The sequence below is a fragment of the Streptomyces gardneri genome, assembly GCF_006539185.1.
Lineage (GTDB): Bacteria > Actinomycetota > Actinomycetes > Streptomycetales > Streptomycetaceae > Streptomyces > Streptomyces gardneri.
The window spans coordinates 1-113097 of record NZ_BJMN01000022.1; the positions used below are offsets into that span (position 1 = coordinate 1).

Below are 113097 nucleotides of genomic sequence, written 5' to 3' on the forward strand. Positions count from 1 at the left end.
GCGGGCGCAACCCACAACGGAGCGGGGGTGCGGGCGCAACCCACAACGGAGCGGGGGCGGAGCCCGCAACGGAGCGGGGCGGCTGGCGCAGCACCGGTGGCGCGTCTGCCCACGGCGGGGCGGGATGCGGCAGGCGCGGTTGCGGACCCGTGAGGGTTGGGTCGTGGGGCTACGTCAGGAAGTCCGTGGCGATGTTCGCCGCGACGTCCTCCAGGAGCGGGCCCGCGTTGGCGATGCACTTGGTCGTGTCCGGCTCCAGGGCCGTGAGGGGGTACGCGCGGCGGATGCCGGCCGTGCCGAGGGCCTCGGGGGCGAGGGCCAGGCGGCCGCAGACCGCGACGACCTCCTTGCCGGCCGCGCGGGCCGCCGCGGCGACGCCCGCCGGGGCCTTGCCGTGGAGAGTCTGCTCGTCCAGGGAGCCCTCGCCGGTGATGACGAGGGTGGCCCGCTCCAGGGCGGGGGCGAAACCGAGGACCTCCAGCATCAGCTCGATGCCGGGGCGGAAGCTCGCGCCGAGGATGAGGGCGCCGTAGCCGATGCCGCCCGCGCCGCCGGCGCCGGGGGCCAGGGCCGCTTCGGCCGCCTTGGGGCCGATGGCCTTCTCCAGGACGGTGGCGAAGTGGGCGAGGGCCGCGTCGAGGGTGCGGACGTCGTCCGGGGTGGCGCCCTTCTGGGGGCCGTAGACGGCGGGGGCGCCCTTGGGGCCGGTGAGCGGGTTGTCGACGTCGCTCGCGAGGATCAGGTCGACGTCCGCGAAGCGGGGGTCGAGCCCGCTGAGGTCGGCCGTGGCGAGGTCGGCGAGCGGTGCGCCGCCGGGGCCGACGGGCTCGCCGGCCGCGTCGAGGAAGCGGGCGCCGAGCGCGGCGAGCATGCCGGCGCCGCCGTCGGTGGTGGCGCTGCCGCCGACGCCGAAGACGACGGTGGTCGCGCCGGCGTCGAGGGCCGCGCGGAGGAGCTCACCGGAGCCGTACGTGGTCGAGGTGAGCGGGGCGAAGACTCCTGCGGGCAGGAGCTGGAGGCCGGAGGCCTCCGCCATCTCGACGACCGCCGTGGTGCCGCGCAGCGCGTACGCCGCGGTGACCTGCTCGCCGAGCGGTCCCGTCACGCGCACCTCGCGGCGCTCGAACCCGGCCGCGACCGCGGCCGCGACCGTGCCGTCGCCGCCGTCGGCGACGGGCAGGGTCTCCACCGTCAGCTCGGGGACGACCCGTCGCAGTCCTGCTGTGACCCGCTCCGCGACCTGTACGGCCGTGAGCGAGCCCTTGAACTTGTCAGCCGCCACGAGCACGTGAGCGACGTGAGTTGCTGCTCCGTCCGTCACCTTGCATCCCTTGCTTTCGAACGTGCAGTCGCGCCAGGGCAGACCCTATCCGTACCGCCAGACGGCGTGCCACCCCCTGATAAGGGGATATTCCGCACCATAGTGGGTTCGCATGAGTACGGAACCGGCTGATCCGATCGAACGTACCCCGCGTGATCCGCACACGCCCGACGGCAAGGTCATCGGGATCGGGGTCGCCGCCGTCGTGGCGGCCGTCGCCTGGGCGGCCCTGGGCGAGGACTCCTTCGACAGCGCGTCGTCCACGGCCCTTCGGTGGGTGCTGTCCAACTTCGCCTGGCTCTTCGTGATCGCCGCGGACACCTTCCTCGTGCTGTGCGTCGTGATCGCGCTGAGCCGCTTCGGCCGGATCAGGCTGGGCCCGGACGACTCGGAGCCCGAGTTCACGAACCTCGCGTGGATCGCGATGATGTTCAGCGCCGGCATGGGCATCGGTCTGATGTTCTACGGGGTCGGGGAGCCGCTCCAGCACTTCCTGAGCCCGCCCCCGGCGAGCGGGGTCCCGGCCGGGAGCGGCGCGGCGGCCCGTACGGCGATGGAGTACTCGTTCTTCCACTGGACGCTCACCCCGTGGGCGATCTACGGCATCGCCGGTCTCGCCCTGGCGTACGCGGGCTTCCGCAAGGGCCGCGGCAACCGGCTCAGCTCGGCCTTCGTGCCGCTGATGGGCGAGCGCCGGGCAAGCTCCTGGCCGGGCAAGGCGATCGACCTGCTCGCGGTCTTCGCGACCGTCTTCGGTACGGCGACGAGCCTGGGGCTCGGCGCCCTCCAGGTGGCCGAGGGACTGAATCTGACGATGGACGTGGAGAACTCCACCTCCACCCAGCTGATCATCATCGTGTCGCTGTCGGCGGCCTTCGTCCTGTCGGCGTTCTCGGGGCTCCACAAGGGCGTGAAGTGGCTCTCCACGCTGAACATCGTCCTCGCCGCCTCCCTGATGCTCTTCGTCTTCCTGCTCGGCCCGACCGTCTACATCCTGGACACCATCCCGGCCTCGGTCGGCGGCTATCTGCACCAGCTGCTGCCGATGGCGAGCCGGACCGGCGCCTTCACCGACGCCGGCTGGCTGGGGGTGTGGACGATCTTCTACTGGGCGTGGTGGCTGTCCTGGGCGCCCTTCGTCGGCACCTTCATCGCCCGCATCTCGCGCGGCCGGACGATCCGCGAGTTCCTGATGGGCGTCCTGCTCGTGCCCTCAGGCGCGACCGTGGTGTGGTTCTGCGTCATGGGCGGCACGGCGATCCGGCTGGAGTCGACGGGCGAGGCGGATCTGGCGGCGACGGTGAAGGACGGGCCGGAGGCCTCGCTGTTCGCGATGCTGGAGGCGCTGCCGATCGGCACGGTCACCTCGGTCCTCGCGATGATCCTGGTGATGACGTACTTCGTCACGAGCGCGGACTCGGCCTCGCTGGTCATGGGCTCGTTGACGAGCCGGGGCTCGCTCCATCCGCCGACCTGGCTCGTGGTGACCTGGGGTGTGCTGATGGCGGCCGTGGCGGCGGTGCTGCTCGTCGTGGGCGGGCTGAAATCGCTCCAGACGGCGACGATCCTGGTGGCGCTGCCGTTCGTGGTGGTCATGCTCGCGCTGTGCTTCGCGCTCCTGAAGGAGCTGCGGGAGGACCCGGGCGCGGGCCCGGTCCGGCACCACGCGCTGCACGGGCTGGGGGACGCGGTGCGGACGCTGGTCGGCGAGGCGATGACGGAGCAGGCCGGGGACCGTCACCACCGCCTCCGCCGGGCCGCGAAGACCCGTACCGACGCGGAGCCTCCCGAGGGCGAGGGCTGACATGGCGCTTCCGTACGAGGAACTGGCCGACCGGATCCTGGGCGGCTGGACCGGCCGCATCGCCGGGAACATGCTCGGCAAGCCGGTGGAGCGCGGCGATCACTGGACGCGCGAGCACATCGACGCGTATCTGCGCCTCACCGACGCGCTCCCGCTGACCGACTACCTGCCGCCCCCGCCGCCCGGGGCGACCGGTTTCGAGCTGCGCCCCGAGTGGCCCCGCTGTGTGCGCGGCGGGATCGACGGGAGCTGCCGGGACGACGACGTCGACTGGTCGGTCCTCGGGCTGCACCTCCTGGAGACCCACGGCTTCGCGTTCACGACCGAGCAGGTCGGCGAGGAGTGGCTGCTGCGGCTGCCGTACCTCCAGACCTTCACGGCCGAGCGGGTCGCCTACCGCAACCTCGCGAACGGGCTGAGGCCGCCGCTGACGGCCACGTACGACAATCCGTACCAGGAGTGGATCGGCGCGCTGATCAGGGCCGACGTCTACGGCTGGACGTGCCCCGGCGATCCGCGCCGGGCCGCGTCGTTGGCCCGCCGGGACGCGGTCCTCTCGCACACCGGGAACGGTGTGTACGGGGCGATGTGGGCGGCGGCGCTGATCGCCGCCGCCTTCACCGCGCCCGATGTCCGGTCCGTCCTGGAGGCGGGTCTGGAGCGGATCCCGGCGAGCAGCCGGCTCGCCCGGACCGTGCGGGGCGCGATCGCCCTGTACGAGTCCGGGCTCGGCTGGTCCGAGGCGCTCGACGAGCTGGCGGAGCGGACGGCGGGGCTCGGCTGGATCCACACCGTCCCGAACGCGGCCGTCCTGACCGCCGGACTCCTGTACGGCGAGGGGGACTTCACCCGCACGATCGCGCTGACCGTGCGCGGCGGCCTCGACACGGACTCCAACGGCGCGACGGCGGGTTCGGTCGCGGGCGTGATGTGCGGGGCGGCGGCGATCCCTCCGCAGTGGTCGGAGCCGCTGCGGGACCGGGTGAGCAGCGCGGTGTTCGGCTACGACGGGGTACGGATCGGTGAACTGGCGGAGCGGACGCTGCGGCTGGCTACGCTGACGCAATGACCACCACCGACTACGCCACGTACATCGCCGGCCTCCCCCGCGTGCTGGCCGGCGCCGCCGCGCTCTTCCGGGACCCGGCGGGCCGGGTCCTCGTCGTGGAGCCCAACTACCGCGACGGCTGGACCCTGCCCGGCGGCACGATCGAGTCCGACGGCGGCGAGACGCCCCGGCAGGCCGCCCGCCGGGAGACGGCGGAGGAGATCGGCCTCGACGTGGAGCTCGGCCCGCTGCTCGCGGTCGACTGGTCGCACGGCACGGCGCGGCCGCCGGTCGTGGCGTACGTGTACGACGGCGGGGTGCTGACCGAGGAGCGGTTCGCGGAGATCCGGCTCCAGGAGGAGGAGCTGCTCTCCTGGAAGCTGATCGGCCGCGAGGAGGTCACCGGCCATCTGCCGGGCAGCCTGGGCCGGCGTGTCCTCGCCTCGCTGGACGTCCTGGCGGGCGGCCGGGGGCCGGTGGAGCTGGAGAACGGCCACCCCGCGCGGGGTTGACGCGCGCCGGGGGCCGTCAGCCCTGCGGGGGTTCGGGCGGGAGGAGTTCGCCGGTGCGGTGCGGTTCGTCGCGGCCGGCGACCCGGGCCTCGGTGCGGTGTCCCCGCGCGAGGGCCTGCCCCCTAGCACCGGGAAACCCGTTCGCGGGGCGGTTCGGCAGTGCCTAGTTTGGGCGTATGACGATGGTCGCGATTCTCAGTGGAGCCGGTATCTCGACGGACTCGGGCATCCCCGACTACCGGGGGCCGAACGGCGTGTGGCGGCAGGACCCCGAGGCCGAGCGGCTCGTCACCTACGGGCCGTACATGGCCGACCCGGAGATCCGGCGCCGCTCGTGGCGGATGCGGCTCGACGGTCCGGTCCTGAAGGCCGAGCCGAACGTGGCGCACCGCGCTATCGCGGAGTACGAGCGGACGAGCGGCAACGCGCTGCGGGTGATCACGCAGAACGTGGACGGACTGCACCAGGCCGCCGGGGTGTCGGAGCGGAAGGTCCTCGAACTCCACGGCTCGGCGCGGTCGGTGGTGTGCACGGCCTGCCACGCGCGTTCGTCGATGGCGGAGGCGCTGGACCGGGTGCGGGCCGGTGAGAACGACCCGGACTGCCGGGTGTGCGGCGGGATCCTGAAGTCGGCGACGGTCATGTTCGGGCAGCGGCTCGATCCGGTGCTGCTCGGCCAGGCGATGTCGATCGCCAAGGCCACCGAGGTGTTCGTCGCGGTCGGCAGCAGCCTCCAGGTCCAGCCGGCGGCCTCCCTCGCGGGGATCGCGGCCGAGCACGGCGCACGGCTGATCATCGTGAACGCCGAGGCCACCCCGTACGACCCCGTCGCCGACGAGCTCGTACGGGAGCCGATCGGCACGGCGCTGCCCGCGCTGCTCGACCGGCTCCGGTAGACGCGGCTCCTAGGTAGACGCGGCTCCTAGAAGAGGGCGGCGGGTGCCTGCGCCCCCGCTTCCAGGGCGAGCAGGCGCTGCTTGCGGTCGAGGCCGCCGCCGTAGCCCGTGAGGCTGCCGCCCGCGCCGACCACGCGGTGGCAGGGGACGACGATGCTCACCGGGTTCTTGCCGTTGGCGAGGCCGACGGCCCGGGAGGCGGTGGGGTTGCCGAGGGCCTCGGCCAGTTCGCCGTACGTCCGGGTCTCCCCGTACGGGATGCGGCACAGCTCCTCCCAGACCCGTAGCTGGAAGGGGGTGCCGACCAGGTGGAGCGGGAGGTCGAACTCGGTGAGCTCCCCCGCGAAGTAGGCGTCGAGCTGGTGGATCGCCTCGCCGAAGGGGCGGGGGTCGGGTTCGCCGAAGGTCTCCTCGGGCGGGCGGTGGCGCTGGCCCGTCATGTGGATGCGGCTGAGGACGCCGTCGACGGCGACGAGGGTCAGCGGCTCGTAGGGGCTGTCGACGACGGTGTGCTGGACGGTGGGCACGAAGGGCCTCCTCAGGCGGGCAGGTGGTTGATCGGGTGGTCGTCGGTGGCCCAGAGGTACTGGACGGCGTAGGCGCGCCAGGGTCGCCAGTCGGCGGCCCTGGCGGTGAGCGCGGCCGGGGTGCCGGGGAGGCCGAGGCCTTCGGCGGCGCGGCGGACGCCGAGGTCGCCGGGGAGGAAGGCGTCGGGGTCGCCGAGTGCGCGCATCGCGATGATCTCGGTGGTCCAGGGGCCGAAACCGGGCAGGGCGAGGAGCCGGGCGCGGGCCTCCTCGCGGTCGTCGGCGGGGCCGAGGGTGAGCGAGCCGTCGGCGAGCGCCCCTACGAGGGTGAGGAGGGTGGTGCGGCGGCTGCGCGGCAGGGCGAGGCTCTCCGGGTCGAGCGCGGCGAGCGCCTCCGAGCTGGGGAAGAGGTGGGTGAGGCCGCCCTCGGGGTCGTCGACGGGGGTGCCGTACGCGGTGACCAGCCGGGCCGCGTGGGTGCGGGCGGCGGCGGTGGAGACCTGCTGGCCGAGGACGGCCCGGACGGCGAACTCGGCGGGGTCGACGGTCCCGGGCACGCGGCGGCCGGGGGCCGCGTCGACGAGCGGGGCGAGCAACGGGTCCGTGCGCAGCCGGTCGTCGACGGCGACGGGGTCGGCGTCGAGGTCGAGGAGCCTGCGGCAGCGGCTGATCGCCTGGGTGAGGTCACGCGGGTCGGTGAGGAAGAGCCGGCAGGCGATGTGGTCGGCGCGGGGCGCGAGGGCGACGATGCCGTGTCCGTACGGGAGGCTCAGCGTCCGCCGGTAGGCGCCGTCGCGCCATTCCTCCACGCCGGGGACGGCGGTCGCTGCGAGGTGGCCGAAGAGGTTGGAGGGTTCGAGGGGTGCGCGGAACGGCAGCCGGAGGCTGATCGCCCCGGGGGTGGCGGCGGCCTTCTCGGGGCGGGCGCGGGCCGCGCGGGTGCGGAGCTCCCCGGGTGTGAGGCCGAAGACCTCGCGGACGGTGTCGTTGAAGGTCCGGATGGAGGAGAAGCCGGCCGCGAAGGCGATCTCGCCCATCGGCAGGGGGGTGGTCTCGATGAGGACCCGGGCGGTCTGGGCGCGCTGGGCGCGGGCCAGGGCGAGGGGTCCGGCGCCGAGCTCGGCGAGGAGCTGGCGCTCGATCTGGCGGGTGGACCAACCGAGCCGCCGGGCGAGCCCGGGGACGCCCTCGCGGTCGACGACGCCGTCCTGGATGAGGCGCATGGCGCGGGCTACGGCGTCGGCCCGGACGTGCCACTCGGGCGAGCCGGGGCTGGTGTCGGGCCGGCACCGCTTGCAGGCCCGGAATCCGGCGCGCTGGCAGGACGCGGAGCTGGGGTGGAACTCCATGTTCTCGGGCTTGGGCGGGACGACCGGGCAGCTGGGCCGGCAGTAGATCCGCGTGGTGCGGACGGCGGTGAAGAACACGCCGTCGAAGCGGGCGTCCTTCGACTGGACGGCCCGCACGCAGCGCTCGGTGTCGGTGTGCATGGTTCCAGGATCGGGGACGGGCGGCTCGTGGGCTGGCGAGAAAACGACATGGACGTCTGGACGTCCCGCCCCTCCGTCTGCGTGCCCCGGCCCGGGTCGGACGGTGACGGTCCCGGTCGGACGGTGACGGTCCGGGTCAGACGGTGACGGTTCGGGTCAGACGGTGACGGTCCGGTAGTGGGTGGTGAGTCCGCCGTCCTCGTCGAGGATGTGGAAGGCGAGCGCGGGCGGCAGGTCGAGGTGGACGTGCGGGGAGTCCGGGCCCGGGTTCTCCCAGGGGAGGCGGAGGGCGGAGACGACCCCGGGGGCCACGAGCAGCGGACGCCCCGCGAAGGTGGTGGCGGCCGCCGTGTGGGCGTGGCCCGCGAGGAAGGCCGTGAGGTGGGGGTGGCGGTCGGCGAGGGCGGCGAGCCGCTCCGCGCCGAACTGCCGGATCCCGTCGACGTACGGGGTGTGCAGCGGGACCGGCGGGTGGTGGAAGGCGACGAGGACGGGCGTCTCGTGCGGGGTGGCGGCGAGGACGCCGTCCAGCCACTCCAGTGTCTCGTCCTCCAGGAAGCCCTCGTCCTTGCCCGGCACCGAGGAGTCGCACAGGGCCACCACGAAGCCCTCGCCCCGGAGCGCCTGGTTGACGGGCGCGTCGGGGCGGGTCTCGGTGTCCTCGGGAAGGAGGCCCTTGCGGAAGGCGGCGCGGTCGTCGTGGTTGCCGGGGCAGACGAGCAGCGGGTGACGGGACTTCAGCAGCTCCCGGACGACCGCGTACTCGTCCGCCGTCCCGTGATCGGCGATGTCCCCGGTGACGAGGACGGCCGCCAGGTCGTACGGCAGCTCTTCCAGGTACCGCATGACCGCACGCGTGCGGTCGACGCTGCGCTGTTCCCCGTCGACGTGGATGTCGCTGACCTGGGCGATGACGATCACGGGAATCGGTCCTCCGTCGGTGCGGCTGAGCGGGTACTCGCACGACCGTAGGCGCTCACGGTCCTGACCGTAAGGGCCGGTTCGTGAGCGGTGGACCGCTTCCCGTGCGCCCTACTCGAACCGCGTGGTGTCCCCCGCCCCGCGCCGGACGATCTCGGGCTCGCCGCTGGAGAAGTCGACGACGGTGGTCGGCTCGGTGCCGCAGTCACCGGAGTCGACGACCACGTCCACCTGGTGGTCGAGGCGCTCCTTGATCTCCCAGCCCTGGGTGAGGGGTTCGGCCTCGTCGGGCAGGAGCAGGGTGCTGGAGAGCAGGGGTTCGCCGAGTTCCGCGAGGAGGGCCAGGGTGACGACGTGGTCGGGGATGCGGACGCCGACCGTCTTCTTCTTGGGGTGCTGCAGCTGACGCGGCACTTCCCTGGTGGCGGGCAGGATGAAGGTGTACGGCCCGGGGGTCGCGGCCTTGATCGCGCGGAAGACGTCGTTGTCGATCTGGACGAGCTGGCCCAGCTGGGCGAAGTTCTCGCACATGAGCGTGAAGTGGTGCCGGTCGTCCAGGTCGCGGATCGTCCGGATGCGGCTGATGCCGTCGCGGCTGCCCAGTCGGCTGCCGAGGGCGTAGCAGGAATCGGTCGGGTACGCGACGAGCGCCCCGTTCCGGATGCTGTCGGCCACCGAGCCGATGGTGCGCGGCTGGGGGTTGTCGGGGTGCACGTCGAAGTACTTGGCCATGGGGGCAGTCTAATTTTTTCGGGCGGAGGCGCGCAGCCGTCGCCACACAGCCTTCGCCGCGTTGTGGCCGGACATGCCGTGGACTCCGGGGCCGGGCGGGGTGGCGGAGGAGCAGAGGAAGACGGCCGGGTGGGGGGTCGCGTAGGGGCGGAGCGAGAGGGTGGGGCGCAGCACGAGCTGGAGGCCTCGGGCGGCGCCGCAGGCGATGTCGCCGCCGATGTAGTTGGCGTTGCGCTCGGCGAGTTCGGCGGGGCCGGCGGTGGCGCGGGCCAGGACGCGGTCGCGGAAGCCGGGCGCGAAGCGCTCGATCTGCCGCTCGATGGCGTCGGTGAGGTCGCCGCGCCAGCCGTTCGGCACGTGTCCGTACGCCCAGAAGACGTGCTTCCCCTCGGGGGCGCGGGAGGGGTCGACGAGGCTCGGCTGGGCGGTGATGAGGAAGGGGGTGTCGGGGGCGGTGCCGGAGGAGGCCTGGTGCAGGGCGGTGTCGATCTCGCCGGCGGTGGGGCCGATCTGGACGGTGCCCGCGCGCCGGGGTTCCTCGGCGGTCCAGGGCACGGGGCCGTCGAGCGCGTAGTCGATCTTGAAGGCGCTGGCGCCGTACCGGTAGTGGTCGTAGTACCCGCCGAAGCCGGCGATCCGGGCGAGGGCGGTGGGCGAGGTGTCGAAGACGTAGGCGCGGGCGGGCGGCAGGTCGTCGAGCCGCTTGACCTCGTAGTCGGTGTGGACGGCGCCGCCGAGGTCCTTGAGGTACGCGGCGAGGGCGTCGGAGATCGACTGCGAGCCGCCTCGGGGCATCGGCCAGCCGCCCGCGTGCGCGGCGAGCGCGAAGACGAGACCGACGGCTCCGGTGGCGAAGCCGCCGAGCGGGGCGATGACATGGCCGACCATGCCGGCGAAGAGCGCGCGGGCCTTCTCGTCCCGGAAGCGGCGCATCAGCCAGGTGGCGGGCGGCAGCCCGTCGATTCCGAAGCGGGCGAGGGTGAGCGGGTCGCGGGGCAGTGCGGTGAGCGGCAGCTGCATGAAGTCCGCCGCGAGCGTGTCCCACTTGCCGAGGTAGGGGGCGACGAGCCGGCGGTACGCCCCGGCGTCGCGCGGTCCGAAGGAGGCGGCGGTCTCGGCGACGGAGCGGGCGAGGACGGCGGCGGTGCCGTCGTCCCAGGGGTGGGCCATGGGCAGTTCGGGGTGGAGCCACTCCAGGCCGTACCGCTCCAGCGGCATCGTCTTGAAGACGGGCGAGCCGGCACCGAGGGGGTGCACGGCGGAGCACGGGTCGTGGCGGAAACCGGGGAGGGTGAGCTCCTCGGTCCTGGCTCCGCCGCCCACGGTGGGCTTCGCCTCGAAGACGGCGACGGAGAAACCGCGCCGGGCCAACTCCACCGCCGCGGTGAGTCCGTTGGGCCCCGCCCCCACGACGACGGCATCGAGCATCGACGTCTCGTTCGTCACCTTCGGACTCCTTCGTCAGCCGATGGCCAGGGCTCTCAGGATAGGCCGGTGGTCGTCGCCGCCTCACGCGCCCCCGAGGAGGCGCCGGATGCGCTCGGCGGTCGCCGCGTCCCTGGCCGCGGTGAACGGCAGCGCGTTCCCTCCGGTGATACGGAACGGCTCCCCGGCGATGGTCGTCTGCGCGCCGCCCGCCTCGGCGACGAGGAGGAGTCCGGCCGCGTGGTCCCAGGCGTACTCCCAGGAGAAGACGGTGCCCGAGAGTGCCCCGCGCGCCACGGCGAGGTATTCGAGACCGGCCGAACCGCAGGGGCGGGGGGCGACCCCGTCCACCTGCAGGCCGAGCAGGGCGCGCTTCTGGTCCGGGGTGGTGTAGTCGGGGTGGGAGGTGGCGAGCTCCAGGACCTCGCCGGGCGCCGGTGAACCGGACCGTATCGGCCGTCCGTTGAGCGTGGCACCGTGGCCGCGGACGGCGATCGCCATCTCCTCCAGGGCCGGGGCGAAGGTCCAGGAGGCGAGGAGCTCGCCGCGGACGGCGAGGGCGACGAGGGTGCAGAAGGCGGGGTCGCCGTTCACGAACTGGCGGGTGCCGTCGACCGGGTCGACGATCCAGACGGGGGCGTCGCCGCGCAGCGCCTCGTACACCGCGGGGTCCTCGGCGACGGCCTCCTCGCCGACGACGACCGAGCCGGGCAGCAGCGCGGTCAGCGAGGCGGTGAGGTGTGCCTCGGCGGCCCGGTCGGCGACGGTGACCAGGTCGTGCGGCCCGCTCTTCTCCAGGACCTCGTGGGCGGCGAGCTGCCGGAAGTGCGGCATGATCTCGGCGGCGGCCGCCTTGCGGACCGCCTCCTCCACCTCGGTCGTGCGGCCGCCGAGGACGTGCTCAAGGAAGTCTTCGATCATGCCTCCAGCTAAGCACGGGGCGCTGACATCCGGAATGCCGCGCTTGTCACCCGCTGTTCTCCCGAGGAGTACCCTTTGGCCGAGTTCACCCCTTACACGCGGGGAGCCTGCGGGCGACGGAGAGCTTCGCCCGGGTGGGCGGGGAGCCGGGCGATCCGGCGCAGGCGCCAGACCAGGACGTCGTTCACGTCCTCGGCGGTGTCGAGTTCGCGCATGTCGATGGCCTGCGGCAGGAGGGCCTCGGGGTCGTGGCCTGCCTGCTCGGCCTGGGCGAGGGTGGCGACCAGGGCGTCGGTCTTCGTCGGCCTGCCATCTGCTTGTACGCCCTGCTCCGGCAGGGCCGCGCGGAGGGTGGCCTCGTGCGTCCGGCGTCCGGCGTCCGGCGTCGGGCTTCGGGGAGGGCACGGCCTTGGTCGTGCAGCACTCGCATCGGGGTGGCGGCGGCCTGTCGGTAGGCGGTTCGCAGGTGCTCGGCGGCTTGTCGGGAGGCGTGGGCCTGCTGGGCGTGGCCCCGGGCGGAGTGCCAACGGGCGGCAGCGAGGGCGACCAGCACCAGGGTGGAGACGAGCATGGCGGTGGTGCCGCCGTCCTCGCCCCGGCCGAGCGCGTCGCCGGCCTGGACGATGCCCCGGGCGGCCGAGCGGAGCGCCCGGGTGTCGGCGCGCTCTGCTCGGACGTGGCTGCGGGTCGCCCGCTCGAAGGCTCGGGCGGCGGCGGCCAGCTCGGCGCGGTTGGCGGCCGGGGATGTCTGGGCGATGGCGTCCAGGAGTTCTCCGACGCCGACGAGCTGGGCGGCGGCTTCATCGTCATCACTGTCGAGGAGGACGGCGGCACGCTCGGCGATCCCGGTGGCGCTCCGTCGTTCTCGGGCGGGTGGGGACCAGCCCGCCCGGCCGCCGGCGGACGAAGGAGCTGCCAGCTCGGCGGTACCGTCGGCGAGCCGGAGGCGGATCTTCGGAAGGGACAGGTCGGGAGCGAGCTTGGAGCCGGGGTACCAGACCCGTTCGCCGTGGCGGTTGCGGTCGCCGGGCAGGGCGACGTTGTAGCCGAGCGCGTCGCCGGACGGGGCGTGGCGCACCTTCACGCGCAGGCCCGCCTCGCGGAGCCGGGTGAAGAACTCCTTCTCGTCGTCCGCTCCCGCGACGGCCTGGCGGACTGCTTCGCGGAGCGTCTCGCGGGAGGTCTCGGGTCGGCCGGTGCGTTCGGCCTTGAACTTCTCGGCGCTGGTGGGGTTCTTCGCTGCGGTGCCGTCGCCGGCGTTGAGGCGGCGCAGGCCCATCTCCTTCTCGATACGACGGCATCGGCCTGGGCCTTGTTGAAGTCGTAGTTGAGGCGAGGGTTGCGCAGGTCGCCGCGGACCAGGGTGGCGACGATGTGGATGTGGTCTTCTGCGTGGCGGACGGCGATCCACCGGCAGCCGTCGGGATCACCGTCCGGGGCGATGCCGGTGGCGTGGACGATGCGCTGGGCGACGGCGTTCCACTCCTCGCCGGAGAGCCGCCGGTCGCCGGCGGCGGTCCGGACCGAACAGTGCCACACGTGCTTGGCGGGCGCGCGGTCGCCGGCCTGCTTGACCCGGAGGTCGAGGGCGGCGGTGAGGCGGGGGGTCGGTGTCGCGGCCGGGGTCGGGGGCGAAGCCGTCCCAGGAGCCGACGAGATGCGCGTCGGTGTGCTCCTCGCGCCTACCGGGGCCGTAGAGGTAGACGAGGAGTCCGTGAGTGCGGGAGCCGCGCCCGATGTCGGGAACCATCACAGCCGCCTGGTCAGGTCCTCGCCGACTTCACCGAGGTGGAGCGACTGCTGGAACAGCGGCAGCCCATCCGCTACCGCCAACGCCTCTGCCGCGTCGCCGCCCAACTCGCGGCCTTGGCCGGCATCTTCACCTCCGCCCTCGGTGCACACCGCGAGGCTCGCGGCTGGTTCCACACCGGACGCCTCGCCGCCTCGGAGGCCGGGGACAACCAGCTCGAAGGAGCGCTGACCGTACGCTCGGCCATCGTCTCCCTCTACTACGGCACCCCCGCCTCTGCCCACGAACAGGCTGCCCGGGCGCGGCACATCCTGGGCAACACCATCGGCCCCGCCACCACTCGCGGCCTCCTCGTCGAGGCCCGGGCACTCGCCCGCATGGGACGTGGGGACGAGGCGCTGCCGCTGCTGCGCCAGGCAGAGGACGCGTTCGGCCGGCTGACCGCCGAGGACCGCGACGACCCCGCCTTCGGCCACACCGAGCGGCAGTTCCTCTCGCACCTCGGCAACGCGTGGACGCACCTGGGACGCAACGAGGACGCCTGGCAGGTCCAGCGCCGCGCCCTCGACCTCTACCCGCCCACCGAGCACCTCGACCCGCCCCTGATCCACCTGGACCGTGCCACATGCCTCGCTCGCGGCGGCGAGCCCGAGGAGGCGTACCGCACCGCCACGCAGGCCCTGACAGCTCTACCGGACGAACACCGCACCGGCATGGTCACGAAGTACGCGACCGACTTCAGCCGCACCGCCGGACACGCCCAGCTCCCCGCCGGCAAGGAGTTCGCCGAGCTGCTGCGAGCCTGAGCCGAGCTACCGGCCGACGACAGGATTGGCGAGCGATCCGATCCCGGAAACGTGCACCGCAACCTCGTCGCCGGGGACGACCGGACCCACCCCGGCCGGCGTGCCGGTCAGGAGCACATCACCCGGTTCCAGCGTGACCGCCGCCGTGATGTACGCCAGCAGGGAAGCGACCGGATGCAGCATGGTGTCCGTACCGGCCGACTGCCGCTCCTCGCCGTTCACCTCGCAGCGCACGACGATGCCGGGGGGGTGGCTGGCGTGTCCAGACTCAACTCGGCAATGTGATCGGCGTAGTTCCGGCCGACCGCCACGATCTTCCCGGGGCTGACCGGGGCGAGCAGACGTACCTCGTGGAGCGGGACGCGGCGGCCGGTGGACTCCGCCGATCCCCTCACCGGATCAGCGCTCAGCACCGAGGCGCCCGTGAAGGACGTCGCCCTTCCACGCGAACCTGGCCAGCCGCTGCGATTCACCCGTCAGCCTCATGCCTGACCCGTACCTTCGCGCCAGGGTAGGGCAGCCTTTCTCGGACAGGCCCGGGAGAGCCATCGGCCGGTCTCGGTCAGAAAGCGCGGAGGTACACCCGGGCCTGCTCGGAGTCCAGGTTCTCGATGTAGATCTCCAGCCACGCGACGTCGCGACGTCGGTAGTCCTTGACACACGGCGGGCAGACACCCGCCCAGAGGGCGTCTTTGAGTGTTTTCGGCTCTGAGAGCCCAAGGTGCTCGAAGAGTTCGGACTCTTGTGTCGACTTGATGCCCCATGGCGCCAGCGGCTCTTCGGAGTGCAGGTCCTTGGCGACCTGGGCTGCGGTGGCCTTGCCGGTACGGAAGGAGAGGATGTACTCGTCTTCGCGCGGGTTGACCTGCACGGCACCCTTCACGTCCGTGGCGCCCTCGGGGATCTCAATCTTCATGAACGCGGCCGCTTCGGTGGCGCCGGCACCCTTCTCCCAGTACGGATAGGTGCTCTCGCGCGTAGCGCTGCCGGGGGCCCCGGTCGAGCAGGACGTGAGAACCAGCGCGGAGATCAGTGCGACGAAGAGACTTCCGCGCGTCTTGTGTCGCCTGTTCACCGGTTCTCCTCGTCGCCCCGCGAGACGTCCCCCCGGCCGCCCGATCGGCCAGGGTCGGCAGGGTTCACTGCAGGGCTCGCGTCGCCGTTCAAGTCGTGGGTGAACGTCGAGCTGCTACCGCGCATGTCGAACTCCTGGGCGATACCGACGGTGTGCAGATGGCCCATATCGGCATCCTTGATGGAGATCCCTCCGTAGAACGGAGTTTGCCTATCCTTGTCCCAGTTGCACCGGTCCCATACGTTGACCTGGTAATCCAGTGACACCTCAGGCTCGCCGCCCTCGCCCGGCCTTACTGTGACCATGCCCGAGATGGTCTGTTGGTGTGACCCCAGGGCGTGGTACCAGTCGGTGTCCTTGGTGAACGTACCGCCGTACTGATGGCTCTCCACTGGAATGGTGACGGGTTTGTCGCCCCCGGCCTTCTCGAATTCGGCCAGCGCCGTCCTGCGCCACTCTTCCCGGTTTCGCGCGATATGGATCTCTTCGATGTCGGACCGGAACTTGGAGTCCTCGTGCAACATGCGGTTCACGTCGACGTCCAGGGTTTCACCGGTGCCGCGCAGGTAGTGCAGCATGTTCCGGGATGCTCCGGTTTCGCCGGTGATGTCGCCAACCGTAGCGAGGCCGAGGGCCAAGGCGTGGAAATTCACGTCGCGTGGCGTGGGGTCTTCCACGTTGAAGGGGCCGGAGCCCGGGTCGGCGGCATGCCACTGGTACTGCGGGTCCATGATTCCGGCCGCTCGCAGTTCGTCGCCCTTCTCCTTCAGCAGGATGCCGCGGGTGACAGGGTCGAGGCTGCGCCACCAGGCGGGGATGTCCTTGCGGTCCTTGGGCATGTTGGCGGCCTTGCCGGCCTCCTCCAGGGACGGGTACGGGCTGACCTGGGGGCTCCGGTTGAAGCCGTTGAAGGTGCCGTCCATGGGGTCGGAGTCGAGGACGGCGGCGTCGAGGGCGAGACGGATGCCGTCGTCGGCGTCGGTGACCGCCTTGACCGCCTGGACGAGCTTTTCGGCCCACTCGTTCGCCTGGGTACGGGCGGTCTGCTGGAAGTCGGGGTCGTGGACGTAGGCCGTGCGCTCGTCCTGGGTGAGCCGCTCTGTGTCGAAAGCGACCGTGCCCTGGTCGGAGACGCGCATGCCAGCCTTGACGGCGTCGTCACGGATCACCTTGAGTCGGTTGCGCAGGTCGGTGAGCACAGATGCTGCGGACGAGGCAACCGGTCACACTGCGCACCCTGGTCGCCGGAACCGGCGTATCAACGATGGCCGTCTACACATACTTCGGCGGTATGGACGGCCTCTGGAAGGCACTACGACAAGAAGGCTTCACCCGCCTGGCCACCCAACTTGCAGCCGTCAAGATGTCCGCGGACCCGGTACGAGACCTCGCCGCCCTGGGTAGCGCCTACCTGGCCAACGCCCTGGAAAACCCTGACCTCTACCGCGTCATGTTCGACACAGGCTTCGACCTCGAAGACGCCGGCGCCGCGGACGAAACCCTGCACTGTCTCGTCGAGGCCATCGAGCGGGCCAAGGCGAGCGGCCGCTTCCGCGACGAGGTCGACCCGCTGGAACTGGCAACACAGAGCTGGACTATCGGCCACGGACTCGCATCCCTCGTCGCCACAGGCCCCCTGCCGCACCAGACCCTTGCTCACGGCGCACCCATGCTGACCGCACTGTTCACCAGTGCAGGAGACGAACCCGCCCGATGCCGCCAGTCGGTTGAGCACGGCTGGGGCCAGCCAGCCCCGGCCCGGCCCAGATCTCGTGATCGGAGAGACAGGGCCTAGAGCACGATGCACAATATGCGCATCTCTGTCCGAATTATGAGGCCGCGAGGACTAGAGTCCCCGCCACACGCTGGAAGGGAACGAAACGGTGCACGGTGAGTACAAGGCACCCGGCGGCAAGCTCGTCGTCGTCGATCTGGACGTCGAGGACGGGGTACTCCGCAACGTGCGGGTAGCCGGGGACTTCTTCCTGGAGCCCGACGAGGCGATCCTCGCGATCAACGGCGCCCTGGAAGGTGCCCCTTCCTCCGCGGACGCCACGAAGCTGGCGGCCCGGATCACCGAGGCCCTGCCCGAGTCGACCGTGATGTTCGGGCTGACCGCCGATGGAATCGGCATCGCTGTCCGGCGGGCCCTCGCCCACGCAACCGAGTGGAGCGACTACGACTGGCAGCTGGTGCACACGGGGCCTCAGGCCCCGGCCCTGCACATGGCGCTGGACGAGGTGCTCACCGCCGAGGTGGCCGCCGGGCGGCGGGCTCCCACCTTGCGGGTCTGGGAGTGGGCCTCGCCCGCCGTCGTGATCGGCAGCTTCCAGTCGCTGCGGAACGAGGTTGACCTCGGTGGGGCGGCGAAGCACGGGATGACCGTGGTGCGTCGCATTTCCGGTGGTGGGGCCATGTTCGTGGAACCCATGAGTACGATCACCTACTCCCTGTCCGTGCCGGAGTCCCTGGTGTCGGGCCTCTCCTTCGCCGACAGCTACGCCTACCTCGACGACTGGGTGCTCGGCGCCCTCGGCGACATGGGGATCAAGGCCTGGTACCAACCGCTCAACGACATCGCCACCGAGGCCGGGAAGATCGCGGGCGCCGCGCAGAAGCGGGTGGTCGGCCTGGACGGCGGGCCAGGGGCCGTCCTTCACCATGTGACCATGTCGTACGACATCGACGCCGACAAGATGTTGGAGGTCCTGCGCATCGGCAGGGAGAAGATGTCCGACAAGGGCACCAAGAGCGCGAAGAAGCGCGTCGACCCGCTGCGCCGGCAGACCGGCCTCGCCCGGGAGCAGGTGATCGAGAACATGATCACCTCCTTCCGTGACCGCTACGGGCTGACCACCGGGGAGGTCACCGAGGAGGAGCTGGTCCGGGCGGAGGAGCTGGTGCGGACGAAGTTCGCCGCCGAGGAGTGGACCGCGCGGGTGCCGTAGGCAGCTGGACGGGGCCGTACAGGTCGGGGGCGGTGGCGCGGTGCTGCACCACGTGACGATGGCGTACGACATCGACGCGGACCGGATGACGGAGGTGCTGCGGATCGGCCGCGAGAAGCTCTCCGACAAGGGCACGAAGAGCGCGAAGAAGCGGGTGGACCCGCTGCGGAGGCAGACGGGGCTGCCGCGCGAGGCGGTGATCGAGCGGATGATCGCCTCCTTCCGCGGCCGGTACGGCCTGTCGGAGGGTGTCCTCGCGGAGGACGAGCTGACGCGGGCGAAGGAGCTGGCGGAGACGAAGTTCGGCACGGCGGAGTGGACGGCCCGGGTGCCGTAGGGACCCGGGCCGGGGGCGGGCTGCCTAGGCTGTCGGCATGCTGATGCGTGTCGAGGGTCCGGTGAAGCCCGGTCTGCGGATGGAGAGCGCCGACGGGCGGCGGCTGGTGCTGATGCAGGGCGGGGTTCCCGTGCTGTTCGCCCGGCAGCGGGTCACCTGGTACGGGCTGCACTACGCGCGGACGGGCCGGTACGTCTCGCCGCTGGCGCCCTTGCGGGCGGAACTGGCCCGTACTGTCGCCGAGTTCGCGGAGCCCGGCTCGGAGGAGTGGACGGAGCGCTGGGCCGCGCACGGCGGTGCGGGGCTGCGCGCGGCGGGCGACGGGCCGCTCCACGAGGGCGAGTGGCATCTCGCCCCGGACGCGGACCGCTGGTTCGTGGACGGCAACTGGCCGAAACTGCTCGCCCATGACCCGGACAGGGGCCACCTCACGTGGTTCGGGTACGGCGACCCCGACGAGGACGCGCGGGACCTGCTGCCGCTGCGGGCCCTGTCGCAGCCGGAGGCGCCCCGGGTGAAGGCGTACCGCCGCCAGTACCGGGAGGGGGTCCTGCCGCCGGTGTTCGCGTGGTGGATCAGCGGGCTCAACTCCCCCGTCGTCCTCGACGGCCACGACCGGCTGACGGCGGCGCTCGCGGAGGGCGGCCGCCCTCGGGTCCTGCTCCTCTCCCGGGCCATGGACGCCGCCCGGATCGCGCTCTGGGCGGAACGGCCCGTGGCCGAGTACGAGGGCCGGGTCGCCGCGCTGGACGGACCGCTCGGCCCGAACCGCGTCGCGCACGTGAGCCGACAGTTCGCGAACACGCTCCGGGCGATCATCCAGGCCCCGGCCGTGACCCGCGCCTGGCCCTTCCCGGGCGGGCCCGCGGCCTGGGACGCGGCGGTGGCCGCGCACGTCCCGGGCTGGGCCCCCGACGCGGACCGGTGACCGCTTCCCACCTTGATCGTTGAAGTCCGGACGGGCCGGAACAGGCCGTGGTGACGGGCAGAGGAAACGTCTCCGCATGCCGCCGCCGGCCCCGGGAAACCGCCGCCGGACAGTTCGGAGATCTCGTGGGACGGATGAGAAGGCTCATGGCCACGGTCGCGGGGGCGGTGCTGGCCGTGAGCCCGCTCGGCCCCGCCCCGGCGCACGCGGTCGTCGGAGGGCAGGAGGCGAGGCCGCACCAGTACCCGTTCATGGCGGGGCTCGTGGACCTCGCCGAGCAGCGGGTGATGTGCGGCGGGGCGCTCGTGAGCGACCGGTACGTGCTCACCGCCGCCCACTGCCTGACCGGCTCCTACAGCAGTACGGAGCGGGTGGGCGTCCTCCTCGGCGACCACGACCTGACGACCGGGGAGGACAGCCCGTACGCCGTCCTGGCGACGCCGGAACGGTTCGTCGTGCACCCCGACTACGACCCGACGACCCAGGCGAACGACATCGCGCTCGTCCGGCTGGCCGAACCGGTCGCGTACAACCGCGGCGTCAGCCCGGTCGGGCTGCCCGCCCCGTACTCCCACGGCACCTTCGACCACACGCGGGTCGAGGTCCCCGGCTGGGGCGCCACCTCGTTCGGCGGCCGGACCTCCGACGTCCTGCGCGTCGTGGCGCTCGACACGATGAGCAACTCGACGTGTGTGGCGCGGGGCATGACCGCCGTCGCCTCGCCGCAGATCTGCACGTACTCCCCCGGCCGTGACACCTGCCTGTACGACTCCGGCGGCCCCCTGGTGCACCGGGTCGGGCGGAAGCCGTACCTGGTCGGTCTGGTGTCCTACGGCAAGGGATGCGCCACCGACACCCCCGCCGTGAACACCCGTGTCTGGTCCTACCTCAGCTGGATCGGGAAGACGACGGGGAAGCGCCCGGACCGGCTCTGAGCCTCAGCGTACGCCCTCCCAGAGAAGCCGTTCCCGCGCACGCGGGTCGTCGACCGGGGTGGCCTCGGACGCGTCGGTGAACACCATCGTCGTCCGGGTCACCCCGCCGTACGCCTTCCAGCCGGGGTCGCCCGTCCTCGCGAACGAGACCCACGCCGCGTGCATGGCGTCCGCGAGGCCCTGGGGCGGGTGGTCGCCGACCATCGGGGCGTACGACGGGTCGTCGAGGCGGTCGAAGACGAACGGCAGCTCCAGGGCGTGGCAGGCGCCGAGTTCTCCGCCGAACCGCGGGGAGCGCCAGGCGAACTCGTACAGATACGAGCCCGGCACGGACTCCGCGAGGCGCACGGCGGGGAGGCGGTAGAACCAGTCGGTCGCCACGGCTTCCAGGAGTTCGCCCGGTGTGGCGCCGGGACGGCCGGCGCGGTAGACGGGGAGGGCCTCGGCCGGGTCGAGGCCGTAGGCCGCCGTCACGGCGTGGAGCGCGGCCTCCGGTACGACGTGCAGGCGTTCCGTCGGGACCAGGAAGAGGCGGTACTCCTCGCGGTTGCTGCCGATCAGGAGGTCGACGCCGAGGTCCGGGCCGGGCAGGTCGAGGCCGGGTCGGACCGGTTCGAAGGGCATCATGTTGAGCGCCGCCTCGCCCCAACGGGCCGGATCCGGATCGGCGTTCACCTCGCCCCTCAGTTCCGCCTGGGCGGGCAGGAGATCGGGCAGGGGGACGGCGGCGAATGCCGCCGCGGTCGGTTCGATGCCCAGCTTCTCCGCCAGGCGGGCCGTGATCCGTGCCGCCGAGGACGGGCGCAGGAAGTGGTGACAGGCGCCGCTCTGGAGGATCGCCCGGCGGAACAGACCCCGGGCCGCCTCGGTGGTGAGGAGCGTGCCGATGCTCATCGCGCCCGCCGACTCGCCGAAGACCGTCACCTGGTCCGGGTCGCCGCCGAAGGAGTCGATGTTGTCCCGGATCCAGCGGAGGGCGGCGAGCTGGTCGAGCAGGCCCCGGTTGTCGGGGCGGCCGGACACTCGCAGGAAACCGTCCGCGCCCAGGCGGTAGTTGAGCGTGACGCAGACGACGCCGTCACGGGCGAAGGTGCCGCCGTCGTACGCGGACGCCGAGCCGGAGCCGTTGGTGAACGCCCCGCCGTGCAGCCACACCATCACGGGCAGGCCGGCGCCCGGCTCCGGGGCCGGGGTCCAGATGTTCAGGTTCAGGCAGTCCTCACCCGGGATGTCGTTCTCCGGGATGAGGGCGTCGAACGGCGGGGCGTAGGGCGCGTGCGGCGCCGTCGGGCCGTGCGCCGTCGCGTCGCGTACGCCCGTCCAGGGCTCCGGTGGGGCCGGCTCGCGAAACCGCAGGGCGCCGAAGGGCGGTGCGGCGTAGGGGATGCCGAGGAAGGACGTCACACCGCCGGGCAGGGCGCGGCCACGGACCGCGCCCTGCCTCGTACCGCACACCGTCATGCGGACAGGACCTCCAGGAGTGCCTTGCCGAACTCCTCGGGGCGCTCCAGGTGGACCGCGTGCCCGGCGTCGGCCACCGCGACCTCCCGGACCCGGCCTCCGGCCGCCGCGTACTGGTCGAGGACATGGCGGGTCTGCGCGATCATCGGCTGCGCCGGCGTGCCGTCCCAGCCCGGCACGACGTCGATCGAGCCGAGGTGCGCCAGGTCGAACATCGAGGTGTCGGAGACGATGACGTCGTCCTCGCCGCGCACCCACAGCACCGGCGGCTTGGGCTCGATCAGGTGCAGGTCGTCGATGCGGAAGTGGGTCGGGGCCAGGCAGTTGAGCACGCCCCGGGTGCCGGGCGCGACCCCGGGCCAGGTGGTCGAGACCGTGCTGTCGCCCGGGTAGTGGTCGTCCCCGGTGCGGGTGGTGAGCATGGCCTCGACGTACGCGTCCTCCTGCTCGAAGCGCAGCGGCGGCTTGACGTAGCAGGCCGTCAGGACGGTGCGGGGCGAGACCGGGGAGTCCTCGCCCCGGTCGCCCTCGGCGAGGTGCCGTACGAACGCGTCGTTGGCGGTGCCGCCGCCCGATCCTGCGCCGTCCGGGGAGTTGAGGGTGCCGTCCGCCTCGCGCGTGCCGCCGAAGCCGTACGGGGAGACCGGGTTGACCAGGGTCAGGGAGCCGACCCTGGTCGGGTTGTCGCGCAGGTACTGGAGGACGACGCCGCCGCCCATGGACCAGCCGACCAGGTGCGCCCGCTCGATGTCCAGGGCGTCGAGCAGCGCGCCGAGGTCGTCGGCGTAGTCGCGCACGCCGCGTGTGGCGTCGACGGGCAGCGGGTCGGTGCCGCCGAAGCCGCGCAGGTCGACGGCGAGGGGGCGGTAGCGGTCCGGGAGCGTGGTGAGAGTGGAGTGCCAGAAGACGGAGGAGGAGACGTTGCCGTGGACGAAGACGACGGCCTCGCCGTCGGACGGGGCCCCGGTGAGCTCGGTGATCTGCTGCGTGAGCCGGTCGGTGGGCACGCGGCGGGTGTGGAGTGAGGTCATGTCGGGTCCTTCAGGAGAGCCAGGTGGCGATCTGGGCGGTGACCGAGCCGTGCCATCCCAGTTCGAGGTGGTTGGCGCCGGTGACGGTGGCCTTGCCGCCGACCGTCGGGATGCCGGTGGTGTCGAGGGCGCTGGAGATGAAGACGACGCCGTCGCTGGGGCCGCGGTTCTCGTTGAAGATGCCGAGGATGTCGGCGGAGCCGCCGGCCAGCAGGTAGGTGGTGACGGAGGCGGGCACTCCGGCGCTGTGCAGCGGCGCGATGAGCGAACCGGCGTCGATGGCGGCCTGGATGCCGCTGCCTGCGGTGTAGAAGCCCTGGCCGCCGTAGTAGGTCGTGTACCAGTCCTGGGCGGCGCCGTCGACGCCGTAGACGCCGTCCCAGCGGGCCAGCATCTGGCGCTGGCCGGGGTAGTTGTCGTAGCCGCCGGAGGGCGTCATCGAGAACTCGGGGCGTGCGGTGTACGTGCCGTAGCAGGTCATGTGGGAGTGCGGGGAGGGGGCGTTGACCTGGCCGCCGCACGCGGGCCAGATCGAGAAGTCGTGGGCCCAGCCGTGGGCGTAGGGGTAGTCGTAGCCGCCGTTCGGGCCGCCGAGGGTGATCAGCCGGCGTACGTCACCGGCGTACGCCCGTCCCCAGTTCGGCTTCACGGACGACACGTACGCGCGGGTCGACATCTGGCCCTTGCTCCAGCCGACCAGGTCGACCTTGGCGACGCCGAGCTTGGCCTTGATGACGGCGATGGCGTCGCCGACGATCTGCGCCTGCATCAGGTTGTCGCCCTGCTTGTGGGCGAAGCCGACGGCGAAGACGCGGTGACCGCGAGCGGAGAGGTCCTGCATCAGCCCGGTGGACGGGCAGGAGGCGGCGCCGCAGCCGTAGCCGCCCGACTCGCCGGGGTTGGCCCAGGCGCGGTCGGCGGTGTCGTTGGCGCCGTGCACGAGGAGGACGGGGGTGGTGCGGGTGCCGGTGTTCCAGCCGGGCGCCGAGTAGAGCAGGAACGTGCCGGAGGAGGGCCGGGAGACTCCGCCGAAGTACGTGACGCGCTTGCCGTCCTGGTCGCCGCGGCCGTCCGGCGGGAATCCCTCGGCACGGAATCCGGTGGTCGTGTCGGCGTAGCGCTCGACGCTCTGCCAGCCGTTGGTGACGGTCCCGGCTCCGTAGCTCGCCTCAAGGGTGAGGTACGGGGGTGGCGCGGCGGCCACCGCTCCGCTGGCCGTGGCGGGCGGTGCCACGACGGCTGCCGCGACGACCCCCACCACCGCCAGGGCGCGGGCGGCTCGCTGCCGCCACCGACCTCCCGGACTCCGTCTGTCGACCATGTCCCGGCCTCTTCCCTTCGTGCGCCCCTGGCGCGTCCGCCCGATACCCGTCCTGGCATCGGGTCCGCCCACGCTAGGCGGACCGGCGGGCGACGGGGCATGTGGGTGCGCCACACAAAGGGAAGGGGAAAAATGGGCGGGGACTTCACCTGCCGGGGAGAGTAAACAGGGGACTGCGCTACGCGCTCAGTGCCGGGATGACCGTGGATCCGTACGCGTCGATGGTGCCCTCGCGGTTGTCGTGCATGTTGTAGACGGCGAACTGGTCGACGCCCAGATCCTTGAGGTGACGCAGCTTCTCGATGTGGGCCTCGGCCGGGCCCAGGAGGCAGAAACGGTCGACGATCTCGTCGGGGACGAAGTCGGTGGACGGGTTGTCGGCGCGGCCGTGGTGGCTGTAGTCGTAGCCGTGCCGGTCCTTGATGTAGGCGGTCAGGGCCTCGGGGACCATGTCGGAGTGCTCGCCGTAGCGGGAGACGAGGTCGGCGACGTGGTTGCCGACCATGCCGCCGAACCAGCGGCACTGGTCGCGGGCGTGCGCCAGGTCGTCGCCGACGTAGGCGGGCGCGGCGACACAGATCGTGATCGCGGCGGGGTCGCGGCCGGCCTCCGCGGCGGCGGCCCGTACCGCCTTCACCATCCACTCCGTCAGATACGGGTCGGCGAGCTGGAGGATGAAGCCGTCGGCCTTCTGGCCCGCGAGGGCGAGGGCCTTGGGGCCGTAGGCGGCCATCCAGACGGGGAGCTTGCCGTCCTTGATCCAGGGGATCCTGATCGCGTTGCCGTCGACGTTCGCCTCCCGGCCCTCGGCGAGGTCGCGGATGACGTCGATGGCCTCGCCGAGCCGGGCCAGCGTGTTCGGCTTGCGTCCGGCGACGCGCATCGCGGAGTCGCCGCGGCCGATGCCGCACACCGTGCGGTTGCCGAACATGTCGTTGAGGGTGGCGAAGGTGGAGGCCGTCACCTCCCAGGTACGGGTGCCCGGGTTGGTGACCATCGGGCCGACGTGGAGCTTGGTGGTGTGTTCGAGGATCTGGCTGTAGATGGTGAAGGGTTCCTGCCACAGCACGGCGGAGTCGAAGGTCCAGCCGTAGCGGAAGCCGTTCCGCTCCGCCCGGCGCATCAGGCCGACGACCTGCGAGGCGGGCGGGTCGGTCTGCAGGACAAGTCCGAAGTCCACGCGGGACCTCCTGGTTCGGGGTTCAGTTCAGGTACTGACAGGTGGAGCGGGGGGTGAAGGAGCCGTGTCCGGCGTGACCGACGTACTTCCGCTGGTCGATGACGAGTTCGCCGCGCGAGAGGACGGTCTCGACCTGTCCGGTGATCGCCTTCCCCTCGTACGCGGAGTAGTCGACGTTCATGTGGTGGGTGCTCGCGGAGAGGGTCTGGCGGGCGTTCGGGTCGTAGATGACGACGTCGGCGTCGGCGCCGGGCGCGATCGTGCCCTTCTGCGGGTAGAGGCCGAACATCCGGGCGGGCGTGGCGCAGGCGATCTCGATCCAGCGACGCCGGGAGATGTGTCCCTCGACGACCGCCTGGTGGAGGAGGTCCATGCGGTTCTCCACGCCCGGGAGGCCGTTGGGGATCTTGGAGAAGTCCCCGCGACCGAGGTCCTTCTGCCCCGTGAAGCAGAAGGGGCAGTGGTCGGTGGAGACCACTTGGAGGTCGTTGGTCCGCAGTCCGCGCCAGAGCGCCGCCTGGTGCTCCTTGGGGCGGAGCGGGGTGGAGCAGACGTACTTGGCTCCCTCGAAGCCGGGTTCCGCGAGGTTGTCGGTGGAGAGGAAGAGGTACTGGGGGCAGGTCTCGCCGAAGACGGGCAGCCCCTTGTCGCGGGCGGCGGCGATCTCCGCGACCGCCTCCTCGGCGGAGACGTGGACGACGTAGAGCGGGGCGCCGGCGACCCGGGCGAGCTGGATCGCGCGGTGGGTGGCCTCCGCCTCCAGCAGGACCTTGCGGACCTCCCCGTGATAGCGGGGGTCGGTCTCGCCGCGGGCGAGCGCCTGCTCGACGAGGACGTCGATCGCGATGCCGTTCTCGGCGTGCATCATGATCAGCCCGCCGTTGTCGGCGGAGCGCTGCATGGCGCGCAGGATCCGGCCGTCGTCCGAGTAGAAGACCCCCGGGTAGGCCATGAAGAGCTTGAACGAGCTCACGCCCTCCTGGACGAGCCGGTCCATCTCCTTGAGCGTGTGCTCGTTCACGTCGGAGAGGATCATGTGGAAGCCGTAGTCGATCGCGCAGTTGCCGTCGGCCTTGGCGTACCAGGTGTCGAGTCCCTCGCGCAGGCTCCGGCCGACGGTCTGGACCGCGAAGTCGACGATGGTGGTGGTGCCGCCCCAGGCGGCGGCGCGGGTGCCGGTCTCGAAGGTGTCGGAGGCGGCGGTGCCGCCGAAGGGCAGCTCCATGTGGGTGTGGGCGTCGACGCCGCCGGGCAGCACGTAGCGGTCGGTGGCGTCGATGGTCCGGTCGGCGGTCCAGCCGGCCGCCACGTCCGAGCCGTGGGCGGCGAGGGCGACGATCCGGCCGTCCTCGATCAGCACGTCGGCGTGGAGTTCGTCGGAGGCGGTGACGACGAGACCGCCCCGGACGAGGATACGGGTGCTCACGGGACTCTCCTGCCTGAGAAGGGGTGAACTACAGGGCTCCGAGTGCCTCTTCGAGGATCGCGGCGCCTTCCTCGGCCTCGGCGACGGTGAGCGAGAGCGGTGGGGCGATCCGCAGGACGCTGGTGTTGTGCCCGCCGCCCTTGCCGATGAGCAGGCCGCGCTCCCGGGCCGCCTCCAGGACGGCGGAGGCCGCCTCCGGGTCGGCCTTGTCGGTGCCCGGCTCGGTGAGTTCGACGCCGATCATGAGGCCGCGGCCCCGCACCTCCCGTACGGCGTCCACGCCCGCGGCCGCGGCCCGCACGCGCTCGACGAGGAGACCGCCGACGCGGCGGGCGTTGCCCTGGAGGTCGTGCTCCAGGAGGTAGGAGAGGTTGGCCAGGCCTGCGGCCATGGTGATCGGCGAACCGCCGAAGGTGGAGATGGAGTTGGCGTCGATGCAGTTCATGATCTCGGCGCGGGCGACGACCCCGCCGACGGACATGCCGTTCCCGATGCCCTTCGCGAAGGTGAGGATGTCGGGCGGTCCGGCCTGGCCGTGGGCCTGCCAGCCCCAGAAGTGGTCGCCGGTGCGGCCCCAGCCGGTCTGCACCTCGTCGGCGATCCAGAGGATGCCGTGCCGGTCGAGGACGCGCCGGAAGGCGGCGTACAGGCCGTCGGGCGGGGAGGTGAAGCCGCCGACGCCCTGGACGGGTTCGGCGATGAGGGCGGCGACGTCCCGGGTGTGGCCGAGGAGGTCTTCGAGGTCGGCGACGCAGGCGTCGACGAACCGCTCGTCGGTGTACTGGGCGTAGGGGCCGCGGTTGCGGACGCCACCGTGCACGTACAGCGTCTGGAGCGGGGAGAGGCCGGTCGGCGACCAGGAGCGGTTGCCGGTGATGCCGACGGTGGAGAAGGAGCGGCCGTGGTAGCTGTTGCGCATCGCGAGGATCTGGTTCGAGCGGCGGTACGCGGTGGCCAGGAGCAGGGCCGTGTCGTTGGCCTCGGTGCCCGAGGTGGTGAAGAAGACGCGGGCGTCGGGGATGCCGGAGAGGCCGGCGATCCGCTCGGCGAGCTCCACCATGGGCCGGTTGAGGTAGAGCGTGGAGGAGTGGATGATCCGCCCGGCCTGCTCGGCGACGGCCTTGGTGACCTCGGGCAGGGCGTGGGCGGTCATGGTGGTGAGAATGCCGCCGAAGAAGTCGAGGTACCTGCGTCCGTCGGCGTCCCAGACGTGGCGGCCCTCGCCGTGGGTGATCTCGATCGGGTCCTTGTAGTAGAGGGCGACCCAGTCGGGGATGACGGCCTTGTGCCGGTCGAAGAGGCTGCTCACGGACGCACCAGCCCGTCGTACGCGTCGGGGCGGCGGTCCCGGTAGAAGGCCCATTGCTGCCGCACCTGCTCGATGAGTCCGAAGTCGAGGTCGCGGACGACGAGTTCCTCGGTCTTGTCGGAGGCGACCTCGCCGACGAACTGGCCGCGAGGGTCGACGAAGTAGCTGGTGCCGTAGAAGTCGTTGTCGCCGTACTCCTCCTGGCCGACGCGGTTGATCGCGGCGACGAAGTACTCGTTGGCGACGGCGGCGGCGGGCTGCTCCAGCTGCCAGAGGTGGGAGGAGAGGCCGCGCGAGGTGGCCGAGGGGTTGTAGACCAACTGGGCGCCATTGAGTCCGAGTTGGCGCCATCCCTCGGGGAAGTGGCGGTCGTAGCAGATGTAGACGCCGACCTTGCCGACGGCGGTGTCGAAGACCGGCCAGCCGGCGTTGCCCGGGCGGAAGTAGTACTTCTCCCAGAAGCCCTTGACCTGCGGGATGTGGTGCTTGCGGTACTTGCCGAGGTAGGTGCCGTCGGCGTCGATGACGGCCGCGGTGTTGTAGTAGAAGCCCTCGCCCTCGATCTCGAAGACGGGGACGACGATCACCATCCCGGTCTCCCGGGCGAGGGCCTTCATCCGGCTGACGGTCGGGCCGTCGGGGACGGGCTCGGCCCAGCGGTAGTGCTCGGGCTCCTGGACCTGGCAGAAGTAGGGGGCGTTGAACACCTCCTGGAAGCCGATCACCTTGGCGCCCTGCCGGGCGGCCTCCCGGGCGTGTTCCTCGTGTTTGGCGATCATGGATTCGGTGTCGCCGGTCCAGGTCGCCTGGACGAGTGCGGCGCGTACGACGTCGGTCATGAGCTGCTCCTTCGGCACGGCGTCAGAGAGCCTCTACGCCCGTAGACGCGGGGCGTAGGAGGAGAACGTAAGCCCCGTCACACCCCGGAGCAAGACCACCGTCGCGAAGCGGCGGCGTCGATCATGTTTCATACCCGAGTGGTCCACGTCGGACACGTACCGACACGTACCGGCAAGTAGGGACACGCCCCCGTGAGGAGTGCCGCCGCCGCTCCGGATCAGGCGCCCGTCGCGCCCGACAGGCCCGCCACGCGCAGGGCGTGCAGCAGGTCGCGCTCCCGGGTCACGGACACCGCGCGCGCCGCGCCGAGGAGCTGGGGGACGAGTCCGCGCGGGTCCTCGCCCGCGAGGCGGGCGGCGTCCTCCGGGGTCCGGACCCGGACGAAGGCGGTGAGCAGCGCGTGCGCCTCACGGTGGTGGCCGTCGCCGCGCAGGGCGGCGCACGCCCCGGCGAGCTCCTCCACGGGGCGGGCCACGCCCTGCCGGAGGAGCTGGTCGCAGTCGGCGGCCCTGCCCGCGTCGGCGAGGACCCCGGCGACGGCGGCGAGCCGGCCGGGCGGCAGCGAGGCCGCCTCCCAGAGCAGGGTGGACCAGTCGGCGGCGAGGCCGGCCCGGTGCAGCTCGACGGCGAGGGCGGGCAGCCGGTCCGGCGGGCCGGTGAGCGCCTCGCAGAGCAGGGCGTGCGCCTCGCCGCTGCGGCCCCGGGCACGGAGCCGCTGGAGGGCGTAGACGGCATTGGCGGCGGCGCGGCCGGCCTCTGCGGGGGCGGAGGCCCCGCCCGCCGCGTCGGAGGCGGGGGCGGGAGCCCGGGTGGCCACGCCGGGTTCGCCACCGCCGAACCTCGCGCCCCGCGGGGCCGCTCCCCCGGTGGGCAGCACGGGAACGGCGACCGCGGCCGTCTGCTCCTCGGCGCTCTCCTCCAGCCAGGCGTACCGGGCGCCCCGGGGGCGGCGCTTGGCGGGCGGGGGCGGCGGCGGGGCCGGTGCGGTCCCCGCGGCCGCCCCGAGGCGGTCCAGTCGCGCGGTCAGTTCGGTGACGCGGGCGGTGGCCCGGGTGTGGTCGTCGCGGACCCAGGCGAGGTCGTTCTCCAGGCCGGCCGCCTCGGCCGCCCCTGCGGCGGCGCGGAGCCGCTCCCCCAGCTCGCGGGCGCGGGACTCGGCGTAGCGGCGCTCTTGCTCCATCAGGTCCCGGCGCTCGGCGAGGGCGGCGGCCCCGCCGGGGCGCCGGTCGTGGGCGGTGGCCGCCGCCGCGTACAGCGCCCCGGCCCGGGTGGCGAGCGGCCCGCCGGCGGGCTCACCGGCGTCCTGGAGCAGCGCCTCGACGACGTCCCAGGGGAGGATCTCCGCGCCGTCGAAGCAGGCCCGCAGCCCGTCCGGGTCGCGCTCGGCGAAGACGCCGTACCACCCGGCGTCCGGCCGGAGCCGGCCCGCGAGCTCCGTCAACCACTGCGCGAAGGCCGCTACTTCCACCGGGAGTTGATGTACCGTCATGCGATCCGCACCTGCCCCGCCGTCGACTGGAACCTTCCGGTCCGCGGGTATTGGACCGCAGTCGTGTTACGGGACGACTACGGTCCGTTTTCGGGCGGGTGCCTCACTCGGCGGATTCGGCGGAGCCCAGCCGCACGACGATTCCGGTGTGCGGGCGCTTGCCGAGCCGGACGATCATGGCCGGGACGTCGGTCAGCCAGTACTGCCAGGTGTACTTGCGCGAGAGCAGGCCCCGGATCCGGCCCAGCTCCTCCCCCTCGACCAGCCGGCCCTCGCCGGGGAAGCGCGTGGCGCCCTCGGCGATGTTGCCCCGCACGTCGCAGACGGCGAGCTCGACCCGCGGGTCGTTCCGCAGCCGCTTGACCTTCCAGGAGTCGGTGCGGGTCCACGCGTACAGCTCGGAGCCCTCCACCGCGTACCAGACGGGCGTCGCGACCCCCGTGCCGTTCTTGCGGAAGGTCGTCAGGCTCACGTAGCGGCCGCGCCGCAGTTCCTCGGGAATCATGCGCAGGAGCCTAGGGGGTGGCCATCCCGCATCCCGCACTACGCCACCGGGCTGCCCTGCTCGTACGAGGCGCGGGCCTCCGTGATGGCGGGGGCGTGGGCGCGGGCCCAGTCGCAGGCCGTGTCGAGCGGTCCGATGAGCGAGCGCCCGAGGGGCGTGAGGGTGTACTCGACGCGGGGCGGGTTCTCGTCGTGGACGGTCCGGGTGACGAAGCCGTTCCGCTCCATGGAGCGGAGGGTCTCGGTGAGGACCTTGGGGGTGATCCAGTGCAGGGGCACGCGCAGTTCGGTGAAGCGGCGGGGCGTGCCGTCCTCCAGGCAGCGCAGGACCATTCCGGTCCACTTGTCGCCGACGCGGAAGGGCTGGGCCGGGCTCGCGGCGCAGTCGGGGTCGTCGAAGCGGGCGGGGTCCAACGGCACGGTGGGGACGGGCTGATCAGGCATGGGGCCGACGCTAGCCCAGTACCGTTGAAGTAACCAGGGACCTCCGTTCTACGGTCCGGGCATGGACATCGAGAACGGCAACAAGGCCGACAGCAGCAACGACATCATGAGCATCGCGGTCTTCGGCGCGGGCGGGCGGGTCGGCCGGGCGGCCGTCGCGGAGGCGGTGGCCCGGGGCCACCGGGTGACGGCCGTGGTCCGCGACCCGGCGGCGTACCGCGATCTGGAGGGCGAAGGAGTCACGCTCGTACGGGGAGACGCGACGGACGCCGTCTCGGTGGCGGCGCTCGTGGCCGGCCACGACGCGGTGGTGCACGCGGCGGCCCGCCTGGACCTGCCCTCGGAGGAGTACTTCACGGCCGCGGCGAAGGCCCTGGTCGGCGGCCTGGCCGAGGCGGGGGTGCGGCGGCTGCTCACCCTCGGGATCGCGACGACCCTGGAGACCGCGCCCGGGGTGCGGCTCATGGACGCGCCCGAGTTCCCTGCGGCGTGGCGCGCCTTCGCCCAGGGGCACGTGGCCGAGTTCGAGCTGCTGTCGGCCGAGGCGGGGCCGGAGCTCGACTGGCTGATGGTGGTGCCGCCGCTGGACCTGAACGCGGAGGCGGAGCGGACGGGCGCGTACCGCACGGCCGTGGGCACCGTCGTCGAGGGGCCGGGCCGCATCGGGCACGCCGACCTGGCGCTCGCGCTCCTGGACGAGATCGAGCGCCCGCGCCACAGCCGGGTGCAGCTGGCCGTCTCCCTCTGAGGCCCCTGCCGGCCGTCCAGGCGGAGCCTGCGCCGTCGGACCGGCCCCGTCAGACCGGGGCCGGGGCCGGGGCGGGAGCCGGGGTGCAGAGCACCACCAGTTCGTCCATGGAGAGGTCGAGGACCCGGGCGAGGGCCGCGACGGTGAAGAAGGCCGGCGTCGGGGCCCGTCCGGTCTCGATCTTGCGGAGGGTCTCGGCGGACAGGCCGGCCGCGGCCGCGATCTCGACCATGGACCGCTCGCCGCGCGCCGAGCGCAGGAGGAGGCCCAGGCGCTCGCCGCGCTCGCGCTCTTCGGGGGTCAGGGGTGTGCGCACCATGACGCCATTCTAATACCGGTATAGTAATTGGCATGGTGGAGATCAAGACGAACGAGTCCCTGGCGGCGATGCGCGAGTCGGGGCGGGTGGTGGCACGGGCCCTCGCGGCCGTGCGCGAGAAGGCGGCGCCCGGTGTCGCGCTGACCGAACTGGACCGTGCCGCGCGGGAGGTCCTGGCGGAGGCGGGCGCCGGTTCGCCGTTCCTCGACTACCACCCGGACTGGGCTCCGGTGCCGTTCCCAGCGGTCGTGTGCCTCTCCGTGAACGACGCGATCGTGCACGGCATCCCGGACGACACCCGGCTCGCCCCGGGCGATCTGGTCTCGGTGGACTGCGGGGCCCTGCTCGGCGGCTGGGCGGGCGACTCGGCGATCAGCTTCACCGTCGGCCCGGCCCGGCCGGAGGACACGCGGCTGATCGCCGCGGCGGAGGAGGCCCTGGAGGCGGGCATCGCGGCGGCCGTCGTCGGCAACCGCATCGGCGACATCGCGCACGCGATCGGCCGGGTGTGCCGCGGCGCGGGCTACGGCATCCCGGACGGCTTCGGCGGCCACGGCATCGGCCGGACCATGCACGAGGACCCGGGCGTCCCGAACGAGGGGCGCCCGGGTCGCGGCATGAAGCTGCGGCACGGGATGGTGCTCGCGATCGAGCCGATGCTCATCGGCGGCGGCACGGACGACCACTACACGGCGCGGGACGGCTGGACGATCCGTACGCTCGACGGCTCGCGCGCGTCCCACGCCGAGCACACGGTCGCGATCACGGACGACGGTCCGCGCGTGCTCACGGCCCTGTAGGACGCGCGCCGACCGGACCCGCGTGCGGGAACGCGCGCCCGGTGGCAGCGCGCCCCCGTCGGACGCCGGGAGACTCCCTACCGGCCACCCGCGGGCCGGACCACCATCGCCGAGCCGCCGCCCCTGCGGACCGTCTCCGCTGCGGCCACCCAGCGGCCGTCGGGCAGCCGCTGCACACCTGTGGCCGCGCCGATCTCCGGGTTCTGCCGGAAGCCGTGCCCGATGCCCTCAAGCTCGGCCTTCAGCGGGCTGTTCCACAGGCCGGGTTCGAGTTCGGTGGTGGCCTGGTTGCGCTGGCTCGCGCGGGGCGCGGCGATCGCGTCGACGAGCGGCAGGCCCCGGTCGACGACCCCGGTGAGGGTCTGGAGGACCGTCGTGATGATGGTCGCGCCGCCCGGCGAGCCGAGGGCGAGGACGGGCCGGTCATGCCGGTCGAGGACGATCGTCGGCGAGATCGAGGAGCGCGGGCGCTTGCCGGGCCCGGGCAGGTTCGGGTCGTGCACGGCCGGGTTCGCCGGGGCGAAGGAGAAGTCGGTCAGCTCGTTGTTGAGCAGGAAGCCCCGGCCGGGCACGGTGATCCCGCTGCCGCCGGTGGACTCGATGGTCAGGGTGTAGGCGACGACGTTGCCCCACTTGTCGGCGGCCGTCAGATGAGTGGTGTTCTCGCCCTCGTACGTGGTCGGGGCCGCGGTCCCGCCGCTCGCGCAGGGCGCGGGGTCGCGGGGGTCGCCGGGCGCGAGCGGGCTGGTCAGGACGGCGTCGTCGCGGATCAGGCAGGCGCGGGAGTCGGCGTAGCGCTGGGAGAGCAGTTCGCGGGTCGGCACGGACTCGAAGGCCGGGTCGCCGACCCAGCGGCCCCGGTCGGCGAAGGCGATCCGGCTGGCCTCGATGAACCGGTGGAGATAGCCGGCCGGAGTGGCGGTGGCGAGGTCGGTGCCCTCCAGGATGTTGAGCGCCTCGCCGACGCTCGTACCGCCGGAGGAGGACGGCGCCATGCCGTAGACGTCGAGCCCGCGGTACGCGATCTTCGTCGGCTTGCGGAACTCGGTGCGGTACGCGCCGAGATCACGCACCGTCAGGTCGCCGGGGCGGACGGTCCGGGTGGCGCCCTCGCGGACGGGGGGCTTGCGGACGGTGTCGACGATGTCCCGGGCGAGGGGCCCCCGGTAGAGGGCCCCGATGCCTTCGCGGCCGAGCGTCTCGTACGTACGGGCCAGGTCGGGGTTCTTGAACACCGAACCGACCACGGGCAGTTGGCCGCCGGGCAGGAAGAGCTCGGAGGTGGCCGGGAAGTCGCGGAACCGGGCCTCGTTGGCGGCGGTCTGGGACCGGAAGGTGGGATCGACGGTGAATCCCTCGCGGGCGAGCCGCTCGGCGGGCGCGAGGAGGGTGGACAGGCGTTTGCTGCCCCAGGCGTCGAGGGCGGTCTTCCAGGTCGCCGGGGTGCCGGGGGTGCCGACGCCGAGGCCGCTGGTCATGCCCTCCTCGAAGGGGATCGGCTTGCCGTTCTCCGTGAAGAGCTTCGCGTCGGCGGAGCGGGGTGCCGTCTCCCGGCCGTCGACGGTGTGGACCGTACGGCTCTTGGCGTCGTAGTACACGAAGTAGCCGCCGCCCCCGATCCCCGCGGAGTAGGGCTCGGTGACACCGAGCGCCGCGGCGACGGCGACGGCCGCGTCCACGGCGTTGCCGCCCTTGCGGAGGACCTCGATGCCGGCGGCCGAGGCGTCGGCGTCGACGCTGGCGACCGCTCCGCCGTAGCCGACCGCGACGGGCTCCTTGACGGGTGGCGGCGGGGCAGCCGGCGGCGACTGGGCCGGGGCGGCGGCGCCCATCGAGAGCACCGTCGCCGCGATGGCGACAGCGGAGACCATTCCAGCGGCGGAGCGACGCATTCCTACCTCCAGTCAACGACCGTCCGCGCAGCGTAACTTCCTCCCGCCCCTTCCGTCAGGACCGCCTCGAACAAGGGACCGGTCCGCCGATAGCATGCGCGCCCATGAACGAAGACGTGCGGAACATCGTGCTCGGGGTCCTGGCGACCGGGGTCAGCGCCTCCTTGGGATGGCTGGCCCGCACCTACCTCTGGCGGCGGGGGCTCCGCCGCAAGCAGGCCTTCTTCGGCCTGCCCTCCGGCTCGGAGTGCCTGCTCGTGGTGAACCGGCTGGCCGGCAGCGAGCGCAGCGTGCACGCCACCGATGTCTCGGCGCTGCTCGAACTGTCGGCGCTGGTCAAGGACTGCGGGGCACGCACCCGCATCGTGCAGCACGACACGGCCCGTCAGGGCCTGGGCGAGATAGCGGAGTTCTGCATCGGAGGCCCCTACTCCAACCGGCGCATGGCAGCCCATCTGCCGAACCTGCTGCCGGGACTCACGATGAACGTCGAGCAGGAACCGAGCGAGGACCGGGGGATGCTCACCGTGGCGGGCGAGACCTACCGCGCCGAGTGGGGAGTGACCGAGTACGTCGTCCTCGCCCGCCTCACCCGCGGCGAGGGCGTCCGTCCCGTGTTCCTCCTCTGCGGCCAGGCCGCGGTCACCAATCAGGCCGCGGCGAGACATCTGGCCCGCCACCACAAGGAGCTGGCCGGCAAGTACGGGGCGGACGGCTCCTTCGCGCTGCTCCTGAAGGTGGTCAACTCGCAGGCCTACGGCCCCGACGTCGTGGAGCTCGTCGCCGACGTCACACGGGCCGCGCTGTCGGCTCCTTCAGCCACACCGGCAGCGACTTGATCCCGTTGATGAAGTTGGACACCAGTCTGCGGGGCGGCCCGGCGAGCTCCACGCCTCCGCAGGCCGCGCGCGCCTCCTCGTACAGCACCCGGAGCTGAAGCCGGGCGAAGTGGGCGCCGAGGCAGACGTGCGGGCCGTCGCCGAAGGAGACGTGCGGGTTCGGGCTCCGTCCGAGGTCGAGGCGGTGGGGTGCGGCGAAGGCGCGCTCGTCGTGGTTGGCGGAGGCGTGGAAGACGACGACCTTGTCGCCCGCCGCGATCGCCTGCCCGGCGAGCACGGTGTCCCGGGCGGCCGTGCGGCGGAAGGACAGCACGGGCGGGTGCACGCGCAGGAGTTCGTCCACGGCCGTCTCCATGGAGACCTTCCCGCCCCACAGGCGGGCCTGCTCTCCGGGGTGTTCGGCGAGGGCGAGAAGTCCGCCGGGGGCGGCGCTGCGGACGGTGTCGTTGCCGGCGACGGTGAGCAGGAAGAAGAACATCTCCAGTTCGGCGTCGGCGAGTTCGGAGGTGGCGAGCGAGGTCATCACGTCATCGGCGGGGTGCGTGCGCTTGTACGCGGCGAGTTCCTGCGCGTAGCCGAACATCTCGGCGAGCATCGCGGGCGACCGGGGGTTGACCGGCCGCCCCTCGGCGTCGAGGACGGGGGGCTCGTCGGGGTCCTGGTAGGCGATGACCCGTTCGGTCCAGGCGTGGAGCAGTCCCCGGTCGCTCGCGGGGATGCCGAGCAGGTCGGTGAGGTTGAGCAGGGCGTAGTCGTCGGTGACGGTCCGGACGAGGTCGACCTCGCCACCGGTCGCGACCGCCTCCCCGATCAGGCCTCGGGCCCGCTCCCGTGCGGTGGCGGCGAACCGCTCGATCCGTCCCGGCGTGAAGGCCCGGCTGACGAGCCGCCTCAACCTGCCGTGTTCCGGCGGGTCCTGGTTGAGCATCATGCGGCGGATGAACGGCAGGTCGGCGGGGTCGGGGTCGCGGATCTGAGTGGCACCGAGGGACGAGGAGTACGTGCGGGAGTCCTTGAGCACCCGGACGACGTCGGAGTGGCGTGTGACCGCCCAGAATCCGGGTCCGGCGGGCCACCCCAGGATCTCCGGCTCCGCCTGCCGGGCGACGGGCGCGTGGTCGCGCAGCGCCCGGAAGCGGTCGTGCGGGATCCCGGCGGCGTAGATCCGCGGGTCGAAGACGTCCGGCACCTCGCTCGCGTCCCCCACCGCGCCTCCCGTCAGGAGTGGTCCAAGGGTGATGACGTATCCATCATGACAGCTCAGGGGCGGTTTTCGTAGGACTGATCGCACAGTCGCCGAGCCTTGTCCGGCCCCTTGCCCGGCTTCCAGAATCGCCGTCATGAATCACTCCGAGAACGTCGATCACGATGCGGTACTGCGGGCGCGGACGATGCTCCTCGGGTCGGGCCGGCTGTCCCGGTCCCAAGAGGTCGAGGCCTACCGGGTGCTGGCGAAGGTGAGCCCGGCCGCCTATCTCCCGAAGCTGGTACAGGCGTTGACCTCGTACTGCTACGAGCCGGGGTTCCGGAACCGTCCGGACCTGCGGATCGTGGTGCACGCCGAGCAGGTGGAGGCCGCACGGGCCCTCGACACCTCCGAGCCGCAGGGGGCGAGGCTCCTCTGCTTGGCCCTGCACTCGTACCAGCACGCGCTGTTCGCTCTCGGACGGCGCGCCGAAGGGCTGGCGGTGTGCGAGGAGTTGGCCGCGGTGGCGCGGCACAGTCTGGATCTTCGGGGCGCGGCGAGGAACGGGTTCGGGGGCCGGCTGGCGGCGGTCCTGGCCGAGGAGGGGCGGCACAGCGAGGCGGCGGACGTCTGCGCGCTGGACGCACGGGCCGCGCGGTCCGGGCCTTCCTTCGGCGACCTGGTGGCCTGGTCTGCCGCGCTGGATGCCGCAGGGCGGCACCAGGAGGCTCTGGAGGTGCGCGCCCGGCTCGTGGACGACACCCGACGCGAGGCCGAGGAGGGCTCGGCGCCGCGGGCCCTCGTCGTGTGGGCGCTGGTCCACCGCTCCAGGATGCTCGACGCCGCCGGGCGCGGCGGCGAGGCGCGCGCGGACCGGCAGGAGGTCCTCGCCCTCCTGGCCCGGCTCGCGCGGTCCGGCGACTCGAGCGATCCTGGCGACCTCCTCGCGCGTTGGGCGACCCTGCTCGCCCTGTCGGGCCGGGCCGTCGAGCCGGCCGGGTCTCGGGAGGCACCGGGGCCGCCGCTCGGCCATGAGCTCCGCGACTGGTCGAACGACACCTTCAGGGCGTACGTCGACGGCATCCCCGCACGCGCGGCGGAGGGCGACGACCCGCCGCTGGACACCCCGGCACTCGATCACCACCGGCTGACGCTCCGGTCGGCGCTCTTCGAGGTTCGGCACCCCCGGACCTACGAGGAGACGCTCCGCCCGCTCTTCGACGAAGGTGTCGCGCTCGCCCGCCGACGGCCGGCGGATCCGAGCGCGTGCGCCCGCGCGCTGACCGACCGCTCGACGTTCCTGGTGGCCGTCGAGCGGTACGAGGAGGCGCACGCCGACTTCCGGGAAGCCGTTGCCCTCCTGGACTCGGAGGCCGCCACCCCGACCCCAATCGTTACCCGCACGTAACTTACTCACTGGTTACCCCGGGTACGACCTCGCGGTTACCGTCGGGTCACTTTCACTGCCCCCCATCAGTGCCCGTACTGCCTCCCCAGCAGTACCCCAGTGAGGAGTGACCCGTGCGACGCACACCCCTGGCCCTCGCCGTCTCGGCCGCTCTCGTGGCCGGGACGGCCCTCGCCCTGGCCCCCGCCGCCCAGGCCGCGGAGACCGGTATCCGTTTCGTCGACATCGCCGGGGAGGGCGGCACCGTCCTCAAGGCGAACGTCGTCACCCCCGCCGGCGCCGCCGCTTCGGCCCGCCTTCCCCTGATCGTGCTGCCCACGAGCTGGGCCATGCCCCAGATCGAGTACCTCGCCCAGGCCCAGAAGCTCGCCGACTCCGGTTACGTCGTGGTGAGTTACAACTCCCGCGGCTTCTGGCAGTCCGGAGGCGAGATCGAGACCGCCGGGCCGAAGGACGTCGCCGACGCCTCGAAGGTCATCGACTGGGCCCTCGCGAACACCCCGGCCGACGCCGACCGCGTCGGCATGGCGGGAGTCTCGTACGGCGCCGGGATCAGCCTGCTCGCCGCCGCGCACGACCCCAGGGTCAAGGCCGTCGCCGCGCTCAGCGGCTGGGCCGACCTCATCGAGTCCATCTACAGCGGCCGCACCCAGCACCTCCAGGCCGCCGCCCTGCTCGGCGGCGCCGGGTATCTCACAGGGCGGCCCGGCCCCGAACTCAAGGAGATCCTGGGCGACTTCCTCTCGTCGAACCTCGACAAGGAGGACGAGATGATCGCCTGGGGCCGCAAGCGGTCCCCCGCCACGTACCTGGACCGGATCAACACCAACGGCGCCGCGATCATGCTCGGCAACGCCTGGGGCGACACCATCTTCCCGCCCAACCAGTACGCGAGCTTCTACGAGAAGCTCACCGGCCCCAAGCGGCTGGAGTTCCGCCCCGGCGACCACGCCACCGCCGAGGCCACCGGCATCCTCGGGCTCCCCAACGACACCTGGACCAACGCCCACCGCTGGTTCGACCACCACCTCAAGGGCGTCGACAACGGCATCGACCGCGAGCAGCCCGTCCAGCTCAAGTCCCGCTCCACCAGCGGCTACGAGGGCTACCCGGACTGGAAGTCGGTCCACGCCAACCAGCGGAAGTTCGACCTCGACGGCACGCAGCGGATCTGGGCGAACGTCGACTCCGGCGCCAACGGCGGCATCACCCTGCTGACCAACCTCCTGGACCAGTTCCTCCGCACCCCGCCCACCGTCTCCGTCCCCCTGCTCCCCCGCGCCTTCGCCGGCGTGTGGCAGTCCGAGCGGTACGCCACCCCGCAGCGGGTGCGCGGCACGGCGAAGGTGCACACCACGGTCACCTCCACGAAGGAGAGCGGCACCCTCGTCGCGTACCTCTACGACGTGGGCCCCCTCGGCGTGGGCAAGCTGGTCAGCAACGCCCCGTACACCTTCCACGGCAAGACGCCGGGGCAGCCGTTCGCCGTCGATCTGGAGCTGTTCTCCACGGCGTACGACGTACCGGCCGGCCACCGGCTCGCCCTGGTCGTCGACACCGTCGACGCGCTCTACATCGAGCACAACCCGACCGGCGCGCAGCTGACCTTCTCCTCCCCGTCGGCCGACCCGTCGTACGTGTCGGTACCGCTGCGGGAGAAGTGATCACCGGCTGCTGCCGGGCGGGCAGGGCTTCACAGCAGCTACTGCGCTCCCGGCAGCAGCGTTCCCGGTTCGGCCGGCGCGACGTCCACGGCCTTTGTCTTCGGGTTGCGGCGCTCTCGGCGGGCCACCCAGGTGGCGAACCAGGAGAGCAGCATGCACATCCCGATGTAGATCGGTGAGATGACCAGCACGACGGGGATGAACGGCAGGTCGTAGTCGAGGTTCGACGCGATCAGCTTGCCGGCGTGCAGGAACTCCTCGTAGGTGATGAGAAAGCCGAGCGAGGTGTCCTTGAGGGCCACCACGAGCTGGCTGATGATGGCCGGCAGCATGGCGCGCACGGCCTGCGGCACGAGGACGTAGGTCATGACCTGCGTCTTGCGCATGCCGAGCGCGTACGCGGCCTCGCCCTGGCCGCGCGCGACGGCGTGGATGCCGGTGCGGAAGACCTCGGCGAGCACCGAGCCGTTGTAGAGGGTCAGTCCGGCGACGAGCGCGGGCAGCGGCTGCACCTTCAGCGCCACGAAAATGAAGAAGATCATCACGAGGACGGGCATCGCGCGGAAGAACTCGACGAGGAGGGTCGAGGTCCACCGCAGCACGCGGTGCTCGGAGAGCCGTCCGGCTGCGAGGACGGCACCCAGCGCGAGCGAGAGCACCGAGGCGTACGCGAAGGCCTTGAGGGTGTTGCCGAGGCCTTCGAGCAGGAGCTCCTGGATGCCCTCGTAGAGGAAGGGCGACCACTTGGTGGAGGTGAACTGCTCGGTGTCGAAGAGGAGATGGAGGAACCAGCCGGCCAGGGCCAGGATCACGACGGTGGACGCGAGGCCGTAGAGAAGGTGCCGCCGCCGGGCGTGCGGCCCGGGGATGTCGTAGAGGGCGGTGGACTCGGTCATCGGGCGACTCCCCAGCGCTTCTCCAGGACGTGGAAGATCGCGCTGATGGTGAGGGTGATGATCAGGTATCCGACGGCGATCCAGACGAACGTCCAGACGATGTTGTAGCCGAGCTCGCTCAACGTCTTGTAGGTGCCGAGGAGTTCGGTGACGCTGAAGGCGCCGGCGATCGCCGAGTTCTTGGCGAGGGCGATCAGGGTGGAGCCGATGGGCGGGATGACCGTGCGGAAGGCCTGCGGCAGGACCACCGCCCCGAGGGTCTGGGTGAAGGTCATGCCCAGGCTGCGGGCCGCCTCTCCCTGGCCGCGCGGCACGGTGTTGATGCCGGAGCGCAGGACCTCGCAGATGAAGGCGGAGGTGTAGCAGCCGAGCGCGAGGACCGCGAACACCTCGAAGGGCAGGACGAGTCCGAAGCGTGGCAGGCCCAGCATCACCGCGAAGAAGAGCAGCGTCAGCGGGGTGTTGCGCAGGACGGTGACCCAGACCGTCCCGAAGACCCGGAAGGAGCCCACGGGCGCGACCCGGAACGAAGCCATGACGAAGCCCAGCACGAGGGCCAACGCCGAGGCGTAGACGGTCAGTTCGACGGTGCCGAGGAATCCCTCGCCGTAGAGCGAGAAGTTGTCGGTCAGGACGTCCATGTCAGTGACTCCATGTGGGGGTCCCTCCGGATCAGCTCGCCGGGTAGCGGTCGATGGCGGGCGGCGTCGGGGCGGGGACCCCGGAGAGGCCGAGGGTGGCGTCGTAGGCCTTCTTCCAGTCGCCGTTCTTCTCGTGGGCGGCGATGGCGTCGTCGAGGGCGAAGCGCAGGGCGTCATCGCCGTGCGGGACGCCGATGCCGTACGGCTCCTCGGAGAACGGCTTGCCGACGACCTTGAGTTCGTCGGGGACCTTGGCGGCGTACCCCATGAGGATCGTGTCGTCGGTGGTGACCGCGTCGACCTGGTAGGTCAGCAGGTTGTCCACGCAGACGGAGTAGGTGTCGTAGGCGACGAGTTCGGCCTTCGGGTAGTCCTTCTCGATGCGCTGGTACGGGGTGGATCCGGCGGCCGAGCAGACCCGCTTGCCGGCGAGGTCCTGGGGTCCGGTGATGTCGGTCTCGTCGGTGCGGACGAGGAGGGACTGGCCCGCCTGGTAGTAGGGGCCGGCGAAGCCGACGAGCTTCTTGCGGTTGTCGTTGATGGTGTAGGTGCCGACGTAGTAGTCGATCTGGCCGTTCTGCAGGGCGGTCTCGCGGTTGGCCGAGGCGATCGTGCGGAAGTCGATGCCGGCCGGTTCAAAGCCGAGGGAGGCCGCCATCATCTTGGCGATCTCGATGTCGAAGCCGGAGTAGCGGCCGGTGGCGGGGTCCTTCTCCCCCATGTACGGCTGGTCCTCCTTGGCGCCGACGACGAGCCGGCCGCGCTTCTTCGCTCGGTTCCAGGTACGTGAATCGGGCAGGGTGAAGCCCGACTGGACCTGGTAGAAGGGGAGTTGGTCGGGCTGCGGGCCCTTGACGGGCGGGCTGCCCGGACGGCCGCAGCCGCCGAGCGTCGCCGCGGCGGCGAGCAACAGGGCGAGCGCGGGCAGGGTCCGGTGCGTACGCTGCATGGTTGCCGCCCCGCTCAGTGCTTGAGGATCTTGGAGAGGAAGTCCTTGGCGCGCTCGCTGCGCGGACTGGTGAAGAACTCCTCGGGCGTGCGGTCCTCGACGATGCGTCCGTCGGCCATGAAGACGACCCGGTTGGCCGCGGAGCGGGCGAAGCCCATCTCGTGGGTGACGACCACCATCGTCATGCCGTCCCGGGCGAGCTGCTGCATGACCTCCAGGACCTCGTTGATCATCTCGGGGTCGAGCGCGGAGGTCGGCTCGTCGAAGAGGAGGGCCTTGGGGTCCATGGCGAGGGCGCGGGCGATGGCCACGCGCTGCTGCTGGCCGCCGGAGAGCTGCGCCGGGTACTTCTCTGCGTGCGCGGCGAGGCCGACCCGGTCGAGGAGTTCGCGCGAACGCCCGTCGGCCTCCTCCCTCTTGCGCTTGCGGACCTTGATCTGCGCGAGGGAGACATTGGCGAGGACGGTCTTGTGCGCGAAGAGGTTGAAGGACTGGAAGACCATGCCGACCTCGGCCCTCAGCCGGGCGAGCGCCTTGCCCTCGTCGGGGAGGGGCTGCCCGTCGATGACGATCTCGCCCGACTCGACGCGCTCCAGCCGGTTCATCGCCCGGCACAGGGTGGACTTCCCGGAGCCGGAGGGACCGATGACGACGACGACCTCACCGCGGCCGACCGTGAGGTCCACGTCCTGGAGGACGTGCAGCGCACCGTAGTGCTTGTTGACACCACGCAGTTCGATCAGCGGATCGACGACGGCCATACGCTGCCCTGCCCCATTTCTCAGCGGTGTCGCGGTCAGCGCAAACTATCCACCAGAAAAAGGGACTTCACGGCCGACACGCATGAAACCGGAATAAGCCGTATTTACTGCAACAGGGTGGCGGGGGCAGGGGTGCGGAGGGGCTCGTAAGGGTGCGCCGCGTCAGTACTCGGCGGTCTCCGCGTACACCTGGTACAGCTCCGGCGCACCCGTCATCGCCCAGTCGAGACCGGCCTCGACGACCTGGATCTCCCGGCCGGAGGCCAGGCGTACGACGGGGCCGCCGCCGGGCCACACCTGCCAGCGGGCCCCGGGGACGTTCCGGACGATCACGGTGCCGAGGTAGAGACCGGCGTCGTTGCCGATCCAGGGAAGCTCCTCCGGGTCGTCCCGCCAGCGGGGCGGCAGCTGGTCCAGCTCCTGGAGGGAGCGGGGGCTGTCGTCGAGCGCCACTCCGGCCTCCTCGACGCGGGCGCGGAGCAGCTCGCACTCGGAGAGCAGCTCCCCCAGTCCCTCGGGGTCACGGTCGAAGGCCGCGGCCAGGGGCCCCTCGGAGTCCTCGGTCTCATGACGCTTGCGCCAGTGGTCCAGAAACGGAATGTTCATCCGAACAGCGTCGCACCGTCACCTGCGGGTCGACCACCCGGCGCGCGGAGATCATCTCGGCGCGCGCCGGGCCCCCACCTGCGGCGAAGCGTGGCCGCGGGGGTGGAGGGAGCGTGCGGGGAGGGTCTAGACGTCGAGGTCGACCACGACGGGCGCGTGGTCCGAGGCGCCCTTGCCCTTGCGCTCCTCGCGGTCCACATAGCTGTCGGAGACCGCCTCGGCGAAGGGCTTGTTGCCGTAGACCAGGTCGATGCGCATGCCCTTGTTCTTCGGGAAGCGGAGCTGGCGGTAGTCCCAGTACGTGTACGGGTGGTCGTACTTGAGGGGGCGCGGGACCACGTCGGCCAGACCGGTCTCGCGCAGGCCCGCGAGGGCGGCCCGCTCCGGCTCCGTGACGTGCGTGAGGCCCTCGAACTCGGCGATGTCCCAGACGTCCTCGTCGGCCGGGGCGATGTTGTAGTCGCCGAGGACGGCGAAGGGGCGCTCCCCCGCCGCGTCGTCCGCGACGGCCGCCTTGAGCGCGTCGAGCCAGCGCAGCTTGTACGCGTAGTGGTCGTGGGTGACCTCGCGGCCGTTCGGCACGTAGACCGACCAGACGCGGACCGGGCCGCAGGTCGCGGAGATGGCCCGCGGCTCCTGCACGCCCTCGTACTCGGGGCCGCCGGGCAGGCCGGTGACCACGTCCGCGAGGCCGACGCGGGAGACCAGGGCCACGCCGTTCCACCGTCCGGTGGCGTTGACCACCGACTCGTACCCCAGCGCGCGCAGCTCCTCGGTGGGGAACTGCTCGGCGGTGCACTTGGTCTCCTGGATGCACAGCACGTCGGTGCCGGTGCTCTCCAGCCAGGCCAGGAGGCGGGGCAGCCGGGCGGTGATCGAGTTGACGTTCCAGGTGGCGATGCGCATGGAGGCAAGCCTACTGGCGGGGTGTGACAGTGCGCGGATTCAGAGCTCGGCGGAGGCGCCGGGGGCGAGGCGGGAGTGGTCGGTGCCGCCGAGTGCGCCGATCTGCCGGTCGTAGATCGGCCGGGCGAGGTCGGTGAGCAGGGCGTCGTGGATGTCGTACGCCCGGCGCGGCCGGACCTCGCGGACGTAGTCGATGACCTCGGAGATCTTGTTCCAGGGGGCCATGACGGGCAGCAGCAGGGTTTCGACCGGCCGGTCCGGGACGGTCAGCGCGTCGCCGGGGTGGAAGACGGTGCCGTCGTCGACGAGGAAGCCCACGTTGGTGATGCGCGGGATGTCGGGGTGGATCACCGCGTGCAGCTCGCCGTGGACCTGGACGTCGAAGCCGGCGGCCGTGAACGTGTCGCCGTGGCCGACGGTGTGCACCCGGCCGGGGAAGGCCGCCGAGAGCTGTTCGGCGACGCTCCGCAGCGTCCAGATCTCGGCGGCCGGGTTGGCCTCCAGGGCGGCGCGCAGCCGGCCCTCGTCGAAGTGGTCCGGGTGCTCGTGGGTGACGAGCAGCGCGTCGGCCCCGAGGACCGCGTCCTCCTCGGTGAACATCCCCGGGTCGAGGACGAGCGTCCGCCCGTCCTTCTCCAGCCGGACGCAGGCATGGGACTTCTTCGTCAGCTTCACGCGGCCAGGTTACGCGGGCGGCGTCGTCTCCTCCCGGATGACGCGGGTGACCACGCGCAGCGCGGACTCGGCGGCCGGGAAGCCGCAGTACACGGAGGTGTGGAGCACGATCTCGCGGAGCTCGTCGGGCGAGAGACCGTTGCGGAGGGCGGCCCGGGTGTGGTCGGCGAGCGCCTCGTGGTGGCCGCCGGCGATGAGCGCCGTGAGGGTGACGGCACTGCGGGTGCGCCGGTCGAGGCCCTCGCGGCTCCAGACCTCGCCCCAGGCGTACCGGGTGACGAGTTCTTGGAAGTCGCTGTCGGGATCGTCGGCGAGGGCCTGGTCCACATGGGCGTCGCCGAGGACCTCGCGGCGCAGGCCGAGGCCTGTCACGTACGGATCGGGGCGGCCGGCGGGCTCGGCCTCGGCGGGCGGGGCCGCCGGGGCGGGCTCGGCGGCGGGGACCGGGACGGCGGGCATCGGCGGCACGGTCAGGGTGCCGCTGGACTCCTGGGCGGTGCCCGCGAAGTGCTCGATGAGCAGGTCCGTGACGGCGGCGGGCTGCTCGACGGGGGCGAGGTGCGAGGCGCCCGGGACGACGGCGAGCCGGGCGTCGGCGATCCCGGCGACCAGGGTGCGGGCCTCGGCGGGGCCGGTCACCTGGTCCTCGGAGCCGACGAGGACGAGGGCGGGGATGCCGATGCTGCCGAGCGCCTCGCGGACGTCGAAGACCGCGAGCGCCTCGCAGGCGGCGACGTAGCAGGCGGGGTCGGTCGTCCGGACCATCTGGACGGCCCAGTCGACGATGGCCGGCTGCGCGCCCGCGAAGAGCGGGGTGAACCACTGCTCGGGGGCGGTGCGGGCCATCGGCTCCAGGCCGTTGGTCCGGACGATGACCCCACGCTGGCGGAACTCGTCGGCGCTGCCGAACCGCGGCGAGGTGGCGACCAGCGCGAGCGAGGCGACCCGCTGGGGTGCGCGCAGCGCGAGGTCGAGGCCGACGGCGCCGCCGAGGGAGCAGCCCGCGTAGCCGAAGCGCTGGACGCCGATCGCGTCGAGGGTGGCGAGGAGCCGGTCGCCGAGCTCGGCGACGGAGGTGAAGGGCTCGGCCGGGGCGCCGCCGTGACCGGGAAGGTCGAAACGCACGACCCGCCACTCACGCGTGAGCTCGGGTATCTGCCGGTCCCACATGTGCCAGGTGGTCCCCAGCGAGGGCCCCAGGACCAGGACCGGAGCGTCTTCTCGCCCGTCAGAGCGGTACTGCAGGGTGTTCGGTGGTGTCTCGCTCATTCGCCAGACCCTCTCATATGGCACCGGCCTCCATGGGGGCGGGGGCGGTGCCGGCGCCGCGAGCGGGTACGCGCGAGCGACCGTGACAGGCGGCGAAGCAGGAAGAATCGGGCGTCGCCGGAAGTAATCCCGCCCTGGTGAACACCTCCGGTTCATGAGCTGGTGAACGAGAATTTCCCGACCGCTCTTCCGGGATCGGAACCCGGATTGTTCGTGGCGCTCGGCCCGTTCGTCACGGATCGATACGGGACGGATCCCGGACTGCGGCCGGGAGGCGATGCGGTCGAATGCGTCATCGATTTCTGCGAGTTCGGTCGGCTGGGTGTAGGTGTGCGCAATGCGACTGCTGAAGTCGCCGGCACGGAGAGCTGATACGCGGAGGGAATGCATCAGAAGTACGTCAAGAATTCGTCAGGAATGCGTCGGGAATGCGTACGGTACGCAGTGGGCATGCGCACCGTACGCGTACGGCGAAACAACTCGCCGCCCGAAGGATTCCGGTCATTTCGACGGGGTGCCGGGTGCTTGCGGTTCGGTCCGGTCCTCTCGTGCCGTCGTCCATCGAGCCGAAGAGGAGCGTCTCCTGAAGAGCTCCCTTTCGGTCACCGCATGACCGAGGCCGAATATCCCGCCGGAGTTCCCGAGTTCCCGAGAGGCGTTCCCGGGTATCAGGGGCGTCTTACCGCGGCGATGACCGCCGCTCCGAGTACGCAGGCAATGGCTGCCGTGAGGTACGCCAGGTGGTAACCCGTGAGCTGGTCGCCACCGGTCGCCGCGACGAGGACCATGACCGCCACTCCGACGCTGGCGCCGATCTGCTGCGCCACCACGTTCACCGCGCCGGCGACCGCGTGTCGCTCCGGCGCGACGCCGGTGAGCCCGGCGGAGGTCATCGAGGGGAAGTTCAGTCCCTGGCCGATGCCGCTGACGACCAGGCCGGGGAGCACGTGCAGCAGGTAGTCGCCGTCTTCCGGCGTGCTCAGCCACAGCGCCGTTCCCACGCCGATCAGGACGAGTCCGACGGCCATCAGCGTGCGCGGAGTGTGCCGGGCGAGCAGGCGTCCGGTGGCGAAGTTGGCCGTCAGGAACACGGCCGCCGACATCGGCACCAGCGCGAGACCGGACTCGAGAGGCGTGTAGTCCAGCATCCCCTGCAGGTACAGCGGCGCGAAGAACAGCATGCCGACCGAGCCCATGTACTGCAGGAACGCCGCCAGGCTCGCGGCCCGGACGGACGCCAGCCGGAAGAGGCCGAGGGGCAGCACCGGGTCGGGCGTGCGGTGCTCGCGCACCACGAAGAACACCAGGAAGGCCGCCGCGGCGAGGAGCGCGGTCCAGGCCGCCGCGCCGTGGGTGCTCACGCCGACGACCAGCAGGGTGAGGCCGAGCGTGCCCGAGATCGCGCCGGGCAGGTCCAGGCTGCCGCCGCGCCCGGCGCCACCGGGCAGTCCGGCGCGCGTCGCGGCCAGCACGACCAGGCCGAGGGCCACCGAGAACCACAGCACCGACCGCCAGCCGAGGAACTGGGTCAGTACGCCGCCGAGGAGCACCCCGCCGCTGAAGCTCGCGGCGCCGACCGCGGCGTACACGCTGAGCGCCCGGTTGCGCGCCGGTCCGGCGGGAAACACCTCGGTGAGCAGGGCCAATGCGGCCGGGCCCGACAGGGCCGCGCCGATGCCCTGGACCGCCCGCGCGCCGAGCAGCACCGCGGTGTCCGGTGCCACGGCGCCGACCAGGGCGGCCGCCGTGAACAGGGCGACTCCGCACTCGAACACGCGCCGGCGGCCGAAGACGTCGGCCAGGCGGCCGCCCACCAGGAGGAAGCCGGCGAAGGTCACGGCGTAGGCGATCATGACCCACTGGAGCGTGGTGTCGTCGAGGCCGAAGCGCGCTCCGACGGACGGGAGAGCGGCGTTGAGGACCCCGAGTCCGCTCACGTCGAGCGCGAGCGCTCCGGCCAGCACGCCGAGTGCCAGGCCCGGCCTCTGCCGTGGCATCACGTCGATACCGGTCATGCGTCACCCGCCACCGTGACGGGCGTGTGCGGGGGACGCCCGGATAAAGCGATGTCGATGTCGGCCGACACCGGTGTGTGGTTCATGTATTTCATGGCGAGCAGCTTGCAAGGTCATTCGCCCGCTGTCCAGTCCGCCTCGATTCCCGTCATGTCCGCACCGATTCACGGCCATTGAGCGAGTCGATCCGGTCAGTCCGGGTCGAGATCACGCCAGCGCACCATCCGACCCGTCAGGCGCCCTTGTCTCACCATTCCCAGAGTGGCATCGTGATGTTGGTCGGTCGGGGCAACTACTTCGTCATACGGGCCATGTCAGCCCGCTGGTCCTAGGCCTGGAATCGCAGTCGCGGAGCGACGCGGCCAGGAGACGCGCGATGCATGCCCCGGCGGCCGGACCGCCGGGAAGCAGTCCTGAATCAGATCCCGATCCGTATCGGCCAGGATGACTCCACGGGAGTCATTTCGAGACCGCAGGCCCCCGACCGTGCCCATCGGCACGGCCGCAGGTGCGCCACGGTCACCCCCACCCGCCCTGCTGAGGAGCCGTCATGCCCCAAGAGCGCGCAGAACCAGATCCGCGTGCCATAACGGATTTTCTTCTTTCTCACGTCGTCGAGCTGATGGATCTGCCCAAGGACGCGGTGGACCGCTGGACACCGATGCACCGGTACGGTCTCGACTCGCTCAAATTCACCCGTCTCGCCACCTCGTTATCCGAATTCGTCGGCTGGAAAGTTCCCGTCACCTGGATGTGGCAGTACCCCTCCGTCGACGAGCTGTGCCGTGCGCTCGTCGAGGGGCCGCGCGGCGCGGGGACCGCCCCCGGCCCCGCCCCGGGCAACGAGCGCCGTACCGGCGTGCACGAGCCCGTGGCGATCGTGGGCATCGGCTGCCGGTTCCCCGGCGGACCGGACCCCTCCGCGTTCTGGAAGCTGCTGTCCGAGGGTCGCGACGCCGTCGGACCGGTGCCAGCCGCACGCCGCGAGCTGTTGCGCGGCTCGGCCCGCTGGGGCGGGTTCATCGACGGCATCGACCAGTTCGATCCCCTCTTCTTCGGCATCTCACCCCGCGAAGCGGTCCAGATGGACCCGCAGCAGCGGCTGATACTCGAACTGGCCTGGGAGGCGCTGGAGGACGCGGGGGTCGCGCCCGACAGCCTCGTCGGCACCGAGACCGGCGTGTTCATGGCCTCCTGCTGGGGCGACTACGCCGCGCTGGCGCACTACCGGGGGCCGGACGCCCAGATCACCCCGCACACCGCGACCGGCATGCACGACGGCATCATCGCCAACCGCGTCTCCTACGTACTCGGTCTGCAGGGCCCGAGCATGGCCATCGACGCCGCCTGCGCCGGGTCGCTGGTCTCGGTGCACGCGGGCTGCCAGTCGATCTGGATGGGCGAGAGCGAGCTGGTGCTCGCCGGCGGCGTGAACCTGAGCTTCGTCTCCGACTACTACACCGCCATGGACGCGATGGGCGCGCTCGCCCCGGACGGCCGCTGCAAGTCGTTCGACGCCCGGGCGAACGGTTACGTCCGCGGTGAGGGCGCCGGAGTCGTCGTCCTCGCCCCGCTGAGCGTGGCCCTCGAACGCGATCTGCCCGTGTACTGCGTCATCAAGGGCAGCTCCTCCCAGAACGACGGTCTGAGCAACGGCATGACCGCGCCGAACCCGCAGGCGCAGGAGCTGATGCTCCGCAACGCCTACCGGCGGGCCGGCATCGCGCCCTCCCTCGTCGACTACATCGAGTGCCACGGCTCCGCGACGCCCCTCGGCGACCCGATCGAGGCCAACGCCATCGGCGCGGTCCTGGGCGGCGACCGCGCGGAGCCGCTGCGGCTCGGCTCCGTCAAGTCCAACGTCGGGCATCTGGAGGCGGCGGCCGGCATCGTCGGCCTGGTCAAGCTCGCCATGTCGATCCGCAACGGCGTGCTGCCGCCGAGCCTGCACTACTCCTCCCCGAACCCGCAGATCCTGTTCGACGAGTACAACCTCACCGTCCAGGACCGGCTCACGGCCTGGCCCAGGCGCTCCGACGCGCGGCGGGGAGGCGTCAGCTCCTTCGGCTTCGGCGGCGCGATCTGTCATGTCGTCGTCGAGGAGCTGCCGCGGTCCGAGGGCAGCCTCCTCCTGCTGGCCGGGGACTCCCGGGAGGCGCTGGCCGAGCGGGCCTCGGCGCTGCGTGACGAGAGCGACCTGCGGGCGGTCTGCGGACGCGCCCCCGGCGACGGGAAGTTCCGGCTGGCCGCCGCGGCCCGTGACCTGACCGAGCTCAGGACACAGCTCGACGCCTTCACCGCCGGCACCCCGGCCGCCGGGCTGAGCGCCGGGGAGCAGACCGCGCGCAAGCCGCGGGTGGCCTTCCTGTTCTCGGGCAACGGTTCGCAGTGGGTGGGCATGGGCCGGCAACTGCTTGCCGGCAACCCGGTGTTCCGCCGGTCCATGACGCGCTCCGACCAGCGGATGCGGGAGCTGCTCGGCTTCTCGCTCGTCGAGCAGATGACGTCGGCCGACGGCCGTATCGACGACATGGACGTCTTCCAGCCGCTGCTGTTCTCCCTCCAGGTCGCCCTGGCCGACACCTGGCGGTCCCTCGGGGTGGAGCCGGACGTCGTCGTGGGGCAGAGCGTCGGCGAGTTCGCCGCCTCCCACATCGCCGGCGCCCTCGACTTCGAGGACGCGTCCCGGCTGGCCGCCCATCACGGCCGGCTCCTCCAGCAGCTGGCCGTGGGGCGCGGCGACGGCATCGTCGTCACGACCGGCGCCGACGCCGTACGGCCGTACCTCACCGGTCAGCTCACGATCGCCGGCCACAACGGCCTGAACTCGACGCTGGTCACCGGCACACCGCAGGAGATCGACGAGCTCGTCCAGCGGCTGACCGACGAGGGTGTCACGAGCCATCGGGTACGGATGGGCCACGCCCCGCACTCGCCGCTGGTCGACCACGTCCTCGCCCCGCTGAAGGTGGAACTCGACGGCATCAGGCCCCGGGCCACCCGCGTCCCGATGGTCTCGACGGTCACCGGCGAGCTCGTCGACGGCACGGAGCTCGGGCCGGAGTACTGGGCGGAGAACCTGCGCCAGGAGATCCGGGTGGTCGACGCCCTGACGACCCTGCGCGACCACGACGTCGACGCGGTCGTCGAGATCAGTCCGCACCCCGTCCTGCTCAAGTCCGTGGCCGAGATCCTGCCGACGGCGGCCACGCTGCCCTCGCTGCGGCGCGGCACCGACGAGGCCTGGACCCTGCTCGGCTCGCTCGGTGCGCTGTACACCGCGGGGCATCCCGTCACGGCCACCCCGTTCCTCGCGGGTGACCGGGGACGGCACGTCACGCCGAGCCGGGGCGAGGCCGCGCCCGACGAGCGGGTGCATCTCGTACCCGTCACGGCGCGCACCGAGGAAGCGCTGGCCGACACCTGCCGCGAGCTGTCCAACCACGTCGAGCGCGACCCGGGCCTGCGGGTCTCCGACCTCGCGTACACGCTCGCCACCAGGCGTACGCACCACGGCCGGCGGATCGCGCTGTTCGCCCGCAACCGGCAGGACGTCCTCGACGGACTCGCCCGGGTCGCCGCGGGTCGGCCGCACCCCGACGTCGTCACGGGCACGGTCTCCGGCAGTGGCGACCGGCGGGTGGCGCTGGTGTTCTCCGGCGGGGGCACGCAGTGGGTCGGCATGGGCCGGGAGCTGCTGCGCTCGCACACCGGGTTCCGTACGTGGATGACCGCCTGCGACGCCGCCGTACGGGCGGCCGGCGGCTGCTCGGTGCTGGATCAGCTCGCCGCCCCGGCCGACGAGGCCCGGTACGAGGAGATGGACTTCCAGCAGCCCGTGCTGTTCGCCCTCCAGGTCTCGCTCGCGAAGGTCTGGCTCGGCCTCGGCATCGAGCCGACGGCGGTCGTCGGACACAGCCTGGGCGAGGTCGCCGCCGCCTGCGTCGCCGGTTCGCTGTCCCTGGAGGACGCCGCCCGTGTCGTGGTCGCCCGCTCGCACCTGCTCGAACGGAAGGCGGCGGCCGGGGCGATGATCTCGGTCGACCTGCCGGAGCAGGAGCTGCTGCCGAGGCTCGCCCCGTACGCGGAGCACGCGGCCGTCGCCGTGGTGAACAGCCCCACCAGCGCCGCGGTGTCCGGCTCTCCCGAAGCGATCAGCGCCCTGGAGGCCGATCTCCGGGAGGCCGGGATCTCGACCAGGAGGATCCGGGTCGAGCGGCCGGTGCACAGCCCCGGCATGGACCCGCTGATCGAGCCGCTGCGCGAACTCATCGACGGCATCAGCCCGTCGAGGAACACGATCGAGTTCCGGTCCACCGCGCTCGCCGACACGGTGAACCCGGTCGCGGACGTCGACTACTGGGTGCACAACCTGCGCAACCAGGTGCGGTTCGCCGAGACGATCGGCACTCTGGTCGACGAGGGCGTCGGCACGTTCATCGAGATCGGCCCGCACGAGACGCTGCGCGGCGCGGTCGAGGAGATCGCGCTGACCCGTGGAGCCCAGGTGCACGCGATCAACTCCCTGCGCCGCGAGGAGAGTGACGTCCGCTGCCTGCTGGGGGCCGCCGCGTCGCTGTACGTCAGGGGCCTGCCGCTGACCTTCGACTCGCTGTTCGCCGACGACGCCGAGGTCGTGGAGACCCCGCTCGTGCAGTGGCAGAAGGAGCGCTACTGGCTGGACGCCACGCCGCTCCCCCAGGTCGGGTCCACGGCGGTCGTCGGGACCGCGGCCGTGACGGAGTCCGTGGCCACGACCGCCACCGCGTCCGTGACCTCGCCCGCCGTCGAGGCCGTCGCCGCCGTGTCCGTGCCGGACAGGCCGCTCGCGGAGGTCGTCCTCGGCGAGATCGCCGACGCGCTGGGCGTACCGGCGAGCAGGCTCGACCAGGGCGCCGGACTGCGGGACTTCGGTCTCGACTCGATGCTCGCGATCCGCCTCGTCAACAGGCTCCAGTCGCTCTTCGGACACCGGGTGTCCCCGGTGGTGTTCCTGGACGGCCGCTCCGTCTCCGAGGTCGTCGCCCACATCGTCGAGACCGTCGGCCCGCCGGGCGCCACCGCGAAGGCCGTTCCGGCGCCTGCCGCCGAGGTGAGGCCGGAGCCGACGGCACCCGAGCCCGAGCCGGCCCGGTCGTTCCTGGACGACCTGTCCGAGCTGGACGCCGAGGAGCTGGTCGAGGAACTGGCCGCGCGCGGGCTCCTGGAGCCCACCGACGCACCGGCGTCGGAGCAGCTGCGCGCCGACGGCCTCGGTCTCGAAGTGGCGGCGGCCTCGCACGGCCAGGCCTCGCTGTGGTTCATGCAGCAGGTCTCGCCGGACGCCGTGCCGTACAACTTCATGGTCGCGGCCCGGATCCGTGCCGAGGTCGACGAGAAGGCGCTCGACGGCGCCGTGCGGGCCGTGATGGAGCGGCATCCCGCGCTGCGCACGCTCTTCGTCGAGGCCGGCGGCCGACCGCACCAGGTCGTCCTGGACGAACCGGTGTACGAGTTCCTCGTCGTGGACAGCTCCGAACTGGACGACGAGGAGGCCCGCGAGGAGCTGGCCGAGTACGGGCACGAGCCGCTGGACCTGGACAACGGTCCCCTCGTGCGGGTGGTGCTGATGACGCGCGGCCCGGCGGACCACTTCCTGCTTGTCCTCGTCCACCACATCGCCTCGGACGCGGCCTCGGCCGACGTGATGATCCGCGAACTCCAGGAGTTCTACGAGGGCGCCGACCCCGCCGGCCGCGAACCGGTCGCCCCCTACACGGAGTTCGTGGAGTGGGAGCGACAGTGGCTCGACGGACCGGCGGCCGACGCGGCGCTGGACTGGTGGTCGCGGAAGCTCGCCGACCCGCCTGCCCACCTCGATCTGTCCACCAGGGAGCGGCCCCCGGGCGTCACCTACGAGGGACGCGACCTCACGCTCCGCTGGAGCGTGGAAGAGACGCGCCTGCTCCGGGAGTTCGCGGTCCGCGAGGGCGTGTCGATCAGCACCGTCGTCCTGGCCGGCTTCTTCGCCACCCTCAACCGCGCGGCCGGGGTCGAGGACTCCGTCCTGGCCACCGCCATCGCCCAACGCGCCGAACCCGGCTGGGAATCCGCCATCGGCTACTACCTCAACACGGTGCTGGTACGGGCGGAGCCCTCCGGTGACCGCACCTTCCGCGATCTGCTGGGCGAGGTCCATGCCTTCTCGCTCGGTCTGGTCGAGCACATGAACTACCCGCTCGACCTGCTGGCCTCCCAGCTGAAGCCGCCGCGGGCCGAGGGCCGCTCCCCGTGGTTCGACGTGGTCGTGAACTGGCTCTCGTCCGAGGCCTTCCCCCGGTCCGTGAAGCTCTTCCACGGCATCGGCGACACCATCGCGCCCGACGGCGCCCTCCCGCTCGAACCGCTCCAGGTGCGCAGGCACCTCGCCAAGTTCGACCTGGAGATCTCGATGGCCGACATCGACGGCGAGGTCGTCGGCCACATCCAGTACAAACCCAGCTATCTGGAGAAGGAAACCGTGACGGCACTGCTCGCGCTCTACCGCACCGTGCTCTTCGACTCGATCGCCCGACCCGACCTGGCGCTGCGGGACATCGCGCCGAGCGGTCTCCCCGAGGCCCAGGCCGAGGAGTCGGACCGGTGACCGAGACCCTGCACTCCGAGTTCGTCGAGCAGGCGGTAAAGAACCCGGGCGCGCCCGCGGTCTACTCCGACGCCGGCGTCCTGACCTACGGCGAGCTGAACGAGCGCTCCCGCGTGCTGGCCGAGCGGCTCGTCGCCGACGGCGCCGGACCCGGCGTCCCGGTCGGCGTCTGCGTCGAGCGCACGCCCGACCTGCTCGTCGCCGTCCTGGCCGTGCTGCGCGCCGGCTCCTGCTACGTGCCGCTGGACCCGAACTACCCCGCCGAGCGGCTGGCCTTCATGGTCAAGGACAGCGGGACCCGTCTCCTGCTGACCACGCCCGCGTCCCGGGCCAACTGCCCGGCCGGACCGACCGTGGTCGTCCTCGGTGACACCGTGACGACCGAGCCCGGCGACCGCCCCGTGCCGGTCGTGCCCGAGGACACCGCGTACATCATCTACACCTCGGGCTCCACCGGCCTCCCGAAGGGCGTGGCCATCCACCACGGCGGCTGCGTCGCCATGCTGTCCGAGATGGACCGCATCTTCGAGGGCCGCGACATGAGCGGCATCTCGGCGGCCAGCTCGATCTGCTTCGACATGTCGGTGATGGAGATCTTCCCCGCCCTGTGCCGCGGCGGCGCCGTCGTGCTCGTGGAGAGCGCCGTGCACCTGCCGGACAGCGCGTACGCCGACAGGATCACCCACCTCAACGTCGTCCCGTCGGTGATGAACGGCCTGCTCGACGCCGGCGGCCTCCCGCCGAACGTGCGCACGGTCGTCTTCGGCGGCGAGCCCCTGCGGCGCAAGCTGGTGGACCGGGCGTACCGGGAGACCGGCGCCGACCGGGTCTACAACGCCTACGGGCCGACCGAGGCGACCGTCTTCAGCTCGCACAAGTGGGTGCCGGAGGACGAGACCGACGAGCCCTCGATCGGCGCACCCTCGTCCACCGCCCGTGCCTACGTCCTCGACGAGAACCTGAAGCCGCTGCCGGCCGGCGTGCCCGGCGAGCTGTATGTCGGCGGGGTCGGGCTCGCCCACGGATACGTCAACCGGCCGCGCACCACGGCCGAGCGGTTCGTGCCGGACCCGTTCCTGGACGGCGAGCGCATGTACCGCACCGGTGACGTCGTCACCTGCACCGAGGACGGCGAGCTCCGGTTCGGCGGCCGCTCGGACCACCAGGTCAAGCTGCGCGGCTTCCGCATCGAGCTGGAGGAGGTCGAGGCGCGGCTGACCGGCCGGCCCGGGGTCCGCGAGGCCGCCGCCGTCGTCCGGGGCAACCGGCTCATCGGCTACGTCGTGCCGGCGGACGACTCCCAGGAGGCGTCCCGGGAGGGTGACGGCGTCTGGCTGGACGCCGAACGCCAGGCCGCGCTCACCGGCGGGCTCGCCGCCGAGCTGCCCGACTACATGGTGCCGGGGACGGTCGTGTTCCTGACCGCGCTCCCGCTGGCGCCGGGCGGGAAGCTCGACCGCGCCGCACTGCCCGATCCGCCGGCCGCCGATCCCGGGACGCCGCTGAGGGCCGCGAGCACGCCGACCGAGGTGGCGCTGGCGGAGATCTGGGGCCAGCTGCTCGACCTCGAACCGACGGGCATCGACGTCCAGGCCGCGTTCTACGACCTCGGCGGCGACTCGCTGCTGCTCGTCCGGCTGGCCAGGCTGATGACCCGGCGGTTCGACCGCCGGGTCCGCGTGCCCGACCTCTTCAGCTTCCGTGACATCGCCTCGCTGGCCCGCTGGCTCGACGCCGAGAGCGGCGCCACCCCCGAGATCGTCGAGTCGGCCCGCCGCCGCGCGGGCGCCCGCCGCGCCGCGCTGCGCGGCCGTGCCGCCCCCACCGACAACTGACCCTCGGTCATTTGTCCTCCATCGACCACCACTTGCCGCTCGGCATCCGCCTCGAAGCAGGAGCTTCCCCATGACCGACAGCCCCGAGCAGGACTACGACCCGGGTGACGTGGCCGTCATCGGCATGTCCCTCCGGTCGCCCGGAGCCCGTACCAAGGAACAGTTCTGGGACAACCTCGTGCACGGCAGGGAGTCCGTGTCCTTCCTGGAGAAGGACGACATCCACGTCGACGAGACCCTGATCCACAGCCCGTTCTACGTCCGCGCCTGCGGCGTGCTCGACACGTACGACAAGTTCGACCCCTCGGTCTTCGGCATCAGCGACCGGATGGCGGCCGCGATGACCCCGGAGAACCGCCTGTTCCTGGAGAGCGCGTGGGAGACGCTCGAGGACGGCGGCTACGACCCGGACCGGGTGCGGGCCGAGATCGGGATGTACGGCGCCAACAACCCGCAGACCGCCGCGCTCTACAGCTCCCCGCCGGACCGGGTGTCGGTCGGCCCCGAGGCGATCGAGGCGAGTCTGGCGTGGTCGCCGGACACCATGACGTCCAACGCCCTCTACTACATGGGGCTGACCGGCGAGGCCGTGACCGTCGCCGCCGTCTGCGCCGGCTTCCACTACGCGGTGCACCTCGCCTGCCAGTCGCTGCTGCTCGGCCAGACCGACATGGCGATCGCGGGCGGCGCGATGGTCCGTCTGCCGCACCCCCGCGGCCATCTGTGGGAGGAGAACCGCATCCTCTCCAAGGACGGCCACTGCCGCCCGTTCGACGCCAACGGCACCGGCACGGCCCTGTCGAGCGGTGTCGTCACCGTCCTGCTCAAGCCGCTGGGGCAGGCCGTCGCCGACCGCGACCACATCTACGCGGTGGTCAAGGGCTCGGCCGTCAACAACAACGGTGTCAGCGCGATGGCCTACGGCCTGGCCCAGCCCGAACGGCTGAGCGCGTGCATAGCCGCCGCCATGGAGGTCGGGGGCGTCAACCCGGACACCGTGTCCATGTACGAGGCCAACGGTCTGGGCCTGCCGATGACCGACGAGCTCGAAGTGCACGCGGCGAGCATGGCGTTCGGCAAGCAGACCGCCACCACCTCGATCGGCGGGGTCAAGGGCAATGTGGGCCACGGCGGTGTGGTGTCGGGCGGCTTCGGCGCGATGAAGGCCGCGCTGGCCCTCTTCCACAAGAAGCTGCCGGCGACGATCAACCTGACCGAGGCCAACCAGGACCTCGACTTCCCCAGCACCCCCTTCGTGCCGCAACTGGAGACCGCCGACTGGGAGTCGGAGTCCGGCATCCGCCGTGCGGGCATCACCTCGATCGGCGGCGGTGGCTACAACGCGCACCTCGTCCTGGAGGAGCCGCCGACGGTCGCGGAGCGCACCCCCGAGGCCGACGGCAGGCCGCGACTGGCGACGCTGTCGGCCCTGGACGACGATGCCCTTGACCGTCAGCGCGTACGGCTGAGGGAGTGGCTGATCGCCCACCCCGAGCTGCGGCTTGACGACATCTGCTTCAGCCTCAACCTGGGCCGCAAGGTGATGGAGCGCCGGTGGGCGGCCGTCGTCCGCAGCCGTGCGGAGCTGATCGACGCCCTGGCCGCCGACTCCTCAGGGGCTCCGGCCGTCACGACCGCCTCGGCGCCGCGGGTGGACGCGGAGTCCTTCCACAGCAACGACGACGGAATCGTGCTGTCCGGGCGGGACGCGCAGGCGCTGCCCGAGCTGACCGCGCTCGCCGCGGCGTGGGTGACGGGCCGGCGGGTGGACTTCGACTCCCTGCACCTCGGGGAGACCAGCCACCGAGTGCCCCTGCCCACGTACCCCTTCCGGCCGCGCCGCTTCTGGCGTACGGACTGGTGACCGTGAGGACGACCGCACGGCACATCGACACCGTGGACCTGGGCGACCCGGCCACCTTCGCGGAGCACGACCTCGGCGCGTTCTGGCGCACCCTGCGGGACACCGCGCCGGTGCACTGGAACCCGCCGGCCGGCGGCCGCAAGGGTTTCTGGGTGCTCTCCCGCCACGAGGACATCATGGCCGCCTACCGGGACGACGTGAACTTCACGTCCGAGCGCGGGAACGTCCTGGTCACGCTCCTGGGTGGCGGGGACGCCGGCGCCGGCCGCATGCTGGCCGTCACCGACGGGCCCCGGCACCACGAGCTGCGCAAGATCCTTCAACGGGTGCTCTCGCCGAGGGTGCTCGACGAGGTGGCGCGGACGGTGCGGGTCAACACCCGGCGGTGGATCCGCGAGGCGGTCGAGAGCGGCGGCTGCGACTTCGCCGAGGAGATCGCCGGCCGGATCCCGATGACGACGATCTCCAGCCTGCTCGGCGTGCCAGAGGAGGACCGGGAGTTCCTGCTCTCCCTCACCAAGGCCGCGCTGTCGACCGAGGACGAGGGCGTCGGCGAGGTCGACTCCGAGATGGCTCGCAACGAGATCCTCATGTACTTCATGGACATCGTCGAGGAGCGGCGCGAGTCGCCGGGCGACGACGTGATCAGCATGCTCGTCGGCAGTTCCCTCGACGGTGTGCCGCTGTCCGACGAGGACGTCGTGCTCAACTGCTACAGCCTGATCATCGGCGGCGACGAGACCAGTCGGCTCACGATGATCGACTGCGTCCGCACGCTCGCGGCCCGGCCCGAGGAGTGGCGGCGGCTCAAGCACGGTGAGGTCGCGGTCGACACCGCCGTGGACGAGGTGCTGCGCTGGGCGTCGCCCACGATGCACTTCGGGCGCAGTGTCGTCCGCGAGACCGAGCTGCACGGTGTGCGGCTGCAGCCCGGCGAGATCGTCACGCTGTGGCACGCCTCCGGCAACCGCGACGAGCGGGTCTTCGACCGGCCCGGGACGTTCGACCTCGGCCGTACGCCCAACAAGCACCTGGCCTTCGGCTACGGCCCGCACTTCTGCGTCGGCTCGTACCTGGCCAAGGTCGAGATCGCCGAACTCCTCATGGCGTTACGGGACTTCACCACCGGATTCGAGCAGACGGCGGAGTCGCTGCCGATCCGGTCCAACTTCCTGACCGGGTTCTCCACACTTCCGGTGCGGTTCCTTCCCGATCACTCCGGAATGAAAGAGGTCGACTGATGAACGGCAGCAGCCCCTTCGACGCCGGCGAGGGCGACTGGCTGGTCGTGGTGAACACCGCCGGGCAGTACGCGCTGTGGCGACCGCATCTGGACGTGCCGAAGGGCTGGCGGGTCGTCCACTCGGGCCCGGACCGCGAGAGTGCCCTCGACCACGTCGAGCGGCACTTCACCACGGCGGTGGGCCGGTGAACATCTACCTGTCAGGACGAGGCGGGTTCGCGGTGGAGGTCGCGGACGCCCTGCTCGACGAGGGGCACAAGATCGCCGGCGTGTCCGCCCCCCGGCTGCGCAAGGGCCAGTCCGACGAGGGCAACGCGATGGCCTGGGACCGCCTGCGCGGCTGGGCGTTCCCCCGGGGCATCCCGTGGACGGACTCGGCCGAGCTGCGGGCGATGCATGTCCCGGACGGGGTGGACGTCATCGTCGCCGCGCACTCGCACGCCTTCCTCGGCCGCAAGACCCGGGCCCGGGCCACGATCGCCACCATCGGCTACCACCCCAGTCTGCTGCCGCTGCACCGCGGCCGGGACGCGATCCGGTGGACGGTCCGCGACGGTGACAAGGTGACGGGCGGGAGCGTCTACCACCTCACCGAGCGCACCGACGGCGGCCCGCTCGCCGCCCAGGAGCACGTGTTCGTGCCCCCGGGCTCGACCGCGCAGAGTCTGTGGCGCGAGCATCTCGCGCCGCTCGGTGTGCGCCTGCTCCTGAAGGTGGTCGCCGATCTCGCCGAGGGCCGCCGGATCGAGGTCCCGCAGGACGAGAAGCTGGCGACCTGGGAGCCCGCGATGGACTCGGCACCGCTCTTCAAGCCCGAGCTCATCGCCCTGCCGGGTTCGACGCCCGTCGACAGCAGCAAGTGGGCGCTTCATTCGCCGTGACGGTCTCGGACCGGGCTGGTGTCACGCCGGTACGGCCGGCGTGACACCAGCCGCGGCCTGGCTCGGCCCGGGGGTCAGGGGCTGGTGGTGGAGACCGCGTAGACGCGGGGGAAGGCCGGGTCCGTGAGGTCGACGGTGATGTCGGTGGTCGGGCGCGGTTCCTCGCGCTTGACCGTCGTGCCCGACCAGGTCGTGCCCTCGTGGAAGGTCCAGCCGACGATCTCGGAGTCCCGGTCGCCGATGGTGATCCGCCCAGGGGTGAGCTGGGAGCGGGAGGTGCCGGCGTTGAAGAGGAAGAAGTCGAGGCCGTAGGCGTCCGTCGTGAACTGGACGTAGAGGCGGCTGGTCTTCCAGTTGCTCGTCTCGTAGTACGCGACGTCCCAGGCGCCCCAGGGGACCGGGACCTCGAAGACCCGGCGCTTCATCCAGGAGGGCGGGTTGGTCTGGAGGCCGGCCGCCGAGGACTCGCGTTCCTTGTCGCGGCCGCTGTCGCGGCTCTGGCCCGCGGAGACGACGAGGTAGCCGGCGGGGATGCCGACGAGCAGCACGATGATGACGGCCGTGATCCAGCGGCGCCGGATCATGTGCCGGTGGTCCTCCGGAAGCTTCCCGTCGGACCGGTGAGGCGGCTGGGCCTGATGGGACTCGTGGGACTGCGGGGACTGCTGGGACTGGTGGGACTGGTGGGACTGGTGGGACTGGTGGGGCAAAGTCATGAAGCGGGGTCCTCGGGAGTACGGGCGGTCCGGCCCGAGGTCCCGCTGCGCAGGGCCTGGGCGTAACGCTCGTAGCGTTCGTACCGCTCGACACGGCGCCGGTTGGCGCGGCGGAAGCGGCGGGCGACGAGCCGTGCGAGGTCGGCGGCGCCGACCATCCCGGCCTCGGGGCCGAGCTGGGCGCGGACGATGCGGGCCTCGGGGCGGTAGCCGCGGCCGGTGAGGTGGCGGCGGAAGGCGTCGCGGGCGGGGCCGATGAGGAGGTCGTCGGCGGCGGAGACGCCCCCGCCGATGACGAAACAGGAGGGGTCGAGGGCGGCGGCGAGGTTGGCGATGCCGACGCCGAGCCACTGGCCGATGTCCTGGAGCAGCTCGATGCTCATGGCGTCGCCCTCGCGGGCGAGCTCGGTGATGAGCGGTCCGGTGATGTCGGGGATGCTGCCCTTGACCCGCTCGATGATCTCGTACGCCACCGGGGAGTCGGCGGCGGCCAGCTCCCGGGCCTCGCGGACGAGGGCGTTGCCCGAGCTGTACTGCTCCCAGCAGCCGCGGTTGCCGCAGGGGCAGCGGTGGCCGCCGGGGACGACCTGCATGTGCCCGAACTCGCCGGCGACGCCGTACTTGCCCCGCTTGACCTGGCCGTCCTCCAGGATCGCGCCGCCGATGCCCGTACCGAGGGTGATCATGACGAGGTGGTCCTCGCCGCGTCCGGCGCCGAAGCGCCACTCGGCCCAGGCGGCGGTGTTGGCGTCGTTGTCGACCATGACGGGGACGGCGAGCCGGCCCTGGAGGGCGTCGCGGAGGGGTTCGTTGCGCCAGGCGAGGTGCGGGGCGAAGAGGACCCGGGCCCGGTCGGCGTCGACCCAGCCGGCCGCGCCGATGCCGACGGCGTGCACGTCGTGCCGGTCGGCGAGGTCGAGGACGAGCTCCACGATGGTGTCCTCGACGACCTTGGGGCTCTTCGACTTGTCCGGGGTCTCGGTGCGGAGCTTCTCCAGGATGTTGCCGTCCGCGTCGACGACCCCGGCCATCACCTTCGTACCGCCGATGTCGATGCCGACGGTCGGCACGCGGGGCGCCGTCAGGTGGGAGCGCCGCTCCCGGGTCCCGACGGTCCGCAGCACGGTGCCCCGGGCCGATCCCCGGTGGGTGAGGTCGCGGTAGGTACTCATCGGTTCCGATTCTGCCAGGTGGGGTGTGAAGCGGCCGTTACGTCGCGGACGGGCGTTCCAGCTCGTGGCGGAGGTCCTCCAGCTCGGTGCCGCCGGCCATCTGGCGGGTCAACTCGTCGAGCGTGACGGAGTCCTTGGTGTGGCTGCCGGCCATCACGCCCCGCTTGAGCAGGACGAACCGGTCGCCGACGAGGTAGGCGTGGTGGGGGTTGTGGGTGATGAGGACCACGCCGAGGCCCTCGTCACGCGCGGCGGCCACGTACTTCAGGACGACCCCGGACTGCTTGACGCCGAGCGCGGCGGTCGGCTCGTCGAGGACGAGGACCTTGGCTCCGAAGTGGACGGCGCGGGCGATGGCCACGCACTGGCGCTCGCCGCCGGAGAGGGTGCCGATGGGCTGGTCGACGTCGCGCAGGTCGATGCCCATGCGGAGCAGCGCCTCGCGGGTGGTGGTCCGCATGAGGTCGACGTCGAGCCGCTTGAAGGGGCCTGAGCCCTTGGTGGGCTCGGAGCCGAGGAAGAAGTTCCGCCAGACGGGCATGAGGGGGACGACGGCGAGGTCCTGGTAGACGGTGGCGATGCCCCGGTCGAGGGCGTCGCGCGGGTTGGCGAGGGTGACCTCCTCGCCCTCGATGCGGAAGGTGCCGGCGTCGTGCCGGTGGAGCCCCGCGACGATCTTGATGAGGGTGGACTTGCCGGCTCCGTTGTCGCCGAGGACGCAGGTGATCTCGCCGGAGCGGACCTCCAGGGAGACCCCTTCGAGGGCGCGGATGTTGCCGTAGTACTTGCTGACGTCGTCGAGCTCGACGAGCGGAACGGACTCGGTCTTCGTCGACGTCGTCACTTGGTGGCCTCCACGCGCTTGCGGATCCAGGCGTTCAGCAGGGTCGCCAGGAGGAGCATCGCTCCCAGGAAGAACTTGAACCAGTCGGGGTTCCACTCGGCGTACACGATGCCCTTGCTGGTCATGCCGAAGATGAGGGCGCCGACCGCCGAGCCGATGGCGGAGCCGTATCCGCCGGTGATCAGGCAGCCGCCGATGACGGCCGCGATGATGTAGATCAGCTCGTTGCCGACGCCTTCGCCCGACTGGACGACGTCGAAGGAGAAGAGCAGGTGCTGGCCGGAGATCCAGGCGCAGAAGGCCACGCCCATGTAGAGCCCGATCTTCGTCCGGTAGACCGGGACGCCGACGGCGCGGGCGGCGTCGGCTCCGCCGCCGACGGCGAAGATCCAGTTGCCGAAGCGGGTGCGGAGCAGGATCCAGGTGGCGAGGGCGACGAGGCCGAGCCACCACAGGATGGTGACCTTGAGCTCGACGCCGCCGACGGTCACCTGGGAGGCGAAGAGCTTGCGGGCGGAGGGGAAGCCCTCCATGTCGGCGATGGTCTTGGTGGAGACGGTGCCGCTGATGAGCTTGGTGAGGCCGAGGTTCAGGCCGGTCAGCATGAGGAAGGTGCCCAGCGTGATGATGAAGCTGGGCAGCTTGGTGCGGGTCAGCATGAAGCCGTTGAAGACGCCGATCGCGAGGGTGACGAGCAGCGAGACGCCGACGCCGACCCAGACGTTCGCCGTCATCTGGTAGCTGAACATCGAGGAGACGAGCGCCGAGCTGGTGACCAGCACACCGGCGGAGAGGTCGAACTCGCCGCCGATCATCAGCAGGGCGACCGGGACGGCCATGATGCCGATGGTGGAGGCCGCGTAGAGCACGGTGCCGAGGCTCGCGGGGCGCAGGAAGCTGTCGGCCGCGATCGAGAAGAAGGCGAAGACGGCGATCGCGCCGACGACCGAGCCCAGCTCGGGGCGGGCGAGGAGCTTCTTCAGCGGGGTGGTGCGCAGGAGCCGTTCGTCGACGTGGTCGAGACCGTCGGACGGTGGGGCGGTGGAGCTCATCGGGTACCCCGCTCCGCGTACTGCTTGAGCGCGCCCGCCTGGTCCTTGGTGATGATCTGGGGGCCGGTGAGGACCGGCTTCCCGCCGCCGAGGACGTCGGCGTTGTAGCGGTACAGCCAGAGCAGGTCGACGGCCTCGTACCCCTGGAGGTAGGGCTGCTGGTCGACGGCGAAGCCGAGCGTGCCGGCCTGGAGGGCGCTCGCGACCTTGGCGTTGAGGTCGAAGGTGTCGACCTCGGCCTTGCTCCCGGCGCTCTTCGCGGCCTGGACGGCGGCGTCGGCGAAGGGGGCGCCGAGGGTGACGACGGCGTCGACGTCCTTGTCGGACTGGAGCTTGGCCTCGATGGAGGCCTTGACGTCGGGCATGTTGGTGCCGTCGACGTAGAGGTTCACGAGCTCGCCGCCGAAGGTCTTCTTCGCTCCGGCGCAGCGCTGCTCGTGGCCGATGTTGCCCTGCTCGTGCAGGACGCAGAGGGCCTTCTTCCTGCCGCGGGCGTCGAGCTCGTCGCCGACGGCCTCGCCGGCGACGGCCTCGTCCTGGCCGATGTGGGTGAGGGCGCCGAAGGCCTTGGACTGCTCGGCGCCGGAGTTCACGGTGATCACCGGGATGCCGGCCTTGACGGCCTTCTCGACGGCGGCCTTCATCGCGTCGGGCTTGGCGAGGGTGACGATCAGGCCGTCGACGCCCTTGGCGACGTACGAGTCGATGAGCTGGGCCTGCTGCTGGGCCTCGTCGCTGTGCGCGTAGAGGAAGTTGATGTTGTCCTTGACGGCGGCCTGCTTGGCGCCGTTCTGGACGATGTCCCAGAAGGTGTCGCCGTCACCGGAGTGGGTCACCATGGCGAAGGTCCAGCGGGGGGTGTCGACGGCCGCCCTGCCCTGTGCCGCCGCGGCCTTGCGGGCGTCCTCCGCCCGCTTCCCGCCGGTGCTGCTGCACCCCGCGAGCGCTCCTGTGAGCGCGAGCGCGAGCACGGCGCCGATGACGGCCCGTACCCCTCCTGTCCGAAGCCTGGTCACGAGGCCGTGCCCTCCTTTGTGTCCTTCTGCGTGCATTGCAGTATCGGTCATGCGGGTCGTGGCACTTGTCAGGGGGGCCGTCGGGGGCTACGGACGGACCATCAGCTGGAGCTCGAAGGAGTAGCGGGCGGCCCGGTAGAGATGGGATCCGTGCTCGACGGCCCGGCCCGTGTCGTCGTAGGTGGTGCGCTCCATCGTGAGCAGCGGGGCGCCCTCCTGCTCGTCGAGGAGCGCGGCCTCCTCCGGGGTCGCGGCGCGGGCGCCGATGGACTGGCGGGCGCTGTGCAGGGTGAGCGCGGCGGAGCGGAGCATCCGGTAGAGGCCGGTGGTCTCCAGGCGCCCGGTGTCCGGTTCGTCCGGGCCGAGGAGCCCGGCGGGCAGGTGGTTGCGCAGATACGCCATGGGCTCGCCGTAGGCGGTGCGCAGCCGCTCCAGGTAGTGGACGTCGGTGCCCTCGGGTACGCCGAGGGCGGCCGCGACCGGTGCGGTGGCGGGTTCGAGGCGGTTGGCGAGGACCCGGGTGGCGGGGCGGCGGCCCGCGGCCTCCAGGTCGTCGTAGAGGCTGCTGAGCTCCAGCGGGCGCCGGACCCTGCTGTGCACGACCTGGGTGCCGACGCCCCGGCGGCGGACGAGGAGGCCCTTGTCGACGAGGGACTGGATGGCCTGGCGGACGGTGGGGCGGGAGAGGCCGAGGCGGGTGGCGAGCTCGATCTCGTTGCCGAGGAGGGTGCCCGGGGGCAGCGTCCCGTTCTCCACCGCGGCCTCCAGCTGCTGGGCCAGCTGGAAGTAGAGCGGGACCGGACTGGTGCGGTCCACGGAGAGCGGGGGCAGGGGGGAACCGGACTGCTTGGCCACCTGGGGAGCGTATCCGGGCACGCCGACGACCGGAAGCCGACGGCAGACAGGGGGGACATGACGTCGTGACGTCCGGTTGTCCTGACAATCCTTGACACCGGGGTCGTGCGGCTCCACGGTGGGGCCATGCGCATCGGACTCATCGGTACGGGACGGATCGGGAGCTTCCACGCGGGGGTACTGGCCCGCCACCCGGAGGTCGAGTCGCTGGTCGTGGCGGACGCGGACGCGACGCGGGCGGCCGGGGTCGCGGGGGCGCTCGGCGCGGAGGCCGCGCCCGACGTGACCGCGCTGCTCGGGCACGCCCTGGACGCGGTGGTGATCGCCTCGGCGACGGCCGCACACGCGGAGCTGATCGCCCGCGCCGCCGGGGCGGGGCTGCCGGTCTTCTGCGAGAAGCCGATCGCCCTGGACGTGCCCGCCACCCGGGCGGCGCTGCGGGCCGTGGCGGAGGCGGGCACCGAGCTCCAGCTCGGGTTCATGCGCCGCTTCGACACGGGGTACCGGGCGGCGCGCGAGGCGGTGCGGTCGGGACGGCTCGGCCGGCTGCACACCGTGCGGGCGGCGACGTCCGACCCGGAGCCGCCGCCCGCCGCATACCTGCCGCTCTCCGGCGGGCTCTTCCGGGACTGTCTGGTGCACGACTTCGACATCGTGCGATGGGTGACCGGGCGGGAGGTCGTGGAGGTGTACGCGACGGGCTCGGACGCGGGTCCCGCGATGTTCCGGGAGGCGGGGGACGTGGACACGGCCGCCGCACTCCTCACCCTGGACGACGGCACGCTGGTCACGGTGACCGGGACCCGGTGCAACGGCGCGGGGTACGACGTGCGGCTGGAGCTGGCGGGCGAGCGCGACCAGATCGCGGTGGGCCTGGACGACCGGACCCCGCTCACCTCGGTGGAGCCGCAGGGGCCGCCGGCTCCGGGGAAGCCCTGGCAGGGGTTCCTGGAGCGGTTCGCCCCCGCGTACGAGGCGGAGCTCGCCGCCTTCGTCCGGCTGGTGCGCGGCGAGGCGCCCAATCCGTGCGACGGCCGCGAGGCCCTGGCGGCGCTCCGCGTCGCCGAGGCCTGCGAGCTGTCCCGCCGGGAGCGGCGTCCGGTCCGGGTGGACGCGGCCGCTCCGTAACGCGCTCTCGCGGCCGTTCCGTAAGGCGGTCTCTCCGCTCACCAGCGCACCGGGAGGTGGCGGACCCCGCGGATGAGGAGGCCGGGCACCCACTCCCAGGGGTCGCCCTCGGGGTCGAGTTCGAGCCGGGGGAAGCGGTCCAGGAGGGTGCGGAGCGCGATCCTGCCCTCCAGGCGGGCGAGCGGGGCGCCCAGGCAGTAGTGCATGCCGTGGCCGAAGGCGAGGTGGCCTCGGGTGTCGCGGCGGATGTCGAAGCGGTCGGGGTCGGGGAAGCGGGCCGGGTCGCGGTCGAGCGCGCCGATCGCCACCAGGACGCTCGCGCCCGCCGGGATCTCGGTGCCGCCGAGGGTGACGGGCTCGCGGGTGAAGCGGAAGGTGCTGGTCTCCACCGGGCCGTCGTACCGCAGGGACTCCTCGATCGCGCCGTCGAGGAGGTCGGGGTCGGCGCGCAGGGCGGCGAGCTGCTCCGGGTGGGTGAGCAGGTTGCGGACGGTGTTGGAGATGAGGTTGACCGTGGTCTCGTGGCCGGCGATGAGCAGCAGGTAGGCCATGGCGCGGAGTTCGGGCCCGGAGAGCCGGTCGCCGTCCTCGGCGCGGGCGGCGATGAGGCCGGAGAGCAGGTCGTCGGCGGGGCCCGCGGCGCGCTTGTCCTCGATGAGCCCGTCGAGGTAGCCGCCGAAGCCTTGCAGGGCGCCGAGGTAGCCGTCCTCGCCCGCGGGGGTGACGAGCTCGTTCGACCAGTCGCGGAAGGTGTCGCGGTCCTCGGCGGGGACCCCGAGGAGTTCGCAGATGACGGTGATCGGCAGGGGGAAGGCGTAGGCGTCGACGAGGTCGGCGCGCCCGGCCGGTTCCATGGCGTCGGCGAGTTCCCCGGTGAGCCGCTCGATACGGGGGCGCAGGGCCTCGACCCGGCGACCGGTGAAGACACCCGTGACCAGTCGGCGGAGCCGGGTGTGGTCGGGGGCGTCCGCCGCGAGGAGGTGGACGCCGATGACGTCCTCCTCCGGCGGCCGTACGCCGATGACGGAGGGGGACTTGGCGAGCCGGGGGTCGGCGAGTGCGGCGCGCCCCTCCTCGTGGCCGACGACCAGCCAGAACTGGTAGCCGTCGGGCATGCGTACCTCGTGGACCGGGCCGGACGTACGGAGCTTGGCGTAGTAGGGGTACGGGTTCGCGGTGAAGTCCGCGCCGTACTCCCCCAGTTCGATGACGGACATCTCAGCAGACTATCCGACCGACCGATTACGCCTCCTCGTCCAGGAGACCTGCTTCATGGACGAGGAGCGCGATCTGGACACGGTTGTTGAGGTCGAGCTTGGCGAGGACACGCGAGACATGGGTCTTGACCGTGGGGACGCTCATGTACAGCTCGGCGGCGATCTCCGCGTTGGAGCGGCCCTTGCCGACGGCCACGGCCACTTCCCTTTCCCGTACGGCCAGTTCGGCGAGGCGCGCGGTGATCGCGGCGCGCCGGGACTCCTCGCGCCGGCCCGGCCGGTCCTGCTCCCCCGCGACATGGGTCATCAGCTGGCGGGTGACGGCCGGGGAGAGCACCGGGTCCCCGGCGGCGACCCGGCGGACGGCGGCCACGATCTCGGCGGGCGGGGTGTCCTTGAGGACGAAGCCGGCGGCGCCGGCCCGCAGGGCGCGCAGCACCTGCTCGTCGGCGTGGAAGGTGGTGAGGACGACGACCTCGGGGGCGCCGGGGAGCGCGCGGAGGCGTTCGGTGGCGGTGAGCCCGTCGACGTGGGGCATGCGGATGTCCATGAGGACGACGTCCGGGGCGAGCCGTTCGACGAGCTCGGGGACCTCGCGGCCGTCGGCGGCCTCGCCGACGATCTCCAGGTCCTCGGCGCCGCCGAGCATGAAGGTGAGGCCCGCTCGGACCAGGGGGTCGTCGTCGACGATGATCAGCCGGATGGTCATGAGGGCCACGGTAGCCAGGCGTGCAGGGCGAACCCGCCGTCGGGGGCCGGTCCGTGCTCCAGCCGGCCCCCGGCGAGGGCGGCGCGCTCGGTGAGCCCGATGAGGCCCTGGCCGGAGCCGGGGACGTGCGGGACGGGTCCGGCGGGCGCGGGGTTGTGGACGGTGACGTCGAGGCCCTCGCCGGGCCGGCCGCTCACGGTGACGGTGACCTTGGTGCCGGGAGCGTGCTTGCGGCAGTTGGTCAGGCCTTCCTGGGCGATGCGGTAGGCGGTGCGGCCGGTGGAGGCGGGGACGGCGGGCTCCCCCTCGGCGGTGTCGACGTCGAGCTCCAGGACGATGTCCGCGCCGGCCTCGCGGGACTCGGCGACGAGCGCGTCGAGGGTGGCGAGGGTCGGCTGGGGCCGGTCGCCGTCGCCGTTCTCGCCGGGCGCCCGCAGGACCCCGATGATCTCGCGCAGGTCCTGGAGCGCCTCGTGGGCGCTGTCGCGGATGACGCCGGCCGCCCGGGCGATCTGCTCGGGCGGGGCGTCCGGCCGGAACTCCAGGGCTCCCGCGTGCACGCTGAGCAGGGTCAGCCGGTGGGCGAGGACGTCGTGCATCTCGCGGGCGATGGCCTCGCGGGCGAGCCGCTGGGCCTGGGCGGCGCGCAGTTCGGCCTCGGCCTCGGCGCGGCGGGCGCGCTCGCGGAGGGCCTCGACGAGCTGGCGCCGGGAGCGGACGAGCATGCCCCAGGCGGTGACGAGGAGGATGAGGACGAAGCCGAGGAGGATCGCGATCCCGGCGTTGAGCGTGGGGTCGGGGCGGATGAAGACCTGGACGGTGGAGGCGGCGACGGCGAGCGCCCCGATCCAGGCGACCTCGCGGAAGGGTCGGCGGACGGCGACGCTGAAGAGGCTCGCGAGGACGGCGCCGCCGGCGACCGGTGCGACGACGCTGAGCAGCGAGAGGCCGACGGCCAGTCCGACGGGCCACCGGCGGCGCAGCCAGAGGGCGCAGCAGGCGGCGGCGCCGGCGAGCTGGTCGAAGAGGATGACGGGCTCGCTGCTGTACTCCGCGCCGGCGTCCGCGGCGATGAGGCCGACGAGGGCCGCGAGGAGGAAGAGCGAGGTGTCGACGATCCAGTCGCGAACGGTTCGGCGGGGCCTGGCCGCGCCGCTCTCGCCCGGTTCGACCAGGTGGGAGGGGAGCAGCCAGCGCTGTCGTTCCGTACGGGTCATATCGGCAATGTACGCAGCCGGGGACCCCGCGCGGGTGAGGGTCGGGGCCGGACGCTACCTAAGTCGCACAGGTCGATACTTCGGTAGCGGTGGCCGTGGACCGGAGGCGGACGCGGCCGGAGCCGTCACCCGGAGACGATCAAGGCATGAAGAGATTCCTTGAGGTCACCGGTTTCCTGCTCATCGTGTTCGGCGTCTGCGGAGTGATCCGTGAACTGAGCGACGGCTGGTTCAAGCTGATGGGGCTGACCCGTTTCCTGACCGAGAACGTGTGGTTCATGGAGGGCCGGGAGATCTTCGTCAACATCGTGATCGCCGCGCTCGGCCTGGTGCTCCTGATCGTGTCGGACCGGGTGCGGAAGTAGGCCCGCGCCATCGGTCAGGACGGCCTGGCGGGCGTCCGCGCGAGCGGCAGGACGGCCTATCGGGCGTCCTCGTCGGCCGTGCGGCGGCCCCAGGTGGTTCCCGCGAGGACGAGGACCGCGCCCGCGAGGCCGAGGACCCCGGGGCGGTCGCCCGCGAGGGCGATGCCCGCGGCGGCGGCCCACAGCGGCTCCGTACCGAGGAGCAGGCTGACCCGGGACGGGGAGCTGCGGCGGACCGCCCACATCTGCACGAAGAACGCGAAGAGCGTGCAGAAGACGGAGAGGAAGACCAGCCCGGCCCACTCGCGGGGGCCGAAGTCGAGGGCCGTGGCCCAGGGCGAGGCGCCCGTCCCGGGGAAGGCCGCGATGACGGCGAAGACGGCGACGGCGGAGCCGAGCTGGACGGTGGTGAGGGAGAGCGAGTCGGCCGACCGGACCGCCTTGATCCGGGACATGGCCAGGACGTGGACGGTACGGGCGAGGGCGGCGAGCAGCATGAGGAGGTCGCCGAGGGAGGGCGTGGTGAAGCCGCCGCCCTGGGTGAGCAGGACGACGCCCGCGACGGAGAGCGCGGCGGCGGCGAGGAAGGCGCGGGGCGGGCTGACCTTGGTGACGGCGGCCTCGGCGAGCGGGGTGAAGATCATGGTGAGGCTGATGATCAGGCCCGCGTTGGTGGCGGAGGTGTGGACGACTCCGTAGGTCTCCAGGAGGAAGATCCCGCTGAGGATCAGCCCGAGGGCGGCGGCGCCGCGCCACTGGGCCGCGGTGAGCGCGCGCAGCTTGCGCCATCCGGCGACGACGAGGACGGGCAGCACCACCGCGAAGCGCAGCACGAGGACCGCGATGACGGTGTGGGTGGTGGTGATGCCCTTGGCCGCGAGGTAGCTGGCGCCCCAGACGACGGCGACGAGCAGGACGGGCAGGTCGGTGAGCCAGGCGCGGCGCGGGGCGCCGAGGGACACGGGGGCAGCGAGGGAGGACATGACGGCCGTTTCTCCAACTATCGGGACGAGGTGGAGACTTCGACGGCTCGCACGTGGAGCGATCACGGTACCGGGAGAGGCCTGTGGTGGCTACATCTTTCAGGGGCCTCGCCGATCGGGGGGCCACGGTCCGGGCGGACGGGGAGGCGCGGTTACGCGCTCTCCAGGGCCTTGCCCACCAGGTCCAGATCGTCGGGCATGACCGCGACCAGGACGACCCCGTCGGACGAGGCGTACTCCAGGATCCGGGATCCCGGGTTGATGGACATCCCCTCGCGAGCGGAGGGCGCGCGCGTTCCCGTCCGGCGCAGATCGGTCGGCAGCGCGAGCTCCCGCGAACCCCAGGAGGCCCTCCAGACCGGAGGACCCGCGCCGATCATCAGGCGTCCGGCCCGCCAGCGGGAGCCGTGCGCCGACCACTTGAGCATGCAGGGAACCCCGGCCGCCTCCCCGTCGGCGACGGCGGCCGACCGCTGCCGCTGCTTCCGTCTCATCAGCCACCCGACGAGGGCGGCGACCGCGGCGAAAAACGCTAGTTCGATCACGTCGGCATTCAAGCAGGCGGGGACCCCCGAGGGCCGCGGCGCCTCAGTAGCTGCCGTACTCCGGGCGGCCCACCAGCTCGTACGTGTGGATGGCGACGCCCGAGCCGGTGGTGCGCGCGGCGGTGTGCCGGAAGGCGGTGGGTCGCACGCCGTCGGAGAAGAGGCGGCGGCCGGCGCCGAGGATCACGGGGAAGACGAGCAGATGGAGGGTGTCGATCAGGTCGTGGTCGAGCAGGGTCCGGGCGAGACCGCCGCTGCCGTGCATCTGGATCTCGCCGTCGAGGCTCCCCTTGAGTTCGGCGACCTCCTTGGCCACGTCGCCGCGGAGCAGGGTGGTCCCGGCCCAGTCGGCGGAGGTGAGGGTGGTGGTGGCGACGTACTTGGGGAGGGCGTTGAGCTTGCCGGCGACCGGGTCGTCGGGGTCTGTCTGCTTCGGCCAGTAGCCCGCGAAGATCTCGTACGTGCGGCGGCCGAGGAGGAAGGCGGTGGGGCGGGTGAAGACCTCGTTCATGAACTGCCCGAAGTCCTCGTCGCCGTACGGCACGGACCAGCCGCCGTGCTCGAAGCCGCCGCTGGGGTCCTCCTGCGGGCCGCCGGGCGCCTGGTGGACGCCGTCGAGGGTGAGGAACTGGGTGAGGCTGAGCGTGGCCATGGCGAGTGCCCTTTCTGGTTCCGTCCATCGTGTCTCAGAAGCTCTGACCGCACCGCTCGGCGGAACTCATCGGCGATCGGGTCGGCGTCCGATTCCTGCCAGCACCCGGCCACCGCGCCGACTTTCATTGAACCCGCAACCATTCGGTGCGTCTTACGGAGGTTCGGGATGTCCACGATGAACGGCACGGCGGTTCTGGTGACGGGCGGCAGCCGCGGGATCGGCGCGGCCACGGCCGTCCGGCTGGCACGGGAGGGCGCCGATGTGGCCTTCACGTACGTACGGGACGAGGCGGCGGCCGAGGAGGTCGCCGCGCGGATCCGGGCGGCCGGCCGCAAGGCGCTGCCCCTGCGCGCCGACGCGGCCGACGCCGGGGACGCGGCGGGCGCGGTGGAATGGGCGGCGGACGCCCTGGGCCGGCTCGACGTCCTCGTGAACAGCGTGGGCGTCGGGGTCCTCGGCCCGCTGGAGTCACTGACCCTGGCGGACGTGGACCGGGTCCTCGCGGTCAACGTCCGGGCGGCCTTCCTCGCCTCGCAGGCGGCGGCCGGGCGCCTGCCGGAGGGCGGGCGGATCGTCACGATCGGCACCTGCATGACGCAGCGGGTCCCCGGGCCCGGCGGCACGCTGTACGCGACGAGCAAGGCGGCGCTGATCGGCCTGACGAAGGCGCTGGCCCGGGAGCTGGGCGGGCGCGGCATCACGGCGAACCTCGTCCACCCGGGCCCTGTCGACACCGACATGAACCCGGCGGACGGTCCGTACGCGGAGGGCCAGGCGGCGATGACGGCACTCGGGCGCTTCGGCACGCCGGACGAGGTCGCGGCGATGGTCGCCTTCCTCGCGGGGCCGGAGGGGCGGTACGTGACGGGGGCGGAGTTCGCGGTGGACGGCGGGCACGCGGCGTAGCTGCCGGGCCGGCTGGAACCCACGGGAGGCACGTGCCTGTCGGGCCGGGCCGGAGGACCCGTACGCGATGCCGGCGAGTGAGCCGAAGGGGCGCGTCGGGGGAACGGCCCCGAGCGCGCGGAGGCCCCCGAGGTACGAGGGGTCGAGCACGGTCGGGGTCGTGAGCCCGGCTGAAGCGCCCCGGAGGCGAACCGAGCCCCAAAAAAGGCGGAGGGCGCACCGGTGCTGTCGGGTCGGTGCGCCCTCGCGGGCCGGGCGGGGTGTCGTGCCCGCCCAGTTCAGGGGAGCGGGTGGCGTCAGCCGCCCAGCTCCTGGTGGCGGGCGGTCAGTCGCGCCGCGCCGGTCTCGGTGAGGGAGCCGAAGAGGCGGAGGCGGGAGATGCCGCCGTCCGGGTAGATGTCGATCCGGATGCGGGAGCCGACAGCCGGGGTGTCGAGCACGAACCGGTGGTTGGTGTCGGGCTGGAGGCGGGTCCGGGGCAGGATCTCGGTCCAGTCCTCGGAGCCCTCGGCGGCGACCGAGAGGGCGGCCCAGCCCGCGCTGTTGCCCTTGAGGTAGGCGGTGTCGATCTCGACGGCGCGGATCTCGGACTCGGCGACGAGCTGGTAGCGGATCCAGTCGTTGCCCTTGTCGCGGCGGCGGCGGGTCTCCCAGCCGTCGTCCATCTTGCGGGAGCGGCCCGGCTGGATGGTGTTGGTGGCCGGGGAGTAGAAGCGGTCGGAGGCGTCCTCGACCTGGCCGCCGTTCTCCAGTGCCGCGAGGTCGAAGGTGCCGAGGACGGCGAGCCAGCGCGGGTCGGGTGCGACCTCTCCGTACACACGGAGGCGGGCGATGCCGCCGTCGGGGTGCTGGTTGACGCGCAGGTGCGTGAAGCGCTGCTCGACGTCGACGGCGAAGCCGTTGGCGGCGTGGCCGCCGACGGCGGTGCGCGGGACGAGCGTCGTCCACTTCACGTCGTCGGCGAGGAGCTCCTCGGGCGAGGGCGAGCCGGCGACCGAGGTGGCCTCGACGGAGACGGCCTGCGGGTAGTTGCCGCGGAAGTGCGCGGTGTCGACGACGATGCCGCGGACGACACCGGGGGCGCCGAGCCGTACGAGCGCCCAGTCGTGGTCGTCCTGGGTGGGGTGCGGCTGCTGGGCCGAGACACCACGGCGGCGGCGGGTCTCCCAGCCGTCCATGATCTTGCCCTTGTGGCCGAAGTGCTCGGGGTCGAACTCGGCGGGCTCGGGCTTGAGCAGGTTCTCGCGCTCGGCGAAGAACTCGTCGTTGGCCGCGACGACACTCGCGCCGAGCCGCCGGTCGGCGAGGTCCGCGTACTGGGTGAAGGGGAAGTCCGCGGTGCGGTAGTCGGCGTACGGGTCGCCGCCTCCGAAGGGGCTGGCGTCGCCGGTGAAGGAGGGTATGCCGGTGCTCACGGGTCAGTTGTTCCTTTCGAGGAGGCGGCCGGAGGGCTCGGCGAGGGTGCCGTGGTCGACGATGCGCTCTCCGCGCAGCCAGGTGGAGGCGACGACGCCGCTGAGGGTCTTGCCCGCGTAGGCGGTGATGCGGTTGCGGTGCTGGAGCTCGGCCGGGTCGACGGTGAAGGTGGCGTCCGGGTCGATGACGGCGAAGTCGGCGTCGCGGCCGGCCTCGATGGCGCCCTTTCGCGACAGGCCGGCGAGTCGGGCGGGGGCCTCGGACATCCAGCGGACCACGTCCTCCAGGGAGTGGCCGCGGCGCTTGGCCTCGGTCCAGATCGCGGGGAGGCCGAGCTGGAGGGAGGAGATGCCGCCCCAGGCGGAGGCGAAGTCGGGGGTCTTGAGGTCCGCGGTCGAGGGCGAGTGGTCGGAGACGATGCAGTCGATCACGCCGTCCGCGAGCCCCTGCCACAGGGCGTCCTGGTTGGAGGCCTCGCGGATCGGCGGGCAGCACTTGAACTCGGTCGCACCGTCCGGGACCTCCTCCGCCGTGAGCGTGAGGAAGTGCGGACAGGACTCGACGGTGATCTTGACGCCCTCGGCCTTCGCGGCGGCGATCAGGGGCAGCGCGTCGGAGGAGGACAGGTGCAGGACGTGGACGCGGGCGCCCAGTCGGCGGGCCTGGTTGACCAGGTTCTCGATCGCCGTGTTCTCGGCGTCCCGGGGGCGGGAGGCCAGGAAGTCGGCGTAGGCGAGCCCGGACTTCTGCGGCGCGGCGGCGAGGTGGTGCGGGTCCTCGGCGTGCACGATCATCAGACCGTCGAAGCCCGCGATCTCGGCGAGCGAGTTCGCCAGCTGCTCCTGGTCGAGCGAGGGGAACTCGTCCACCCCGGACGGCGACAGGAAGCACTTGAAGCCGTAGACCCCGGCGTCGTGCAGCGGGCGCAGGTCCTTGACGTTGTCGGGCAGCGCGCCGCCCCAGAAACCGACGTCGATGTGCGCCTTGGCGCGGGCGACGTCCTGCTTCACCCGCAGGTTCTCGACGGTGGTCGTCGGCGGGATGGAGTTCAGGGGCATGTCGAGCAGCGTGGTGATGCCGCCGGCGGCCGCCGCGCGGGTGGCGGTCCAGAAGCCCTCCCACTCGGTCCGGCCCGGGTCGTTCACATGCACGTGGGTGTCGACGAGACCGGGCAGGACGACGTCGTCGCCGACGTCCTCCAGCCGGGCGCCGGCCGGTACCTCGGCGTCGTACGGCAGCACGGCCGCGATCGTCCCTCCGGAGACGGCGATCGACGCCGGGCGCGTCTCCTCGGGGGTGATGACGCGAGTCGAGCGCAGGACCAGGTTGACGTCCACCCGTACCCCTTCTTCAAGTGCTCCGGCTTCGAGCACTTCGGCGAGAAATTCAACGAACTGTTGAAAAGGAGTCTTCACTTCCTGGCGACATGTCGTCAAGGGCACACTTCCAGCATGGGCCGTCGGTGAACCCGACTTAGAGGTTTCCACAAAGTGGAATGGAAATTCCGTACAGTAGAACGTAGCTCCGCACATGTGGGGCAGACCAGGACCCCTCCGAGCCCTCCCCGACACCGGACAAACACCCCCTGACCGGCCCGTACGCCGGTACCGGGACCAGGTGTCCCGGCCGGTGGCCCGGTAGTCTGCTGACTTGCCCGCCTGCCTCGAAAGGACCGTTGACGTGCCGACGTCCAGCGCCAGCACCACCGACGCCGCCAAGCCCGCCGCAGCGAGCGGTGGCGTCCAGTCCCTTGAGCGTGCCTTCGACCTCCTGGAGCGGATGGCCGACGCCGGGGGCGAGGTCGGGCTGAGCGAGCTCTCCGCCAGCAGCGGACTGCCGCTCCCCACCATCCACCGGCTGATGCGCACCCTCGTCGCCTGCGGCTACGTGCGCCAGCAGCCCAACCGGCGGTACGCCCTCGGCCCCCGACTCATCCGGCTCGGCGAGTCCTCCTCCCGCCTCCTCGGCACCTGGGCCCGCCCCTACCTGGCGCGGCTCGTCGAGGAGACCGGCGAGACCGCCAACATGGCGCTGCTCGACGGCGACGAGATCGTGTACGTCGCCCAGGTGCCGTCCAAGCACTCGATGCGCATGTTCACCGAGGTCGGCCGGCGGGTCCTGCCGCACTCCACCGGCGTGGGCAAGGCGCTCCTCGCGCACACCCCGGCGGAGGAGGTGCGCGCGCTGCTCGCCCGTACCGGCATGCCGGCCGCCACCGAGAAGACCATCACCACGCCCGACGGCTTCCTCGACGCCCTCGAAGCGGTCCGCGCGACCGGGTACGCCGTCGATGACAACGAGCAGGAGATAGGAGTCCGCTGCCTCGCGGTGCCGGTCCCCGACTCCCCCACCGCCGCGGCGATCTCGATCTCGGGCCCGGCGGGCCGGGTCACCGAGGCGGCCACGGAGAAGATCGTCCCGATCCTCCAGCAGGTCGCGCGCGAACTGTCGGCGGCCCTCGCCAACACGACGGGCAACGGCCAGGGCTGAGCCCGCAGCCGCAGCCGTACGCGTACGCGTACTCGTACTCGTATCGTCACGCACGCGAAGGGCGCCCGGAACCCCTGAGGTTCCGGGCGCCCTCGCGCGTGCGCGGCGGCAGCCGGCCGTACGTCAGACCCGCACCGTCTCCGTCAGCCGCCCGTCCTGGACCGTCGCCGTGCTGTCCGTGCGCGCCAGGTGGGTCCGGTCGTGGGTCACGAGCACCGTCGCCGTGCCCCGCTCGACCGTCAGGCCCGCGAGCAGGTCCATGACCGCCGCGCCCCGCTCGTGGTCCAGGGCGCTCGTCGGCTCGTCGACCAGGAGCACGGACGGCTCGTTCATCAGGGCCCGCGCGATGTTCACGCGCTGCCGCTGACCGCCCGACAGCTGGTGCGGGCGGCGGTGCGCCTGATCGGCGAGGCCCACCGCGTCGAGCAGGTCCATCGCCCGGCCCCGTACCGACTTCGGCGCGCGTCCCGACAGGTGCGCCATCACCTGGAGCTGTTCCGCCGCGCTCAGCGAGGGCAGCAGGTTGGGCTGCTGGAAGACGATCCCGATGTGCTCGCGCCGCAGCTCGGCGCGGGCGGCCGGGGTGAGCGGCCCCGTGTCCGTACCGGCGACGACGACCCGGCCCCGGTCCGGGGTCACCAGGGTCGCGGCCACCGCGAGCAGGCTGGACTTGCCGGATCCCGAGGGGCCGACGACGGCCGTGAGGGTGCCCGCGGGGACGGTCAGGGAGACGGAGTCGAGGGCGGTGAGCCGGCCGTCTCCGTCGGGGTAGGTCAGGGTGACGGCGTCGAGGACGAGGCTCATCGGGCGCTCCCGAGGGCGGTGAGGGGGTCGACGGCGGTGATCCGCCGGATGGACAGGGCGGCGCCGAGCACCCCGAGCACGACGATCACGGCGGCGGGCCCGAGCACGGTGAGCGGCTCCAGGACGAAGGGCACGTTCCCGCCGCTGACCAGAGCGCCGATGCCGACCGCGAGGGCGGTGCCGAGCAGGGTGCCCGCGGTGAGCATCAGGACGGCCTGCCCGAGGGCGTCCTTGAGGAGGTACGGCGTGGAGGCGCCGAGCGCCTTGAGGACGGCGACGTCGCCGCTGCGCTGGATCGTCCAGACGGTGAAGAAGGCCCCTATGACGAGCGCGGAGATCGCGAAGAGGAAGCCCCGCATGAGCTGGAGCGAGCCGTTCTCGGCCTGGTAGGACCCTATGGCGGTGAGCGCCCCGTCGACGGTCCGCGCCTCGGTCTTCGCGGCCTCGTCGCCGGCCGCCCAGTCGACCCCGTCGCCGCTGAGCGCGATGACGGTGGCCTGCTCCTCGGGGGTGGTGCCGCTGTGCCCGAGCTTCTGCCAGTCGTCGAGGGAGGTCCACACCACCGGGGTGTGGCTGTACGAGGCGTCGCCGGAGACGGCCGTGACGGTGGCCTCCAGGGGGCCGAGGCGCAGCGCGTCACCGACGCCGACGCCCAGCTCCTCCGCCGCGGACTCCGACAGGACGGCCTTCCCGGCACCGACGGTCCCCGGGGCGAGCCCGGACCCCGGCTCCGTACCGAAGGCGGAGACGGCGGCCGTGCGCTCCCCGGCGGCGGCGTTGAGCGTGCGGATGCCGAGCGGCGCCGCCTCCGTCACGCCGGGCCGCTTCGCCCAGTCGTTCCACTGGTCCTCCGTCACCGTCGAGTTGGTGAAGGAGACCGACTGCCCGGACGGCGGCGCGGCGAAGGCCAGCCGGTCGGCGGGCAGACCGGTGATCGCGGAGATGTTCTCTCGCGCGAGTCCGGCGGTCAGCCCGGACAGCAACCCCACGAGCAGGGTGATCAGGACGATCACGGTGCCCATGAGGGCGAACCGCCCCTTGGCGAATCTCAGGTCTCTCCATGCCACGAACATGCTGACCAGAGTGGTCCGAGGAGGGTCGTCCGGGCATCGCGCCACGGATGGCTCCACAATCAAACTTTCGGTTGAGTCCGGATTGTCCGTTGCCCGCGCTCCCGCTGTCTACGCTGGAGGGGACATGGATCCGCACCCTTCCCCGCGCCCCGCACAGCACTCCTCCCTCCACCCCGCGCAGCACCCTTCCCGGTGGTCCCTCACCCCCGCCCCCCGCGTCCTGCACCTCTGCCTGCACCTGCTGATGGCGGGCCTGCTCGTCCTCGCGGCGGTACGGGCCCACTCGGCCGCCGGGACGGTCATGGCGGCGCTCGTGGGCGCGGTCTACGCGGCCGGCTCGCTGCTGCCGTCCGTGGGCAGCTCGCAGCGGGCCGCCGCCGTCTGGCTCGGCGTCCTCGGCGCGTCCTGGCTTGGCCTGCTCTGGCTGACCCCCGAGGCACTGTGGGTGGCCTTCCCGCTGTACTTCCTCCAGCTGCACCTGCTGCCCACGCGCTGGTCGCTGCCGGCCGTCGCCCTGACGGCGGGCGCGGCGATCCTCTCGTACGTGGGACACGGCGCCGCGCTGAACCCGGGGGTCTTCATCGGGCCGCTGCTCGGCGGCGCGGTCGCGGTGGCGACGGTCCTCGGCTACCAGGCGCTGTACCGGGAGAGCGAGCGGCGGCGCCGGCTCATCGAGGAGCTGATCGAGACCCGGGCGGAGCTGGCGGCGGCGGAGCGGCATGCGGGGACGCTCGCCGAGCGCGAGCGGCTCGCGCGGGAGATCCACGACACGCTCGCGCAGGGCCTGTCCTCGATCCAGCTGCTGCTGCGCGCCGCCGAGCGGGCGCTGCCGCCGGGCTCCCCGGCCGCCGGTCACATCGACCGGGCGCGGCAGGCGGCGCAGGACAACCTGGCGGAGGCGCGGCGCTTTGTCCGCGCGCTGTCGCCGCCCGACCTGGAGCACGGCTCGCTGGCGGCGGCCCTGGAGAGGCTGTGCGAGCCGGGGGCCGGTTCCGGGGCGTACGGCTCCTACGAGCCGGGGGCGGCGGGGCCGCGGGTGCGTTTCTCGGTGAGCGGGACGCCGGCCGAGCTGCCGACGCCGTACGAGGTGGCGCTGTTGCGGATCGCGCAGTCGGCGCTCGCGAACACGGTGCGGCACGCCTCGGCCTCACGGGCGGAGATCACCCTCTCCTTCATGGACGCCTCGGTGACGCTGGACGTGGTCGACGACGGCAAGGGCTTCGATCCGGGCTCCGTACGGCAGTCCTCGGAGGGCGGCTTCGGGCTTCCGGCGATGCGCTCGCGGGCCGAGTCGCTGGGCGGCACGTTCACCGTCGAATCGGCACCCGGCCAGGGCACGGCGGTGGCCGTCTCCCTCCCCCTCCCCGCAGGAGTCTCCGCATGACGACCACCATCAGGCTTCTCCTCGCCGACGACCACCCGGTGGTACGGGCGGGGCTGCGCGCGGTCCTGGACACGGAGCCGGACTTCACCGTGGTCGGCGAGGCCGCGACGGCCGAGCGGGCGGTGGAGCTGGCCGCCGCCGGGGGCGTGGACGTGGTCCTGATGGACCTGCAGTTCGGCGCCGGGATGCACGGCTCGGAGGCGACGGCGGCGATCACGGCGGCGCCGGACGGGCCGAAGGTGCTGGTCCTGACGACCTACGACACGGACGCGGACATCCTCGCGGCGGTGGAGGCCGGCGCCTCCGGCTACCTCCTCAAGGACGCGCCGCCGGAGGAGCTGGCGGCGGCCGTACGGACGGCGGCGGCCGGCCAGTCGGCGCTCGCCCCGGCGGTGGCCCACCGGCTGATGGACCGGATGCGGACACCGGCGGAGGCGCTGACGAAGCGGGAGCTGGAAGTGCTCCAGCTGGTGGGCGAGGGCCTGTCGAACCAGCAGATCAGCAAGGTGCTGTTCCTGAGCCAGGCGACGGTGAAATCGCACCTCGTGCACATCTTCGCGAAGCTGGGCGTGGACTCGCGGACGGCCGCGGTGGCGGCGGCGACGGCCCGGCGGCTGATCAGGCGGTGAGGCCGTCCGACAGGCCCGCCGACGAGTCGGTCTGGGCGCCCATCAGGTCCTGGAAGGACCGCATGCACGGCAGGCAGTGCCGGTCCGTCCGCACCCCGTCCGCGCCGCGGTCGACGCTCTGACCGCAGAGGCTGCTGACCGCCTCCTTGGCGATCACGTGCCAGACCAGAAGGCCGCTGGAGTCGTCGGGCGCGATGTGCATCTCGTACATGGCAGGTTCCTTACTCCCGGTGCGGGTTCCGGCTTCCCAGCCAACTCGTGCCGGGCGGCCCCGGCACGGCGGCCCGGCCGATCGGGTGAACCGTCACGGGCCGGCGGGGCCGGACTTCGGTGTGGGGCCGGGCTCCGGCGGGTCGGGGTCGGGGGCGGGTTCCGGCAGGTCAGGGTCGGGGTCGGGTTCCGGCGGATTGGGGCCGGCGGCGCCCCGGTCGCGGCTCGCGGCTCCGGCGCCGCCGGCTCCGGGCAGACCGCGCGTCACCAGGAAGCTCGCCAGGGCGATGCCACCGGTCGCGAGGACGGCCGCCTTGAGGCCGGCGAGCTGCGCCGAGGCGTAGGACTCGGTGACGGCGTCCACCTCGTGCGGCGGGAGTCCCGCGCTCTCCGCCGCCGCGCGGACCTGGTCGGTGGGGACGAAGCTGATCCCCGCCTCCAGGGCGACGCTCGTCTGCGCGCGCGCCTCGTCCGAGAGCCTCGGGTCGTCCTCCACCTGGGTGGTGAAGGCCTGGGCCAGGGATCCGATCAGCAGGGATCCGATCAGGGCCGTGCCGAGCGCGGACCCGAGGTTCTGCGCGGTGAACTGCAGACCGCCCACCTCGCTGCGCTCCTTCTCCCCCACGCTGGACTGCACGACGTTGCCGAGCTGCGAGGCGAGCAGCCCCATGCCCAGGCCGAGGAGCGCCATGGCCCAGAAGAACTGGGCGTCGTCGATGACGGGGTCGATGGTGCCGAGGAGCCAGGCGATGGCGGCGAGGAGCAGCACCAGGGCCAGCCGTACGATCCGCCGCGGGCCCAGCCTGCGCCCGAGCTTCGCCGCGCCGAGGGAGGCCGCGAGCATGGTGACGGAGACCGGCACGAGCCGCAGGCCCGTCTCGAAGGCGTCGAGTCCCTGCACCACCTGCAGGTAGAGCGGGATGGTGAAGAACAGCCCCAGCAGGATGAGGTTCTGGCTCAGCAGGGTCATCAGCCCCGCGCTCAGGGTGGGCCTGCGGAGCAGGGCCAGATGGACCAGGGGGTCGGCGCCGCGGACCTCGCGCCGTTCCTCCCAGGCCCGGAAGAGGAACAGGACCACCGCTCCGGCGCCGATCACGAACAGCGTGGGGGCGAAGCCGAAGACGGTGAAGGGCGGGTTGCGCGGCTCGACCCAGCCCCAGGTGCTGCTCTGCAGCACGCCGAGCACGCCGAGACCCAGGCCGGCCGCCGACAGGACGGCGCCGACGACGTCGAGCCCGGGACGCCGGCTCACCGGGGCCGGTTCCGGGATCGCCCGCCGCAGGAGCAGTACGGCGAGCACCACCACGACCTCGCCCGCGAAGACCAGGCGCCAGGTGAGGTATGTCGTCACCCAGCCGCCGAGCAGCGGACCGACGGCGATGCCGGCGCCGGCCAGGCCCCCGATGACGCCGTACGCGACGGAGCGGTCGCGGCCCCGATAGGACTCGGCGACGAGGGCCGCCATGGACGGGAGCACCAGGGCGGCGCCGAGCCCCTCGATGATCGACCAGCCCAGGGTCAGGACCCACAGGGTGGGCGCGACGGCGGTCAGCGCCGATCCGACGCCGTAGACCGCCATGCCGATGAGGAAGACGCGGCGACGGCCCAGGATGTCCCCGAGCCGGCCTCCGATGATCATGAACGCGGCCATGACCAGGGCGTACAGGGTGATGACGGCCTGGATCGCGGTCACCTCGGTGTCGAAGTCCTCGACCAGCTGACTGATGGAGACGTTCATGACGGAGGTGTCCAGCACCATCAGGAACTGGGCCGTCCCCAGAACGATCAGAGCACGCCAACGTCCCATGGTCGCCACCTCGCCGGACCCGACTGCCGCCGTCACCGGCAGTGGAAGGGGGGAACCCTCCTTACGCCATCACATCCGAAAGGAAGCGCCCGAGCCACCGGAAGGGCCAGGGGGTACTCGACCGACCCGGGCCTACTGCTCGGCCGGCGGGGGCCCGAAGAGCTCGACGGCACGACGGACGCCGGCGAGCCCCTCGGCGAGCGCGCTGACGGAGCCGACGGAGCCGGCGACGAGCAGCAGCGAGCGGCGCAGCCGCCGTACCTCCGGGTCGCCGCTGAGCGCCATGGCGTCCAGCGCGGCGAGCTCGTCCTCGGCAATCCCGCGGTCGGCGAACTCGACCCGGTGCGCGGCCAGTTCGCGCCGGAGCCGGGACACGGCGAACCGTAGTTCGACCACCCTGGGGTCCACGCCCTCGCCGGTCACTCGCCTCTGCCCCACGCTTCGCAACACGGTTCTCCCCCTCGCACGACACTGTGCGCAGAACTCCACTCCGAACACTCCGAGCCCGAGCCGATCCCCCCGGACGGCGGTCGGGCGCCGTGAGTCGCGGGCCAGTTAACTCCTTCGCCACCCCGGCGCGCCACCCTTGGTGGACGGAATTCAGGCGACCGTGTGATTCCGCCCATGCGGTATGCAGTCCCCATGACAGCTGCAGAAGATCGAACCCCCGTCGTCGCCGGACTGGTGCTCGCCGCCGGGGGCGGGAGGCGCCTCGGGGGGCGCCCCAAGGCCTTGCTCACGCACCGGGGGCGGCCACTGGTCGAGCATGCCGTGGGGGTGCTGCGCGGGGCCGGGTGCGAGGTGGTGCACGTGGTGCTGGGGGCGGCGGCCGATGCCGTACGGGAGCGGGCGGAACTGCCCGGGTGCGTGCTGGTGGACAACCCGGAGTGGGCGGAGGGGATGGGTTCCTCGCTGCGGGCCGGGCTCGCCTCGCTGGCGGCCGACCCGCACGGAGTGGACGCGGCGCTCGTCCTGCTGGTCGACCAGCCGGGGATCGGGGTGGAGGCGGTGTCCCGGGTCCGGGCGGCGTACGGCTCACGGGATTCGCTGGCGGCCGCCTCGTACGACGGAGAGCGGGGCCATCCGGTGCTGTTCGGCGCCGGGCACTGGGCAGGTATCGAGGAGAAGGCGGTGGGCGACCGGGGCGCGCGGGACTACCTGGCGGCGCACCGGGATGCGATCACCCCGGTGGACTGTTCGGATGTGGCCGAGCCCTACGACATCGACACGGAGGCGGATCTGGCCCACCTGGAGTGAACGGCGGGGCACGGGGCGTGGCACGCAGCGCCACGTTGTGTCGATCCAGAGAATCTCGACATCAACAAACCATTGAACTTCCACCATGAGGAAACTAGTATCCACTGTTCAGAAGCGCCTGCCAGTTCCGGAGGCGCTCGCGGCCGTATCCCGGCGCCCGAGGCACTCCGTGCCGTCCCGCGGCGCCCGGCGGCCGCCTGGCACCGCCCGTGAAGTTCGCTGAAGGAAGTGACAGTTCATGTCCGCACCAGCGCCGTCCCCCCTGGCCGTCGTCGATGCCGAGCCCCTGCCGCGTCAGGAGGAAGTGCTGACCGAGGCCGCCCTGGCCTTCGTCGCCGAACTGCACCGGCGGTTCACTCCGCGCCGGGACGAGCTCCTCGCCCGCCGGGCGGAGCGTCGCGCCGAGATCGCCCGTACGTCCACCCTGGACTTCCTCCCGGAGACCGCCGCGATCCGCGCCGACGACTCCTGGAAGGTCGCGCCGGCCCCGGCGGCCCTGAACGACCGCCGTGTCGAGATCACCGGCCCGACCGACCGCAAGATGACGATCAACGCGCTCAACTCCGGCGCCCGCGTCTGGCTCGCCGACTTCGAGGACGCCTCCGCGCCGACCTGGGAGAACGTGATCCTCGGTCAGGTCAACCTGATCGACGCGTACAACCGGAACATCGACTTCACGGACACGAGGTCGGGCAAGTCGTACGCCCTCAAGCCCGCCGGCGAGCTGGCCACGGTCGTCATGCGCCCGCGCGGCTGGCACCTGGAGGAGCGTCACCTGACCTTCGACGGACGCCCGGTGCCCGGCGCGCTCGTCGACTTCGGCCTGTACTTCTTCCACAACGCCCAGCGTCTGATCGACCTCGGCAAGGGCCCGTACTTCTACCTCCCGAAGACGGAGTCGCACCTGGAGGCCCGCCTCTGGAACGACATCTTCGTCTTCGCCCAGGACTACGTCGGCATCCCGCAGGGCACCGTCCGCGCCACGGTCCTCATCGAGACCATCACGGCCGCGTACGAGATGGAGGAGATCCTCTACGAGCTCCGCGACCACGCCGCCGGCCTGAACGCGGGCCGCTGGGACTACCTCTTCTCCATCGTCAAGAACTTCCGTGACGGCGGCGCCAAGTTCGTCCTCCCGGACCGCAACGCGGTCACGATGACGGCACCGTTCATGCGCGCGTACACCGAACTCCTCGTCCGCACCTGCCACAAGCGCGGTGCGCACGCGATCGGCGGCATGGCGGCCTTCATCCCGTCCCGCAAGGACGCCGACGTCAACAAGGTCGCCTTCGAGAAGGTCAAGGCCGACAAGGACCGCGAGGCCGGCGACGGCTTCGACGGCTCCTGGGTCGCGCACCCCGACCTGGTCCCGATCGCGATGGCCTCCTTCGACGCCGTCCTCGGCGAGAAGCCGAACCAGAAGGACCGCCTCCGCGAGGACGTCTCCGTGGCGCCCGGCGACCTGATCGCGATCGACTCGCTCGACGCGCGGCCCACCTACGACGGCCTGGTCAGCGCCGTGCAGGTCGGCATCCGCTACATCGAGGCGTGGCTGCGCGGCCTCGGCGCCGTCGCCATCTTCAACCTGATGGAGGACGCCGCCACGGCCGAGATCTCGCGCTCGCAGATCTGGCAGTGGATCAACGCCGGTGTCGTCTTCGAGAACGGGAAGACGGCGACCCCGGAGCTGGCCCGCGAGGTCGCCACCGAGGTGCTCGCCGCGATCCGCGCGGAGATCGGCGAGGAGGCCTTCGCGGCCGGCAAGTGGCAGCAGGCGCACGACCTGCTCCTGCACGTCTCCCTCGACGCGGACTACGCGGACTTCCTGACGCTCCCCGCCTACGAGCAGCTGGTCGGCTGACCCGCAGAAGAACCGGCTGGTCCGGCTGCCCGCACAGCTGCCGAACAGCTCCCCGCACGACGTACCGCACAGGGCTCGGCCCCGGTGTCCGCACGGACACCGGGGCCGAGCCCTGTCGTGTTGCCCGTCACCGAACCCCTGGCGCCCCACAGGTGACGTGACGCAACCGAGATATGCAGCTACCTAGCGGTAACAAGCCAGGGCGTGCGAGATTCCGCCATGCCACCGGCCGGCGGCTGTCCCCCACGTCACTGCGTACCGCATACCGCAGGAGCACAGCCATGTCTTCGACCCCCCACCGTGCGCTGCGCGCACTCCTGGCTCTGTGTACCGCCGCCGGGCTCGCCTCTGTCGCCGCTCCGTCCGCCCACGCCGCCGCCTCCTCCCCCGGCACCGGCCCCACCGCCGTCGTCGCCATGGGCGACAGCTACATCTCCGGCGAGGCCGGGCGCTGGCTGGGCAACAGCCTGACCAACTCCGGCAACCGCACCGGCACCGACCGCGCCTGGACGGGCAGCGGATACGACCCGTCCCGGGTGTACGGAGCCACCGCGGGCGGCTGCCACCGCTCGGACACCTCCGAGGTGAAGAGCGCCGGACCGATCGCCTCCTCCCTGATCAACCTCGCCTGCTCCGGGGCGACCACGAAGAACGTCGTCCGGGCCTCCCAGGGCGGCCAGGCCTACAAGGGCGAGGCCCCGCAGGCCGACCAGCTGGCGGCCGTGGCCGCCTCGCACGACGTCGAGCTCATCGCGCTCTCCATCGGCGGCAACGACCTCGGCTTCGCCGACATCATCGCCACCTGCGCGAAGGACTACATCGTCTGGTACTCGTACTGCCACGACGACCAGCAGACCGAGGTCGACGCGAGGATCGACGGCGTGATGGCGGACGTCGGCCGCTCGGTCGACGAGATCCGGGCCGTGATGACGGGCGCGGGCTACTCCTCGTCGGACTACCGGATCGTCCTCCAGTCGTACCCCTCCCCCATCCCGCGCGCCGCCGAGAACCGCTACGCGGAGAGCGGCTGGGCCCGTACCAACACCGGCGGCTGCCCGTTCTGGAACGCGGACGCCGACTGGGCGCGGGACTCGCTGGTCCCGCAGCTCGCGAACCGGCTGAAGGGCGTCGCGGCGGCCAAGGGCGTGCAGTTCATGGACCTGCGGGACGCCCTCCAGGGCCGCGAGGTCTGCGCGAAGGCGAGCAAGCAGGTCACGTCGACCGTGCCGGCGTCCGCGACGACGAGCGAGTGGGCGCGCTGGATCGACAGCCAGAGCACCCAGGGCCTGGTCCAGGAGTCGATGCACCCGAACGCCTACGGCCAGCAGGCCCTGGGCCGCTGCCTCGCCCTCGTCCACGCCCGGCCCACCGGGAACCACAGCTGCAAGAACACGGCGGGGTCGGGAGCCTCGGGGATGTACCTCACCGCGGGGTGAGGCCCGGGCCCCGCTTCACGGCGAGGTGACGCCGACGATGCCGAGGGGGCCGAGGACCCGGGCCGTCTCGTGGCGGTCCGCCTCGGTCATCGCCTTGACCAGGGCGGCCGAGCCGCCGGGCCAGGCGGCCGCCGCCGCGTCGAAGGCGGCGCGGCGGGACTCCAGGGGCCCCTTCTTGCCGGGCAGTCCGTCGAGGATGTGCAGCGCACGCGCCGAGGTGGGGACCTGGAGGTGGTCCGCCCGCTCGCCCCTGGCCCGCAGGACGTCGTGGGCGTACTCGCCGACCACGGGGTCGCGCAGGGCTCCCCGGAGGGCCTCGGCCGGGGCGGAGGACGTGTCGAGGAGGGCGAGGAGACCGCGGGCGGCGGCCGCGTCGGCGGTGCCCGCGTGGGCGGTGCCGAGGGCGGCGAGCAGCTGGGACCAGGCATCGGCGGTGTCCGCGCGCGCGTGCAGCCAGTCGGCGAGGACGCGCGCGGCGCAGGGCACGGGCCAGCCGGTGGCGGCGGCGACCACGGTCCGCGCGGCCCAGGCGGCCGTCTCGGCCGTGTCGGGGGCGGCGATGCCGCGCACGCCGAGGAGGTAGCGCAGGACGCCGGCGCCGCGCGGGGTCGGGCCGAAGGCGTCGCCGGCGCGGAAGAGGAGACCGGTGGTGGCCAGCCGGTCGACGATCGCGGCGAGGTCGCGGGCGGGTCCGGTGAGGCGTTCCCGGTCGGCCTCCGTCAGCTCGGGGGCGCCCAGGAGCCGTACGAGCTCCTCCGGCGGCGGGGTCGTGTACGCGGCGGGGGCCTCGTCCGGCACCGGCACGGGCAGGTCCTCCACGGCCGGGTCGACGGTCCAGTCCTCGTACTCGGCGGCCTTGCGGGCGACGGAATCGGCGGAGCAGCCGCGTTGGTAGACGACGTACAGCAGGTGCGCCGCCTCGCCGCTGTAGGGCCCGCCCTCCTCGGCGATGGCCTCGACGGCGGCGGCGAGCGCGTCGGCGTCCTCCTCGACGGCCCCCGGCCCGCTCGGCGCCTCGACGGCGGGCGGCGGGGGCACGGGGGCGGTGGTGTCGCCGTAGTAGTCGAGGTGCTCGCCGAGGAGGGCGTCGGCGAGGACGAGGTGGGGGAAGGCGTCGGGGCCGGGGGCGAAGCGGGCGTACGGTCCGGCCAGCTGTTCGGCGAGCCCGGCGGCGGTCCACCGGTCGAGGAGCGCGGCGGCCACCTGCCCGATCCCGGTGGCGACGTCGTGGTCGCTGAGGAGCGGCCCGGCGGTCGGGGCGGTTTCGGCGTCGCGTACGTACGCCCGGGTGAGCGCCTCGGCGAGCAGGACGTCGGCGAGGGCCGTGCGGCCCATCAGATCGGCCCGTCGCACGCCGTCGGGGAGCGGCGCGCCGTCGAGGGCGGCGAGGCGGCGGCGTACGTCGTCGGGGTCGGCGAGGTCGGTGCCGCAGGCCCGCAGCAGGGAGGCGTACCAGCGGTGCCAGGTGAGGTTTCCGGGGTCGTTCATGGCGCGCTCGAAGTCGGGTGCGGCCTCCGCGACGACGGCGACGACCCGCTCGCCCCGCCCTCCGTCGAACCGGGCGGCGAGCGCCCCGATCACGGCCGGATACGCGCCGAGGTCCCCGGGCGCCGCGTACACGAACGCCGGAAGGTCCTCCACGAGGAGGTGCCGGACGAGCCCGGGCGTCGGCTCGGGCAGCCCGCTCCCCCGGTCCGCCCCGCGCAGGGCGAGCAGTCCCAGGACCGCTTCGGCGGCACGCGTGAAGACGGGGTCGCGGCGCTCGGGCGTTCCGTCGAGGAAGCTGTCGAGCCCGGTGTTGGTGAGAACGGTCTCGGCCACGCTTCCCAGGGTAATTCCGGGGAGGAGATTCCGGGCATGCGAGACATCCGGGTCAGCGCACCACCACCACGCGGGGCGCCGAGAAGTCACCCCAGGTGCCGTCGGGAAGTTGGGCGCGGAGGGTGACGGTGTAGCGGGTGCCCGGGGGGTCCTGGACGGGGAAGGTGTAGGTGGCGCGGGCCGGGGGTGGGGTGGTGCCCCAGACGATGGTGGTGGCGAGGCGGCCGTTCAGGTGGAGTTGGTGGTGGGTGACGGGGGCTCCGGTGTCCGGCGGGGTCCAGGTGAGAGTGATCTCGCCGCCGGCGGCCATGGCGGTGAGCTCCTCGGGCGCGGTGTTCGGGGGTGCACCGGGCGCGGGGGCGGTGGTGAGCTCGACGCGGGGACCGTCCGGGGAGGAGTTCTCGGCGGCGTCGCGGGCGCGGACCGTGAACGCGTAGGCGGTGCCGGGGCGCAGGCCGGTGACGTGGGCGGTGGTGGCGGTGCCGGGGGCGGAGTGGATGCGGGTGTCGGCCTGGTAGACGTCGTACGCGGTGACACGGGTGTCGTCGCGGGACGGGGTCCAGGTGAGGGTTGCGGCGCGGCTGCCGTCGGCGATGGCGCGGAGCGTCCTCGGGGCGGTGGGGGGCGTGCGGTCCTCGGTGTCCGCGGGGAGGGTGGTCGCGGTGACGGTGGCGCTGGGGGGCGAGGCGTTTCCTGCGGCGTCGCGGGCGCGGACGGTGAAGGCGTGCCGGGTGGCGGGCGCGAGGCCGACGACGTCGGTCATCAGGGTGGTGGCGGGGAGGTCCTTGATCTTGCGCCCCTCGCGGTAGACGGCGTAGCCGGTGACGGCCCGGTCGTCGGTGGCGGCGCTCCACATGACGTGGACGGTGCTCGCGCTGCCGGCGGTGGCGGTGACCCCGGTCGGGACGGTCGGGGCGACGGTGTCCTCCGGCGGGGGTCCCGGGGCACCCGAGCAGGCGGAGAGCGTAAGCATCAGGATGGTCAACAGGCTTGCGGCGAGCGGGCGTTGCACGGGAAGCCCTCCGTCCGTCGAAAAGGTCCAGACCTATATCGCACAGGCGGGCCGACCCCGGCAAGAGGGTGCGCCGGAGGGCGTTGTCAGTGGCGTCCGCTTCACTGGAATCGTCACGCTCCGTAGTCGATCCAGGGGGAATCATGACGGACCGTACGACCTATGTGACGCTCGCCGGTGTGCGCGGCCGCGGCTGGACCGACTCGATGGTCCGGGACCTGCTCGGCTCGCCCGACGTGCAGGGCCGCGATCCGCGCCGCTGGTCCCTCGCGCCCGTGCGGCTCTATCTCCTGGTCCGGGTGGAGACGGTGGAGCGGACGGCCGAGTTCGCCGCGGCCTCCCTGCTGTCGAAGGCCCGGTCCGCGGCCGCCGGGATGTACGCGGAGCGGCGGCGGGCCGCCGTGCTCACCGCGATCCGGGCCGCGCCGATCGAGGTGCCGCTGCTCCCCGGCCCCGAGCTGGAGCGGCGGGCCGTCCGCCACCGGCACCTGCTGGGCGCGCGGGGCCCCGGCGACGCCCCTCGGGGGGCGCTCGTGCGGTGGCAGGTGAGCTATCTGCGGCAGGCCCTCGCGCGGTACGAGTCGCTGCTCGACGGGTTGTACGGGGAGACCGGCCGCGGGGACGCCGAGCGGCTGCTGCGGCGGCGGCTGTACGAGGCGATCGCCGCCGCATACCCGGCGCTGGCCCAGGAGTGCCTGCGGCGGATCGCGGTGGAGGGGTGAAGGAGGGAGCCGTGCGGAGTGCGGCGCTGAGGAAGGGTCAGTCCGTCGCCGGCAGGCGGGTGAGGGCGCGGCAGGCCGCCGGGATCGGGGCGACGACCTCGACCGCGCACCGCGCGCGCAGCGCCTCGGCGGCCTCGCCGAGCGGGCCGCCGCCGATGACGACGGCGCGCGCCCCGTCCCGTTCGACGCAGGCCCGGACCGCGCGCTCCAGCCGGTCGAGGAGCAACACGGGGTCGGCGGAGAGGCGTTCGGGGGCGCCGGCGGTGAGCCGGATGCCCGTGTACCGGGCGGCGAGGCCGAGGGCCGCCACCCGCTCGGCGATGGCGTCGGCGAGGAGCGGCGTGGTGGTGGCGACGCCGAACGGCCTGCCGCCGGCGGCAGCCTCCAGGAGGGCCGCCTCGCCGAGTCCCGCCACGGGCAGACCGGTCGCGGCCCGCAGCGCGTCCAGGCCGGGGTCGCCGAAGGCGCCGACGAGGAGCGCCGCACAGTCGCCCTCGGCGGCGGCCCGGAGTCCGGCGGCGAGCACCTCGGGGGCGGCGGCGCGCAGGGCGGCGGGGTCGGTCAGCATGAGCGGGCCCCGGGCCACGGTGACGCCCCGGACCGGGAGGGCCTGCCCCAGGGTCCGCCGGGCGATCGCGGTCATCATCGCGGTCGTCGCCGTGGAGGTGTTGGGGTTGATCAGCACGACGGCCCCGGGCCCCGCGGCGTGCGCGGGGACCGGGGCTGACGGTGGGGCGACGAGCGGGTTCAGTGGACGTGCGCCGCCTTCGCCGTGGCGCTGCCGGAGATGTCCTCGCCCGGCTCCATCGGTGCGGTGACCTGGTCGTCGTCCTTGCCGCTGCCCAGGTGGTTGAAGACCACGTTGAGCAGGACGGCCGCGACACAGCCGGTGGAGATGCCGGAGTCCAGGATGATCTTCGCGGTCTCCGGGAAGGCGTGGTAGAACTCCGGCGCCGTGATCGGGATGATGCCGACGGCCAGCGAGACGGCCACGATCAGCACGTTGTTGTCCTTCTCCAGGCCGGCCTTGACCAGGGTCTGGATGCCGCTGGCAGCGACCGAGCCGAAGAGGACGACGCCCGCGCCGCCGAGGACCGGCCGGGGCACGACCGAGATCAGCGAGGCGGCGACCGGGGACAGCCCCATCAGGACCAGGAAGCCACCGCCGCAGGCCACGACGAAGCGGCTGCGGATCCTGGTCATGGCGACCAGACCGATGTTCTGGGCGAAGGCGCTGCACATGAAGCCGTTGAAGAGGGGGCTGATGGCGGAGCCGAGGGTGTCGGCGCGCAGGCCGGCCGCGATGGTCTTCTCGTCGGCAGGACGGTCCACGATCTCGCCGAGCGCCAGCATGTCGGCGGTCGACTCGGTCATGGAGACCAGCATGACCACGCACATGGAGATGATCGCGGCGAGCGCGAACTGCGGGGCGCCGAAGTGGAACGGGGACGGGAAGCCGACGATGTCCGCCTCGGTCACCGGGGAGAAGTCGGTGACCCCGAACGGTATGGCGATGAGCGTGCCGATGACGAGGCCGACCAGGACGGCGACCTGCTTGAGGAAGCCGCGGGTGAAGCGGCGCAGCAGCAGCACCACGACGAGCGTGATGGCGGCGAGCGAGAGGAAGGTCGTCGAACCGTAGTCCTCGGCCTTGGGGTTGGGCCCCTGGGCCCAGCCGAAGGCGACCGGGAGGAGGGAGACACCGATGAGGGTGATCACCGTGCCGGTGACGACCGGCGGGAAGAACCGCACGAGCCGGGAGAACCAGGGGGCGGCGAGGAATCCGAGCAGTCCGGCGACGATGATCGCGCCGAAGATGACGGGCAGGGCGTCGGACTTGTCGTCGGTCGTGTCGACGATCGCGAGCATCGGGGCGACGCCGGCGAACGTGACACCGTTGACGAACGGGAGCCGGGCGCCGATCTTCCAGATCCCGAGCGTCTGGAGGAAGGTCGCGAGACCGGCGGTGAAGAGACTCGCGCCGGTCAGGAAGGTGAGTTCGGTGCCGGAGAGGCCGACGGCCGCTCCGACGATCAGGGGCGGGGCGACGACGCCCGCGTACATGGCGGCCACGTGCTGGAGGCCGCTGGTAGCCATCTTCAGTGGGGGCAGCGTCTCGTCGACCGGATGCTTCTCACGGTCTTCGGGGGCGGAGCCGGTGTCTTGTGCATTGCGAACCTGGGGCTTGGCGGCCACGGCGGTTCCTCCGGTCGGTTACACGTCGGCGGTGACGCGGGGTTCAGGGAGGTGGTGCGATGCGGTGCTAAGTACAGGAGGTGCGGCTCGTTGCGAAGTGCTGGGGTGGAGCGGGTGCGCGCGGGGAGGAGGCGCTGCGCGGGGACGGGTGCCCGGATGGGGGTGGGGGCGTGGTTCACCTTCCCGGGAGGTGCCGTACGTCTTCTTCGTACGGCACCTCCCGGTCGGGCTGCCGCGAACCCCGCTCGGGTCCGCGGCGACCGACCGAGGGCCGTCCCCCTCGGTCGGACTCCATGGGGAGGGTCAGCTCTGGGCCGTGATACGGGCCAGGCGCTGCGCCTCCGCGCGCGCGTCGCGCGCGATCTGCTCCTCGTCGGCGAACAGCAGTCGGTTGTTCTCGACGATCTGCTTGCCGTTGACGAAGGAGGCGGTGACCGGGGCCGCGGCGCCGAAGACGATCGCGGTGACCGGGTCGGCGATCGAGGAGTGGCCGAGGCCGTCGATCTTCCAGAGGACGAAGTCGGCGAGCTTGCCGGCTTCGAGGGAGCCGATGTTGTCGGCGCGGCCGAGGACCTGCGCACCGCCGTAGGTGCCGAGGCGCAGGGCCTGGCGGGCGTTGAGCGCGGCCTCGCGGTGGGCGCCGAGTCGGTTGATGAGGAGCGCGTTGCGCAGCTCGGTGTGGAGCTCGCCGGACTCGTTGGACGCGGTGCCGTCGACGCCGAGGCCGACCGGCACGCCCGCCTTCAGCATGTCCGGTACGCGGGCGATGCCGGCGGCGAGGCGCGCGTTGGAGGAGGGACAGTGCGCCACACCCGTGCCGGTGCGGGCGAAGGCGGCGATGTCGGAGTCGTTCATGTGGACGCAGTGCGCCATCCACACGTCCTCGCCGAGGAAGCCGGTGGACTCGAAGTAGTCCGTCGGGCCCATGCCGAAGAGCTCGTGGCAGAACTTCTCCTCCTCCACGGTCTCCGAGCCGTGGGTGTGCATGCGCACCCCGAGCCGGCGGGCCAGCTCGGCACCCTGCTTGAGGAGCTGGGTGGAGATGGAGAAGGGGGAGCAGGGGGCGACGGCCACCTGGGTCATCGCGTCGAAGGAGGCGTCGTGGAACTTCCTGACGGTCTCCTCGGTCGCGGCGAGCGCGCCCTCGGTGGTCTCGACGGCGAAGTCGGGCGGCAGGAAGCCGTCCTTCTCGCTCATGTCCATCGAGCCGCGGGCGAGGGTGAAGCGGACGCCCATGTCGGAGGCGGCGCCGATGATGGCGCCGGACAGGTCACCGGAGTTCTTCGGGTAGACGTAGTGGTGGTCCATGGCGGTGGTGACACCACCGCGGGCCATCATCGCCAGGGAGCCCTGGGCGGCCACGCGGACCATCGACTCGTCGATGCGCGACCAGGTCGGGTAGAGCGCGACCAGCCAGTTGAAGAGGTTGTGGTCGGTGGCCAGGCCCCGGGTGATCCACTGGTAGAAGTGGTGGTGGGTGTTGACCAGACCGGGCGTCACCAGATGACCGGTGGCGTCGATCCGGCGGACCACGTTCTCCAGGCCCTCGGGCGCCTTGCCGGCACCGATGGACTCGATCCTGTTGTCGGCGACGACGAGGTAGCCGGAGGCGTACTCGGTGTCGTTCGCGTCGACGGTCGCGATCGCCGCGTTCTCGATGACGATGCGCTGGGCTGCCGAAGGTGCTGCCATGGCGGTGCTTCCTTCATTCCTCGGGGGTGGTGTGGGCACGGCAGGACCCTAGGAGGATTTGAGTGCCGGAGCCGCGTGACGGCTCCGGGTGCCGAGATGGTGAAAGAACAGGTTGAGCAGGACGGCGACGAGCGCGCCCGCGCTGATGCCGGATCCGAGCACGGTCTGCGCCCAGGCCGGGAAGTCGGCGTAGAAGGTGGGGGCGGCGAGCGGGATGATGCCCGCTCCGAGCGCCACGGCCACCAGGATGATGTTGGAGCTGTCGTCGAGCCCGGCTTCCGACAGGGTGCGGATGCCGCTGACCGCGATCGAGCCGAAGAGCACGATGCCGGCGCCGCCGAGGACGGGCATCGGGACCATCGACACGACCGCGCCGAGGACCGGGAAGGTGCCGAGGACCAGCAGGGCGCCGCCGGCGACGGCGACGACGTACCGGGAGCGGACCCGGGTCAGCGAGACGACGCCGACGTTCTGGGCGAAGGCCGAGGTCGGGAAGCCGCCGAAGACGGAGCCGATCAGGGTCGCGATGCCGTCGGTGCGCAGGCCCCGGGTGATGGTCTGCCCGTCGCTGCGGCGGTCGCAGATCTCGCCGAGGGCGAGCATGCCGGCGCTGGACTCGGTCATGAGCACCAGCATCACGATGCACAGGGAGAGGATCGCGGCGGGCTGGAACTCGGGGGCGCCGAAGGCGAAGGGGGTGGGCAGGGCCGCGAGGGGCGCCTCGCGCAGGGCCGTGAAGTCGGCCATCCCGAAGGGGATCGCGGCGAGCGTGCCGATGAAGAGGCCGAGCAGGAGGGCGATCTGCTTGACGAAGCCCTTGCCGAAGCGCTGGAACAGCAGGACGACGACGAGGGTGAAGCCGGCGAGCGCCAGGTACTTCATGGCGCCGAAGTCGGCGGCGTGCTTGTCGCCGCCCTGGGCCCAGCCGACGGGCACGGGCATCAGGGTGACCCCGATGAGGGTGATGACGACGCCGGTGACGAGCGGCGGGAAGAAGCGCAGGAGCTTGCCGAAGAAGGGTCCGACGGCGAGGCAGAACACTCCGGCGACCAGCACCGCGCCGTAGATGGCGGGGAGTTGGTGTCCGGGGGAGCTGGTCTCGGCGATGGCGAGCATCGGAGTGATGCCTGCCGAGGAGGCGGCGTTGACGAACGGGAGCCGGTTGCCGGCGAAGGTCCGGATGCCGAGGGTCTGCAGGATCGTGGCACAGCCGGCGATGAGCAGGCTGGCGGCGATGAGCCGGGTCATCCCGGCCGTGTCCAGGCCGACGGCCTGGCCGATGATCAGCGGAGGGGTGACGACGCCCGCGTACATGGCGGCGATGTGCTGGAGTGCCGCGGGGACGAGCCGCGAGGCGGGAAGCTTTTCGTCCACCGGATGGACCTGGTGGGTGGTGTCCGGCGGGGTGGAACACGGGCCTTCGGCGTGCGCCGGCCCCTTTGCGGGCTGTGCCATGAGAATCCCTCCGGTCCGGTGCGCCGGTCCCGCCCGACTGCGGGCGGGCGGGACCGGTGACGCGGATGGCGCTTAGAGGTTGGTCATGTCGACCGGGATCTGCGCCGTCGCTCCGTCACGGAGGACGGTGGCCTCGATGAGGCCGTACATGCGGTCGGCGGCGTAGTAGACCTCGTTGTCGTTCTTCAGGCCGAAGGGCTCGAGGTCGACCAGGAAGTGGTGCTTGTTCGGGAGCGAGAAGCGGACTTCGTCGATCTCCGAGCGGTGGTTGATGATGCGCGTGGCCATCTGGTACAGCGTCTGCTGGAGGGAGTACGAGTACGTCTCCGAGAAGGCCTCGAGCATGTGCTTGCGGGTCTGCTCGTAGGACCGCTCCCAGTTGGGCATGCGCTGGTCGTCGTCGGTCCAGTTGAAGCGCCACCGGCTGGAGACCTGGGTGGCCAGGATGCGGTCGTACGCCTCCTGGAGCGTCGTGTACTGGTCCTTGATGTAGCCCCAGAACTCCGAGTTGGTGGAGTTCATGACGACGAGGTCCTTGAGGCCGGAGATGACCTCCCACTTCTCGCCGTCGTAGGTGACCTGGGTGACCCGGGTCTCCTGGCCCTTGCGGGCGAAGGAGTGGTTGACCTCTTCGGCGCCGATGAACTTGGAGTTGGCGTCCGAGGAGGCGATGCGCTCCCAGGAGTACTCCTCGATCCGGATGCGCGCCCGCTTGATCGGCTCCTGGCTCGTCACGAAGTGACGGGCGAGGTGGATGCCGAACTGCTCGGCGGACTCGATGCCGTACTCCTTGGCGAACGCGAAGACGGTGTTCTTCGTCGTGTCGGTGGGGAGGCAGTGGGCGTTGGAGCCGGTGAGGTGGACGTCGTCGAGGTCGCCGGAGAGGGCGACGGAGACGTTCAGGTCCTTGATGTGGTGGGTGTCGCCGTCCCGCGTGATCTTGACGACGCGGTTCTCTGCTTTGCCGTACTGGTTCTGGCCGAGAATCGTGGGCATGTCTGCTAGCTCCCTCGGTAAACGGAGTAGCCGAACGGGTTGAGCAGCAGCGGTACGTGATAGTGCTCGCCCGGCTTGACGGCGAACGTGATCGCCACCTCCGGGAAGAACGCACCGCTGTCCCTTACGCGGGGGGCGTCCTGCTGCGCCTCGGCTTGCTTCTTCTTGGCGAAGTACGTCTCGGTCTCGAAGTCGAGACGCACGTGGGTGGTTTCTTCCGGCAGGGCCGGCAGGTCCTTGCAGCGCCCGTCGGCGTCGGTGGCGGAGCCTCCGAGCGCGACCCACTCGGCGTCGGATCCGCTGCGGGCCGCGAGCGTGATGGTCACGCCCTCGGCCGGGCGGCCGATGCTGGTGTCCAGGATGTGGGTGGACACCGAGGCCGTGGTGTCGGTGCTCATGCGGAGTTCTCTTCCTCGGAGGTCTCTACGAGACGGGTCAGCCGGATGCGGTTGATCTTGCCCAGTTCGGTGCGGACGATCTCCCGCTCCTCCTCGGGCGAGTTGCCGATCCGCTCACGGACCGCGTCGCGCATCTGCTCGCCGGTCCTGCCGGTGGCGCAGATGAGGAAGACATGACCGAACTTGTCCTGGTAGGCCAGGTTGAGTTCGAGCATCTCGGTCTTGAGCTCCGCGGAGGCGCCGGCCATCCCGCTCTGTTCGCGGGAGGAGGTCGGGTCCCCGGCCTTCGGACGACCGATCGGCGGGTGGCCCGCCATCGCGTCGGCCAGATCCTCGGCGGTCAGCTCCGCCATGGCGGCGTCGCTGGCGAGGAAGAGGGCTTCGGCGGTGGCGTACGGGCGCTGGGCGAGCAGTTTGCTCCCCCACGCCGAGCTGGAGCACACCTCGTGGAGCGTGGCGAGGGCCTCGCTGTCCGCCGAGGTGTTGAACCGGGTGAGACCCGGTGTCGTACCTGAAGTCACGGGAAGCCTCCGTGGCTGTTTTTCGCTGTGCGTCGGACGGGCTGCGGATAGCTAACGCCCTCCGCAACACGACGTCAACACTTTGTTGAAAAGTCGGCCACACAAAAGCCGTCGTCCCGACATCTGGACGACGGCTTTCGGCCACACAAGATCAACTAGCTGCCCTCGGAGGCCTTTTCCCTGTTCAGGGCGGTCTCTCTGTTCAGGTAGTTGTACACGGTGAAGCGGCTGACACCCAGCGCCCCCGCCACCGTCTCCACCCCATGGCGCACCGAGAAGGCACCGCGTGCCTCCAGATGACGCACCGCTTCCTGCTTCGCCTTGCGGTCGAGTTCGGCCAGCGGCATCCCGTGCCGTCTTTCCATCGCCGCGAGGATGTGGTCCAGCGAATCCGAGAGCTGCGGCAGCCGTACGGCGAGCACGTCCTCCCCCTCCCAGGAGAGGACGACGTCGTCGGCTTCCGCCTGCGCGGGGACCAGCAGCTCCGCGCCCATGGCGTCGACCAGCGGCTTCACTGCCGCGACCAGCGGGTGTTCGGTCACTTCTCGCCCTCCCCGATCACATTCACCTGGAGCGAGACCCGGGTGGCGCCCGCCGCGAGCGATCTGCGCAGCAGCGCGTCGACCGCGGTGAGCACCTCGTCGGCACCGCCTTCCGCGGTGTTGCCGAAGGGGCCGACGTCGACCGCGTCCAGTTCGGCCGACTGGATGACCTCTCGGGCCACGACCGCGTGCGCCGGCGCCTCGTCGAGGTCGAACGGCTCGGTCGTGAACTCCACTCTCAAACGCACCATGGACCCAAAGTACGGCCCCGCTCCGGCGCGCGGGAGCCCCGGACCTGCGGGGACCTCTTGACAACTGAGGCAACCCCCTTGCAACATTCCGTCAGACAGAAACTTACTTCCGCGATACGGAAGGAGCGCCGCCCCTCATGGGATACACGGACCAGCGCTTCGATGTGAACCTGTCGATCCTCTTCACGGAACTCCCGCTCCTGGAGCGCCCCGCGGCCGCCGCCGCGGCGGGCTTCACCGCGGTCGAGCTGTGGTGGCCCTGGATCGACACCGCCACCCCCGAGCAGAGCGAGCTCGACGCCCTCAAGAAAGCTCTTGAGGACGCCGGCACCCAGCTGGTGGGTCTGAACTTCTACGCCGGACAGCTCCCCGGCCCGGACCGCGGCGCGGTCTCGGTGCCCGGTGAGGAGTCCGAGCGCTTCCGGGCCAACATCGACATCGCCGCGGACTTCGCCGCCTCGGTCGGCTGCAAGGCGCTCAACGCGCTCTACGGCAACCGCGTCGAGGGCGTCGACCCGGCGATCCAGGACACCCTCGCCCTGGAGAACCTGGTCCTGGCCGCCCGGGCCGCCGACCGCGTCGGCGCGATCCTCCTGATCGAGACCCTCAACAAGCCGGAGTCGCCGCTCTACCCGCTGGTGAGCGCCCCCTCCGCGATCGAGGTCGTCGACAAGGTCAACGAGGCGACCGGGCTCGGCAACGCCAAGTTCCTCCTCGACATCTACCACCTGTCGATGAACGGCGAGGACGTCAGCCAGGTCATCGCGGAGTACGCGGCCAAGACCGGCCACGTCCAGATCGCGGACAACCCGGGCCGCGGCGCGCCGGGCACCGGCGAGCTCCCCCTGGAGCGGCTCCTCGACGAGCTCAAGAAGGCCGGTTACGACGGCTGGGTCGGCCTGGAGTACAAGGCCGCCGACGCCGCCGCTTCCTTCGAGTGGCTCCCGGCCGAGGCCCGCCCGGCCCGCTGACCAGCGACTCCTCCCCCGTACCACCAGTTTTTGAGAGGCACCCTCATGAGCAACCTCCCCAAGATCGCTTGGATCGGCCTCGGCATCATGGGCTCCCCCATGTCCGAGAACCTGATCAAGGCCGGCTACTCCGTCACCGGCTTCACGCTGGAGCAGGACAAGCTGGACCGCCTCACCGCGGCCGGCGGCACCTCCGCCTCCTCGATCGCCGAGGCCGTGAAGGACGCCGACGTCGTCATCACGATGGTGCCGGCCTCCCCGCAGGTCGAGGCCATCTCCTACGGCCCCGCGGGCATCCTGGAGAACGCCAAGCAGGGCGCGCTGATCGTCGACATGTCGTCGATCACCCCGCAGACCTCGGTCGACCTCGCCAAGAACGCCGCCGAGAAGGGCATCCGCGTCATCGACGCCCCGGTGTCCGGCGGCGAGGCCGGCGCGATCGAGGCCGTGCTCTCGATCATGGTCGGTGGCGAGCAGGCCGACTTCGACGAGGCCCTCCCGATCCTGGAGACCCTCGGCAAGACCATCGTGCTCTGCGGCCCGCACGGCTCCGGCCAGACGGTGAAGGCCGCCAACCAGCTCATCGTCGCGGTCAACATCCAGGCCTGCGCCGAGGCCGTCGTCTTCCTCGAGAAGTCCGGCGTGAACCTCCAGGCCGCCCTGGACGTCCTCAACGGCGGTCTGGCCGGCTCCACGGTCCTGACCCGCAAGAAGGACAACTTCCTGAACCGGGACTTCAAGCCCGGCTTCCGGATCGACCTCCACCACAAGGACATGGGCATCGTCACCGACGCCGCCCGCAACGTCGGCGCGGCCCTCCCCGTCGGCGCTGTCGTCGCCCAGCTCGTCGCCTCCCTGCGCGCTCAGGGTGACGGCGGCCTGGACCACTCGGCCCTGCTGCGCGCCGTCGAGCGCCTCTCCGGCCAGCAGGTCTGATCCCACGCCCCTTCACCGGGGCCCCTGAATTCCGGCCGGCGGTGGCGCTGACACCTGTCCTGTCGCGCCCAGGCGTCACCGCCGGCCGGAACACCACACTTCATTTTCAACAAACTGTTGACGTTACGTTCGAGCCGAATTTACGCTCCTCGGACCGTCAGCAGAGCTCCCGTACGGAAGGTCACGATGTCGAAGCGCGTGCTTACGACCGAGTCCGGCGCCCCCGTCGCCGACAACCAGAACTCCGCCACCGCCGGCGTCGGTGGCCCCATCCTGCTCCAGGACCAGCACCTCCTCGAGAAGCTCGCGCGCTTCAACCGTGAGCGGATCCCGGAGCGCGTGGTGCACGCCCGCGGTTCCGGTGCGTACGGCTACTTCGAGGTGACCGACGACGTCACCGCGTACACCAAGGCGGACTTCCTCGGCGAGGTCGGCAAGAAGACCGAGACCTTCCTCCGCTTCTCCACCGTGGCCGACTCGCTCGGCGGCGCGGACGCGGTGCGCGACCCCCGCGGTTTCGCCCTGAAGTTCTACACCGAAGAGGGCAACTACGACCTCGTCGGCAACAACACCCCGGTGTTCTTCATCAAGGACCCGATCAAGTTCCCCGACTTCATCCACTCCCAGAAGCGCGACCCCTTCACGGGCAAGCAGGAGGCGGACAACGTCTGGGACTTCTGGGCGCACGCCCCCGAGGCGACGCACCAGATCACCTGGCTCATGGGCGACCGCGGCATCCCCGCCTCGTACCGCCACATGAACGGCTACGGCTCGCACACCTACCAGTGGACCAACGAGGCGGGCGAGGCCTTCTTCGTCAAGTACCACTTCAAGACGAACCAGGGCATCCGCAGTCTCTCCGCCGACCAGGCCGCCGAGCTCGTCGGCAAGGACGCGAACTCGCACCAGACCGACCTGCTCCAGGCCATCGAGCGCGGTGTGAACCCGAGCTGGACCCTCTACGTCCAGGTCATGCCCGCCGCCGAGGCCGCGGACTACCGCTTCAACCCGTTCGACCTCACCAAGGTGTGGCCGCACAGCGACTACCCGCTGCAGCGCGTGGGCCGCCTGGTCCTCGACCGCAACCCGGAGAACGTCTTCGCCGAGGTCGAGCAGGCCGCCTTCTCCCCGAACAACTTCGTCCCGGGCATCGGTCCCTCGCCGGACAAGATGCTCCAGGGCCGCCTCTTCGCCTACGCGGACGCCCACCGCTACCGCCTGGGCGTGAACCACACCCTGCTGCCGGTCAACGCCCCCAAGGCCACGACCGCGCAGAACTACGGCCGCGACGGCACCATGGCGCTGCGCAACGGTTCGCGCCACGACAAGAACTACGAGCCCAACTCGTACCAGGGCCCGGCCCAGACCGACGCCGCGCTCTCCGCGCCGCTCGCGATCCACGGCTGGACCGGCACCCACGAGGCGCCCGCCCACACCAAGGACGACGACTTCTTCCAGGCCGGCGAGCTCTACCGCCTGATGTCCGAGGACGAGAAGAAGCGCCTGATCGCCAACATCGCCGGCGGTCTCTCCCAGGTGTCCCGCGAGGACGTCATCGAGAAGAACCTCGCGCACTTCGCCGCCGCCGACGCGGACTACGGCAAGCGCGTGGAAGAGGCGGTCCGCGCCCTGCGCGAGGACTGAGCCTCCAGCACCACCCAGACTGCGTAAGGCACCTGACGGGAGGTCAGTGCCCTACGCGGTCCGGATCGCCGGCCCGGATGAGGGGTGGTCGGCGGACCGGACAAGCGTGAGGACCGCGGCGGCGTCGAGCCAGTGCGGTGGTAAGGGCGTCGGGCCCTCTTCTTGACCTGAAAGAAGAGGACAACCGGCACGCCCGTCGCCGCCGCCGCGGTCCTATCGCCCAGCCCCTCCCCCCGGGGGCCCCACAGACTCCGTCCGGCGGCGCGAACGTCCTGTCGCGCCAGCCTCGTGCCGTCGGACGGGCACAACGGGAGAGCGTGGAACCAGGTTTACGGTCCCTGGTTCCACGCTCTTCTTCGTATGTACGGGCGTACGGGCGCCCAGCGCATCGTTTCTGCGGTGAAGATCCGCACCCGCTCGGAGGAACGCACCGCGATTCTCGCCCCGTGCGCCCCACGGCCGGCGCTATCCACTGGTACATGATCAAGAACCTGATGCGCGGTCTCGCGCCGCTCGCCCTGATCCTGTCCCCGCTCGCCGTCCCCTCCCCCGCGCTCTCCGCCGGCGTCATCCTCTTCCCCGACGCGCTCGCCGAACTCACCGAGGCCTCCGAGGACCCCGACGGCTACAAGGAGTCGGCCTTCGCCCACTGGAACCAGGGTCTCGACGCCGCGGACGGCTGCGACACCCGCTCCGAGGTCCTCATCGCCGAAGCGGAGGACGCACCGAAGTCCGGCAAGGACTGCGCACTGACCGAGGGCCGGTGGACCTCGTACTACGACGGCCAGAGCGTCACCGACCCGGCCGCGCTCCGCGTCGACCACGTCGTCGCGCTGGAGGAGGCCTGGCAGTCGGGCGCCTCCGGCTGGACGGCGGCCCGGCGCGAGCAGTACGCCAACGACCAGGGTGCCGCCGCCACGCTCGTCGCCGTCACCGCCCGCAGCCAGAGGGAGAAGGCGGGACGCGACCCCGCCGAGTGGGTGCCCGCCGAGGACTCCCGCTACTGCCGCTACGTCGGCGAGTGGGTGAGCACCAAGCTGCGCTGGGGCCTCTCCGTCGACAAGGACGAGATGGAGGCGCTCAAGCTGTTCGCCGACGGCCCGTGCGAGCAGACGGTCGTGATGCGCTCGACGGCGCCTCGGTAGGAAGTGCCGGCGTCTCGGTAGGAAGCGCCGGCCCGTCGGTCCTTCGGTCGGCCCCGGCGAGTGCCAGGGTCACGGTGAGCGAGGCGAGGGCGAGCAGCACCATCGCCGTGCGCGGTGACGTGAACTGCGCGAGGCTGCCCGCGAGCGCCGCGCTCACCCCCTGGAAGGCCAGCATCCCGGAGGTGTGCAGCCCCAGCGCGTGACCGCTCAGCTCCGCCGGCACCAGGGCCATCAGCCGCTCCTGGTGCAGCAGGCTCGCCCCGTACCCGACGGCCGAGACGGTCACGAGGGCGAGCGCCAGGGGCAGCCCCGGGTCGAGGGCGAAGAGCAGGAACGGGGCCGCGAGCAGCGCCTGGAGCGGGAAGCGGATCCGTTCGCGCAGCCGTGCCGGGACGAAGCGGCCGACGGCCGCGTCCCCGGTCAGCATCCCGAGCGCGCCGCAGGCGAAAAGGAGCCCGGCGCGCTCGGGGGCGTACGGCACGAAGAGCGACTCGCAGCCGACGACGAGACCGTTGGGCACCCACAGGGCGAGGTAGCAGCGGCGGCGGGCGGGCGAGGAGAGCAGGCGCCGGTTGGTGCGCCAGGTCTCGCCGACCGAGGGGCGGCCGGTCGCGCGGGGCGGCCTCGCCCCGAGGCCGAGCCGGGCGAGGAGTGCGGCGGCCAGGTAGAGCCCCGCGCCCACGAGGATGGTGCCGCGCGGCGAGAGCAGGGCGACCAGGGCACCGCCGGTGGCGAAGCCGACGATCTGGCAGATGCCGACGGACATGTTCGTCACCGAGCGCCCGAGGAGGTAGTCCTCGCGGGCGAGGATCTCGTTCAGGAGCCCGTGGCGCACCCCTCCGCCGAGCGAGGCCGCGAGCCCTTCGGCGAGCAGGATCGCGAAGACCGCCCAGGTCGGCAGCCCGGGGACGGCCAGCACGACGGTCCCCAGGGCGAAGAAGAGCGCGATCCCTGCGAGCGTGGCGCGCGGCGGCAGCCGGTCGGCGGCCGAGAGCAGCGTGGTGGCGCCGATCAGCTGGGCGAGCGAGGGCCCGAAGAGTGCGAGGGCGGAGAGGAGCGGGGAGCCGGTCGCGCGGAAGACGAGCGTGGCGAGCCCGAGCCCGACGACCGTCTGGGCGGCGGTGTGGGCGGAGCCGGTGAGGAAGAGCGGAGTGAACTCGGGGGTACGGAAGAGGTCGCGGTAGCGGGGCATGCGGGGAGTCTCGGCGAGCGCCTCGACGGTCGGTAATGTTTCGCGGGGAGGCGAAACATGGGCTGGTGGCAGATCGGCACGGACACCCTGGCGGGGAGCGGGTTCGTGATCTCGCCGCTCGCCGAGACGGTCGCCTCGCTCAAGACCCTGCACGCCTCGGCGTCGACGCACCCGGGCGAGCGTGCCTGGCTCGACCGGCATCTGCCCGCGTACCGCGAGCGGCTCGCGGCCGAGCCGCTCGACGCGCGGCTGGTGCGGGCGGCCATCGGCCCCACCTGGAACGCCGACTTCCTCACCCCCACACCGGTGGGCGACCGCGAGCGGTCCTTCGAGGAGGAGGTCGAGGCGGTCCTCGCGACCGAACCGGCCGACGCCGTCGACCAGTTGGCGGTGGCGATCGGCGGCCCGGTGCCGGAGCCGCTGCGCTCGGCGCGCGACCTGCCGGAACGGCTCGCGGGTGTGCTCGGCTGGGTGTGGCGGGAGACGGTGCTGCCGGAGTGGGCGCGGCGGCGGCGGATCCTGGAGGCGGACGTGACGGCGCGGACGGCCCGCCTGGGCCGGGACGGCTGGGCGGCGGCGCTCGACGAGCTGTGCCCGGGCAAGATGCGCTGGCTCGGCGACGGACGGCTCCAGGTCAACACCCGTGACTATCCGGCGCGTTCGTTCGTCCAGGGGCGGCTGCTGCTCGTGCCGGTGACGCCGGGCACCGGCTGGGTGTCGTGGGAGGGGACCGTGCGGAGCGCGATCGTCTATCCCTGTGCGGGAGTTCTGGCCGACACGGCGGGTCCGGCCGTGCCCGAGGCGCTCGGCACCCTGCTCGGACCGGCACGCGCCGGCGTGCTCGTACGGCTCGGATCGCCGCTGTCCACCAGCCAGTTGGTGGCGCTGACCGGGCAGGGCCTCGGCTCGGTGGGCCGGCACCTGAAGGTGCTGCGGGACGCCGGGCTCGTACGACGGGGACGGGCGGGCCGCTCGGTGCTGTACGAGTGGACGGACGCGGGCGCTGTGCTCGTACGGGCACAGCGCTGAGACGCGGGAGACCCCCGCCCCGGTGCTCCTCGGGGCGGGGGTCGGTCCCTCTGGCGAGGGGGACGATCAGACCTTGAGGGCCTTGATCGCGGTCGGCGCGTGGCCGGGCTCGGTCGCGAGCTCCTCGAACTCGGTGACGTCGCTCATGTCGACGGTCTTGCTCATCGCGATGTTGGTGATGCGCTCCAGGATGGCCTCGACGACGACCGGGACCTGGTACTCGACGGCCAGCTTCTTGGCCTCCTCCAGCGCCTCGCCCAGCTTGTCCGGGTCGGTGACGCGGATCGCCTTGACGCCCAGGCCCTCGGCGACCTTGACGTGGTCGACGCCGTAGACGCCGATCTCCGGGGTGTTGATGTTCTCGAACTCGAGGTTGACCTCGAAGTTGATGCCCAGGTTGCCCTGCGCCTGGCGGATCAGGCCGAGGTAGGCGTTGTTCACGAGGACGTGGACGTAGGGGACCTTGTGCTGGGCGGCGACCGCCAGCTCCTCGATCATGAACTGGAAGTCGTAGTCGCCGGAGAGGGCGACGACCGGCGTCTCCGGGTCCGCGGTGGCGGCACCGATCGCGGCCGGGATGGTCCAGCCGAGCGGGCCGGCCTGGCCGCAGTTGATCCAGTGGCGCGGCTTGTAGACGTGCAGGAACTGCGCGGCCGCGATCTGGGAGAGGCCGATGGTGGTGACGTAGCGGGTCTCCGGGCCGAAGGCCTTGTTCATCTCCTCGTAGACGCGCTGGGGCTTGATCGGGATGTTGTCGAAGTTCGTGCGGCGCTGGAGGGTGGCCTTGCGCTCCTGCGCGGAGGCGGCCCAGGCGGAGAAGTCGGGCAGCTTGCCCTCGGCCTTCAGCTCCTTGGCGATCTCGATGAAGAGCTCGAGGGCGGCCTTGGCGTCCGAGGCGATGCCGTAGTCCGGGGCGAAGATCTTGCCGATCTGGGTGGGCTCGATGTCGACGTGGACGAACTTCCGGCCCTTGGTGTACGCGTCCATGTTGTAACCGGTGTGGCGGTTGGCCCAGCGGTTGCCGATGCCGAGGACGAAGTCCGACTCCAGGAAGGTCGCGTTGCCGTAGCGGTGCGCGGTCTGGACGCCGACCATGCCGGCGGCGAGCTCGTGGTCGTCCGGGATGGTGCCCCAGCCCATGAGGGTGGAGATGACCGGGACGTTGATCAGCTCGGCGAACTCGACGAGGAGGTCGGTGGCGTCGGCGTTGATGATGCCGCCGCCGGCGACGAGCAGCGGACGCTCGGACTCCAGGAGGAGGCTCAGCGCCTTCGCGGCCTGGGCGCGGGTGGCCTGCGGCTTGTAGACCGGCAGCGGCTCGTAGGTCTCCGGGTCGAACTCGATCTCGGTCAGCTGGACGTCGATCGGCAGGTCGATGAGGACCGGGCCGGGACGGCCGGAGCGCATCAGGTGGAAGGCCTGCTGGAAGACGCCCGGGACCTGCGCGGCCTCCAGGACGGTCGTCGCGGCCTTGGTGACCGGCTTGGCGATCGAGGCGATGTCGACGGCCTGGAAGTCCTCCTTGTGGAGCTTCGAGACCGGGGCCTGGCCGGTGATGCAGAGGATCGGGATCGAGTCCGCGATGGCCGAGTACAGGCCGGTGATCATGTCGGTGCCGGCCGGGCCCGAGGTGCCGATGCAGACGCCGATGTTGCCGGCCTTGGCGCGGGTGTAGCCCTCGGCCATGTGCGACGCGCCCTCGACGTGACGAGCGAGCGTGTGGCTGACGCCGCCCACGTTCTTGAGCTCGCGGTAGAAGGGGTTGATCGCCGCGCCGGGGACGCCGAACGCGTTGGTGACGCCTTCGCGCTTGAGGATCTCAACGGCCGCTGCGGCGGCGGTCATACGAGGCATGGGAGTGCTCCTGCTTCGGCCGGTCGGAGGTGGGCGCACCCGGCTGCTCGACGAGTCCGGGAGGCCTGTTTCCGTAATGCGGAAATACTGTTCTGCTATACGGAAGCAATGTAGGTCGGCTCGCGGAGAACCGTCAAGAGAAGTCCGCCCCGCGGGACCGGCGAAGTGGCCGAACTCCTCCCCCGAGGTGGCCGATGGGTGGACGATGGGACCGAACGACAGGGGGTAGGGGTTGTGGCTGAGTCGGTACCGGTGCGTTGCCCGGAGTGCCAGCGGACGCAGGCGTACGCGGCGCCGGTCTTCCCCTGCGCGTGCGGAAGCCCGGTGGCGCCGCCGGTGACGCCCGGCGCGACGGCGGAACCGATCACGCACCGGAACTGGACGGACGAGTGGGTCACCGTCCGCTGCGGCGCCTGCGGCCGCGAGGACGACTGGCCCCACCCGGAGCTCGGCTGCGCCTGCGGCACGGTCCTCCGCGTCCCGGTCCGGCCGGTGGGCGCGGAGATCGGCGCCGAGTCCGGCGCGGGCGGCACGACGGAGGAGCCGCGGGCGGCGGGAGGCCAGGGCCGCCGCACCCCGACGCGGACCCCTGCCCCGCCTTCCGCCCCACAGTCTCCGGGGACCCCGCTCGCCCCGCTGACCCCGCCTTCCCCGCCCGCGCCCGCCACCGGCCAGGTCGGCTCGACCGCCGCGGACGGCGGCACGGCGAGCGGCTCCGACCGCTCGGGGCCGCCGTCCTCCGGTACGTCGCCGGGGGCCGACCCCCGGAGCGGCCACCACGGCGCGGCACCCCGCGACCCGGGTGGTCCTGGGCTCACGCCGCCGACGGCCGCCGGTGGCACCTTCGGCGGCGCCCGGCCGGAAGCGACACCCTTCCGCCCCGGCACGAGCGGACCGGGCACGGACGCACTCGGCACGGACGCACACGACACGGACTCACGCGATACGGACGCGAGCGTGACGGACGCACTCGATACGAGCGGACCCGGCGGCCCGGTCAGGCCGCGGGCGGTCGAGCCCGGCTCGGAGTGGTTCGGCACCGGCCCCACCGGCCGGGACGACCACACCCCCGGTGCCCGGGACGTCCCGCCCGGGGCCCGCGCGCACCGTACGTTCGCCGAGCGGTACCCCGCGCACATCCCGCTGCCGCCCACGGCCCCGCGCCCGGAACCGGTGCGGGGTGCCTTCCGGCCGGTGACGATCCGGACCGCGCGGGACGCGGTGGCCGCTGCCGCCGGGTACCTCCGCTGGCTCGGCTTCCGGGACGTGGTCCAGCCCGAGGACCGCCCCGCCTCCGGTGTGGACCTGCGGGCGCCGGGGCTCGTCGCCCAGGTGGATCCGAGCACGCGGCCCGCCGGGCTGAGGGCCGTCGAATGCCTCTGGCTCAACGGCCTGAGCACCCCCGCCACGAGCGTGAGCGTGTTCTTCTCGCTGGCCGGCTACACCCCGGAGGCGCGCGAGCGCGCCGCCGAGATCGGCCTCCCGCTCTTCGTCCTCGACCTGACGGGCACCCCGCAGCCCGTCAACCACGCCGCCGACGAGCTGGCCGCCGCCGGCGCCTGACGCTCCCGCCGGGCCTCCGGTGCCCACCCACACCGCTTTGCCGCCCGATCGTCAACCGAAACCGGCCATTCACGCGTGACGATCACGCTCCCCCGGGCACAACACCCTCGGGGGTGGCGTCAATGTCGACGGCGATGTGGTGGTTCATCGGGGTGGCCTGCACGGAACTGGCGCTCGCCGCCGTGCTGTTGCGAACCCGCAGCCAGGAAAGCGGAGCGTGGCCCGCGGACGCCGAGCCGCCGCCGCAGGCCCTCGCGCTGCTGCGGGGCGGGCGCCGGGCGGCCGTCACGGTGGCGCTCGTGGCGCTGCACCAGCGGGGGGCGGTCGCCGCGGGCCGCAAACGTACGATTCGGGCCAACGGAGGGCCGGGCCGGACCCGCGACCCCGTCCAGCTCGGGGTGCACGGGTCGCTGCACCGGGCCCTGGCGCTGCGGACGCTCGCCCTGCGCCCTGAGGCGCGCCGGGCCGTGGACGCCCTCGGCGGCGAGCTCGGCCGGGCCGGGCTGCTGCGGCCGCCCGCCCGGCTGCGGGCCGCCCGCGTCCTGCTCGGCTGCGTCCCGCTGACGGTCGCCGCCGGGCTGCTCGTCACCTGGGTCCGCCACGGGCACGGCGGCGGGTACGAGGACGGGCCCGGCGGTGCCGGCCTCGTCGCGGCCGTCGCCGTACCGCCGGTCCTCGCGGCCACGATGCTGCTGCTGCGCCTGCGGCCGGCCACACCGGCCGCCCGGCACCTGCTCGACGGCCTGCGGGAGCGGCATCCGCTGCCCGCCCACCGGCGCGAGGTGACGGACGGACGCCTCGTCCAGCTGTACGTGGCGCTGTACGGGGATCCCGCACTCGCGATGTTCCTGCCCCGCTTCTCCCGGGACGGCGGGCTGCTCGACCGCCCGAGCGAGGCAGACGAGAACCGGCCGCCGCCGGAGCCGGGCAGGAGGACGGGCCGCACCGCTCGCTGACGTCGCGCCATACTGTCGTATGCGCATCAGAGCGGCCGCTCCGGCCGAACTCCCGCTGCTCCAGGACATCGAACGGGCGGCGGGCGAGCCGTTCCGCACTCTCGGCATGGCGGCCATCGCCGACGACGACCCGCTGCCCCTGGACGTCCTGGAGGCGTACCGCTGCGAGGGGCGGGCCTGGGTGGCGGTGGACACCGCCGACCGTCCCGTCGCCTATCTGCTGGCCGACACGGTCGACGGCTCCGCCCACATCGAGCAGGTGTCGGTGCACCCGGACGCCGCCCGCCGGGGCGTCGGACGCGAGCTGATCGAGCACCTGGCGGCGGCCGCCAGGGAGCAGGGCCTGACGGCCCTGACCCTGACGACGTTCACCGAGGTCCCGTGGAACGCGCCGTACTACACCCGGCTCGGCTTCCGCCCGCTCGCCGAGTCCGACCCGGCGCTCACGGAGGGGCTGCGCGCGATCAGCCGCGCGGAGGCGGCCCACGGCCTCTCGGTCTGGCCCCGGGTGTGCATGCGCCGCGAGGTCTGCTGACCGGGGCCGGCGAACAGACCTCGCGGCGGCCCGTTCACCCGGTCCCGTACCGCTCCCGCAGCTCCACCTTCCGTACCTTGCCGCTGACCGTCATCGGGAACTCGTCGAGGATCTCCACCCTGCGCGGGATCTTGTAGTGGGCGAGCCGGTCGCGGCAGAACGCGGTGATCTCCTCCAGGCCCGGCGGGTCGGCCGGGTCGCGGGGGATCACACAGGCCAGGATCTCCTCGCCGTACCGCGCGTCGGGCACGCCGACGACCTGGACGTCGGCGATCTTGGCGTGCCCGTAGAGGAACTCCTCGATCTCGCGGGGGTACACGTTCTCACCACCCCGGATGATCATGTCCTTGATACGGCCGACGATCTGGACGTAGCCGTCGTCCCGCATCACCGCCAGGTCTCCGGTGTGCATCCAGCGGCCCGCGTCGATCACCTCGGCGGTCTTCTCCGGCTCGTCCCAGTAGCCGAGCATCACGCTGTAGCCGCGGGTGCACAGCTCCCCCGCCGTGCCGCGCT

General features: G+C 72.1%; 103 protein-coding genes and 4 pseudogenes (1 of these 107 only partly in view). 40 read left to right on the forward strand and 67 right to left on the reverse strand.

The window, feature by feature from the left end:
* Positions 1-169 precede the first annotated feature (169 nt).
* On the reverse strand, positions 170-1321 hold the full coding sequence (locus tag SGA01_RS17455; RefSeq protein ID WP_141297417.1) for a glycerate kinase: 1152 nt from the start codon (positions 1319-1321) through the stop codon (positions 170-172).
* Between the two features lie 112 nt (positions 1322-1433).
* Here SGA01_RS17455 and SGA01_RS17460 point away from each other — a divergent pair, with 112 nt between their 5' ends.
* The 4 genes from SGA01_RS17460 to SGA01_RS17480 all read left to right on the forward strand — a co-directional run bounded on the left by SGA01_RS17460 (position 1434) and on the right by SGA01_RS17480 (position 5581).
* Positions 1434-3125, forward strand: coding sequence for a BCCT family transporter (locus tag SGA01_RS17460; RefSeq protein WP_141297418.1), 1692 nt, complete (start codon positions 1434-1436; stop codon positions 3123-3125).
* Position 3126: 1 nt separating this feature from the next.
* Complete coding sequence (locus tag SGA01_RS17465) at positions 3127-4194, forward strand: ADP-ribosylglycohydrolase family protein (RefSeq protein ID WP_141297419.1); 1068 nt, start codon at positions 3127-3129, stop codon at positions 4192-4194.
* The gene (locus tag SGA01_RS17470; RefSeq protein ID WP_141297420.1) at positions 4191-4685 is read left to right on the forward strand and encodes an NUDIX domain-containing protein; all 495 of its coding nucleotides are present in this window, start codon (positions 4191-4193) and stop codon (positions 4683-4685) included. Before SGA01_RS17465 ends, SGA01_RS17470 begins: the two co-directional genes overlap by 4 nt.
* Before the next feature lie 176 nt (positions 4686-4861).
* The gene (locus SGA01_RS17480) at positions 4862-5581 is read left to right on the forward strand and encodes an SIR2 family NAD-dependent protein deacylase (protein ID WP_141297421.1); all 720 of its coding nucleotides are present in this window, start codon (positions 4862-4864) and stop codon (positions 5579-5581) included.
* Between the two features lie 26 nt (positions 5582-5607).
* Here SGA01_RS17480 and SGA01_RS17485 read toward each other — a convergent pair whose 3' ends face one another.
* From SGA01_RS17485 to SGA01_RS17515, 7 genes and pseudogenes are all read right to left on the reverse strand, one after another.
* Entirely contained in the window at positions 5608-6108 is a 501-nt protein-coding gene (locus SGA01_RS17485; RefSeq protein WP_229917851.1) for a methylated-DNA--[protein]-cysteine S-methyltransferase, read from the reverse strand.
* 11 nt (positions 6109-6119) lie between these two features.
* Positions 6120-7598, reverse strand: a complete 1479-nt coding sequence (locus tag SGA01_RS17490; RefSeq protein WP_141297423.1) for an AlkA N-terminal domain-containing protein — start codon at positions 7596-7598, stop codon at positions 6120-6122.
* A gap of 156 nt (positions 7599-7754) precedes the next feature.
* Complete coding sequence (locus SGA01_RS17495; RefSeq protein ID WP_141297424.1) at positions 7755-8519, reverse strand: metallophosphoesterase; 765 nt, start codon at positions 8517-8519, stop codon at positions 7755-7757.
* Positions 8520-8630: 111 nt separating this feature from the next.
* Entirely contained in the window at positions 8631-9251 is a 621-nt protein-coding gene (locus SGA01_RS17500; protein ID WP_167534122.1) for an L-threonylcarbamoyladenylate synthase, read from the reverse strand.
* Positions 9252-9260: 9 nt separating this feature from the next.
* Positions 9261-10679 carry a phytoene desaturase family protein gene (locus tag SGA01_RS17505; protein ID WP_141297540.1) on the reverse strand — a complete coding sequence of 473 codons (1419 nt, stop codon included), beginning with the start codon at positions 10677-10679 and terminating at the stop codon, positions 9261-9263.
* A gap of 81 nt (positions 10680-10760) precedes the next feature.
* Positions 10761-11597, reverse strand: coding sequence for an inositol monophosphatase family protein (locus tag SGA01_RS17510; RefSeq protein WP_141297425.1), 837 nt, complete (start codon positions 11595-11597; stop codon positions 10761-10763).
* Positions 11598-11701: 104 nt separating this feature from the next.
* Positions 11702-13347: pseudogene (locus SGA01_RS17515) on the reverse strand (relaxase/mobilization nuclease domain-containing protein); the annotation flags it as partial.
* 29 nt (positions 13348-13376) lie between these two features.
* Between SGA01_RS17515 and SGA01_RS17520 the strand changes: the two are divergent.
* Positions 13377-14153: pseudogene (locus tag SGA01_RS17520) on the forward strand (NsdA family TPR-like regulatory protein); the annotation flags it as partial.
* A gap of 6 nt (positions 14154-14159) precedes the next feature.
* On the opposite strand, the gene SGA01_RS42105 reads toward SGA01_RS17520, so the two are convergent.
* The 4 genes from SGA01_RS42105 to SGA01_RS17535 form a co-directional block, all read right to left on the reverse strand.
* Positions 14160-14375: a fumarylacetoacetate hydrolase family protein gene (locus tag SGA01_RS42105; protein ID WP_229917853.1), complete on the reverse strand. Its 216-nt coding sequence runs from the start codon at positions 14373-14375 to the stop codon at positions 14160-14162.
* Positions 14372-14626 carry an Rv2993c-like domain-containing protein gene (locus SGA01_RS42110; RefSeq protein ID WP_308699063.1) on the reverse strand — a complete coding sequence of 85 codons (255 nt, stop codon included), beginning with the start codon at positions 14624-14626 and terminating at the stop codon, positions 14372-14374. Before SGA01_RS42110 ends, SGA01_RS42105 begins: the two co-directional genes overlap by 4 nt.
* An 89-nt stretch (positions 14627-14715) precedes the next feature.
* Entirely contained in the window at positions 14716-15228 is a 513-nt protein-coding gene (locus SGA01_RS17530; RefSeq protein ID WP_141297427.1) for a hypothetical protein, read from the reverse strand.
* Positions 15225-16427 carry a hypothetical protein gene (locus SGA01_RS17535; protein ID WP_174867360.1) on the reverse strand — a complete coding sequence of 401 codons (1203 nt, stop codon included), beginning with the start codon at positions 16425-16427 and terminating at the stop codon, positions 15225-15227. Before SGA01_RS17535 ends, SGA01_RS17530 begins: the two co-directional genes overlap by 4 nt.
* Before the next feature lie 92 nt (positions 16428-16519).
* Here SGA01_RS17535 and SGA01_RS17540 point away from each other — a divergent pair, with 92 nt between their 5' ends.
* The 5 genes and pseudogenes from SGA01_RS17540 to SGA01_RS17560 all read left to right on the forward strand — a co-directional run bounded on the left by SGA01_RS17540 (position 16520) and on the right by SGA01_RS17560 (position 20376).
* Positions 16520-17023 (forward strand): TetR-like C-terminal domain-containing protein, encoded by a 504-nt coding sequence (locus SGA01_RS17540; protein ID WP_229917855.1) that lies wholly within the window; start codon positions 16520-16522, stop codon positions 17021-17023.
* 88 nt (positions 17024-17111) lie between these two features.
* The gene (lplAB, locus tag SGA01_RS17545) at positions 17112-18176 is read left to right on the forward strand and encodes a lipoate-protein ligase LplAB (RefSeq protein ID WP_141297429.1); all 1065 of its coding nucleotides are present in this window, start codon (positions 17112-17114) and stop codon (positions 18174-18176) included.
* A gap of 25 nt (positions 18177-18201) precedes the next feature.
* Positions 18202-18513 (forward strand): annotated as a pseudogene (locus SGA01_RS17550) (lipoate--protein ligase family protein); the annotation flags it as partial.
* Positions 18514-18550: 37 nt separating this feature from the next.
* On the forward strand, positions 18551-19441 hold the full coding sequence (locus tag SGA01_RS17555; RefSeq protein WP_141297430.1) for a hypothetical protein: 891 nt from the start codon (positions 18551-18553) through the stop codon (positions 19439-19441).
* A 146-nt stretch (positions 19442-19587) separates the two neighbouring features.
* Positions 19588-20376, forward strand: coding sequence for a serine protease (locus SGA01_RS17560; protein ID WP_141297431.1), 789 nt, complete (start codon positions 19588-19590; stop codon positions 20374-20376).
* Between the two features lie 3 nt (positions 20377-20379).
* Here the strand turns inward: SGA01_RS17560 and SGA01_RS17565 are convergent, their stop codons facing one another.
* The 10 genes from SGA01_RS17565 to SGA01_RS17610 all read right to left on the reverse strand — a co-directional run bounded on the left by SGA01_RS17565 (position 20380) and on the right by SGA01_RS17610 (position 31381).
* On the reverse strand, positions 20380-21837 hold the full coding sequence (locus tag SGA01_RS17565) for a carboxylesterase/lipase family protein (RefSeq protein ID WP_141297432.1): 1458 nt from the start codon (positions 21835-21837) through the stop codon (positions 20380-20382).
* A complete protein-coding gene (locus SGA01_RS17570; RefSeq protein ID WP_141297433.1) occupies positions 21834-22868 on the reverse strand; it encodes an alpha/beta fold hydrolase in 1035 nt (344 codons plus the stop codon). Before SGA01_RS17570 ends, SGA01_RS17565 begins: the two co-directional genes overlap by 4 nt.
* Before the next feature lie 10 nt (positions 22869-22878).
* Positions 22879-24189 carry an esterase/lipase family protein gene (locus SGA01_RS17575; RefSeq protein ID WP_141297434.1) on the reverse strand — a complete coding sequence of 437 codons (1311 nt, stop codon included), beginning with the start codon at positions 24187-24189 and terminating at the stop codon, positions 22879-22881.
* 178 nt (positions 24190-24367) lie between these two features.
* On the reverse strand, positions 24368-25369 hold the full coding sequence (locus SGA01_RS17580; RefSeq protein WP_141297435.1) for a TIGR03842 family LLM class F420-dependent oxidoreductase: 1002 nt from the start codon (positions 25367-25369) through the stop codon (positions 24368-24370).
* A 22-nt stretch (positions 25370-25391) separates the two neighbouring features.
* The gene (gene hydA / locus SGA01_RS17585) at positions 25392-26795 is read right to left on the reverse strand and encodes a dihydropyrimidinase (protein WP_141297436.1); all 1404 of its coding nucleotides are present in this window, start codon (positions 26793-26795) and stop codon (positions 25392-25394) included.
* A gap of 28 nt (positions 26796-26823) precedes the next feature.
* Positions 26824-28104, reverse strand: coding sequence for an aspartate aminotransferase family protein (locus tag SGA01_RS17590; RefSeq protein ID WP_055640607.1), 1281 nt, complete (start codon positions 28102-28104; stop codon positions 26824-26826).
* The gene (locus tag SGA01_RS17595; RefSeq protein ID WP_141297437.1) at positions 28101-28943 is read right to left on the reverse strand and encodes a nitrilase-related carbon-nitrogen hydrolase; all 843 of its coding nucleotides are present in this window, start codon (positions 28941-28943) and stop codon (positions 28101-28103) included. The genes SGA01_RS17590 and SGA01_RS17595 overlap by 4 nt, the downstream gene beginning before the upstream one ends.
* A 218-nt stretch (positions 28944-29161) precedes the next feature.
* Positions 29162-30433 (reverse strand): UL36 very large tegument protein, encoded by a 1272-nt coding sequence (locus SGA01_RS17600; RefSeq protein ID WP_141297438.1) that lies wholly within the window; start codon positions 30431-30433, stop codon positions 29162-29164.
* 103 nt (positions 30434-30536) lie between these two features.
* A complete protein-coding gene (locus tag SGA01_RS17605; RefSeq protein ID WP_141297439.1) occupies positions 30537-30938 on the reverse strand; it encodes a PPOX class F420-dependent oxidoreductase in 402 nt (133 codons plus the stop codon).
* Positions 30939-30976: 38 nt separating this feature from the next.
* Entirely contained in the window at positions 30977-31381 is a 405-nt protein-coding gene (locus SGA01_RS17610) for a winged helix-turn-helix transcriptional regulator (RefSeq protein WP_141297440.1), read from the reverse strand.
* 61 nt (positions 31382-31442) lie between these two features.
* Here SGA01_RS17610 and SGA01_RS17615 point away from each other — a divergent pair, with 61 nt between their 5' ends.
* Positions 31443-32129 (forward strand): NAD(P)-dependent oxidoreductase, encoded by a 687-nt coding sequence (locus SGA01_RS17615; protein ID WP_229917857.1) that lies wholly within the window; start codon positions 31443-31445, stop codon positions 32127-32129.
* 49 nt (positions 32130-32178) lie between these two features.
* Here the strand turns inward: SGA01_RS17615 and SGA01_RS17620 are convergent, their stop codons facing one another.
* The gene (locus SGA01_RS17620) at positions 32179-32448 is read right to left on the reverse strand and encodes a helix-turn-helix domain-containing protein (RefSeq protein WP_141297441.1); all 270 of its coding nucleotides are present in this window, start codon (positions 32446-32448) and stop codon (positions 32179-32181) included.
* A gap of 32 nt (positions 32449-32480) precedes the next feature.
* On the opposite strand from SGA01_RS17620, the gene map reads away from it, so the two are divergent.
* Positions 32481-33248 (forward strand): type I methionyl aminopeptidase, encoded by a 768-nt coding sequence (map, locus tag SGA01_RS17625; RefSeq protein ID WP_141297442.1) that lies wholly within the window; start codon positions 32481-32483, stop codon positions 33246-33248.
* A 77-nt stretch (positions 33249-33325) separates the two neighbouring features.
* Here map and ggt read toward each other — a convergent pair whose 3' ends face one another.
* Positions 33326-35140 (reverse strand): gamma-glutamyltransferase, encoded by a 1815-nt coding sequence (gene ggt / locus SGA01_RS17630; protein WP_141297443.1) that lies wholly within the window; start codon positions 35138-35140, stop codon positions 33326-33328.
* Between the two features lie 104 nt (positions 35141-35244).
* Here ggt and SGA01_RS17635 point away from each other — a divergent pair, with 104 nt between their 5' ends.
* Positions 35245-35979, forward strand: coding sequence for a hypothetical protein (locus SGA01_RS17635; protein WP_141297444.1), 735 nt, complete (start codon positions 35245-35247; stop codon positions 35977-35979).
* Here the strand turns inward: SGA01_RS17635 and SGA01_RS17640 are convergent.
* Positions 35930-37186, reverse strand: coding sequence for a cytochrome P450 (locus SGA01_RS17640; protein ID WP_229917860.1), 1257 nt, complete (start codon positions 37184-37186; stop codon positions 35930-35932). The two genes, SGA01_RS17635 and SGA01_RS17640, sit on opposite strands and share 50 nt — an antisense overlap.
* Positions 37187-37319: 133 nt before the next feature.
* Between SGA01_RS17640 and SGA01_RS17645 the strand changes: the two genes are divergently transcribed.
* Positions 37320-38573 carry a hypothetical protein gene (locus tag SGA01_RS17645; RefSeq protein ID WP_141297446.1) on the forward strand — a complete coding sequence of 418 codons (1254 nt, stop codon included), beginning with the start codon at positions 37320-37322 and terminating at the stop codon, positions 38571-38573.
* A gap of 113 nt (positions 38574-38686) precedes the next feature.
* A complete protein-coding gene (locus SGA01_RS17650) occupies positions 38687-40237 on the forward strand; it encodes a CocE/NonD family hydrolase (RefSeq protein ID WP_141297447.1) in 1551 nt (516 codons plus the stop codon).
* 38 nt (positions 40238-40275) lie between these two features.
* Here the strand turns inward: SGA01_RS17650 and SGA01_RS17655 are convergent, their stop codons facing one another.
* The 8 genes from SGA01_RS17655 to pcaDC all read right to left on the reverse strand — a co-directional run bounded on the left by SGA01_RS17655 (position 40276) and on the right by pcaDC (position 46940).
* Entirely contained in the window at positions 40276-41133 is an 858-nt protein-coding gene (locus SGA01_RS17655; RefSeq protein ID WP_141297448.1) for an amino acid ABC transporter permease, read from the reverse strand.
* Positions 41130-41774, reverse strand: coding sequence for an amino acid ABC transporter permease (locus SGA01_RS17660; RefSeq protein ID WP_141297449.1), 645 nt, complete (start codon positions 41772-41774; stop codon positions 41130-41132). Before SGA01_RS17660 ends, SGA01_RS17655 begins: the two co-directional genes overlap by 4 nt.
* 31 nt (positions 41775-41805) lie before the next feature.
* Positions 41806-42723, reverse strand: a complete 918-nt coding sequence (locus SGA01_RS17665) for a glutamate ABC transporter substrate-binding protein (protein WP_141297450.1) — start codon at positions 42721-42723, stop codon at positions 41806-41808.
* A gap of 14 nt (positions 42724-42737) precedes the next feature.
* Positions 42738-43484, reverse strand: coding sequence for an amino acid ABC transporter ATP-binding protein (locus SGA01_RS17670; RefSeq protein WP_141297451.1), 747 nt, complete (start codon positions 43482-43484; stop codon positions 42738-42740).
* Positions 43485-43646: 162 nt separating this feature from the next.
* Positions 43647-44090, reverse strand: coding sequence for a DUF6278 family protein (locus SGA01_RS17675; protein ID WP_055640622.1), 444 nt, complete (start codon positions 44088-44090; stop codon positions 43647-43649).
* A gap of 126 nt (positions 44091-44216) precedes the next feature.
* Positions 44217-44996 (reverse strand): exodeoxyribonuclease III, encoded by a 780-nt coding sequence (locus SGA01_RS17680; RefSeq protein ID WP_141297452.1) that lies wholly within the window; start codon positions 44994-44996, stop codon positions 44217-44219.
* A 39-nt stretch (positions 44997-45035) separates the two neighbouring features.
* A complete protein-coding gene (locus SGA01_RS17685) occupies positions 45036-45671 on the reverse strand; it encodes an MBL fold metallo-hydrolase (RefSeq protein WP_141297453.1) in 636 nt (211 codons plus the stop codon).
* A 9-nt stretch (positions 45672-45680) separates the two neighbouring features.
* Complete coding sequence (gene pcaDC / locus SGA01_RS17690) at positions 45681-46940, reverse strand: bifunctional 3-oxoadipate enol-lactonase/4-carboxymuconolactone decarboxylase PcaDC (RefSeq protein WP_141297454.1); 1260 nt, start codon at positions 46938-46940, stop codon at positions 45681-45683.
* 162 nt (positions 46941-47102) lie between these two features.
* Between pcaDC and SGA01_RS17695 the strand changes: the two genes are divergently transcribed.
* On the forward strand, positions 47103-47312 hold the full coding sequence (locus SGA01_RS17695) for a hypothetical protein (RefSeq protein WP_141297455.1): 210 nt from the start codon (positions 47103-47105) through the stop codon (positions 47310-47312).
* A 296-nt stretch (positions 47313-47608) separates the two neighbouring features.
* On the opposite strand, the gene SGA01_RS17700 is transcribed toward SGA01_RS17695, so the two are convergent.
* Positions 47609-48955, reverse strand: a complete 1347-nt coding sequence (locus SGA01_RS17700; RefSeq protein ID WP_141297456.1) for an MFS transporter — start codon at positions 48953-48955, stop codon at positions 47609-47611.
* A 550-nt stretch (positions 48956-49505) separates the two neighbouring features.
* On the opposite strand from SGA01_RS17700, the gene SGA01_RS17705 reads away from it, so the two are divergent.
* From SGA01_RS17705 to SGA01_RS17730, 6 genes are all read left to right on the forward strand, one after another.
* On the forward strand, positions 49506-55580 hold the full coding sequence (locus tag SGA01_RS17705) for a type I polyketide synthase (protein ID WP_141297457.1): 6075 nt from the start codon (positions 49506-49508) through the stop codon (positions 55578-55580).
* Positions 55577-57415 carry a non-ribosomal peptide synthetase gene (locus SGA01_RS17710; RefSeq protein ID WP_141297458.1) on the forward strand — a complete coding sequence of 613 codons (1839 nt, stop codon included), beginning with the start codon at positions 55577-55579 and terminating at the stop codon, positions 57413-57415. Before SGA01_RS17705 ends, SGA01_RS17710 begins: the two co-directional genes overlap by 4 nt.
* Before the next feature lie 70 nt (positions 57416-57485).
* Positions 57486-59279 carry a beta-ketoacyl synthase N-terminal-like domain-containing protein gene (locus SGA01_RS17715; RefSeq protein ID WP_141297459.1) on the forward strand — a complete coding sequence of 598 codons (1794 nt, stop codon included), beginning with the start codon at positions 57486-57488 and terminating at the stop codon, positions 59277-59279.
* Positions 59276-60520, forward strand: coding sequence for a cytochrome P450 (locus SGA01_RS17720; RefSeq protein ID WP_141297460.1), 1245 nt, complete (start codon positions 59276-59278; stop codon positions 60518-60520). The genes SGA01_RS17715 and SGA01_RS17720 overlap by 4 nt, the downstream gene beginning before the upstream one ends.
* Complete coding sequence (locus SGA01_RS17725; RefSeq protein WP_141297461.1) at positions 60520-60711, forward strand: MbtH family protein; 192 nt, start codon at positions 60520-60522, stop codon at positions 60709-60711. Before SGA01_RS17720 ends, SGA01_RS17725 begins: the two co-directional genes overlap by 1 nt.
* The gene (locus SGA01_RS17730; RefSeq protein ID WP_055640632.1) at positions 60708-61403 is read left to right on the forward strand and encodes a formyltransferase family protein; all 696 of its coding nucleotides are present in this window, start codon (positions 60708-60710) and stop codon (positions 61401-61403) included. The genes SGA01_RS17725 and SGA01_RS17730 overlap by 4 nt, the downstream gene beginning before the upstream one ends.
* 74 nt (positions 61404-61477) lie before the next feature.
* Here the strand turns inward: SGA01_RS17730 and SGA01_RS17735 are convergent, their stop codons facing one another.
* The 6 genes from SGA01_RS17735 to SGA01_RS17760 all read right to left on the reverse strand — a co-directional run bounded on the left by SGA01_RS17735 (position 61478) and on the right by SGA01_RS17760 (position 67019).
* A complete protein-coding gene (locus SGA01_RS17735; protein ID WP_141297542.1) occupies positions 61478-61987 on the reverse strand; it encodes a hypothetical protein in 510 nt (169 codons plus the stop codon).
* Between the two features lie 128 nt (positions 61988-62115).
* Positions 62116-63291 (reverse strand): ROK family glucokinase, encoded by a 1176-nt coding sequence (locus SGA01_RS17740; protein ID WP_141297462.1) that lies wholly within the window; start codon positions 63289-63291, stop codon positions 62116-62118.
* 37 nt (positions 63292-63328) lie between these two features.
* Positions 63329-64135, reverse strand: coding sequence for an ATP-binding cassette domain-containing protein (locus SGA01_RS17745; RefSeq protein ID WP_141297463.1), 807 nt, complete (start codon positions 64133-64135; stop codon positions 63329-63331).
* Positions 64132-65187: an ABC transporter permease gene (locus SGA01_RS17750; RefSeq protein ID WP_141297464.1), complete on the reverse strand. Its 1056-nt coding sequence runs from the start codon at positions 65185-65187 to the stop codon at positions 64132-64134. The genes SGA01_RS17745 and SGA01_RS17750 overlap by 4 nt, the downstream gene beginning before the upstream one ends.
* On the reverse strand, positions 65184-66203 hold the full coding sequence (locus tag SGA01_RS17755) for a sugar ABC transporter substrate-binding protein (RefSeq protein WP_141297465.1): 1020 nt from the start codon (positions 66201-66203) through the stop codon (positions 65184-65186). The genes SGA01_RS17750 and SGA01_RS17755 overlap by 4 nt, the downstream gene beginning before the upstream one ends.
* An 87-nt stretch (positions 66204-66290) precedes the next feature.
* Positions 66291-67019, reverse strand: a complete 729-nt coding sequence (locus tag SGA01_RS17760; protein WP_141297543.1) for a GntR family transcriptional regulator — start codon at positions 67017-67019, stop codon at positions 66291-66293.
* 165 nt (positions 67020-67184) lie between these two features.
* On the opposite strand from SGA01_RS17760, the gene SGA01_RS17765 reads away from it, so the two are divergent.
* Positions 67185-68186, forward strand: a complete 1002-nt coding sequence (locus SGA01_RS17765; protein WP_141297466.1) for a Gfo/Idh/MocA family protein — start codon at positions 67185-67187, stop codon at positions 68184-68186.
* Between the two features lie 38 nt (positions 68187-68224).
* On the opposite strand, the gene SGA01_RS17770 is transcribed toward SGA01_RS17765, so the two are convergent.
* The 3 genes from SGA01_RS17770 to SGA01_RS17780 are packed head-to-tail and all read right to left on the reverse strand — an operon-like array spanning position 68225 to position 71329.
* Complete coding sequence (locus SGA01_RS17770; protein WP_141297467.1) at positions 68225-69403, reverse strand: cytochrome P450 family protein; 1179 nt, start codon at positions 69401-69403, stop codon at positions 68225-68227.
* A 25-nt stretch (positions 69404-69428) separates the two neighbouring features.
* Positions 69429-70112: a response regulator gene (locus SGA01_RS17775; RefSeq protein ID WP_141297468.1), complete on the reverse strand. Its 684-nt coding sequence runs from the start codon at positions 70110-70112 to the stop codon at positions 69429-69431.
* Entirely contained in the window at positions 70109-71329 is a 1221-nt protein-coding gene (locus SGA01_RS17780; RefSeq protein ID WP_141297469.1) for a sensor histidine kinase, read from the reverse strand. Before SGA01_RS17780 ends, SGA01_RS17775 begins: the two co-directional genes overlap by 4 nt.
* Before the next feature lie 146 nt (positions 71330-71475).
* Here SGA01_RS17780 and SGA01_RS17785 point away from each other — a divergent pair, with 146 nt between their 5' ends.
* On the forward strand, positions 71476-71694 hold the full coding sequence (locus tag SGA01_RS17785) for a hypothetical protein (protein ID WP_141297470.1): 219 nt from the start codon (positions 71476-71478) through the stop codon (positions 71692-71694).
* A 56-nt stretch (positions 71695-71750) separates the two neighbouring features.
* On the opposite strand, the gene SGA01_RS17790 is transcribed toward SGA01_RS17785, so the two are convergent.
* From SGA01_RS17790 to SGA01_RS17800, 3 genes are all read right to left on the reverse strand, one after another.
* Positions 71751-72677 carry a DMT family transporter gene (locus tag SGA01_RS17790; protein ID WP_141297471.1) on the reverse strand — a complete coding sequence of 309 codons (927 nt, stop codon included), beginning with the start codon at positions 72675-72677 and terminating at the stop codon, positions 71751-71753.
* Between the two features lie 152 nt (positions 72678-72829).
* Entirely contained in the window at positions 72830-73222 is a 393-nt protein-coding gene (locus SGA01_RS17795; RefSeq protein ID WP_141297472.1) for a hypothetical protein, read from the reverse strand.
* Positions 73223-73265: 43 nt separating this feature from the next.
* Positions 73266-73874, reverse strand: coding sequence for a dihydrofolate reductase family protein (locus tag SGA01_RS17800; protein WP_141297473.1), 609 nt, complete (start codon positions 73872-73874; stop codon positions 73266-73268).
* 168 nt (positions 73875-74042) lie between these two features.
* Here SGA01_RS17800 and SGA01_RS17805 point away from each other — a divergent pair, with 168 nt between their 5' ends.
* On the forward strand, positions 74043-74783 hold the full coding sequence (locus SGA01_RS17805; protein WP_141297474.1) for an SDR family NAD(P)-dependent oxidoreductase: 741 nt from the start codon (positions 74043-74045) through the stop codon (positions 74781-74783).
* A gap of 296 nt (positions 74784-75079) precedes the next feature.
* On the opposite strand, the gene alc is transcribed toward SGA01_RS17805, so the two are convergent.
* Positions 75080-76198 carry an allantoicase gene (gene alc, locus SGA01_RS17810; protein WP_141297475.1) on the reverse strand — a complete coding sequence of 373 codons (1119 nt, stop codon included), beginning with the start codon at positions 76196-76198 and terminating at the stop codon, positions 75080-75082.
* Positions 76199-76201: 3 nt separating this feature from the next.
* On the reverse strand, positions 76202-77536 hold the full coding sequence (allB, locus tag SGA01_RS17815; protein WP_141297476.1) for an allantoinase AllB: 1335 nt from the start codon (positions 77534-77536) through the stop codon (positions 76202-76204).
* A 343-nt stretch (positions 77537-77879) separates the two neighbouring features.
* Here allB and SGA01_RS17820 point away from each other — a divergent pair, with 343 nt between their 5' ends.
* On the forward strand, positions 77880-78689 hold the full coding sequence (locus SGA01_RS17820) for an IclR family transcriptional regulator (RefSeq protein WP_055640646.1): 810 nt from the start codon (positions 77880-77882) through the stop codon (positions 78687-78689).
* Positions 78690-78812: 123 nt separating this feature from the next.
* On the opposite strand, the gene SGA01_RS17825 is transcribed toward SGA01_RS17820, so the two are convergent.
* Both SGA01_RS17825 and SGA01_RS17830 read right to left on the reverse strand, forming a co-directional pair.
* Positions 78813-79493, reverse strand: a complete 681-nt coding sequence (locus tag SGA01_RS17825) for an ABC transporter ATP-binding protein (protein ID WP_141297477.1) — start codon at positions 79491-79493, stop codon at positions 78813-78815.
* Positions 79490-80566, reverse strand: coding sequence for an ABC transporter permease (locus tag SGA01_RS17830; RefSeq protein ID WP_167534123.1), 1077 nt, complete (start codon positions 80564-80566; stop codon positions 79490-79492). Before SGA01_RS17830 ends, SGA01_RS17825 begins: the two co-directional genes overlap by 4 nt.
* A gap of 244 nt (positions 80567-80810) precedes the next feature.
* Here SGA01_RS17830 and SGA01_RS17835 point away from each other — a divergent pair, with 244 nt between their 5' ends.
* Together SGA01_RS17835 and SGA01_RS17840 are read left to right on the forward strand one after the other, a co-directional pair.
* A complete protein-coding gene (locus SGA01_RS17835) occupies positions 80811-81950 on the forward strand; it encodes a sensor histidine kinase (protein ID WP_229917894.1) in 1140 nt (379 codons plus the stop codon).
* Positions 81947-82579: a response regulator gene (locus tag SGA01_RS17840; protein ID WP_141297480.1), complete on the forward strand. Its 633-nt coding sequence runs from the start codon at positions 81947-81949 to the stop codon at positions 82577-82579. Before SGA01_RS17835 ends, SGA01_RS17840 begins: the two co-directional genes overlap by 4 nt.
* On the opposite strand, the gene SGA01_RS17845 is transcribed toward SGA01_RS17840, so the two are convergent.
* The 3 genes from SGA01_RS17845 to SGA01_RS17855 all read right to left on the reverse strand — a co-directional run bounded on the left by SGA01_RS17845 (position 82569) and on the right by SGA01_RS17855 (position 85046).
* A complete protein-coding gene (locus SGA01_RS17845; RefSeq protein WP_055640652.1) occupies positions 82569-82790 on the reverse strand; it encodes a hypothetical protein in 222 nt (73 codons plus the stop codon). The genes SGA01_RS17840 and SGA01_RS17845 overlap by 11 nt on opposite strands.
* A 93-nt stretch (positions 82791-82883) precedes the next feature.
* Positions 82884-84596 (reverse strand): MFS transporter, encoded by a 1713-nt coding sequence (locus SGA01_RS17850; protein ID WP_229917866.1) that lies wholly within the window; start codon positions 84594-84596, stop codon positions 82884-82886.
* A 132-nt stretch (positions 84597-84728) separates the two neighbouring features.
* Positions 84729-85046 carry a DUF5955 family protein gene (locus SGA01_RS17855; RefSeq protein WP_141297481.1) on the reverse strand — a complete coding sequence of 106 codons (318 nt, stop codon included), beginning with the start codon at positions 85044-85046 and terminating at the stop codon, positions 84729-84731.
* Positions 85047-85238: 192 nt separating this feature from the next.
* Here SGA01_RS17855 and SGA01_RS17860 point away from each other — a divergent pair, with 192 nt between their 5' ends.
* The 3 genes from SGA01_RS17860 (at position 85239) to SGA01_RS17870 (ending at position 89150) form a co-directional block, all read left to right on the forward strand.
* Complete coding sequence (locus SGA01_RS17860) at positions 85239-85853, forward strand: nucleotidyltransferase family protein (RefSeq protein ID WP_141297482.1); 615 nt, start codon at positions 85239-85241, stop codon at positions 85851-85853.
* Between the two features lie 238 nt (positions 85854-86091).
* Positions 86092-87714 (forward strand): malate synthase A, encoded by a 1623-nt coding sequence (aceB, locus tag SGA01_RS17865; protein ID WP_141297483.1) that lies wholly within the window; start codon positions 86092-86094, stop codon positions 87712-87714.
* 281 nt (positions 87715-87995) lie between these two features.
* Entirely contained in the window at positions 87996-89150 is a 1155-nt protein-coding gene (locus tag SGA01_RS17870; RefSeq protein WP_141297484.1) for a GDSL-type esterase/lipase family protein, read from the forward strand.
* A 15-nt stretch (positions 89151-89165) separates the two neighbouring features.
* Here the strand turns inward: SGA01_RS17870 and SGA01_RS17875 are convergent, their stop codons facing one another.
* On the reverse strand, positions 89166-90971 hold the full coding sequence (locus SGA01_RS17875; protein ID WP_141297485.1) for a hypothetical protein: 1806 nt from the start codon (positions 90969-90971) through the stop codon (positions 89166-89168).
* Positions 90972-91023: 52 nt separating this feature from the next.
* Positions 91024-91944, reverse strand: coding sequence for a fibronectin type III domain-containing protein (locus SGA01_RS17880; protein WP_141297486.1), 921 nt, complete (start codon positions 91942-91944; stop codon positions 91024-91026).
* Between the two features lie 182 nt (positions 91945-92126).
* Between SGA01_RS17880 and SGA01_RS17885 the strand changes: the two genes are divergently transcribed.
* On the forward strand, positions 92127-92705 hold the full coding sequence (locus SGA01_RS17885) for a hypothetical protein (protein ID WP_141297487.1): 579 nt from the start codon (positions 92127-92129) through the stop codon (positions 92703-92705).
* 37 nt (positions 92706-92742) lie between these two features.
* On the opposite strand, the gene SGA01_RS17890 is transcribed toward SGA01_RS17885, so the two are convergent.
* The 9 genes from SGA01_RS17890 to SGA01_RS17930 all read right to left on the reverse strand — a co-directional run bounded on the left by SGA01_RS17890 (position 92743) and on the right by SGA01_RS17930 (position 100753).
* The gene (locus tag SGA01_RS17890) at positions 92743-93390 is read right to left on the reverse strand and encodes an aspartate/glutamate racemase family protein (RefSeq protein ID WP_229917867.1); all 648 of its coding nucleotides are present in this window, start codon (positions 93388-93390) and stop codon (positions 92743-92745) included.
* A gap of 62 nt (positions 93391-93452) precedes the next feature.
* Positions 93453-94802: a nucleobase:cation symporter-2 family protein gene (locus SGA01_RS17895; protein WP_141297545.1), complete on the reverse strand. Its 1350-nt coding sequence runs from the start codon at positions 94800-94802 to the stop codon at positions 93453-93455.
* Between the two features lie 402 nt (positions 94803-95204).
* A complete protein-coding gene (locus SGA01_RS17900) occupies positions 95205-96593 on the reverse strand; it encodes an 8-oxoguanine deaminase (protein ID WP_055640660.1) in 1389 nt (462 codons plus the stop codon).
* Between the two features lie 48 nt (positions 96594-96641).
* Entirely contained in the window at positions 96642-98048 is a 1407-nt protein-coding gene (locus SGA01_RS17905; RefSeq protein WP_141297488.1) for a nucleobase:cation symporter-2 family protein, read from the reverse strand.
* 72 nt (positions 98049-98120) lie between these two features.
* Positions 98121-99044, reverse strand: coding sequence for a factor-independent urate hydroxylase (gene pucL, locus SGA01_RS17910; RefSeq protein ID WP_141297489.1), 924 nt, complete (start codon positions 99042-99044; stop codon positions 98121-98123).
* A 5-nt stretch (positions 99045-99049) separates the two neighbouring features.
* Positions 99050-99442, reverse strand: coding sequence for a hydroxyisourate hydrolase (gene uraH, locus SGA01_RS17915; protein ID WP_141297490.1), 393 nt, complete (start codon positions 99440-99442; stop codon positions 99050-99052).
* Positions 99439-99963, reverse strand: coding sequence for a 2-oxo-4-hydroxy-4-carboxy-5-ureidoimidazoline decarboxylase (uraD, locus tag SGA01_RS17920; RefSeq protein WP_055640664.1), 525 nt, complete (start codon positions 99961-99963; stop codon positions 99439-99441). The genes uraH and uraD overlap by 4 nt, the downstream gene beginning before the upstream one ends.
* Positions 99964-100118: 155 nt before the next feature.
* Positions 100119-100457: a helix-turn-helix domain-containing protein gene (locus SGA01_RS17925; protein ID WP_099054471.1), complete on the reverse strand. Its 339-nt coding sequence runs from the start codon at positions 100455-100457 to the stop codon at positions 100119-100121.
* A 44-nt stretch (positions 100458-100501) separates the two neighbouring features.
* A complete protein-coding gene (locus SGA01_RS17930) occupies positions 100502-100753 on the reverse strand; it encodes a YkoF family thiamine-binding protein (RefSeq protein WP_078627122.1) in 252 nt (83 codons plus the stop codon).
* A gap of 140 nt (positions 100754-100893) precedes the next feature.
* On the opposite strand from SGA01_RS17930, the gene SGA01_RS17935 reads away from it, so the two are divergent.
* From SGA01_RS17935 to SGA01_RS17950, 4 genes are all read left to right on the forward strand, one after another.
* The gene (locus SGA01_RS17935; protein ID WP_141297491.1) at positions 100894-101727 is read left to right on the forward strand and encodes a TIM barrel protein; all 834 of its coding nucleotides are present in this window, start codon (positions 100894-100896) and stop codon (positions 101725-101727) included.
* A gap of 45 nt (positions 101728-101772) precedes the next feature.
* On the forward strand, positions 101773-102663 hold the full coding sequence (locus tag SGA01_RS17940; protein WP_141297492.1) for a 2-hydroxy-3-oxopropionate reductase: 891 nt from the start codon (positions 101773-101775) through the stop codon (positions 102661-102663).
* A gap of 186 nt (positions 102664-102849) precedes the next feature.
* The gene (locus SGA01_RS17945; RefSeq protein WP_141297493.1) at positions 102850-104307 is read left to right on the forward strand and encodes a catalase; all 1458 of its coding nucleotides are present in this window, start codon (positions 102850-102852) and stop codon (positions 104305-104307) included.
* A gap of 479 nt (positions 104308-104786) precedes the next feature.
* On the forward strand, positions 104787-105452 hold the full coding sequence (locus SGA01_RS17950; protein ID WP_141297494.1) for a GmrSD restriction endonuclease domain-containing protein: 666 nt from the start codon (positions 104787-104789) through the stop codon (positions 105450-105452).
* Here the strand turns inward: SGA01_RS17950 and SGA01_RS17955 are convergent.
* Positions 105388-106644 carry an MFS transporter gene (locus SGA01_RS17955; protein ID WP_141297495.1) on the reverse strand — a complete coding sequence of 419 codons (1257 nt, stop codon included), beginning with the start codon at positions 106642-106644 and terminating at the stop codon, positions 105388-105390. The two genes, SGA01_RS17950 and SGA01_RS17955, sit on opposite strands and share 65 nt — an antisense overlap.
* 57 nt (positions 106645-106701) lie before the next feature.
* On the opposite strand from SGA01_RS17955, the gene SGA01_RS17960 reads away from it, so the two are divergent.
* On the forward strand, positions 106702-107673 hold the full coding sequence (locus tag SGA01_RS17960) for an ArsR/SmtB family transcription factor (RefSeq protein WP_141297496.1): 972 nt from the start codon (positions 106702-106704) through the stop codon (positions 107671-107673).
* Positions 107674-107739: 66 nt separating this feature from the next.
* On the opposite strand, the gene gcl is transcribed toward SGA01_RS17960, so the two are convergent.
* The gene (gene gcl, locus SGA01_RS17965) at positions 107740-109527 is read right to left on the reverse strand and encodes a glyoxylate carboligase (protein WP_141297497.1); all 1788 of its coding nucleotides are present in this window, start codon (positions 109525-109527) and stop codon (positions 107740-107742) included.
* A gap of 1122 nt (positions 109528-110649) precedes the next feature.
* Between gcl and SGA01_RS17970 the strand changes: the two are divergent.
* The 3 genes and pseudogenes from SGA01_RS17970 to SGA01_RS17980 all read left to right on the forward strand — a co-directional run.
* Positions 110650-111090, forward strand: a pseudogene (locus SGA01_RS17970) (hypothetical protein); the annotation flags it as partial.
* Positions 111091-111212: 122 nt separating this feature from the next.
* Entirely contained in the window at positions 111213-112046 is an 834-nt protein-coding gene (locus SGA01_RS17975) for a TIGR04222 domain-containing membrane protein (RefSeq protein WP_229917870.1), read from the forward strand.
* Positions 112047-112065: 19 nt separating this feature from the next.
* Entirely contained in the window at positions 112066-112581 is a 516-nt protein-coding gene (locus SGA01_RS17980) for a GNAT family N-acetyltransferase (RefSeq protein WP_141297498.1), read from the forward strand.
* Positions 112582-112615: 34 nt separating this feature from the next.
* Here SGA01_RS17980 and SGA01_RS17985 read toward each other — a convergent pair whose 3' ends face one another.
* On the reverse strand, positions 112616-113097 hold the final stretch of the coding sequence (locus SGA01_RS17985) for an AMP-binding protein (RefSeq protein WP_141297499.1). Its footprint extends 1120 nt past the window's final position; the window shows 482 of its 1602 coding nt (coding positions 1121-1602); its start codon lies off the right edge, out of view; its stop codon occupies positions 112616-112618.

Excerpts from the sequence above, each read along its gene's own strand:
- SGA01_RS17460 (WP_141297418.1), top strand. The coding sequence starts at position 1,434 with ATGAGTACGGAACCGGCTGATCCGATCGAACGTACCCCGCGTGATCCG.
- SGA01_RS17465 (WP_141297419.1), top strand. The coding sequence starts at position 3,127 with ATGGCGCTTCCGTACGAGGAACTGGCCGACCGGATCCTGGGCGGCTGG.
- SGA01_RS17470 (WP_141297420.1), top strand. The coding sequence starts at position 4,191 with ATGACCACCACCGACTACGCCACGTACATCGCCGGCCTCCCCCGCGTG.
- SGA01_RS17480 (WP_141297421.1), top strand. The coding sequence starts at position 4,862 with ATGACGATGGTCGCGATTCTCAGTGGAGCCGGTATCTCGACGGACTCG.
- SGA01_RS17490 (WP_141297423.1), bottom strand. The coding sequence starts at position 7,598 with ATGCACACCGACACCGAGCGCTGCGTGCGGGCCGTCCAGTCGAAGGAC.
- SGA01_RS17500 (WP_167534122.1), bottom strand. The coding sequence starts at position 9,251 with ATGGCCAAGTACTTCGACGTGCACCCCGACAACCCCCAGCCGCGCACC.
- SGA01_RS17505 (WP_141297540.1), bottom strand. The coding sequence starts at position 10,679 with ATGCTCGATGCCGTCGTCGTGGGGGCGGGGCCCAACGGACTCACCGCG.
- SGA01_RS17510 (WP_141297425.1), bottom strand. The coding sequence starts at position 11,597 with ATGATCGAAGACTTCCTTGAGCACGTCCTCGGCGGCCGCACGACCGAG.
- SGA01_RS17540 (WP_229917855.1), top strand. The coding sequence starts at position 16,520 with ATGGACGGCCTCTGGAAGGCACTACGACAAGAAGGCTTCACCCGCCTG.
- SGA01_RS17555 (WP_141297430.1), top strand. The coding sequence starts at position 18,551 with ATGCTGATGCGTGTCGAGGGTCCGGTGAAGCCCGGTCTGCGGATGGAG.
- SGA01_RS17560 (WP_141297431.1), top strand. The coding sequence starts at position 19,588 with ATGGCCACGGTCGCGGGGGCGGTGCTGGCCGTGAGCCCGCTCGGCCCC.
- SGA01_RS17565 (WP_141297432.1), bottom strand. The coding sequence starts at position 21,837 with ATGACGGTGTGCGGTACGAGGCAGGGCGCGGTCCGTGGCCGCGCCCTG.
- SGA01_RS17570 (WP_141297433.1), bottom strand. The coding sequence starts at position 22,868 with ATGACCTCACTCCACACCCGCCGCGTGCCCACCGACCGGCTCACGCAG.
- SGA01_RS17575 (WP_141297434.1), bottom strand. The coding sequence starts at position 24,189 with ATGGTCGACAGACGGAGTCCGGGAGGTCGGTGGCGGCAGCGAGCCGCC.
- SGA01_RS17595 (WP_141297437.1), bottom strand. The coding sequence starts at position 28,943 with ATGACCGACGTCGTACGCGCCGCACTCGTCCAGGCGACCTGGACCGGC.
- SGA01_RS17600 (WP_141297438.1), bottom strand. The coding sequence starts at position 30,433 with ATGACGGTACATCAACTCCCGGTGGAAGTAGCGGCCTTCGCGCAGTGG.
- SGA01_RS17605 (WP_141297439.1), bottom strand. The coding sequence starts at position 30,938 with ATGATTCCCGAGGAACTGCGGCGCGGCCGCTACGTGAGCCTGACGACC.
- SGA01_RS17610 (WP_141297440.1), bottom strand. The coding sequence starts at position 31,381 with ATGCCTGATCAGCCCGTCCCCACCGTGCCGTTGGACCCCGCCCGCTTC.
- SGA01_RS17615 (WP_229917857.1), top strand. The coding sequence starts at position 31,443 with ATGGACATCGAGAACGGCAACAAGGCCGACAGCAGCAACGACATCATG.
- SGA01_RS17620 (WP_141297441.1), bottom strand. The coding sequence starts at position 32,448 with ATGGTGCGCACACCCCTGACCCCCGAAGAGCGCGAGCGCGGCGAGCGC.
- map (WP_141297442.1), top strand. The coding sequence starts at position 32,481 with ATGGTGGAGATCAAGACGAACGAGTCCCTGGCGGCGATGCGCGAGTCG.
- ggt (WP_141297443.1), bottom strand. The coding sequence starts at position 35,140 with ATGCGTCGCTCCGCCGCTGGAATGGTCTCCGCTGTCGCCATCGCGGCG.
- SGA01_RS17635 (WP_141297444.1), top strand. The coding sequence starts at position 35,245 with ATGAACGAAGACGTGCGGAACATCGTGCTCGGGGTCCTGGCGACCGGG.
- SGA01_RS17645 (WP_141297446.1), top strand. The coding sequence starts at position 37,320 with ATGAATCACTCCGAGAACGTCGATCACGATGCGGTACTGCGGGCGCGG.
- SGA01_RS17655 (WP_141297448.1), bottom strand. The coding sequence starts at position 41,133 with ATGACCGAGTCCACCGCCCTCTACGACATCCCCGGGCCGCACGCCCGG.
- SGA01_RS17660 (WP_141297449.1), bottom strand. The coding sequence starts at position 41,774 with ATGGACGTCCTGACCGACAACTTCTCGCTCTACGGCGAGGGATTCCTC.
- SGA01_RS17665 (WP_141297450.1), bottom strand. The coding sequence starts at position 42,723 with ATGCAGCGTACGCACCGGACCCTGCCCGCGCTCGCCCTGTTGCTCGCC.
- SGA01_RS17670 (WP_141297451.1), bottom strand. The coding sequence starts at position 43,484 with ATGGCCGTCGTCGATCCGCTGATCGAACTGCGTGGTGTCAACAAGCAC.
- SGA01_RS17675 (WP_055640622.1), bottom strand. The coding sequence starts at position 44,090 with ATGAACATTCCGTTTCTGGACCACTGGCGCAAGCGTCATGAGACCGAG.
- SGA01_RS17680 (WP_141297452.1), bottom strand. The coding sequence starts at position 44,996 with ATGCGCATCGCCACCTGGAACGTCAACTCGATCACCGCCCGGCTGCCC.
- pcaDC (WP_141297454.1), bottom strand. The coding sequence starts at position 46,940 with ATGAGCGAGACACCACCGAACACCCTGCAGTACCGCTCTGACGGGCGA.
- SGA01_RS17700 (WP_141297456.1), bottom strand. The coding sequence starts at position 48,955 with ATGACCGGTATCGACGTGATGCCACGGCAGAGGCCGGGCCTGGCACTC.
- SGA01_RS17705 (WP_141297457.1), top strand. The coding sequence starts at position 49,506 with ATGCCCCAAGAGCGCGCAGAACCAGATCCGCGTGCCATAACGGATTTT.
- SGA01_RS17715 (WP_141297459.1), top strand. The coding sequence starts at position 57,486 with ATGACCGACAGCCCCGAGCAGGACTACGACCCGGGTGACGTGGCCGTC.
- SGA01_RS17725 (WP_141297461.1), top strand. The coding sequence starts at position 60,520 with ATGAACGGCAGCAGCCCCTTCGACGCCGGCGAGGGCGACTGGCTGGTC.
- SGA01_RS17735 (WP_141297542.1), bottom strand. The coding sequence starts at position 61,987 with ATGATCCGGCGCCGCTGGATCACGGCCGTCATCATCGTGCTGCTCGTC.
- SGA01_RS17740 (WP_141297462.1), bottom strand. The coding sequence starts at position 63,291 with ATGAGTACCTACCGCGACCTCACCCACCGGGGATCGGCCCGGGGCACC.
- SGA01_RS17750 (WP_141297464.1), bottom strand. The coding sequence starts at position 65,187 with ATGAGCTCCACCGCCCCACCGTCCGACGGTCTCGACCACGTCGACGAA.
- SGA01_RS17765 (WP_141297466.1), top strand. The coding sequence starts at position 67,185 with ATGCGCATCGGACTCATCGGTACGGGACGGATCGGGAGCTTCCACGCG.
- SGA01_RS17770 (WP_141297467.1), bottom strand. The coding sequence starts at position 69,403 with ATGTCCGTCATCGAACTGGGGGAGTACGGCGCGGACTTCACCGCGAAC.
- SGA01_RS17775 (WP_141297468.1), bottom strand. The coding sequence starts at position 70,112 with ATGACCATCCGGCTGATCATCGTCGACGACGACCCCCTGGTCCGAGCG.
- SGA01_RS17780 (WP_141297469.1), bottom strand. The coding sequence starts at position 71,329 with ATGACCCGTACGGAACGACAGCGCTGGCTGCTCCCCTCCCACCTGGTC.
- SGA01_RS17785 (WP_141297470.1), top strand. The coding sequence starts at position 71,476 with ATGAAGAGATTCCTTGAGGTCACCGGTTTCCTGCTCATCGTGTTCGGC.
- SGA01_RS17790 (WP_141297471.1), bottom strand. The coding sequence starts at position 72,677 with ATGTCCTCCCTCGCTGCCCCCGTGTCCCTCGGCGCCCCGCGCCGCGCC.
- SGA01_RS17800 (WP_141297473.1), bottom strand. The coding sequence starts at position 73,874 with ATGGCCACGCTCAGCCTCACCCAGTTCCTCACCCTCGACGGCGTCCAC.
- SGA01_RS17805 (WP_141297474.1), top strand. The coding sequence starts at position 74,043 with ATGTCCACGATGAACGGCACGGCGGTTCTGGTGACGGGCGGCAGCCGC.
- SGA01_RS17825 (WP_141297477.1), bottom strand. The coding sequence starts at position 79,493 with ATGAGCCTCGTCCTCGACGCCGTCACCCTGACCTACCCCGACGGAGAC.
- SGA01_RS17830 (WP_167534123.1), bottom strand. The coding sequence starts at position 80,566 with ATGTTCGTGGCATGGAGAGACCTGAGATTCGCCAAGGGGCGGTTCGCC.
- SGA01_RS17835 (WP_229917894.1), top strand. The coding sequence starts at position 80,811 with ATGGCGGGCCTGCTCGTCCTCGCGGCGGTACGGGCCCACTCGGCCGCC.
- SGA01_RS17840 (WP_141297480.1), top strand. The coding sequence starts at position 81,947 with ATGACGACCACCATCAGGCTTCTCCTCGCCGACGACCACCCGGTGGTA.
- SGA01_RS17845 (WP_055640652.1), bottom strand. The coding sequence starts at position 82,790 with ATGTACGAGATGCACATCGCGCCCGACGACTCCAGCGGCCTTCTGGTC.
- SGA01_RS17850 (WP_229917866.1), bottom strand. The coding sequence starts at position 84,596 with ATGGGACGTTGGCGTGCTCTGATCGTTCTGGGGACGGCCCAGTTCCTG.
- SGA01_RS17860 (WP_141297482.1), top strand. The coding sequence starts at position 85,239 with ATGACAGCTGCAGAAGATCGAACCCCCGTCGTCGCCGGACTGGTGCTC.
- aceB (WP_141297483.1), top strand. The coding sequence starts at position 86,092 with ATGTCCGCACCAGCGCCGTCCCCCCTGGCCGTCGTCGATGCCGAGCCC.
- SGA01_RS17870 (WP_141297484.1), top strand. The coding sequence starts at position 87,996 with ATGTCTTCGACCCCCCACCGTGCGCTGCGCGCACTCCTGGCTCTGTGT.
- SGA01_RS17880 (WP_141297486.1), bottom strand. The coding sequence starts at position 91,944 with ATGCTTACGCTCTCCGCCTGCTCGGGTGCCCCGGGACCCCCGCCGGAG.
- SGA01_RS17885 (WP_141297487.1), top strand. The coding sequence starts at position 92,127 with ATGACGGACCGTACGACCTATGTGACGCTCGCCGGTGTGCGCGGCCGC.
- SGA01_RS17895 (WP_141297545.1), bottom strand. The coding sequence starts at position 94,802 with ATGGCTACCAGCGGCCTCCAGCACGTGGCCGCCATGTACGCGGGCGTC.
- SGA01_RS17900 (WP_055640660.1), bottom strand. The coding sequence starts at position 96,593 with ATGGCAGCACCTTCGGCAGCCCAGCGCATCGTCATCGAGAACGCGGCG.
- SGA01_RS17905 (WP_141297488.1), bottom strand. The coding sequence starts at position 98,048 with ATGGCACAGCCCGCAAAGGGGCCGGCGCACGCCGAAGGCCCGTGTTCC.
- pucL (WP_141297489.1), bottom strand. The coding sequence starts at position 99,044 with ATGCCCACGATTCTCGGCCAGAACCAGTACGGCAAAGCAGAGAACCGC.
- uraH (WP_141297490.1), bottom strand. The coding sequence starts at position 99,442 with ATGAGCACCGACACCACGGCCTCGGTGTCCACCCACATCCTGGACACC.
- SGA01_RS17925 (WP_099054471.1), bottom strand. The coding sequence starts at position 100,457 with ATGGGCGCGGAGCTGCTGGTCCCCGCGCAGGCGGAAGCCGACGACGTC.
- SGA01_RS17935 (WP_141297491.1), top strand. The coding sequence starts at position 100,894 with ATGGGATACACGGACCAGCGCTTCGATGTGAACCTGTCGATCCTCTTC.
- SGA01_RS17940 (WP_141297492.1), top strand. The coding sequence starts at position 101,773 with ATGAGCAACCTCCCCAAGATCGCTTGGATCGGCCTCGGCATCATGGGC.
- SGA01_RS17945 (WP_141297493.1), top strand. The coding sequence starts at position 102,850 with ATGTCGAAGCGCGTGCTTACGACCGAGTCCGGCGCCCCCGTCGCCGAC.
- SGA01_RS17950 (WP_141297494.1), top strand. The coding sequence starts at position 104,787 with ATGATCAAGAACCTGATGCGCGGTCTCGCGCCGCTCGCCCTGATCCTG.
- SGA01_RS17955 (WP_141297495.1), bottom strand. The coding sequence starts at position 106,644 with ATGCCCCGCTACCGCGACCTCTTCCGTACCCCCGAGTTCACTCCGCTC.
- SGA01_RS17960 (WP_141297496.1), top strand. The coding sequence starts at position 106,702 with ATGGGCTGGTGGCAGATCGGCACGGACACCCTGGCGGGGAGCGGGTTC.
- gcl (WP_141297497.1), bottom strand. The coding sequence starts at position 109,527 with ATGCCTCGTATGACCGCCGCCGCAGCGGCCGTTGAGATCCTCAAGCGC.
- SGA01_RS17975 (WP_229917870.1), top strand. The coding sequence starts at position 111,213 with ATGTCGACGGCGATGTGGTGGTTCATCGGGGTGGCCTGCACGGAACTG.
- SGA01_RS17980 (WP_141297498.1), top strand. The coding sequence starts at position 112,066 with ATGCGCATCAGAGCGGCCGCTCCGGCCGAACTCCCGCTGCTCCAGGAC.